Source organism: Agromyces albus (assembly GCF_004134825.1).
Lineage (GTDB): Bacteria > Actinomycetota > Actinomycetes > Actinomycetales > Microbacteriaceae > Agromyces > Agromyces albus.
Genome location: NZ_SDPN01000007.1, coordinates 1 through 114861, shown reverse-complemented (window position 1 = coordinate 114861; position 114861 = coordinate 1). Strand labels below are relative to the sequence as shown.

The window sequence follows — 114861 nt, the reverse complement described above, 5'->3', positions numbered from 1 at the left end:
CCTGATCTCGCGCAACGACCTCGACCCCGCCCTCGTCGACGACGTGATCGGCGGATGCGTCAGCCAGATCGGCGAGCAGAGCTACAACGTCACCCGCAATGCGCTGCTCGCCGCGGGCTTTCCCGACTCGGTGCCGGGCACGACGATCGACCGGCAGTGCGGCTCGAGCCAGCAGGCCGCCGCGTTCGCCGCGCAGGCCGTGCTCGCCGGCCAGGCCGACATCGTCATCGCGTGCGGCGTCGAGTCGATGAGCCGCGTGCGACTCGGCTCGAGCACCGCCGGCGCCGATCCCTATAGCGACCGCGTCCGCTCCCGCTATCCCGACGGCCTCGTGAACCAGGGCGTCTCCGCCGAGCTCATCGCGGCGAAGTGGGAGCTCTCGCGCGCCGAGCTCGATGAGTTCGCGGCACATTCGCACACGCTCGCCGCCGTCGCGCAGTCCTCAGGTGCGTTCGCGAGCGAAGTCGTGCCGGTCGCCGGAGTCGACACCCTCACCGATGAGACCGTCCGGCTCGACACCTCTGTCGACTCGCTCGCGGGGCTCAAGCCCGCATTCCGCACCGACGAGCTCGCCGAGCGGTTCCCCGACGTCGAGTGGCGCATCACCGCGGGCAACTCCTCGCCGCTCACCGACGGTGCCTCGGGCGCCCTCATCATGAGCGCCGAGCGCGCCGAGAAGCTCGGGTTCACGCCGCGAGCCAGGTTCCGCTCGTTCTCGGTGGTCGGCAGCGATCCCATGCTCATGCTCACGGGCGTGATCCCCGCGACGGCTCGCGTGCTCGAGCGGGCCGGCCTCACGCACGACGACATCGACATCTACGAGGTGAACGAGGCCTTCGCCTCGGTGCCGCTCGCCTGGCTGCGCGAGACCGGTGCGGATGCCACGAAGCTCAACCCGCGAGGCGGCGCGATCGCCCTGGGCCACGCGCTCGGATCCTCGGGAACGCGACTGCTCACGACCCTCGTCAACCAACTCGAGGCGAGCGGCGGACGCTACGGCCTCCAGACGATGTGCGAGGGCGGCGGCATGGCGAACGCCACGATCATCGAACGCGTCTGACGGGTTCCTGAACTTCATCCGGCCTTCCGCTGTACGCGACGAAAGGACAACACATGGAACTCGAGGGCGCATCGGCGATCGTCACGGGCGGCGCATCCGGGCTCGGGCGAGCGACGGCGCAAGCGCTCGTCGACGGCGGTGCATCCGTCGTGCTGGTCGATCTTCCGGGCCCGCGCGGCGACGAGGTCGCGGCAGAGCTCGGCGATCGTGCCCGCTTCGTCGCGGCGGATGTCACGAGTGAAGCCGAGGTGCAGGCCGCGATCGAGGTGGCCGCAGGCCTCGCCCCGCTGCGCGTCGTCGTGAACTGCGCCGGCATCGTCAGCGCGAACCGAACCGTCGGACGCGAAGGGCCGGCGCCGCTCGACGTCTTCGAGCGGACCATCCGGGTGAACCTCATCGGCACATTCAACGTGACGCGTCTTTCCGCCGCGGCGATGTCCGCGAACGAGCCGGCGATGGGGCACGCGCCGGGCGGCCCCGACACCGCCGAGCGCGGCGTCATCGTGAACACGGCCTCGGTCGCGGCATTCGACGGGCAGATCGGCCAGGCCGCCTATTCCGCTTCGAAGGGCGGCGTCGCCGCGATGACGCTGCCGCTCGCCCGCGACCTGTCGAAGCTCCTCATCAGGGTGATGACGATCGCTCCCGGCATCTTCGAGACGCCCATGATGGCCGGCATGCCCGCTGAGGTGCGCGAGTCGCTCGAAGCCCAGGTGCCGCATCCGTCGCGGCTCGGGCACCCGAGCGAGTACGCGGCCCTCGTGCTGTCGATCATCGCGAACCCGATGCTGAACGGCGAGACCATTCGGCTCGACGGCGGCATCCGGATGCAACCGAAGTAGTCGTTGTGTACGGGTGGCGATTCGGCGGACTACACCGCCGCGGTGACCCGAGTCGCGCCCCGGCCGCGCACTGTCTTGATGATCCCTTCGGCCACGTCCCAGGTCGGGATGACGACGAACATGACGGCGATGATCGTGGCGATGATCCCGCCGGCCTCAGCCCACGGCCACCCTGCGGCGTCGAGGTAGTCCTCGTTGAAGAGGCGCCCGGTGAGGAACAGCCACAGCGCGGGAACGGCGAAGGCGACGTTGAGCACGACGTTCGCTCCGACGAGCCACCAGTTCCATCCCCACGTGTACACGGCGATGGCGAAGAGAAGCTCGAGCGCGATGAGCACGAGGAAGTACGGCAGCCAGAACGACCAGAGCTCGGGGTCGAGGAGCGGGATCGGCTGCCCCGCGTCGTCCGCGTAGACCGAGAAGAACTGCTGCCAGATGATCGCCCCCGCGAAGAACACGAGGAAGACCGCCGACGCGATGAGGTCGCTGAGCCAGTGCGAGCGGCCAGCGTCGGGGACCTGGGGGAGCTGCTCGGGCGTCCAAATCTCGACCTTCACCGTGCTCGGTGAGCGCTCGATGATGGCGAAGACGAGCGTCGTCCAGAAGCCGAGGTGCACCGCGATCGAGATGCCGGTCGCGATGGACTCGCCGATGGCCTGGCCCACCGCATCGCCCGACAGCAGCTGCGCGAGCAGTACAGCCGCGGTGGCGATGGGGAGGACCACGACGAGCAGCAGCTTCAGCAGTCGCCACCACGTGAGGAAGTAGCGCGGGCCGATCAGGTGAAGCGGCCGGTCGACGTAGTGCGCCGCGAGTGCTGCCGGGTCGCCAAGGTCGGTGAGCGCGGCGACCTCCGCGTCGGCGGGCGAGTGACCCGACGCGATGAGCGCGTCGCTCTCGTCGCCGATGCGCTCGCGCAGTTCGTTCGCGAACTCGGCTCGCTGGACCTCGGGCACGTTGCGGGCGGCGGCCCAGACGTAGCGGTCGGTGAGGGTGTTCATCGTTCGTCTCCCGTGGTGAGTCGCGTGAGGGCGTCGTCGAGGCGGCGCCAGTCGGTGGTGAGCGCGCCCGCGAGCTGTTCGCCGGTCGCGCTCGTGCGGTAGAACTTTCGGGGTCTCGCATCGTCGGTGTTCCACTCGCTCGTCAGCAGGCCCTGCTTCTCGAGTCGCCGCAGCAGCGGATAGAGCGTGTTCGCGTCGACCGTGATGCCGAGCTCGTTCAACGACTCGAGCAGGGCGTAGCCGTAATCGGGCGTGCGCAGGCGGACCAGGCACGCGAGCACGACGGTGCCGCGTCGGAGCTCCTGCAGGTGCCCAGCGGTCGTCTCATCGGTGTTCATGTATCACACGATACTGTGCGTCACACACTAATGCAACGGCTACGTTGAAGTGGAAGGCATCGACCTGCGGCCACAGGACGCGCGGATGTCCCACGCGACCACGAACAGGGGTCCAAGTACTCTCGTTCCATGGTTCCTGGCGCTCCCGCGACACTGTCCGATCGGATGACGCACGAGCGTGATGTCTGGCTTTGCACGCTGCGACGTGACGGGTCGCCGCACGTCACCCCCGTCTGGTTCGTCTTCCTCAGCGATGCGTTCTGGATCAGCAGCGGCGAGCGGAATGTCAAGGTGCGCAACGTCCTGAACGACCCGAGGGTGAGCCTCGCGCTCCCCGACACCGTCGCACCGTACGTCGCCGAGGGGCGCGTGCGGGTTCATCGCGACCCGCTTCGAGCGGATGTGCTGGCCGCGATCGCTGCCAAGTACGACGGCTGGGATGCCGGCGCGGAGATCGAGCCGTTCGGGTCTCGCGTGCTGCTGGAGGTGCCGGTCGACAGATGGCTGCTGAAGGGCGCGGCGCAATGAGGTCGTGCTGGCTTTGTGACGCGGGCTGACGAGGTCTGACGCGGGCTGACGTCGCCCGCTACTGCTCGGCGTGCGTCTCGAGGAACTCGTAGACCTCCGCGTCGTCGACGCCGGGGAACGTGCCCGACGGGAGCGGCGAGAGCACGTGCGCGTGCAACCGGGCGCTCGGCCAGGCGCGTCCCGCCCAGCGTTCGGCGAGCCCGTCGGGCGCGCGCCGGCAGCACGCGTCGTCGGGGCACGTCGACACCGCGCGCACCGTGGTCTCACGCCCGCGGAACCACTTGGCCTGATTGAACGGCACGCCGACCGTGATCGAGAACTCCGCGGCATCCGTGCGCCCGGTCTGCGTGGCGCACCAGAACGTGCCGGCCGGCGTGTCGGTGTACTGGTAGTTCTCGGTCGTGCGGTTGGTGTGCTCGAACGACGTGCGCGCACTCCACTTCTTGCACACCCACTGGCCTTCGATCGACCCGGTGACGTCGGTCGGCAGCGGCAGGCCGTCGTTCTCGTAGCCCTTCAGCAGTGCTCCGTCGCCGGCGACGCGCAAGAAGTGCAGCGTCATGTCGAGATGCGTGGTGGCGAGATTCGTGAAGCGCAGCGCCGCGGCCTCATGGGTCACGCCGAACGCGTCGCGGAAGTCCTCGATCGCGAGTCGCTTCTCCTTCTTCGCGGCGGAGAGGAAGGTGACGGATGCCTCGCGCGGCATCAGGCACGCAGCCGCGAAGTAGTTGATCTCGAGCCGCTGCCACAGGAACTCGGCATAGCTGTTCGGCCGCTCGTGCCCGAGCAACCGGTGCGCCATCGCCTGGAGCGCCATCGAGCGCAGGCCGTGGCCGCCGGGGATCGACGCCGGCGGCAGGTAGATGCGCCCGTTCGCGATGTCGGTGATCGACCGGGTGGAACCGGGCAGGTCGTTCACGTAGATGAGCTGGAAGCCGAGCTGCTCGGCCATGACACTGACCTCGCGGTGCGTGAGCGCTCCGGTGCGATGGCCGGAGGCGCGCACGCGCTCTTCGGCGAGCTGCTCGATCTCGGGCAGCGAGTTGTCGCGTTCGCGCATCAGCTCGCGCAGTTCGGTGTTGGCGCGCCGGGCCTCCTCGGGCGTGGCGATCGCCTCGCTTGCCCGGCGTTGCAGTTCGCGGTGGAGGCCGACGATCGCCTCGAGCGCCTCGTCGGTGATGCCGCGGCCCGGCTTGATGGTGGGAATTCCGAGGCTCGCGTAGAGCGGGCTCGACTGCGCACGGCCGAGTTCGAGCTCGAGAGCGGCCCGCCGGCTCGGTGCCTCGCGAGCGAGCAGGGCGGCCAGGTCGACCTCGAGCGCCGCGGCGAGGGCGTCGAGCGTGGAGAGCTTCGGTTCGCGTTTGCCGTTCTCGATGAGCGAGAGCTGGCTGCCGGCGAGCCCCACCGCCGCACCGAGCTGGTCGAGGGTCATGCCACGCTCGCCCCGGAAGTGGCGGATGCGATGGCCGAGCGTCGCGAGGTCTGGGGATCCTGCCTTCATCGCTTAAGAATAGCGAAAGATCTGCAGTTCTTAAGCACACATTCGCCGGTTGAGATGCGGGAATGGGGCGCATTCTTGAAGTACGAACTGCTTTCCGGCGCCACGGCCGGGCCCCATTGAAAGGGACGACGATGACGATCTCCGAGTTCTCGGTCGGCACCGAGACCACCGGCCGCGCCCAGGGCGGCACGAGCGACACGGCCCTCCGCGCATGGGTCGATGAGATCGCCGCGCTCACGAAACCCGACGAGATCGTCTGGTGCGACGGCTCGCTCCACGAGGCCGACCAGCTCACGAAGCAACTCGTCGCCGAGGGCAAGCTCATCAAGCTGAACCCCGAATGGCGCCCCAACAGCTACCTCGCGCGCACCGCCCCGGGCGACGTCGCCCGAGTCGAGGACCGCACCTTCATCTGCTCCACCTACGAGGAGGATGCCGGCCCCACCAACAACTGGCGCGACCCGCGTGAGATGCGCGAGGAGCTCACGCACGTCTTCGACGGCTCGATGAAGGGGCGCACGATGTACGTCGTGCCGTTCTCGATGGGCCCGCTCGGCGGCCCCATCTCGCAGCTCGGCGTCGAGATCACGGACTCGCCCTACGTCGTGCTCTCGATGGGGATCATGACGCGGATGGGCGACGCGGTCTACCGGCTCATCGAGGCGGGCGAGCCGTGGGTGCGCACGGTGCACTCCGTGGGCTACCCGCTCGTCGACGGCGTCGGGCACCGTCGTGACGAGGTCGACTGGCCCTGCAACGACACCAAGTACATCGTGCAGTTCCCCGACTCCCGCGAGATCTGGTCGTACGGGTCGGGCTACGGCGGCAACGCCCTGCTCGCGAAGAAGTGCTTCGCGCTGCGCATCGCCTCGGTGATGGCGCGCGACGAGGGCTGGCTCGCCGAGCACATGCTGCTCATCAAGATCACCTCGCCCCAGGGCAAGGCCTACCACGTCGCCGCGGCGTTCCCGTCGGCGTGCGGCAAGACCAACCTCGCGATGCTGCGGCCGACGATCCCCGGGTGGAAGGTCGAGACGATCGGCGACGACATCGCCTGGATGCGTCCGGGTGACGACGGCCGCCTCTACGCGATCAACCCCGAGTTCGGCTTCTTCGGCGTCGCGCCGGGCACCGGCGAGTCCACGAATCCCACGGCCGTGCAGACGCTGTGGGGCAACACGATCTTCACGAACGTGGCGCTCCGCGACGACGGCGACGTGTGGTGGGAGGGCCTCACCGACACGCCGCCCGCCCACCTCATCGACTGGGAGGGCAACGACTGGACCCCGGCATCCGACACTCCGGCGGCCCACCCCAACTCGCGCTTCACGGTCGGGGCCGCGCAGTGCCCGCAGATCTCCGACGACTGGGACGCCCACGACGGCGTGCCGATCGACGCGATCCTGTTCGGCGGGCGGCGGGCGACGAACGTGCCGCTCGTGGCCGAGGCGCGGTCGTGGAAGCACGGCGTGTTCATGGGTGCGACCATCTCGTCCGAGCAGACCGCGGCCGCCGAGGGCACCGTCGGCGAGCTTCGTCGCGACCCGTTCGCGATGCTCCCCTTCTGCGGCTACAACATGGCCGACTACTGGGGCCACTGGGTGAAGATGGGTCGCGTCCTCGGCACGAAGGCGCCGAAGATCTTCCAGGTCAACTGGTTCCGCAAGGGAGCCGACGGGTCGTTCCTGTGGCCGGGCTTCGGCGAGAACTCGCGCGTGCTCGAGTGGATCGTCGGCCGCATCGAGGGCACGGCCGACGTCACCGAGACGCCGATCGGCCTGCTCCCGGCATCCGGGTCCCTCGACCTCGACGGCCTCGGCATCGCGGATGACGTCGTGGAGCAGCTCTTCGACGTCGATCGTGACTCGTGGCTCGCCGAGTGCGACCTCACTGAGGAGTACTTCGCGCAGTTCGGCGATCGCGTGCCCGCCGCGCTCCGGGCCGAGCTCGCGAGCCTGCGCTACCACCTCGGCGACCAGGCGGCGTAGGACGACGATTGCATGAGTGAGGGCGGATGCTGCGGCATCCGCCCTCACTCTTCGCCTGTCGCCCCCTCGGCACGTCGCGCCCGCCGATCGCCGCACCGGCGCTAGCGTGTGCCGCAGAGTGAGGGAGGCGGCATGGAGCTCGGCTCGATCATCGAAATGGTCGGCGAAGTCGTCGACGTGCTGGGCGTCGTCGCGATCGTCGTCGGCGTGCTGTACGCGATCATCGATGCCGCTGTGCGCGGCCTTCGGCGGGTGAGCCCCGTCTACACACGGTTCCGCCGCGTGCTCGGGCGCGCGATCCTCCTCGGTCTCGAGCTGCTCGTCGCGGCCGACATCATCAAGACCGTCGCCGTCACGCCGACCCTCGACTCCGTGGCCGTGCTCGCGGTCATCGTGCTGATCCGAACCTTCCTCAGCTGGTCGCTCGAGCTCGAGATCTCAGGGCGCTGGCCGTGGCACAAGCGGGAGGAGCCGATCGAGGAGCCGGCGACCGCAGACGTGGCCTGAAGCGAAGCGCGCGTCGTCTCGTCGTCATTCGGGGGCGACGGATGCCGCAGCGCCGAGTTGCCAGGCCGCGATGACACTGCGGTGGTGAGAACCGGCGTTCGGGTGCATGTCGATGAGGGCGAGCGTTCCGAGCTCGACGCGCTCGCCCCACCGGAGGCGCCGGTTCTGCTTGTGGCTCACGTGCGGCCGGTACTCCTCGCGCACGTGGTCGACGCCGACGCCCGCCTCGCGGAGCGCATCGATCGCACGTGATCGCAGCGCCTCGAGCTCACCACCGTCGCGCACGAGCGTGACCGGCACGTCGTGTCGCCGGCCGAACGCCGCATCTTCCCCGCCGCTCGCACGGACGGCCGTCGCCTGCTCGGCGAGGCGGCCGATGATCGCCGCGACAGCCGGTGGGGGAAGTTCGGTCGAGAACGGCTCGACGAGGGTGACGTGCAGCGGCCACTCGGCCACGGTGAACTCGGCACCCGCGGCGAGCGGCACGAGCGGCAACACGACGACGAAGCGCGCCATCCCGTGATTCTATCGGGGGCGCGCTCGGTCGATCAGGTCGACGCCTGACGGTGCTGCTGTGGCAGGCGGTGCTGCTGCGGCAGGCTCAGCTGCGGACGCCGTCGAAGAGCCGGAGCATCGCGGCCGGAGCGAAGCGATACTCGACGATGCCGCTCGCGCCCGGGTCGGCGGGACCGATCCACGTGCTGCTTCCCTCGTGCACGCGGATCCAGCCGTCGCTGAAGAGCACGTCGGTGCCGATCACGAACGCCATCGCCGGGGTCTCACCCTTGCGCACGGCGATCGAGCCCTCGATGACCTGCGAGGCATCCGTCTCCGTGTCGGGCCGGCACTGCACGCCGACGAGCGGGCGCACGAGCGGAGTCGCGAAGCCCGGCACCGAGAACGGGCTCGAAGTGGATGCATCGGCGACGATCCCGAAGTTGAGGCTCGTCGAGACGAGGCTGAGCGCGGCGGCGCCGTCGAGCACGAGCCGGCTCGAGACCCTGAAGCGGTAGTAGAGGCGACCGGTCTCGGGAGCCGGCGGCAGCTCGACGAGACTCGCCCAGTTGCGCGACCAGCTGAGCGGTCCGCCGTCGCGGTTCGGCGGGTCGTAGACGCTCGCGGTGATCCGCACGGCGCCGTCGGGCTGGGTCGGCGCAGACTGCAGGGCGCTGCGACCGCGCGAGCCCGCGGGCACGACGTCGCGCACCGAGGTGAACGCGGGGATGCGCTGCGGTGCCCAATGGCGAAGCCACGCCTGGAGGTTCGCCTGGATCTCGGCGAAGCCGGGGCCGAGGAGGTCGGCGTCCGAGGCGTCGGGTCCGGCGGCGTCGCCGCTCGGAAGGTTCTCGATGAGGTCGAGCGGCAGCTCGCCGGGGCGGACGGGGGGGAGCTGCTGCTCGCGGGGAACGGTCGCGATGGTCATGATGGTTCCTTCGGGTCGGGCGTGGCGGTTGCGGCATCCGTCGTCGGGGATGCTCCGCCCACGATATGGAGACCGCCATGCCGCCCCATCCGAGTCAGCACTGAGTCTGTCTCAGGTTTACCCCTAATGAGTCAGACGAGCAACTGGTGTTCTGCGAGCTCGCGGTAGAGGGGAACCGACTCCACGAGCTCGGAGTGGGTGCCCTCGCCGATCACGCGACCGCCGTCGAGCACGACGATGCGATCGGAGTCGATCACGGTCGAGAGCCGGTGTGCGATGACCACAAGCGTTCGTCCGGTGGCGACGGCGTCGATCGCCTCGCGCATGAGCCGCTCGTTCACGCCGTCGAGCGAGGACGTCGACTCGTCGAGCAGCAGGATCGGCGGCGCGGCGAGCAGTGCACGGGCGATTGCGAGGCGTTGTCGTTCGCCGCCCGAGAGCATGATGCCGTCGTCGCCCACCGCCGCGTCGAGCCCGGCCGGATCGCGATCGAGCACGCCGCCGAGGTTCACCGCGCGGAGCACCGCCTCGCATTCGGCGTCGGTCGCGTCGGGGCTGCCGAGCTTCAGGTTGTCACGGATGCTGCCGGCCAGCACCGGGGCATCCTGCTCGACATAGCCGATCTGCGCGCGCAGCTCGGTGCGGTCGATCGAACGCACGTCGAGCCCGCCCATCCGCACGGTGCCGACGCTCGGGTCGTAGAAGCGCTCGATCAGCGAGAGGACCGTCGACTTGCCGGCGCCCGACGGCCCGACGAGGGCGATGCGCTGCCCGCGCGGCACCTCGAACGAGACGCCGCGCAGCACGGGCTGCCGCTGCGTCACGTCGGGTTCGGGAAGGTGCTCGTCGGGCGACTCGTTGCCGGGGTCGGCGGGGTCGGAGCGCGTGGCCGCATAGGCGAAGTGCACGGCCTCGAACTCGATGGCCGGGGCGTGCGGCTGCAGGCCCGCGTTCGCGTGCCCGACCATGATCGCGAGGGGAGCGAGCTCGCGGTCGTGCGCGTCTTCGTCGGGTAGGTCGAGGATCTCCTGGATGCGGCCGAGCGCGCCGAGCGCCTGGTTGACCGACGTGATCGCGCCGAACGCCTGGCCGAGCGGCACGATCATCATGAAGAGGAAGAGGATGAACGCGACGAGGTTCGCCACGGTGATCGCCCCGCTCGCGACGCGGAAGCCGCCGACGCCGAGCACGACGAGGAACGAGACCTGCATGGCGATGCCCGCGACGGGCACGATGAGCGCCGAGATCTTCGCGACCTTGACGCCCATCCTCCACGCGCCCTCGGCCTCGCCCTCGACGTCGCGGATCTCGCGTTCGGTCGCCCCGGAGGCGCGGATGGTGCGCACGGCTCCGATGGCTCGTTCGACGGATGCCGCGACGTCGCCGATCTTCTCCTGCGCCTGGTGCGACGCCTCGCGCACGCGCGACGAGAGCAGGGTCACGGTCGTGATGGCCGCGGCGATGACGAGCACGGTGAGGCCGAGCAGCACGGGGTCGATGATGAGCATCGCGATGAGCGCGCCCACGAACGTGACGGCGCCGCCGACGGCTTCGACCAGCCCTTGCGTGAGCACCGCCCGCAGCATCGTCGTGTCGCTGCCGACCCGCGAGACGAGGTCGCCCGTGCGGCGGGTGTCGAACTCCGCGACGGGCAGCCGCAGCAGCTTTCCGACGAGCCGCTTGCGGCTCGAGAGCACGACGCCCTCGCCGGTGCGCTGGAGCAGGTAGTGCTGGTAGCCGGTGATGATGCCGCTCACGACGACGAGCGCGATGAGCGCCCAGACGAGCCAGCCGAGCGGATCGCCGGCCTCGACGATCGTGATGACCTGGCTCACGAGCAGCGGTTGCGCGAGGCTCGCGAGCGCACCGATGACGCTCAGCACGGCGACGACGATGAGCACCGGACGGTGCTCGAAGATGAACGGCAGCAATTGCCTGAAGGTCGCGCGCGGGCCGCTGGGGGCGGCGCGTCGGCCGAATGCGGGGCGTCGGGTCTGGGTGTCGCTCATGTTCTCTTCCTGGTCCGCGCGGCGAGCGGATGCCGCCACCGCGCCAATGGAGCCTACGTGGCCTAGCTGCGTCCGTACTTCTTGTGCACCGCTTGCTTGCTCACCTCGAGGGCGAGCGCGATGACCTGCCAGCTCGTGCCCGCAGAGCGTGCGCGACGCACCGCGAGCGCCTCGGCGCGGTCGAGCGCACGGTTGAGCTCGACGCGGGCATGGTGCAGCTTGCGCAGGGCGCGGTAGGGGTCGTCGCCGTCGGCTGCGGCGATGGCGGTGCGGAGGGTGCGGTCGTCCATGGCGTCAACCGTAATTGACACGACTCGATGTGTCAATTCAGGTTGACGAGCCGGTGGCGGCGTGCGCGCCCGGGTTCGCGAGCACGGATGCCGCGGCGGCATGTCCCGCGAGGCAGGCCGCCGCGGCATCCGCGCCCTGCAGTGTTGCGGCGAGGAATCCGGCGGCGAAGGCATCGCCCGCACCCGTGAGGTCGCGGATGCCCGCGACCGGGGCCACGTCGACGCGCGCCGCGAGCCGGCCCGCCTCGATCACGTCGGTCGGCAACGGGCCGTGCTTCACGACGACGGTGTGCGCGACGGATGCCGCGACCGCTCCGCCGCCCGCGAGCCCGAGCAACTCGGCTTCGGACTCGTTCGCGAAGAGCACGTCGGGCGCGGCCGCGCGGACGAGGTCGAGCGCGACGTCGACGCCGATCCCGGCGAGCAGCCCGGTCGACGAGGCATCGATCGAGACGGCCGCGCCGCGAGCACGCGCTGCCGCCGCGAGCCGCACGACCTCGCCGCGCATCGGCTCGTGCTCGAGCCCGTAGGCCGGCACGTGCAGCCAGGCGACGCCGTCGAGCCAACGGTCGTCGACGTGGTCGAGGAGCGCCGACGCGCCGCGATCGGGGAACATGGTGCGCTCGCCGTCTGCGTCGACGAGGAGCACGACCGTGCCGGTGCGACCCTCCCGCTGCACCCGCACGTCGACTCCGCGCGACGTGAGGTCGGCCACGAGCGCCTCGGCCGCGGCATCCGCGCCGACCCTGCCGATGAATCGCGTGGGAACGTGCGCGGCGGCGAGGGCCGCGACGTTCGCCGCGCTGCCGCCGCGGGCGCGGAAGATCTGTGCCGCGGTGTCGGTCGCCGTGCGCACCGGTTCGCCGGCCCACACGACGACGTCTTCGACGAGGTCGCCGACTACGGCGAGCACGCCGGCCGGCCGCTCAGCCGGCGACGGCACGCGCGATCTCCGCTCCGAGCGCGACGTTGCCGCGATACACCTCGAGGTTCACCTCGAGGCTCTGCCCGCCGGTCGCTCGCTGCACGAATTCGAGGAGGAAGGGGGTCGTGTCGTGGCCCGTGATGCCGGCGGCATCCGCTGCGTCGAGGGCTTCGGCGAGCACCCGGTCGTGGAACTCGGGGTCGAGCTGCTTCGCCGCGTCGACCGGGTTGGCGATGAGCACGGCCGACTCGAGCCCGAGGGCGTCGCGGGCGGCGGCGAGCGCCGCGGCATCCGCCGGGCTCTCGATGCGGTAGTCGATCGGGAAGCCCGAGTCGGCGATGTAGAAGCCCGGGTAGCGGTTGGTGCGGTACCCGACGACCGGGATGTTCAGGGTCTCGAGGCGCTCGAGGGTGGCGCCGATGTCGAGGATCGACTTCACACCGGCGCTCACGAGCGTGATCGGCGTGCGGGCGAGCGTGCCGAGGTCGGCCGACTCGTCGAAGGTCTCGCTCGCCCCGCGGTGCACGCCGCCGAGGCCGCCCGTCGACATGACGCGGATGCCCGTCGCGTGCGCGAGGAAGGCCGTCGCGGCCACCGTCGTTCCGCCATCGCGCCGCTGGACCTGCGCGATCGGGAGGTCGCGCACGCTCACCTTGATGACGTCGCCGGCGGTGCAGAGTCGCTCGATCTCGGCTTCGGCGAGGCCGACGACGGCGACGCCGTCGACCACGCCGATCGTCGCGGGCACCACGCCCGCGGCGCGCACCTGCGCCTCAGACTCCAGCGCGACCGCGAGATTGCGGGGACTCGGCAGGCCGTGGCTCAGGATCGTGGACTCGAGCGCGAGCACGGGGGCGCCGGCGTCGAGAGCGCGCTGCACGTCGTCGCCGATGCGGAGGCCGGGGAATTGGGTCTGCATCACGTCATCGTACGAGGCGCCGACGACGTCGGCGGCGTGGTCGGGCGTCAATCGTGCGACCCTGACGGATGTCGGCGGCCGGGGCTATCGTGAAGGACTGTGCCAGCACCAGTCATCGTCGCCCGCGACCTCGTCAAGCGCTACGGCGAGTTCGCCGCCGTCGACGGCATCTCCTTCGAGGTGGCGCCGGGGGAGTCGTTCGGGCTCCTCGGCCCCAACGGCGCGGGCAAGTCCACGACGATGCGCATGGTCGGCGCGGTGTCCACTCGCACGGCGGGCGAGCTCTCGATCCTCGGCCTCGATCCCGATGCCTTCGGCCCGGAGATCCGCTCGCAGCTCGGCGTCGTGCCGCAATCCGACAACCTCGACACCGAGCTCCGCGTGCGCGAGAACCTCCTCGTCTACGGGCGCTACTTCGGCCTGCCCGCCAAGGTCGTCGCGAAGCGGGCCGACGAGCTGCTCGCGTTCGCCCAGCTCGAGGAGAAGGGCAAGGCGAAGGTCGACGCGCTCTCGGGCGGCATGAAGCGGCGGCTCACCATCGCTCGCGCGCTCATCAACGACCCGAGCGTGCTCCTCCTCGACGAGCCGACGACGGGCCTCGATCCCCAGGCTCGGCACATCCTCTGGGACCGCTTGTTCCGTCTCAAGGAGCAAGGCACCACGCTCCTGCTCACGACCCACTACATGGACGAGGCCGAGCAGCTCTGCGACCGGCTCGTGGTCGTCGACAAGGGCGCCATCATGGCCGAGGGCACGCCGGCCGAGCTCATCCGCCGGTACTCGTCTCGCGAGGTGCTCGAGGTGCGCTTCGGCTCCGATCGCAACGTCGGGGTAGCCGAGCGCCTCTCGGGCATCGGCGAGCGCACCGAGGTGCTTCCCGACCGCATCCTCATCTACAGCGACAACGGCGAGGCCGAGCTCGAGCGCATCACCGATGCAGGGCTGCACCCCATCACGAGCCTCGTGCGGCGCTCGAGCCTCGAAGACGTGTTCCTCCGCCTCACCGGCAGGAGCCTCATCGAATGAGCGCGACCGCACCCGCAGGTCGAGGCCCGAAGGGTCGACTCGAGACCGGGCCGACGGATGTCGCATCGGCCGGCACCGCTCGAGCCCTCGCGGCAGCGCGCATGCCGCGTCGATGGGGCGCCTGGTACGTGGCCCTCCATCGCTTCCGCGTGATGAAGAGCTATACCGGCACGGTCGTCGTCGCAGGCATCGGCAATCCGCTCATCTACCTGTACGCCCTCGGCGTCGGGCTCGCGACCATCGTCGACGCGAATGTCGGCGACCGGGCTGTCGGCGGCGTGAGCTACCTCGTGTTCGTGGCGCCCGCGCTGCTCGCGAGTGCGGCGATCACGGTCTCGAGCGAGGAGTTCACGTACCCGATCATGCTCGGCTACAAGTGGAACCCCACGTTCACCGGCATGAGCGCCTCGCCGCTGCGCCCCACCCAGATCGTCGACGGCGTGGTCATCTCCGTGTCGATCCGGATGCTCGTGAACCTCGTGCTGTTCTTCCTGCTCATCGTCGTCTTCGGGGCGGCACCCTCGCCCGCGGCGTTCCTCATGATCTTCGCCGGACTCCTCGGCGGCCTGGCGTTCGGCGCCGTGCTGATGGCGTACACCTCCACGCTCGAAGAGGACACCGGGCAGCTTGCCATGGTCATGCGCTTCATCGTGCTGCCCATGACCCTGTTCTCCGGCACCTTCTTCCCGCTCTCGATCTTCCCGGTCTGGCTGCAGTGGATCGGCTGGATCTCGCCGCTGTGGCACAGCACCGAGCTCGCCCGGGTGTTCTCCTACGGCTACGGCGAGCCGATCTGGCTCACGATTGTGCACGTGGCCTACCTCCTCGCCCTCACCGTCGTCGGCTGGGTCTGGGCCCGCCGCATCGCCATCCGGAGGCTCGGACGATGAGTGGAGTGACCGAACGCGATCCCGTACAGTCGTCGGCGGCACTGCCGCGGCCCATCCGTTCCCTCTACGCCGGCAATGCCCGTGCCGTGATGCTGCGCGGCTGGCGCGCCACTCGCAGCACCAACTGGCTCGTCGTCGTCAGCGGCTTCTTCGAGCCGATCTTCTACCTGCTCGCCATGGGCATCGGGCTCGGCACGCTCGTCGGCACCGTCACGACCGCGAGCGGACAGGAGGTGGCCTACCCCGCGTTCATCGCACCGGCGCTGCTCGCGGTCGCCGCGATGAACGGGGCGATCTACGACTCGACGTGGAACGTCTTCTTCAAGATGCAGTTCACGAAGCTCTACGAGGGCATGCTCTCGACCTCGCTCGGCCCGCTCGACGTGGCGCTCGGCGAGATCCTCCTCGCGCTCCTCCGCGGCGCGCTCTACGCGGTCGGATTCCAGCTCGTGATGCAGGCGCTCGGCCTCAACCTCTCGTGGTGGGCGATCCTCGCGCTGCCCGCAGTGCTCCTCATCGCCCTCGGCTTCGCGAGCCTCGGCATGGCGGTCACGAGCTACATGAAGACGTTCCAGCAGATGGACTGGGTCAACTTCATCCTGCTGCCGATGTTCCTCTTCTCGGCCACGTTCTATCCGCTCACGGTGTATCCCGAGTGGTTGCAGGGCGTGATCCAGGCGCTCCCGCTCTGGCACGGCGTCGAACTCGTGCGCGGGCTGACGACGGGTGACGTCGGCTGGGGCATGCTCTGGCACGTGCTCTACTACGTCGTCATGGCGGTCGTCGGCATCGTCTTCACGACGAGGCGGCTCCGCACGCTCTTCCTCGACTAGCCGCGTCGGCGGCATCCCGTCAGCGTGACGGGGCCTCGACCGTTCCGCGAGTGTTTCCGCGCATTACGCCGCCACGAGACATCCGTCGACGGTCGGCGTACCGTGGCGGAATCGAACACCGAGGAGCACTCATGTCGTACCGCGAACCGCACGCCGCCGCCGAGCCCCACCAGGGCGCGGTCATGGGCATGCGCGGTTGCGAGGCGGCGGCGGAGTGCTCGAGCGAGCGGCCCGGTCACGGGCTGCACCGCATGCAGCACCGGCTCGCGGCGGTCGCGGCGAGCAAGTGGATCGACGCGATCGTGCTCACGAACGACGCCGACGGGTTCGTCACGCTCGCCGAATTCACGAGCGGCGACCTCACTCGCGTCTGGCACCACGAGTCGCTCGGCGACGTGCTCTCGGCGGGCGATCCCGTCGCCCTGCACGCCGTCTACGGGGTGCTCGTCGTGGGCGAGCAGCAGTTCAGCGTCGCGCCCGCCTGAGCTGGGGCTCACGACCCCATCGGCATCGCCTCGCTCATCGAGCCCATCATCTTCTCCATGGCCATGACGGCCTGATCGCACGCCATCGCGCACATGCGGCAGTGCTCGGCCATCTCGGCGTGCATCATGCACTCGGCCGAGCACGCGCGGGCCATCATGATCGTCGACTGCATCATCGACGACATCACCTGCATGTCCCAGCCGTTCACGCGGAGCAGCATCTTCATCATCGTGTCGCACATGTCGGCGCAGTTGGCGCACATCGATCCGCAGCGCCCCATGCCCTCGCTCGCGTCGGCGTCGGCGCACATCACGCACGCTTGACTGCACGCGGAGAGGGCCTCCATACACTCCTGCATCATCGCCGGATCCATGCCTTTCATCGGCATCTCCGACGACGACATGGCGCCCTTCATCATGTCCATCGTCATGTTCATCACAGCGGCCAGCCGTCCCGGGCGGCCGAGCGTCGACGATGCCGGCGGATGACTCGGCAGCCCTGTTCGCAGGCCATGCTACGCCGGGCTTCCCGAGGGCAGAAGAGGGTCATGTGACGTTCTCGTGAACGACGAAGGGCGGATGCCGCAGCATCCGCCCTTCCTTCGATGGCGCTACAACACCGCCGACGACTCGAGGCCCGCGGACTCGTAGTCGACGTCCTTCGTCTCCTTCGAGACGATGAGCGCGATGAGCGTGAGCACGGCCATGACCGACAGGTAGATGCCGACCCAGAACGGGCTGCCGCCGCCAGCGGCCCAGAGCGCGGTGCCGATGAAGGGCGCGACGGCCGCGCCGAGGATCGACGACACGTTGTAGGAGATGCCCGAACCGGTGTAGCGCACGTTGGTGGGGAAGAGCTCGGGCAGGAGCGCACCCATCGGCCCGAACGTCATGCCCATGAGCGCGAACCCGACGATGAGCCAGGCCATGACCCCCGGGAATCCTGCGCTGAGGAACGGCACCCAGAGCAGGCCGAACACGATGATGCCGAGCGTGACCCAGATGAGCGTCTTGCGCCGGCCCCAGCGGTCGGCCCACGGTCCGGAGAGCAGGGTGAAGATGCCGAAGAAGACGACTCCGCCGATGAGCATGAGCACGAACGTCGTGTACGAGTACCCGAGTCCGGGAACCGGAACATCGGTGGGCTTCGTGCCGTACCCGAGCGAGAAGGTCGTCATGAGGTAGAAGAGCACGTACGTGGCCAACATGAAGAACGTGCCGAGGATGAGCTGCTTCCAGTGGTTCTTGAAGACGCTCGCGAGGGGCAGCTTCGTGAGCTTGCCCTCCTTCGAGGCCTTGGAGAACGCCGTCGACTCGACGAGGCGCAGTCGTACCCAGAGACCGACGATGACCATGACGACCGAGAACAGGAACGGGATGCGCCATCCCCAGTCGAGGAACGCGGCCGAGGGCAGCGAAGAGTTCGGGTCATCCGACGGGAGCAGGGCCGCGATGATGAGGAACAGGCCGTTCGCGATGATGAACCCGATCGGCGCGCCGAGCTGCGGGAAGGTGCCGTACCAGGCGCGCTTGCCCTCTGGCGCGTTCTCGGTCGCGACGAGCGCAGCCCCCGACCACTCGCCGCCGAGCGCGAAGCCCTGGGCGATGCGCAGGATCACGAGCAGCAGCGGGGCGAACCATCCGACCATGAGGTACGTCGGGAGGAGTCCGATGAGGAAGGTCGCGACGCCCATCGTGAGGAGCGCCCCGACGAGGGTCGCCTTGCGACCGTGCTTGTCGCCGAGGTGGCCGAAGATGACGGCGCCGACCGGGCGGGCGACCATCGCCGCGCCGAAGATGGCGAAGGACTGCAACAGCGCAGTCGTGGGGTCGCCTGCGGGGAAGAAGAGGTGCGGGAAGACGAGCACCGCGGCCGTGGCGTAGACGTAGAAGTCGTAGAACTCGATCGTCGTGCCGATGAGGCTCGCGAGCACCACTCGGTTGCGCGGATTGGCGGGGGCGGATGGCGCGGCCGACGTGGACGCGGAAGTGGTTGAGGACATCGCTGCGAGGACTCCGAAGGTGGGAAGGAGGCCCCCGCGGGACGCGTCGATCAGACGGGAATCACCGCGAAGGGAAGGAATCGTCGCTTGTGGCAACCGAAACACCCTACGGCGTACCCCATTCGAGGGTCGACTCCCGCGAGACGAGCGGTGGTGAAAATGCGACGAACGGCGCCGATCGGCTCAGCGTCGACCGGCTCAGCGCCAGGCGACCGCGACGGCGATGTTCGCGACGGTGAGCGCCCCGATCGACCACAGCGCCCACGAGGGCGCCGGCGCCTTCTTGCGGTACACGAACACGAGCACCGTGATGACGGCCGCGATGACGAGCTTCACCGCGATCTTCGCGTTGTTCAGCTCGTCGAGGTCGCCCATCTGGATCGTCGCGACGAGCAGCAGGCCCGTCACGAGTTGGGTGAGGGCACCGTGCACCATCGCCGGCACGACCGTTCCCCTGCCCGCGCCGATCGCCTTCACCTGCACGAGGAAGCCGCCGAGCAGCGAGGCGAGCCCTACGAAGTGGAGGATGAGCAGGATGGTGCGGAGGATTTCCATGCCCAGAGCCTAGGCGTTTCGGCCCCAGACGCGTCGCAGCACGCGCGCCGTGGCGAGTGCCGCCTCGGCGGCCTCCCGCCCCTTGTCCTCCTTCGAACCGGGAAGTCCGGCGCGGTCGAGGCCCTGCTGCTCGTCGTCGAGGGTCAGCACGCCGAAGCCCACGGGCTTGCCCGTGTCGAGGGCGACGCGCGTGAGTCCGTCGGTCGCCGCCGCGGAGACGTACTCGAAGTGCGGCGTGCCGCCGCGGATGATCACCCCGAGGGCGACGACCGCGTCGGCGCCGGCGTCGAGAGACGCCTTGGCCACGACGGGCAGCTCGAAGCTGCCGGGCACCCGCACGAGCAAGAACTCGGCTCCGGATGCCTCGAGCGTGCGCGTCGCCCCGGCGATCAGGCCGTTCGTGATCTCGTCGTGCCAGAGTCCGGCGACGATGACGACCCGGAGGCCTGTGCCGTCGACGTCGAGCTCGGGCGATCCTGCTCCGCTCATGATGCGTGTCCTTCCAGGAGGGTCTCCGCCGCGGCATCCGCCAGCTGCGTGTCGTCGATGTGGTGGCCCATGCGATCGCGCTTCGTCTCGAGGTACCCCGTGTTGCCGGCGCCCACGCCGACGACGAGGGGGAGTTGCTCGCTGACGGCGATGCCGTGCGCCTCGAGCTGGCGCACCTTCTCAGGGTTGTTCGTGAGCAGGCGCACCGAGCGGATGCCGAGGTCTTCGAGAATGGCCGTGGCTGCGCCGTAGTCGCGGGAGTCGATCGGCAGCCCGAGCGCAAGGTTCGCGTCGAGCGTGTCGAGGCCGTCCTCCTGGAGGCGGTAGGCGCGCAGCTTGTTGATGAGGCCGATGCCGCGACCCTCATGGCCCCGAAGGTAGACGACGACGCCGCCGTCCTCCTGGATCCGCTCGAGCGCGGCGTCGAGCTGCGGTCCGCACTCGCACTTCAATGAGCCGAACGCCTCGCCGGTCAGGCACTCGGAGTGCACGCGCGCGATCGTGCCGTGCGCGTGCGGTTCACCGGCGATGATGGCGACGTGGTCGGCGCCCGTGCTGCGATCGCGGTACGCGCGCACCCGGAAGACGCCGTGGTCGGTCGGGAGCGTCGTCTCGACCTCGAAGGCGACTCGCGAGGATTCGGCGACCGCCGACGGCACCGAGCCGTCGAGGTCGAGGTCGTGGCCCGCGTGCCACTCGCGCAGCCAGTCGATGAGCGCGGCGACCGTCGTGACGGGCAGGCCCTCACGCTCGCCGAGCTCGATGAGCCCCGGAAGCCTCATCATCTCGCCGTCGTCTTCCACGACCTCCGCGATCACGGCGACGGGGGAGAGCCCGGCGAGCCGCAGGAGGTCGACGGCGGCCTCGGTGTGACCGGCCCGCTCGCGAACGCCGCCGTCGACGGCGCGCAGCGGGAGCACGTGGCCGGGCCGGATGAGCCGTTCGGGCGTCGACGCGGGGTCGGCGAGCACGCGCAGCGTGTGCGCCCGCTCGGCGGCGCTGATGCCCGTGGAGTTGCGATCCGCCGCGTCGACCGAGATCGTGTATGCCGTGCCGCGCACGTCTTCATTGCGGTCGGTCATCGGCGGCAGCTCGAGGCGGTCGGCGATCGTGTTCGGCATGGGCGCGCAGAGGAATCCGCTCGTGTTGCGCACCATCCACGCGATCCACTCCTGCGTCGCGAACTCGGCGGCCATGATCGCGTCGCCCTCGTTCTCACGGGCCTCGTCATCGGCGACGATGACGGGCTTGCCGGCGCGAAGCGCGTCGAGCACTTCAGGGATCGAGGCGAGACTCATGCGTGACCTCCGGTCGTCGCGTGCTCGGTTGCGGAAATGGGAACGGATGCCGCGGCGGGCGCGCTGAGCGACGACGGCAGCGCACGGGCCGCATCGAAGCGCAGCATCCGCTCGACCTGCCTCGCCAGGATGTCGGTCTCGATGTTCACGGCATCGCCGACCTCGCGCTCGCCGAGGGTGGTCGCCTGGAGTGTCTCGGGGATGAGCGACACCTCGAACCAGGAACCGTCGGGCTCGTCTCCGACGGCGCTCACCGTGAGCGAGACGCCGTCGACGGCGATCGAGCCCTTGTCGACGACGAGCGGAGCGTGCGCCGGGTCGAGGCTGAACCGGATGACGCGCCATGCCTCGCCAGGACGGATCTCGAGCACCCGGGCTGTGCCGTCGATGTGCCCCTGCACGATGTGGCCGCCGATGCGGTCGCCGACGCGAGCCGCGCGCTCGAGGTTCACCGTGAGGCCTTCGCGCGCGCCGTGGAGCGTCGACATGACGAGGGTCTGCGCCATCACGTCGGCGGTGAACTGCTCGGCGTCGAAGTCGACGACCGTGAGGCAGACGCCCGAGACGGCGATCGAGTCGCCGTGCTTCGCGCCCTCGACGGCGATCGGGCCGCGCACGGTGAGGCGAGCGGCATCCGAGGTGCGCTCGATGCGCGTGATCATGCCGCGCTCCTCGATGATTCCGGTGAACATGTCAGTTCCCTTCGGTCGGTCTGGGGTGGGCGACGAGCAACACGTCGCCGCCGAGCCGCTCCACGTCGGCGAGCTGGTAGCGATGGGCCGCGTCGATCGACGCGACGCCGAGCTCGCCGAGGGCGAGCATCGGGCCGCCGAGCAGCACGGGAGCGAGGTAGACGAGGAGCTCGTCGGCGAGGCCGGCGGCCACGAACGCGCTGGCGAGCGTGGGGCCGCCTTCGATGAAGAGCGAGCGGATGCCGCGGCGTTGCAGTTCCGCGAGATCGGCGACGAGGTCGGCGCCGGTGAGCAGCACGGGCTCGTGCGGGTGGCGGAGCAGTGCGGCGTGCGGGGGAATCGCGCGCGAGCCGAACACGACCGGAACCGGTTGCTCGGGCAGGAGCGCGCCCGTGTCGTCGCGCGCCGTGAGCGACGGGTCGTCGGCGAGCACGGTGCCGGTGCCGACGGCGATCGCGTCGGCGGCGGTGCGGCGGCGGTGCACGTCGGAGCGGGCGGCGTGGCCGGTGATCCATTGGCTCGATCCGTCGGCCGCCGCGATGCGGCCGTCGAGGCTCGAGGCCCATTTCACGGTCACGTGGGGACGCCGGTGTCGCGCCGCGAACAGCCAGTCGCCGAGGAACGCCTCGACCTCGTCGGCGAGCATGCCGCCCTCGACGACGATGCCCGCCTCGCGGAGACGCTCGGCGCCGCCCGCGGAGTGGTCGCCGGGGTCGGCGACCGCGTAGACGACTCGCGCGATGCCCGCGTCGATCAGCGCGATGGCGCACGGCCCGGTACGGCCGATGTGGTTGCACGGCTCGAGGGTGACGATCGCCGTCGCGCCGCGTGCCGCGCCCGGCTCGAGCCGTGACAGGGCGTCGACCTCGGCGTGTGCGGTTCCGGCACCGCGGTGCCAGCCCTCCGCGATCACGGCGCCGTCGGGGGCGACGATGACGCATCCGACGCGCGGGTTGATGCCGCGGGCAGGACCGCGCTCGGCGAGTTCGAGTGCGCGACGCATCTGCGCGGCATCCGCTGCAGATTGCTTGCTCGTCATTCCTCGTCCTGTCGTCAGGGCTCCGGGGAATGCTCGGCGTCGCCACGGTGTCGATCACCATGGGTCGACTGCGCACTGCGCAGCCGACACGTGCCGCCTCCCATCCGGACTTTCACCGTCGGTACCGGAGTTCCACCGGTTCAACCACTCGCGTTCGGCCTCTCGGCCTCACGCTCGCAGCTCGCGGACTATCACCGCCGGTTCGGAATTACACCGACCCCGGAGCACGTTTGTCGTGTCGATTCTAGGTCAACGCGCACGATCGCGAGCTATTCCCGTTGTTCAGGGGCACTGCAGCGGGAACTGGCCCGGTCAGCGGCACTGGCCCGCGGTCGCGATCTGCGCGTCGCTCGGGCGGCCGTACGCGGCGATGCCGGATCCCGGCACATCGTGGCCCATGGAGATCGCCCACGCGGTGGCCCACATCTCGTGGTCGCCCGCGAACTCGGGCCCGGTGAACAACGGCTCGCATTCGGGCCGGATCGCCTGGGTGTGCCCGACCTCGTGCACGACGATCGCCTTCGCATCCGGGTCTTCGCTCCAGCGATCAGAGACGCTGTGGGTGAGCGTGATGCGGCCCCAGCCTCCGTCTTCCGCCCAGAACTCGGCGGTGCCCGAGTACCATTCGTCGCTCGTGAGGCCCGAGACCTCGTACGCCCACACGAAGTCGAGGTTCACCCCATGCGAGATCGAACGGGCGAACGCCTCGATCTCGGCGCGCACCGGATACGAGGGCTCGAGCTTCCGCGCCTCCTCGGCGGCGTGCGAGGCGCGCAGCTCGTCGACGGCGAGCACGAGGCCCGTGAATGCCGCGGCGGAATCGCGCGGGTGCGTCCAACCGGGCCCCTTCTGGTCGATCGCGTGCTGCACGCCGATGCGCTTCTCGTACGTCGCCGAGGGGTGGGCGGCGAGCGCCTGCCCGGCGAGTTCGCCCGCGCCCTCGAACACCGCCTCGACAGCACCGACGACCGGCTCGCGCGCATCGGCGATCTCGTCGAGCGCAGCCTCGATCGTCACGGTCTCGGCGGTGCGCAGCTGGGCCTGCTCGAGCATTCGCACTGCGTCGGCGTAGCGGATCCACGCAGGAGACTCCAGCGCGTCGGGGGCCGGGAATGCCAGCAGGTGTGAGAGCGGAGCGTCGTCGGCGTCGGCAAGAACAGCTGCCAGCCCATCGGATGCCTCGACGAGCGTCGTGACGTCCACGGGATGCACGTAGCCATCGACGAGTGCGGCCTCGAGCGCGTCGGATTGCGCGACCGCGTGCTCGGCCCGATCGAGGAGGCGCTCGAGGTCTTCGGCCGAGGTCGTCGCGAGCTCGTCGGCGACGGCGAACCGGTCGTACGCGCTCTCGTAGAGCGCGGTCGCGGCCGTGTCGTGCGCGATGTAGGCACCGAACAGCGCGGCCGCAGTGGCGGCGGCGATGATCGTGCCCCGAACCCAGGGCCCCTCGGTGCGCTGCGCGGGAGCGTCGTCGCGCGGTGGTGCGTCGTCGAGCGGTGCATCGTACGGTGCGGTCATCGACGTCCTGTTCACTGGGGCGCGACTGGCGCGCGCTGACAGAGTCACGCTAGCTGGCCGATCGAGGGAATGACGACTCCCATTTCGAGGGCGCACATTCGACGCAGGTCAGGCGAAGCGGTCGGTGAGCGCACCGGCGAGCTCGCGCAGGGAGCGGATCTCGACGACGCCGGATGCCGCGGCATCCGCGGCGTCGTCGGCGCCGAGCGACTCGCCCCGCCGGTTGAGCCAGACGCCGAGCAGTCCCGCCGCGGCAGCGCCGATGGCGTCGGTGCGCAAGCGATCGCCGACGTAGGCGCACGCCGAGACCGGCGCGTCGGACGCGAAGCGATCTCGCGCCGCCCTGAAGATCTCGGCGCCCGGTTTGACGACGCCGACCTCGCCCGAGGCGATCACATGGGCCATGCGGGGGAGGAGTCCGAGTCGCTCGAGCTTCATCGACTGCTGGTCGAGCTCGCCGTTCGTGATGACGCCGAAGCGCACGCCGGGGAGCGCCGTCGCGACCGCGTCGAGCGCCTCGAGCGCGTCGTCGTGGAGGGCCCACGATTCGCGGTACCGCTCGAAGTAGTGCTCGAACCACGCGCCGGCGGCGGGTTCGTCGAGCTCCTCGCCGTGTGCGAGCGCGAAAGCCGTCACCCGTGCGATGCGCTGCCCCACGAAACTCACCTCGCCGGCGAGATAGGCATGGTAGTGGTGCTCTTCGAGCTCGTGCCACAGTCTTTGCGCAGCGACACGATCGCCGTCGTATGCGTGCTCCTGCATCTGGAGCACGATGCCCGCCGCCACCGCTTCGCGGTGTGCCATGAGCGTGTCGTCGAGATCGAACAGCACGACGGGCGACGCGGCGCGCGACGTCACGGGAGAGCCCCCAGGATGCTCGCCCAGCTCGTGGCGGCGTCGGGGGAGACGGATGCCCCGCGCACGGCGTGCCACGCCGGCAGCGTCGACCCGTCGCGGGTGGGAACCGTCGCGCGCGCCGGCTCGATGCGCCTGAACCCCGCAGCTCGCGCGACCTTGGCCGAACCGACGTTGCCCTGCACTGCGCGCCACAGCATGGTGTCGGCACCGGGCAGGCCGCCGGCGAGCGTCCACTCGACGACGGCGATGGCCGCCTCGCTCATGAGACCCGCACCCCGGTGATCGGAGCCCAGCCAGAACCCGATCTCGGTGGTCTCGGCGCGCACCGAGATCATGCCGGCCAAGGCGCCGCCATCGGTGAGCCGGACCGCCCAAGTGGCCTCGTCGCTGCTCGCCCAGGCCTGCGGCACGAATGCCCCGAGGAACGACTCGGCGTCGGCCCGGGTGTACGGCCAGGGCGTCGTGAGGTACCGCTCGAACAGCGGGTCTTGGCAATAGCGGGTCACGGCGTCGGCGTCGGCGATCGTCGGCAGGTCGAGCACGAGTCGCGGCGTCGTGAGCGTGACGGGATGCAACGTCAGCCCCGACGAACGAAGCCGACGCGGTCGTACACGTCGCGCAGCATCCGCTCGGCCCGATCACTCGCCTTCTCGGCGCCGATCGCGAGCAGCCGGTCGAGCTCGGCGGGGTCTTGCATGAGCTCGAGCGTGCGCGCACGGATCGGCGCGATCGTGTCGACCACGAGCTCGGCGAGCTCCTTCTTGAGGTCGCCGTAGCCGCGGCCGGCGTACTCGCGCTCGAGGGCGTCGATCGACTTGCCCGTGACCGCCGCGTAGATGCCGAGCAGGTTCGAGATGCCGGGCTTCGACGCCGGATCGAACCGGATCTCGCGCTCGGTGTCGGTCACGGCGCTGCGGAACTTCTTCGCCGTGATGGAAGGCTCGTCGAGCAGCTTGACGAGGCCCGCCTCTGAGCCGGCCGACTTCGACATCTTCGCGGTCGGCTCCTGGAGGTCGTAGATGCGCGCCGACTCCTTGCCGATGAGCGCCTCGGGCACGACCATGGTCTCGCCGTACCGCGCATTGAAGCGGTTCGCGAGGTCGCGGGTGAGCTCGAGATGCTGGCGCTGGTCGTCGCCGACGGGCACGAGATGAGTGCCGTAGAGCAGGATGTCGGCGGCCATGAGCACCGGGTAGGTGAAGAGGCCGACCGTCGTGGCATCCGAGCCCTGCTTGGCGGACTTGTCTTTGAACTGCGTCATGCGGCTCGCCTCGCCGAAGCCCGTCATGCTGCCGAGCACCCACGCGAGCTCGGCGTGCGCGGGCACGTGCGATTGCACGAAAAGCGTCGACCGGTCGAGGTCGATGCCGGCGGCGAGGTATTGAGCGGCGGTGCGCCGCACGTTCTGCCGCAGGGCCTCGGGGTCTTGCTGCACCGTGATGGCGTGCAGGTCGACGACGCAGTAGATGGGGTCGTACGCATCTTGCAGGGCGACCCAGTTGACGAGCGCCCCCAGGTAGTTGCCGAGATGGAGCGAGTCGCTCGACGGCTGCATGCCGGAGAAGATGACCGGACGGGAGGGGTTCATGTGCTGCGGTCCTTGCTGTTCAGTCGGGAGACGTCAGATGGCGTAGTCGACGACCACGGGTGCGTGGTCGGACCATCGCGCGTCCCACGCTGCGGCGCGATCGATCTGGTAGCTGACGACCGTGTCGGCGAGCGCCTTGGTGGCGAGGTGGTAGTCGATGCGCCATCCGGTGTCGGTGTCGAAGGCCTTGCCCCGCTGCGACCACCACGTGTACGGGCCGGGGACCTCGCCGGCCACGCGGCGGCCGACGTCGATCCAGCTTAATCCGGCGCCCGCGTTGTAGAGCTCGTCGCCTTCGGCGCCCACGAAGCGATCGAAGTAGGCGCGTTCCTCGGGCAGGAAGCCGGCACGCTTCACGTTGCCCTTCCAGTTCTTGATGTCGAGCGTGCGGTGGCCTACGTTCAGGTCGCCGACGACGAGCGCGAGCTCGGAGTGCGCGGCGAGCTCGGGCAGCCGCGACTCCATCGCGTCGAGGAAGCGGTACTTCTCGACCATCTTGGGGCTATCGTCTGCCACGCCCGAGTGCACGTAGGCGCTCACGACGGTGACCACGCGGTCGCCGACCTCGTAGTCGGCCTCGAGCCAGCGGCCGGCACTGTCGAAGTCGGCGGCACCGAGCTCGACCCGGTGGATGCTCGCCCGGTTGCGGCTCGCGATGGCGACGCCCGCGCGCCCCTTGGCGGTGGCGGGGTCGTGCAGCAGGTCCCACTCGTCGCCGAGCAGGCCCTGGAGGTCTTCGCTCGACGCGCGCACCTCTTGCATCGCGAGGATGTCGACGTCGCGGCCGGCGAGCCACTCGCCCATGCCCTTGCGAAACGCAGCACGCACCCCGTTGACGTTGACACTGGCGATCCGGAGCGGCTTGGCGGAGGGCATGCCTCAAATCCTACGGGAGCCCTCCGACGTCGAATCGCCGCTCACCGGCGTGCGGACGGCAGCGTTGTCGGCTCGGGTAACCGAGTTACGGCTTGCCCCGCATGATCGCCTGCTTGACCTCGGCGATCGCCTTCGTCACCTCGATGCCACGAGGGCATGCCTCGGTGCAGTTGAAGGTCGTGCGGCAGCGCCACACGCCTTCCTTATCGTTGAGGATGTCGAGCCGCACGGATGCCGCGTCGTCGCGCGAGTCGAAGATGAACCGGTGCGCGTTCACGATCGCGGCGGGCCCGAAGTACTGTCCGTCGGTCCAGAACACGGGGCACGACGAGGTGCATGCCGCGCAGAGGATGCACTTGGTCGTGTCGTCGAAGCGCTCGCGCTCGGCGACCGACTGCACGCGCTCCTTGCCAGGCTCGGCCTTCGAGTTCGCGATGAGGAACGGCTGCACGTCGCGGAAGCTCGCGAAGAACGGCTCCATGTCGACGATGAGGTCTTTTTCGAGCGGAAGACCCTTGATGGCCTCGACGTAGATCGGCTTCGAGATGTCGAGGTCTTTGATGAGGGTCTTGCACGCGAGGCGGTTGCGGCCGTTGATGCGCATCGCGTCGGAGCCGCAGATGCCGTGAGCGCACGAACGGCGGAACGTGAGCGAGCCGTCTTGTTCCCACTTGATCTTGTGCAGCGCGTCGAGCACGCGATCGGTCGCGTACATCTCGACGTCGAAGTCCTGCCAGCGCGGCTCGGTGTCGATGTCGGGGTCGAAGCGCCGGATCAGGAAGGTGACGGTGAACGACTGGGTCGTGGCATCCGTCTGCTTGGCCTCGAGTGTGGCAGTGCTCACGTCAGTACTTCCTCTCCATCGGCTGGTAACGGGTGATCGTGACCGGTTTCCAATCGAGCCGGATGTGGTCGTCGGCCTTCGAGGAATGCGGATCGCCCGACAGGTAGGCCATCGTGTGCTGCATGTACTTCGCGTCGTCGCGCTTCGGGTAGTCGTCGCGCATGTGGCCGCCGCGGCTCTCCTTGCGATTGCGCGCGGAGTAGACGACGACCTCGGCGAGGTCGAGGAGGAAGCCGAGCTCGACGGCCTCGAGCAGGTCGGTGTTGAATCGCTTGCCCTTGTCTTGCACGGCGACGTTGCGGTAGCGGTCGCGCAGTCCCGCGATGACGTCGGTGACGTGCTCGAGCGACTCGTCGGTGCGGAACACCTGGGCGTTCCTGTCCATCTCGTCTTGCAGCTCCTTGCGGATGGCCGCGATGCGCTCGGTGCCGTTGGAGTCGCGCAATTGCTCGAGCATGCTGCGCACCGCGGCGGCCGGGTCGTCGGGCAGCGGCGTGAAGTCGACCGTCTTGACGTACTCGACCGCGTTGCGGCCGGCGCGCTTGCCGAAGACGTTGATGTCGAGGAGCGAGTTGGTGCCGAGGCGGTTGGAGCCGTGCACCGACACGCACGCGCACTCGCCTGCGGCGTAGAGGCCGGGGACGACGGTGGCGTTGTCGCTCAGCACCTCGGCGGCGACGTTCGTGGGGATGCCGCCCATGGCGTAGTGAGCCGTCGGCATCACCGGCACGGGCTCGTACACGGGATCGACGCCCAGGTAGGTGCGCGCGAACTCGGTGATGTCGGGGAGCTTCGTCTCGAGCACCTCTGCGCCGAGGTGGGTGCAGTCGAGGAGCACGTAGTCCTTGTGCGGACCGGCACCGCGGCCCTCGGCGACCTCCTGCACCATGCACCGCGAGACGATGTCACGCGGTGCGAGGTCTTTGATCGTGGGCGCGTAGCGCTCCATGAAGCGCTCGCCGCTCGCGTTGCGGAGGATCGCGCCCTCGCCGCGGGCGCCCTCGGTGAGGAGGATGCCGAGCCCGGCGAGGCCGGTGGGGTGGAACTGGAAGAACTCCATGTCTTCGAGGGGCAGGCCCTTGCGCCAGATGATGCCGACACCGTCGCCGGTGAGGGTGTGCGCGTTCGACGTGGTCTTGTAGATCTTGCCGAACCCGCCCGTGGCGAAGATGACCGCCTTCGCCTGGAAGACGTGCAGCTCACCCGAGGCGAGGTCGTAGGCCACGACGCCCGACGGCTGCTCGACGCCGTCGACCTCGGTCATCACGAGGTCGAGCACGTAGTACTCGTTGAAGAAGTTGATGCCGAGCCGCACGCAGTTCTGGAACAGCGTCTGGAGGATCATGTGCCCGGTGCGGTCGGCGGCGTAGCACGCCCGCCGAACGGGAGCCTTGCCGTGGTCGCGCGTGTGGCCGCCGAAGCGGCGCTGGTCGATCTTGCCCTCGGGCGTGCGGTTGAACGGCAGGCCCATGTTCTCGAGGTCGATGACCGCGTCGATGGCCTCCCGAGCGAGGATCTCGGCCGCGTCCTGGTCGACGAGGTAGTCGCCGCCCTTGACGGTGTCGAAGGTGTGCCACTCCCAGCTGTCTTCCTCGACGTTCGCGAGCGCCGCGGCCATCCCGCCCTGCGCGGCTCCGGTGTGAGAACGGGTGGGGTAGAGCTTCGAGATGACCGCGGTCTTGGCACCCGGACCGGCCTCGATGGCCGCTCGCATGCCGGCGCCGCCCGCGCCCACGATGACGATGTCGAACTGGTGGTAGTGCACGCCGTCGATGATGGTCGGGGCGTCGGCGATCTCGGAATTCACGGGTCTCCTAGGCGGCGCAGAACGAGGGAAGCAGGTCGGCCGGGGCACCGGCGGGGCACGGCTCGAAGGTGAAGACGACGAGGGTGCCGAGGATGATGAGCACCGCCGCCGAGGCGAACAGGGCACCCTTCAGCACCTTCTGGATGGTGCCCGGGTTCGTGTAGTCGTTCACGAGGGTGCGCATGCCGTTGGCGCCGTGGATGAGCGCGAGCCAGAGCATCAGCACGTCCCACCACTGCCAGAACGGGTCGGCCCACTTGCCGCCGACGAAGCCGAAATCGATCGCCTTCACGCCCTCGCCGACCATGAGGTTCATGAAGAGGTGGCCGAAGATCAGCACGATGAGCACGACACCCGACGCGCGCATGTAGATCCAGCCCCACTTCTCCAGGTTGACACCCCGCCTCGGGGCGAGTCGCGCAGGAGCACGGGGGGATTCGATGGTGGTCATTTCGCTCCCCGTTCTAGTGGCTGAAGACGTTGATGAGGTGGCGCGGCACGAAGGCGATCATCGTGACGACCCAGAGGCCCACCACGATGTAGAACAGCACCTTCTGGTGTCTCGTCGCCCACGCCCAGAAGTCGACGAGGATGATGCGCAGGCCGTTGAAGGCGTGGAACACGATCGCGCCCACGAGCGCGACCTCGCCGAGGCCCATGATGGGCGTCTGGTAGGTGCCGATGACCGCGTTGTACGCCTCGGGGCTCACGCGCACGAGCGCCGTGTCGAGGATGTGCACGAGCAGGAAGAAGAAGATCGCGACACCCGTGATGCGGTGCAGCACCCACGACCACATTCCCTCGCGGCCGCGGTACAGCGTGCCTCCGGGCCGCTGCTTCTCGGGCTTCGTGGGTGCGGTCAGGGTTCCTGCCGAGGTCTCTGGCATGAACAACCCTCCCTGGCGGTGGTGTCGCCCCGAACGAGGCGGCATTCGAGGGCGCAGGCGCCCGAAATCGAGTCTAGCCCCGGGTCTGGGGACGGTGCCGCTTAGGACTGCCTAACTCTCTCGACGTCGAGAGATCGGATGCCGCAGCGGCATCCGTCGGCCTCATGTGCTCGCTCCGCGATCACGCGCCTTGCCCAGCCCGGTCCACACGTCGACCGCTATTCTCGAAATCATGCCAGGACCTTCGCTTCCCATCGACCGCTTCTACGCGGTCATCCCGGCCGGCGGCGTCGGCTCCCGCCTGTGGCCGCTCTCGCGTGCCGACGCGCCGAAGTTCCTGCACGACCTCACGGGCTCGGGCCAGACCCTCCTGAAGGACACGTGGGATCGGCTCGCGCCGATCGCGGGCGAGCAGCGGATCATGGTCGTCACCGGGCGAGCGCATCGCGCGGCCGTCGAGGCGCAGCTGCCGGCGCTCGCCGATGCGAACATCGTGCTCGAGAGCGAGCCGCGCGACTCGACGGCGGCGGTCGGTCTCGCCGCCGCGATCCTCGAGCGCCGCGAGCCCGGCGTCATCATCGGGTCGTTCGCCGCCGACCATGTCATCTCGGGCGAGGCGCTCTTCCGTGCAGCGGTCACCGATGCGATGGCCGCCGCCGACGCCGGCTACATCGCCACGATCGGCATCACCCCAACCGAGCCCGCCGTCGGATTCGGCTACATCGAGTGCGGCGACGCACTCGACGTGCCGGGTGCCGAACGGGTGACCGCCGTGTCGAGCTTCGTCGAGAAGCCCGACCTCGAGACCGCCAAGCGCTACCTCGCCGGCGGCGTGCACCTCTGGAACGCGGGCATGTACATCGCCCGGGCCGATCGCCTGCTCGAGGAGCTCGCCCGCACGAAGCCCGAGCTGCACGCGGGTCTCATCGAGCTCGCCGCCGCGTGGGACGACCCCGCCACCCGCGGACCGGCGGTCGACCGCATCTGGCCGAAGCTCGAGAAGATCGCGATCGACTATTCGATCGCCGAGCCCGCCGCCGCGGCCGGGCGCCTCGCCGTCATCCGCGGGCACTTCTCGTGGGACGACGTCGGCGACTTCGCCTCGCTCGCGAAGCTCAACACTGCAGGCCGATCGGGTGAGCTCGCCATCCTCGGCGAGAACGCCCGCGTGCTCTCCGACGCGTCGAGCGGCATCGTCGTGAGCCGCTCGAAGCGGGTCATCAGCCTCATCGGCGTGCACGATATCGTCGTGGTCGACACTCCCGACGCGTTGCTCGTCACCACGAGCGAACACGCGCAGCGGGTGAAAGCGGTCGTCGACGCCCTCCGGCTCGGCGGATCGAACGACGTGCTCTAGGGCACGAGAGAGCGGGTTTCAGGATGTCGGTTCGTCGATGGATCGGGCTCGGAGCGGCGTTCGCCGTGGCATCCGTCGCCCTGGCAGCCTGCGCGCCGGCGCCCGAGACCGACGACGGCGCCGAGCAGAGCGAGACGTGCGTCCGGATGGTCACGAACTCCGGCGGCCTCGAGGACCGCTCGTTCAACCAGTCGAGCTGGCAGGGTCTCCAGCTGGCCGAGGCGGAGCACGGCGTCCAGGCCGAGGCGATCGTCTCGACCGGTGAGACCGACCTCGCCCCCAACGTGCAGCAGGCCGTGGACTCCGGGTGCGGGCTCATCGTCACGGTCGGCTTCGAGCTCGCCGAGGCGACGCTCGCCCAGGCCGAAGACAACCCCGACCTCGCCTTCGCCATCGTCGACGAGACGGTCGAGGCCGAGAACGTGAAGCCGGTCGTCTTCGACACCGCGCAAGCCTCGTTCCTCGCCGGCTACCTCGCCGCCGGCGTCTCGAAGACCGGCGTCGTCGCGACCTTCGGCGGCGGCAACCAGCCTCCCGTCACGCTCTTCATGGACGGATTCGTCGACGGCGTCGCCAAGTACAACGAGGTGCACGGCGCGGCGGTGCGCACGCTCGGCTGGGACAAGGAGAAGCAGGACGGCGCCTTCACCGGCGATTTCGAGGACATCAACAAGGGCAAGGCGCTCACCGAGGGCTTCATCGACCAGGGCGCCGACGTCATCCTGCCCGTCGCCGGGCAAGTGGGCGAGGGGGCCGCCTCCGCCGCGCTCGAACGCGGCGGCGTCTCGGTCATCTGGGTCGACAGCGACGGCTACGACACGCTCACGCCCGAGTTCCGGCCGGTGCTCCTCACGAGCGTGCTGAAGAACACCCAGGACGCCATGGTGCAGATCGTGGGCGAGGTGCAGGACGACACGTTCTCGAACGAGCCCTATGTCGGCACCCTCGAGAACGGCGGCGTGGAGATCGCGCCGTACCACGACCTCGCTTCGCTCGTCCCGACCGCGCTCGACGGCGAGATCGAGGGGTTGCGGCAGGCGATCATCGCCGGCGAGATCGTCGTCGATTCGCCGAGCGCACCCTGACTTCCGGCGCTCGGATCGCCCCGAAACGGCACGGAATCGTCGCGTCACCCCCGCTCGGGGGTCGCTTCGACTGCTCATATGAGCAGAACATCGCGTCTTCATAACCATTGGATGTCGTGGTGCCAAACGCCCTCTGAGTCCGTTGCAACATTCGGTAACGTGACTGCACGAGCCTCGCAACGGTCGGGGCGCAGTCTTTGGAGGACACAGTGAAGGTCACGATCAAGAAGGCCGCACTCGGCGGTCTCGCGATGTTCGGTGCAGCCGTGCTGCTCGCCGGATGCGCAGCCGCTCCTGAGGAGAATGGCGGCGACGAGGGTGAGGCGCGCGACTTCCTGCCCTGCATGGTCTCCGATGCCGGCGGCTTCGACGACAAGTCCTTCAACCAGCTCGGATTCGAGGGTGCGACGAGGGCCGCCGACGAACTCGGCGTCGAGCTCACCGAGGTGCAGTCCGACTCCGAGACCGACTACGCGCCGAACATCACGAGCCTCGTCGACCAGGGCTGCAACGTCATCGTCACGGTCGGCTTCGCGCTCTCCGCGGCGACGGTCGAGGCGGCGACGGCCAACCCCGACATCAACTTCGTCATCATCGACGACGCCGCCGACAACGACTTCGACGGCGAGATCGACGCTCCGAACATCAAGCCGATCATCTTCGACACCGCCCAGGCGGCATTCCTCGCCGGCTACGCAGCGGCGGCCTACTCGAAGACCGGCGTCGTCGGCACCTTCGGCGGCATGAACTTCCCGACGGTCTCGATCTTCATGGACGGTTTCGCCCAGGGCGTCGAGTACCACAACACCGAGAAGGGCACGGCCGTCAAGGTCCTCGGATGGGACCCCGCTGCGCAGGATGGCGTCTTCACGGGCGGCTTCGAGGCGAACGACACCGCACGCAACACGGCGCAGGGCCTCATCGACCAGAACGTCGACGTGCTGCTTCCCGTCGGTGGCCCGATCTACCAGTCGGCCGCCGCGGCGATTCGTGAGGCCGGTCGCGAGATCGCGATGATCGGTGTCGACGCCGACTTCACCGAGACCGATCCCTCGGTTGCCGACCTGATGCTCACGTCGATCCTCAAGGGCATCGACGTCGGCACCTACGACGCCGTGCTCGCCGCGGGCAACGACGAGTTCGACACGACGCCGTTCGTGGGAACGCTCGAGAACGAGGGCGTCGGCATCGCGCCGTTCCACGACTTCGAGTCGAAGGTTCCCGCCGAGCTCCAGGGCGAGCTCGACGACCTCAAGGCCGCGATCATCGCGGGCGAGATCGAGGTCACGTCCTACCTCGCCGAGTAACGGCGAGGCGCACTGAGTCGGGGAGGTCGGCGCACGCCGGCCTCCCCGACTGCATCTCCCGCGGGTGCGCATCCCTGCAGGCTCGACAACATCTGAGCATGCGGCATCCGTGGCCCACCAACATTCGCGCAGCATCTCCAGCGGATGCAGCCACCTCAGTAGGATCGGTGACATGAAGCTCGAACTTCGCGGCATCACGAAGCGATTCGGCAGCTTGGTCGCGAACGACCACATCGATCTCACCGTCGAGGCCGGAGAGATCCACGCCCTCCTCGGTGAGAACGGCGCAGGCAAGTCGACGCTCATGAACGTGCTCTACGGCCTCTACCAGGCCGACTCCGGAGAGGTGCTCCTCGATGGCGAGGTGCAGCACTTCGCCGGGCCCGGTGATGCCATGGCCGCCGGCATCGGAATGGTGCACCAGCACTTCATGCTCATCCCGGTCTTCACGGTCGCCGAGAACGTCATGCTCGGCCACGAGTCGACCAAGGCGGGGGGTGTGCTCGACCTCCCCACCGCTCGCGCGAAGGTGCGCGAGATCTCCCAACGCTTCGGGTTCCACGTCGACCCCGACGCGCTCGTCGACGACCTTCCCGTCGGCGTGCAGCAGCGGGTCGAGATCATCAAGGCGCTCTCCCGAGACGCCCGCGTGCTCGTCTTCGACGAGCCGACCGCGGTGCTCACTCCGCAGGAGACCGATGAGCTCATGGGCATCATGCGCCAGCTCAAGCAGTCGGGCACGTCGATCGTCTTCATCACCCACAAGCTCCGCGAGGTGCGCGAGGTCGCAGATCGCATCACCGTGATCCGGCTCGGCAAGGTCGTCGGCGAAGCCGCACCCACCGCGACGAACGCCGAGCTCGCCTCGCTCATGGTCGGCCGCGCGGTCGAGCTCAGGGTGCACAAAGAGGAGCCGAAGCTCGGCGACCCGGCGCTCGTGGTGGAGGGCCTCACCGTCATCGACCCTGTCGGGCACCTCGTCGTGAACGACGTGAGCTTCACCGTGCGCCGCGGCGAGATCCTCGCCGTCGCCGGCGTGCAGGGCAACGGCCAGACCGAGCTCACCGAGGCACTCGTCGGCCTCCAGCCGCGGGTGCGCGGCTCGATCAGCCTCGACGGCATCGAGCTCAGTACCGCGAGCGTCCGCAAGATCCTCGACGCGGGTGTCGGGTTCGTGCCCGAAGACCGCACCGAAGACGGCCTCATCGGCGAGTTCACGATCGCCGAGAACCTCATGCTCGATCGCAGCGAGGGTGCACCGTTCATCAGGGCCGGCAGCATCCAGCGCGGCGTGCTCGACGACTTCGCCCGCGAGAAGGTCGCGGAGTTCGACGTGCGCACCCAGGGCATCGACGAGAAGGTGCGCCAGCTCTCCGGCGGCAACCAGCAGAAGGTGGTGCTCGCGCGGGAGCTCAGCCGTGAGCTCCGCCTGCTCGTCGCCGCCCAGCCGACTCGCGGCGTCGACGTCGGATCGATCGAGTTCATCCACAAGCGCATCGTCGAGGCGCGCGACTCCGGGGTGCCGGTGGTCGTCGTCTCCACCGAGCTCGACGAGGTCACCGCGCTCGCCGACCGCATCATGGTCATGTATCGAGGGCGCATCGTCGGCATCGTCCCGGGCAACACCCCTCGCGATGTGCTCGGTCTCATGATGGCCGGAGAAGTCCCCGCAGAAGGAGCCGCCGCATGAGCGACCCCCAGGAGCCCCAAGAGCCCCGCGGCGACGCGGTCGGCGCTCACGACACCGACGCCGACGTCGCGATCGAGGAGCCGGCTGCGTCGTCGCCCACGGCGGCGACCGCGCGCGAGAGCGCGCGTGCCGCCGCGATGGGACCGGCCGGCACGGCCCCTCCGGCCGCAGGCCATACCGACGTCGAGCCGCCGTCGCGCTGGCACACGATGGGCCAGCAGATCGTCACGGGCAACGCGATCATCTCGGTGCTCGCCGTCGTGCTCGCCCTCATCGTCGGCGCGATCATGATCGCCTTCACAGACGAGCGCGTGCAGGAGACGAGCGCCTACTTCTTCTCGCGTCCGTCCGACATGCTGCTCGCGGTCTGGGACTCGGTGTCGGGCGCGTACGCGGCACTCTTCCAGGGCTCGATCTACAACTTCCGACGAGACGACTTCCTCGACGGCATCCGTCCACTCACCGAGACGCTCCGCTTCGCGACGCCGCTCATCGCGGGTGGTCTCGGCGTGGGGCTCGCGTTCCGCGTCGGCATGTTCAACATCGGCGGGCGCGGCCAGATTCTCATCGCGGCATCCGTCGCCGGCTGGATCGCGTTCGGCTTCGACCTGCCGTGGGGCATCCACATGATCGTCGCCCTCATCGGCGGGCTCGTGGGCGGCGCGCTCTGGGCCGGCATCGCCGGACTCCTCAAGGCCCGCACGGGTGCACACGAGGTGATCGTCACGATCATGCTGAACTACGTCGCGTTCTACCTCATCTCGTGGATGCTGCGCACGCCCGGCCTGCTCCAGGCGCCGGGGTCGAGCAACCCGAAGACCCCGGCCATGATGGAGACGGCGATCTTCCCCAAGATCCTCGGATTCCTCGGACCGCAGTTCAACCTGCACCTCGGCTTCATCCTCGTGATCATCGCCACGATCGTCGTCTGGTGGATCCTCACGCGCTCGAGCCTCGGCTTCCGGTTCCGCGCCGTCGGAGAGAACCCGAATGCAGCGCGAGCCGCCGGCATCAACGTGCCGTCGGTGTACGTCTATGCGATGCTCATCTCGGGTGCGCTCCTCGGGCTCGCGGGAGTTAGCCAGGTTCTCGGCACCGTCACCACCGGATTCACGGCGGGCATCGACGCCGGCATCGGCTTCGATGCGATCACCGTGGCGCTGCTCGGCCGTTCGCGGCCGTGGGGCATCTTCATCGCCGGCATCCTCTTCGGAGCGTTCAAGGCCGGCGGGTTCTCGATGCAGGCCGCCGAGGGCGTGCCGATCGAGATCGTGCTCGTCGTGCAGTCGCTCATCGTGCTCTTCATCGCGGCGCCGCCGCTCGTGCGAACGATCTTCCGCCTCCCGGCTGAGGGTGGTCCGCGCAGACCGCGTCCGCTCGTCTCGAAGGAGGTGGAGGCGAAATGAGCCAGACCGTGCAGCAGCCCGCCCCGGCGTCAGAGGTCGTCATCCTGCCGACGACGGTCGTCACGAGCTGGAAGGCGCCGATCGCCTTCGCCGCCTTCACCCTCGGCGCCCTCGCCCTCGCCGTCTTCGTGCCTCGCGAGGGAGTGACGACGTTCCGGCTCTCGACCCCGTCCGACGTCATCCAACTGCCCGAGCTCTCCGCGCCCTCGCTCGCGACCCTGTGGGTCATCGTCGCGTTGCTCGTGCTCGCGACGGCCTACTCGATCAGCCTCGTGGCGACGAAGCGCCGGGTGCCGCTCTGGCTCATCGTGGTGTTCGCCATCCTGTTCATGGTCGGGTTCCTGACCTGGGCGGCGGCCGGGTCGACCATTCCCGTCATCGGTCTCCTCTTCGGCACGCTCAGTCTCGCGGTTCCGCTCATCTTCGGCTCGCTCTCAGGCGTGATCGGAGAACGGGTCGGCGTCGTCAACATCGCGATCGAGGGGCAGTTGCTCGCCGGCGCCTTCACCGCTGCGATCGTCGCGTCGGTGACCGGTCAGGTGCTGCTGGGGCTCGTCGCCGCGATGATCGCCGGCATGCTCGTCGGAATGGTGCTCGCGGTGTTCTCGATCAAGTACTTCGTCGACCAGGTCATCGTCGGTGTCGTGCTCAACGTGCTCATCATCGGACTCACGAGCTTCTTCTATTCGCAAGTGCTCACGCCGAACGCCGCGCTGCTCAACAACACCGCCCAGCGGTTCGATCGCCTGCCGATCCCGGTGCTCAGCGAGATCCCGATCATCGGGCCGGTGCTCTTCCGCCAGACACTCGTCGTGTACCTCATGTACCTCGCGGTCGCCCTCGTCTTCTTCGGGCTCTTCTACACGAGGTGGGGCCTCCGGCTTCGCGCCGTGGGCGAGCACCCGCAGGCGGCCGACACCGTCGGCATCAATGTGAACCGCACGCGCTTCTGGAATGTCGCCCTCGCCGGTTCGATCGCGGGCCTCGGCGGCACCTTCTTCACGATCGGGTCGGGCATCGCGTTCAACAAGGAGATGACCGCCGGCGCGGGCTTCATCGCGCTCGCGGCCGTGATCTTCGGGCAATGGGACCCGATCAAGGCCACCCTCGCCGCGTTGCTGTTCGGGTTCGCCCAGAACCTGCAGAACCAGCTCTCGGTCATCGGTTCGCCGGTGCCGAGCGAGTTCATGCTCATGCTGCCGTACGTCGTCACGATCTTCGCGGTCGCCGGAGTCGTCGGCAAGGTGCGCGGCCCCGCTGCGGCCGGCAAACCGTACATCAAGTCCTGAACGGGGGAGCACCATGACCGCTACGGATTCGATCGATTGGCAGGCGCTGCGCGCGCGTGCCCGAGAAGCGATGGCGAAGGCCTACGTGCCGTACTCCGAGTTCCCCGTCGGCGCGGCGGCGATCGCCGACGACGGCCGGGTCGTGAGCGGATGCAACGTCGAGAACGCCTCCTACGGCGTGACCCTCTGCGCCGAGTGCTCGCTCGTCTCCGCGCTCGTCATGTCGGGCGGCGGCAAGCTCGTGGCGTTCACGTGCGTCGACGGCCACGGCTCGGTGCTCATGCCGTGCGGTCGCTGCCGCCAGCTGCTCTACGAGCACTCGGCCGAGGGGATGCTCCTCGAGACCGTCTCCGGCATCAAGACGATCGACGAGGTGCTGCCCGACGCCTTCGGACCGCGCCAGCTCGCCGAGTTCCGCGGAGCGGGCGCGTGAGCTCGATCGAGGCGTTCGACGCCGTCGACCTCATCCGCTCGAAGCGCGACGGTCGCGAGCTCGACTCCGTCGAGATCGACTGGCTGATCGACGCATACACACGCGGGTACGTCGCCGACGAGCAGATGTCGGCGATGACCATGGCGATCTTCCTGAACGGCATGTCGCGACGCGAGATCAAAGACCTGACCATGGCGATGATCGCCTCGGGCGAGCGCATGGACTTCTCCGGCCTCGGCAAGCCCACGAGCGACAAGCACTCGACGGGCGGGGTCGGCGACAAGATCACGCTCCCGCTCATGCCCCTCGTGGCATCGTTCGGCGTCGCCGTGCCGCAGCTCTCCGGGCGTGGGCTCGGGCACACGGGTGGCACGCTCGACAAGCTCGAGTCGATCCCCGGTTGGCGGGCCGATCTCACGAACGACGAGATGTTCACGCAGCTGCGCGACGTGGGCGGGGTCATCTGCGCTGCGGGCCCCGGGCTCGCGCCCGCCGACAAGAAGCTCTACGCACTGCGCGACATCACGGGCACCGTCGAGGCCATCCCGCTCATCGCGTCGTCGATCATGTCGAAGAAGATCGCCGAGGGCACGGGCGCGCTCGTGCTCGACGTGAAGTTCGGCTCGGGCGCCTTCCTGCAAGACATCGAGCGTTCGCGAGAACTGGCTCGCACGATGGTCGAGCTCGGAGAAGACGCCGGCGTCGCGACCTCTGCGCTCATCACGAACATGAACGTGCCGCTCGGGCTCACGATCGGCAACGCCAACGAGGTGCGCGAATCGGTCGAGGTGCTCGCCGGCGGCGGACCGTCGGATGTCCGCGAGCTCACGGTCGCGCTCGCGCGCGAGATGCTCGCGCTCGCCGGCCAGCCCGACGCCGACGTCGAAGCAGCGCTCGACGACGGCCGCGCGATGGACACGTGGCGCCGGGCGATCGAGGCGCAGGGCGGCGATCCCGACGCACCGCTTCCCGTCGCTCGTGAAGAGCACGTCGTGACGGCCGACCGCGACGGCGTGCTCGTCGCCCAAGAGGCCCTGCCGTTCGGCATCGCCGCGTGGCGCCTCGGCGCGGGCCGTGCCCGCAAGGAGGATCCGGTTCATCACGCCGCCGGCATCGACCTGCACGCCAAGCCCGGCGACGAGGTGCGCGCGGGCGCGCCGCTGTTCACGCTGTACGCCGACGAGCCCGCTCGCTTCGCGCGGGCGCTCGAAGCGGTCGAGGGTGCATGGCGAATCGGCGACGCCGGCGACACGATCGACGACGGCGGACCCCTCATCGCCGACCGCATCAGCCGGTGAGCGTGGTCGCCGAGCGACCCCGATCGCATAGCCGAAACGGCGCCGGAATGTGCGTCGATCAATGCCGCCGAGCTTCGAGATTGCCGAGACTTCGCGGCGAGCGCGCCGCTATCGTGGACTCGTGAACACGATTCCGACCGAGTACCGCCTCGAAGGCGATGGCACGAGCATCCAGGCACTGCCGAAGATCTCGCTGCATGACCACCTCGATGGCGGACTGCGTCCGCAGACCCTCCTCGAGCTCGCCGACGAGCTCGGCCTCGAGGTGCCGGCCACCGACGCCGAGTCGCTCGGAGCGTGGTTCGCCGAACAGTCGAACTCCGGCTCGCTCGTCGAGTACCTGAAGACCTTCGACCTCACGACCGCCGTGATGCAGACGCGCGCCGGTCTCAGCCGCGTGGCGCGCGAGTTCGTGCAAGACCTTGCCGCCGACGGCGTGATCTACGGCGAGATCCGCTGGGCGCCCGAGCAGCACCTCGCGCGTGGCCTGAGCCTCGACGAGGTCGTCGAGGCCGTGCAGGCGGGCATCGAGCAGGGCATCGACGACGCGCAGCACCAGGGCCACGCCATCCGGGCCGGCCAGCTCGTCACCGCGATGCGGCACGCCGACCGCAGCCTCGAGATCGCCGAGCTCGCGGTGCGCCACCGTGAGCGTGGCGTGGTCGGGTTCGACATCGCGGGTGCCGAAGCGGGCTTCCTGCCGAGCCGGCACCGCACTGCCTTCGACTACCTCGCGACGCAGTTCTTCCCGGTCACCGTGCATGCGGGCGAGGCAGACGGCCTCGAGTCGATCCGCAGCGCGCTCTTCGACGGTCGAGCGCTCCGCCTCGGTCACGGAGTTCGCATCGCCGAAGACCTCACGATCGAGCGGCAAGACGACGACAACACCTACGTCTCGCTCGGCGCGACGGCGCGATGGGTGCGTGACCGCGAGATCGCGCTCGAGACGAGCCCGTCCTCGAACCTGCAGACCGGCGCGATCGCCGCGTGGGGCGACGAACTCGTCGACCACCCGTTCGACCTGCTCTACCAGCTCGGGTTCCGCGTCACGGTGAACACCGACAATCGGCTGCAGAGCGGCACGTCGCTCAGCCGCGAGCTCGCACTCCTGAGCGACGCGTTCGGGTACGACCTCGACGACCTCGAGACGTTCCAGCTGAATGCCGCGGCATCCGCGTTCCTGCCGCTCGACGACCGCGAAGAGCTCGTCGAGCTCATCGAAGACGGGTTCGACGAAGCCTGACCCGCCGAGGCACCGCAGGTGCCTCCTCCTCCGCCTCCGAACGGACCCACCATGACCATTCCGTCACTTCCCGACACGGCCGTCGTGCTCGGCGCGCGTGTCGACGATTGGCGCGCGGCCGTTCGCGAGGCCGGCCGAGCCCTCACCCGCTCGGGTGCCACGCGGGCGGAGTACGCCGACCGCATGATCGCGGTCATCGAGGAGTTCGGCGCCTACGTCGTGATCGCGCCAGGGCTCGCCCTCGCACACGCACGTCCCGGCCCCGACGTGCGCCGGGAAGGACTCGCCGTCGTGACGCTCTCCGAGGCGGTGCCGTTCGGGCATCCGCACAACGACCCCGTCGCCGTCGTCGTGGGGCTTGCGGTGTCGAACGCAGACGAGCACGTGGCATCCGTCGCCAAGCTCGCGAACGCCTTCAACGACAGCGGAATCGTCGCGCGCGTGGCAGCGGCGTCGTCGGCGGCCGAGGTGCGCTCGATCCTCGGCATCGACGACGAGGCCGGAGCCGGCTCGTGAGGATCGTCGCGGTCTGCGGGGTCGGCATCGGCACGTCGGCCATCCTCAAGGTGAACGCCGAGCGCGCCCTCGCCCGGCTCGGCCTCACGGCCGACGTCAGTGCGAGCGACCTCGCGGGCGTCGCGGATGCCGCCGCCGACGCGCAGGTCATCCTGACGTCGACCGAGCTCGCCGCAGCGGTGCGCGAGGCGATCGGCCGGAGCTTCGCCGAGATCATCGAGGTGCAGAACTACTTCGACGTCGACGAGATCGGCACGAAGCTCGAGGAATCGCTCGGCTGAGCCCGTTTTCGCCCGTCGAGCTCGGCGGAGCCGCGGAGCCGCGGAGCCGCGGAACCGCCGAGCGGTCTCGCTGGTTCGAGCTCGGTCGAGCCCGGCGACCGTCAGGCCGTGAGCTCCCGCATGCCGCGCTCGAGGCGGTCGACGGCGGCGGATGCCGCGGCGCGGCGATCCGCGACCGACCCCGCGTCGGAGACGGCGTCGATGTAGACCTTGAGCTTCGGTTCGGTGCCGCTCGGTCGCACCATCACCCGGGCTCCGCAATCGAGCACGAGGCGCAGCACGTCGGAGGGCGGGAGGTCGCCGAAGCCGTCGCTCAGGTCTTCGATGCGCTCGACGCGAATGCCGCCCACCGAAGTAGGCGGGGCCGCGCGGAGACGAGCCATGATCTCCCCGATGCGGGCGAGGTCGGTGACCCGGATCGAGAGCTGCGACGAGGCGAAGCATCCGAACCGCTCGATGAACTCATCGAGGTGGTCGGCGACCGTGCGGCCGGCCGATTGCAGCTCGGCGGTGAGCGAGAGGAACGCGAGGGCGGCGGAGATGCCGTCTTTGTCGCGCACGGTCTCTGGGTTCACGAGGTAGCCGAGTGCCTCCTCGAACCCGAAGACGAGGCCGGGTGCGCGGGAGATCCACTTGAATCCGGTGAGCGTCGACTCGAAGTCGAGGTCGTACGCACGAGCGATCGCCTCGAGGCCGGGGGAGGAGACGATCGAGCACGCGAGCGCGCCGTTCGGTCCGGAGTCGCCCACCATCGCCGCCGCGCGCTCCGCAGCCTGCCAGCCGAGGATGAGGCCGACCTCGTTTCCGGTGAGCCGTCGATAGCCATGGGATTCTGCGGCATCGGGGATCGCGATCGCGAGGCGATCGGCGTCGGGGTCGTTCGCGATGACGAGATCGGCGCCGACCTCGCGGGCGCGCTCGAAGCTGAGGTCCATCGCCCCGGGCTCTTCGGGGTTCGGGAACGAGACGGTCGGGAACGTCTCGTCGGGGTCGATCTGCTCCTCGACGAGGGCGGGGCCGTCGAACCCGGCGACCTCGAGCACTCGCGACATCGTCTCCCAGCCGACGCCGTGCAGCGCGGTGTACACGACGCGCGGTTGCGTCGTGGGGCGCACGGCCACGGCGGCCGTCTGGCGCACGTACTCGTCGACGATCGACTCGGGGGCGGTCTCGAACGCAGCGCGCGGCAGCCGGTCGACGGGCGACGTCGCCGCGACGTGCAGGATGTGTGCGGCGATCTCGGCGTCGGCCGGTGCGACGATCTGCGAACCGTGGTGCTCGCCGCCGAGGTACACCTTGTAGCCGTTGTCGTTCGGAGGGTTGTGCGACGCCGTCACCATGACGCCCGCCGAGACACCTAGGTGGCGCACCGCGAACGCGAGCACGGGAGTCGGCAGGAGCCTCGGCAGGAGGATCGCGCGCACGCCCGCGCCCGCCATGATCTCCGCAGAGTCGCGCGCGAAGACGTCGGAGTTCTTGCGGCCGTCGTAGCCGATGACGACCGAGGGCGATGCCCCCGGCTCGGCGTGCTCGACGAGGTACGCGGCGAGCCCGGCGGCGGCCTGCGACACGAGCACCCGGTTCATGCGGTTGGGTCCGGCCGCGATCGCGCCGCGGAGCCCGGCGGTGCCGAATGCGAGCCTCGAGTCGAAGCGGTCGGCGAGCTCTGCGGATGCCTCGGCGTCGCCCGCACGGGCACCCTCGACGAGTGCGGCGAGCTCGACCCGGGTCTCGGGATCGGGGTCTTGCGCGATCCACGCTTCGGCGAGGGCGAGGCGTGTCGTGTCGGTGGTGTTCATCTGCGGCATCCGCTCGCCCTACAGTGCCGCAACGATCTGCGCGAGCAGCCGGCTGATCACGGGCTCGGCGTCGCGACCCGCCTCGAGCACCTCTTCGTGGCTCAGGGGGGTCAGCTGGATGCCGGCCGCGAGGTTCGTGATGAGCGACATGCCGAGCACCTCCATGCCGGCCTGCCTCGCCGCGATCGCCTCGAGTGCGGTCGACATGCCGACGATGTGGCCGCCGATCACCTTCGCCATCTGCACCTCGGCGGGCGTCTCGTAGTGGGGGCCGCGGAACTGGCAGTACACGCCCTCGTCGAGGCTCGGGTCGATCGTGCGCGCGAGGTCGCGCAGCCGCGCCGAGTACAGGTCGGTGAGGTCGATGAAGGTCGCGCCCTCGAGCGGGGAATCGCCCGTGAGGTTGATGTGGTCGCTGATGAGCACAGGGGTGCCTGGCTTCCAGTGCGGCTTGATGCCGCCGGCGCCGTTCGTGAGGATCATCGTCGTCGCGCCGGTCGCCGCCGCGGTGCGCACCGAATGCACGACCCGTCGCACGCCATGGCCCTCGTAGTAGTGCGTGCGTGCCCCGATGACGAGCGCGCGCTTCCCGTTCGGCAGCAGCACCGAACGCAGGGTGCCGACGTGGCCCTCGAGCGCGGGCTTCGAGAACCCCGGCACGTCGGATGCCGCGATCGTGTGCGTCGTCTCGCCGATGAGCTCGGCCGCACGGCCCCAGCCGCTGCCGAGCGTGAGGGCGACGTCGTGGCGTTCGACGCCGGTCAGTTCGGCGATCCTCGCGGCGGCCTCGGCGGCGATGGCGAAGGGGTCTGCGGTCGGGTCGTCGAGCGGGTTGGCATCGTGCATCACACCACTCTAATCAGGCACGGATGTCGCAACGGCTCGCTGCTCGTTTTGCCGGGCCTTCGCGGCCACGACAGAATGTGACCATGGCCTACGAGTTCGAGCGCACCCAACGAATCGCCGTCCTCGGTGGAGGACCCGGCGGATACGAGGCCGCCCTCGCGGCTGCCCAGCTCGGGGCGGAGGTCACCCTCGTCGAACGGGCGGGCGTCGGCGGCTCTGCGGTGCTCACCGATGTCGTGCCCTCGAAGTCGCTCATCGCGACCGCGGAGGCGTCGAATGCGGTGAAGGAGGCGGGCGACCTGGGCGTGCAGTTCTACGCCAAGGGCACGGCCGACAAGCCCGTGCGACCCGAGGTCGCGATCAACCTCGCGGCCGTCAACAAGCGCCTGCTCGGGCTCGCCGCCCAGCAGTCGGAAGACATGCGCTCGAACCTCATCGAGGCCGGCGTGCGCCTCGTGCAGGGCGAGGGCCGGCTCGACGGCACGAACGCGATCATCGTCTCGACGGCGAAGGGCGGCACCGACTTCGACCGCATCGAGGCCGACACGCTCGTGCTCTCGGTGGGCGCGACGCCGCGCATCCTGCCGACGGCGGTGCCCGATGGAGAGCGCATCCTCACCTGGACCCAGCTCTACGACCTCGAGCGGATTCCCGAGCACCTCATCGTCGTGGGGTCGGGCGTCACGGGCGCCGAGTTCGCTTCGGCCTACCGCGCGCTCGGCGCGAAGGTCACGCTCATCTCGAGCCGCGACCAGGTGCTGCCCGGTTCGGATGCCGACGCAGCGACCGTCATCGAGAAGGTCTTCAAGCGCAACGGCATGAAGGTGCTCAACAAGACCCGCGCGGCATCCGTCGTGCGCGATGGCGACGGGGTCGTCGCGACGCTCTCCGACGGTCGCGAGGTGCGCGGCAGCCACTGCCTCATGGCCGTCGGGTCGGTGCCGAACACGCCCGACATCGGGCTCGAGGCTGCGGGCGTGCAGCTCTCCGACAGCGGACACATCCGGGTGAACCGCGTCGCTCGCACGTCGATCCCGAACATCTACGCGGCGGGCGACTGCACGACGTTCCTGCCGCTCGCCTCGGTCGCGTCGATGCAGGGCCGAACCGCGGTCTTCCACGCGATGGGCGACATCGTCGACCCGCCCGAGGAGCGCAACATCACCTCGAACATCTTCACGCAGCCCGAGATCGCCACCGTCGGCTGGACCCAGAACGACATCGAGGAGGGCGTGGTCCCCGGCGTCGTCTACAAGCTGCCCCTGTCCTCCAACCCGCGCGCGAAGATGATGGGCATCCGTGACGGCTTCGTGAAGCTCTTCGCGTCGAACGGCTCGGGTGCGATCATCGGCGGCGTCATCGTCGCCCCGAAGGCGTCCGAGCTCATCTTCCCGCTCGCCCTCGCCGTCGAGCACCGGCTCACGGTCGACCAGTTCGCCGAGGCGTTCCCGGTGTACCCGTCGCTGAGCGGCTCGCTCACCGACGCTGCGCGCGCGATGCACGTGGTGCGCTGAGGTTCGCTCCTCCGTCTCGAAGGAGGCCGTTCTCGACCGTGTCCGGGCTATGCCTGCCGACACGGTGGTACCGAGCGCGAAGGCGCCCGTCCCAGGGCAATCCATGCTGTACCGTCGTCTCACCGCCAGCCAGCCACGCGGACGAAGACGAGAAGGCAGACTCCATGCGAGGTCGCACCACCTTGACCGCGGTCGTCACCGCGGTCGCAGCACTGTTCCTCGCAGGATGCGTGGCCGTACCTGAACCGACGCCGCGGCCGACTCCGTCGCCAGTGCCGACCGCCTCGGCCGGCCCCGCAACCCCGCCGCCGGCAACGGCTGCTCCGATCGCAGCGCCCGACCCCGCGCCGGTCGACCCGGTGGTGGTCCACCTCACGGTGCGGCCCGAGCAACTCGATCTCGAGAACGCAAGCGGCGACGTCGTGGCGACCTTGTCCTACGATGCGGACGCCGAGGTCTTCGTCGACACCCTGAGTCAGGTGCTCGGTGGCGATCCCACTGTCGAGGAACGGCCAGGCGGTCACGAATGGTATCCCTCGACGAGATACACCTGGCCTGGTCTCGCCGTCGCTGACGACCATGAGCCCGAGGAATACGTGTCGGACATGAACGTGAGCGTCAACTTCACGCACCCGGTCATCGCGAACGGGATCAGCGTTTCCACGGTCCAGGGGTTCCGTCCGGGCGATGACCTTCGGGCATTCGCCGAAGAGCTCGGCGAGCAGTGGCACGAGACCGGGTCCAACAGTTTTCCCGCCGAGACGGGGCCGGAGATCGGAGAACGCATGTACTCCGAGTGGGACGACACCTACTGGAAGTACGCCAACGCGAACGCCGTGTCAGTGAACGAGTGGAACAGCACCGCGGACCCATCCGTCACGAGCGTCATCTTCGCGCCTTGGAACTTCGGCATCGGCCACGTCTAGACACTGCGACGCCACGGCTGCCCGACGTCGTCGGGCGAGCATGGGTCAGGCGTCGTTGATCGCGAGCAGCAGGTGGCCGCTCGAGACGGTGGCTCCGGGTTCGGCGTTCACGACGCCGATGACGCCGTCTTTGTGGGCGAGGATCGGCTGCTCCATCTTCATGGCCTCGAGCACGAGCACGAGGTCGCCCTTGACGACCTTGTCGCCCTCGGCGACGGCGACCTTCACGATGGTCGCCTGCATCGGCGCCTTCACGGCGTTGCCCGTCGCCGTGGCGACCCCGTGCGAGGCGGTGTGCCGACGGGGAGCGGGCCCTGCGGCCTGGGTGACGGATGCCCCGCCCGTGAGCCGCTTCGGCAGGCTGACCTCGATGCGGCGACCGCCGACCTCGACGACGACGCTCGTGCGCGCCGCCGGGCCGTTCGACTCGTGGAGTTCACCCGACCACGGCTCGATGCGGTTGTCGTACTCGGTCTCGATCCAGCGCGTGTACACCGTGAAGGGCTCGTCGCCCTCGGGCGCGAATGCCGGGTTCCGCACGATGTCGCGGTGGAAGGGCAGCACGGTCGGCAGTCCGGCGACCTCGAACTCGTCGAGGGCGCGGCGGGCGCGCTCGAGCGCGTCCTTGCGGCTCGAGCCCGTGACGATGAGCTTGGCGAGCAGCGAGTCGAACGCGCCGGAGATCTCGTCGCCGGTCGTCACGCCGGAGTCGACGCGCACGCCGGGGCCGCCGGGGAAGCGCAGCACGTGCACGGGGCCGGGGGAGGGGAGGAAGTTGCGCCCGGGGTCTTCACCATTGATGCGGAACTCGATCGAGTGCCCCGACGGAACCGGGTCGCTGTAGTCGATCGTGCCGCCCTCGGCGAGACGGAACTGCTCGCGAACGAGGTCGATGCCCGTGACCTCCTCGGAGACCGGGTGCTCGACCTGCAGCCGCGTGTTGACCTCGAGGAAGGAGACCGTGCCGTCTTGCCCGATGAGGAACTCGCACGTGCCGGCGCCGACGTAACCCACCTCGCGGAGGATCGCCTTCGACGATTCGTAGAGGGCGCGGTTCTGCTCCTCGGTGAGGAACGGCGCCGGTGCCTCCTCGACGAGCTTCTGGTGGCGGCGCTGCAGCGAGCAGTCGCGAGTGGAGACGACGACGACGTTGCCCTTCACGTCGGCAAGGCACTGGGTCTCGACGTGGCGGGGCTTGTCGAGGTACTTCTCGACGAAGCACTCGCCGCGACCGAAGGCCGCGACGGCCTCGCGGGTGGCCGAATCGAAGAGCTCGGGCACCTCCTCGCGAGTGCGGGCGACCTTGAGGCCGCGGCCGCCGCCGCCGAACGCCGCCTTGATGGCCACGGGCAGGCCGTGCACGTCGACGAAGTCGAGCACCTCGGAGGCATCCGCCACCGGGTTCAGCGTGCCCGGCGCGAGGGGCGCGCCCACCTTCTCGGCGACGTGCCGTGCCGACACCTTGTCGCCGAGGCGCTCGATCGCCTCGGGCGAGGGGCCGATCCAGATGAGGCCGGCGTCGATGACGGCACGGGCGAACTCGGAGTTCTCGGCGAGGAAGCCGTAGCCGGGGTGCACGGCGTCGGCGCCCGACCGACGGGCGACCGAGAGCAGCTTGTCGATGACGAGGTAGGTGTCGGCGCTCGTCGTGCCGTCGAGGGCGTAGGCCTCGTCGGCGAGCTTCGAGTGCCGCGAGTCGCGATCCTGGTCGGCATAGACGGCGACCGATCCGATGCCGGCGTCACGGGCGGCTCGGATGACGCGGACGGCGATCTCGCCACGATTGGCGATGAGGACCTTGGTGATGCGCGGCATAATGCCCAAGCCTATTGCTCGGGGAGACGGCGCATCTTGGATGTCTTCCACAACAAACAGCTTCGACCCTTGCGGGCGTCGACAAGCCCGCGACGCAGTTGCGCCAGTGCGGTCCGGTTCAGCCGCGGTTCCACAGGTCGGGCCACGCGAAGCCGAGCTCTCGCACGAGGTCGCGGAGGGTCGAGAGCGAGAGCCCGACGACAGTCGACGGGTCGCCCTCGACCGAGCGGATGAACGGCCCGCCGAGACTGTCGATCGTGAACGCGCCGGCGACGAGGAGTGGCTCGCCCGTGTCGACGTACGCGTCGATCTCGCTGTCGTCGAGCGCCGCGAAGCGCACCGTCGCGACATCCGCTCGCCCGACCGCGCCGTGGACCTCGCCGCCCCGGTGGTCGATGAGCCAATGCCCCGACCAGAGCTGGCCGTGCCCGCCGTTCTGGGCGTGCCAGCGCTCCCGTGCGACGTCGGGACGATGCGGCTTCCCGTGGATTCGACCGCCCGTCAGGAACGCCGAGTCCCCGCCGAGGATGAGCCCGTCGACGGGCTCGCCACCCGGCTCGGCTCCGATGAGCGCCTCGGCCTTCGCCCTCGCGAGGAGCTGCACCATCTCGGGCGCATCGAGCGGGCCGGATGCCGCCTCGTGGGCTTCGACGAGCGCCTCCTCGTCGACGCCGGGCGGCACGGCGACCGGCTCGATGCCGGCCGATCGGAGCGTCTGGAGCCGGGCAGGGGACGTCGAGGCGAGGTACAGGCGCATGCTCCCATCCTGCCGGTCCCCGCCGCCCTGTGAAATGCTCGACGCATGGCTCAGTCTCGTCGCCCCCGACGCTCCGGCGCCCGCCGGCCCGCGTCCGCCCGTCCTGCCCCGAAGGCGCCGGTGACCGACGGACCCGTCATCGAGCTCGAGATCGAGCGGGTCGCACATGGCGGGGTGTTCGTGGCGCACCACGAGGGCCGCGTGGTGTTCGTCGCCGATGCGATCCCCGGCGAGCGGGTCGTGGCCCGCATCGTCGACCAGGGGCGCGACCGGTTCTGGCGCGCCGAGACGGTCGAGGTGCTGACGGCATCGGACGATCGGCGCGAGCACGTGTGGCCCGAGGCATCCGTCGACCGCGCTCCCGAGAAGCGCGCCGGCGGCGCCGAGTTCGGGCACATTCGGATGCCGCGGCAGCGCGCGCTCAAGGCCGATGTGCTGCGCGACGCCCTCGCCCGCATGGGCGGCGTCGAGCACGCGGTCGAGGTCGAGCCGGTCGACCCGGCGCTCGCGCCCGACGTCTCGATCGACGAGGGCACGGGATGGCGCACTCGCGTGCGACTGCACGTGACCCCAGACGGCACTGTCGGCCCCTACGCGGCACGCAGCCACACCGTGGTGCCCGTGGCGTCATTGCCGCTCGCCGTGCCCGCACTCGCCGCCCTCGCGCCGCTCGGCGAGAGGTTCCCGGGCGTGCGGGCGATCGACCTCATCGCGCCGAGCGTGGGCGATCCGTCCCTCGTGGCTGTCGGCGACGAGCGGATGCCGCGCGGCGACCGCCCGACCATCGAGGAACGTGTCGGCGACCGAGCCTTCCGCCTCGACCGCGACGGCTTCTGGCAGGTGCACACGGGCGCCGCGGCGACCCTCTCCCGCGCGGTGCAGGAGCTCATCGACGGCGACCTGTTCGACCCCCGCGCGGCCAACCACGACCTGTACGGCGGCGTGGGACTGCTGGCCGCAGCGGTCGGCGATCGGTTCGGCGAGACCGTGCGCATCACGACGGTCGAGTCCGATGCGCGTGCCACCGAGCATGCCGGCGCGAACCTCGCCGACTGGGTCGGCGCCCGTGCAATCACGGCTCGGGTCGACCGCTACCTCGACGAGCTCGACGAGAAGGCGTCCGCCGCGGAACGCGCGCGGCTGCGCGACGCGACGATCGTGCTCGACCCGCCGCGATCGGGAGCGGGGCGAGCGGTCGTCGACCGGCTCGCCGCGCTGCGGCCGCGTCAGCTCGTCTACGTCGCGTGCGACCCCGTCGCGCTCGCGCGTGATGTCGGGCTGCTCCGTGAACGGGGCTACGAGCTCCAGGCCCTCCGCGCCTTCGACCTGTTCCCGAATACGCACCACGTCGAGGCAGTCGCGCGACTGGGCGCTATCGTGTGACACATGGACAAGGGGGCCGCGTGACGGGCGGAGTGGGGCGAGCGCCGGGGGAAACGGCTACGGTCGCGATCGTCGACGATCATGAGGCGGTGCGGCTCGGCCTGCGTGCAGCCTGCCAGGCCGCGGGCTACGACGTCGTGGCCGACACGGCGAACGTGCCCGAACTGCTCGAGGCCCTCGACGGCAGTGCTTGCGATGTCGTCGTGCTCGACCTGTCGCTCGGCGACGGTTCGTCGGTCACCGAGAACGTTCGCGCGGTGCTCGCCACCGGCAGCGGCGTGCTCGTGCACAGCATCGCCGACCGGGTCGCCGCCGTGCGGGAGTCGCTCGCGGCCGGTGCAGCCGGGGTCATCCCCAAGGCGTCGCCGATGTCGTCGGTCATCGCCTCGATCGCCGTCGTCGCCCGCGGCGAGGTGCTGAACAACGTCGAGTGGGCGAGTGCCATCGAGGCCGACCGTGACTTCGCGAAGGCGCAGCTCGGCCGCCGCGAACGCGACGTACTGCATCTCTACGCCTCCGGGCTCCCACTGAAGCTCGTCGCCATGCAACTCGGCATCGCGCACTCCACGGCGCGCGAGTACCTCGATCGGATCCGAGCGAAGTACGTCGAGGTCGGGCGGCCGGCGCCGACGAAGGTCGACCTCCTTCGCCGCGCCGTCGAAGACGGCATCCTCCCCGGTCTCGACATCGACGGCGGGGATGCCCGCCGCTGAATGGCGCGTGACGCGCATCGCGCCGCGCCGCAGAGCCGCCGTCACGAGGGCGCAGGTCGAGACGATCTCGTCGCGTGCCCTCGGCCTGTTCGGCCTCGTATTCGGAGCGCAGACGCTGCCGAGCGCGATCGCGCAGTCGTCGGTGCTCGTCGAGGGCGCAGGACCCGCCCTCATGGCCGTGCTGTACGGCGCCATCGTGGCCCTCGCCGTGGCGACAGTCACGAAGGTCGCGGTGCGCACCGCGTGCCTGGCATTCGCCGGCCTCTACGTGGTGGCGCTCCTCGCGTGGCCGTTCCTCGTCGCGAAGCCTGCGCTCATCGCGGAAAGTGCGCCCTGGCTCTACTACGTGTGCACCGTGGCCACGACCGCGGCCGTCGTTGCCCTCCCCGCGGTGTGGGCCGCCGCGTACACGATTGTCGTGCCGGCGATCTACGGCGGCATCCGGCTCCTGCCGGCGGGCGGCGAGGTTGACGTGCTGCTCGCAGTGCTCGACGCGATGTACGCCGTGATCCTCGGCGTCGTGGTGCTCATCATCGTCACGATGCTCCGCCAGGCTGCCGAGGCCGTCGACTCGGCGCAGGAGGCGGCGCTGCAGCGCTACGACTTCGCGGCCCGCCAGCACGCCACGGAGAGCGAGCGGGTGAAGATCGACGCGCTCGTGCATGACAGCGTGCTCACGACGCTCCTCTCCGCGGCGGCGGCCGAGTCGAGCCAGGAGCAGGCCCTCGCCGCGCGAATGGCCCGCGACGCCGTCCAGCGCCTCGACGAGGCGGCCGCGACCGGACCACGGGTGCTCGACCGGATCGGACTGCCGGTCCTGGTCCGGCGCCTTCGCGCAGCGCTCACGACGTTCTCGACGCCGTTCACCGTGCGGGTCGTGAACGCGGGCGGTGTCGAGCTGCCGGTCGAAGTCGTCGAGGCGCTCTACACCGCCTCGGTGCAGGCCATGGTCAACAGCCTCCAGCACGCCGACGAGGCGGGCCGCTCGACTCGTCGGGAGGTCCGCATCCGCGGCGTGCGGGCGGGGGGATGCGTCATCGAGATCTCCGACAACGGAAGGGGCTTCGATCCCGCCCACGTGCCCGGCGAGCGGCTCGGACTTCGCGTCTCCATCGAGGAGCGCATGTCGAACGCAGGCGGCTCGGCCGAGATCGTCTCCCGCGTCGGGCACGGCACGACGGTGACCCTCGCCTGGCCCGCGGGTGTCGAGGGGGACCGGGCATGATCTCCGTTCCGCGCTGGCTCCTCCTCGTGCTGGGGGCGATGTTCTCGATCTACCACGTGGTCCTCGGCGTGTACTCGCTCGACATCCCGACGTCGCCGTGGCCGACGGTGGCGGCCCTCCTGCTCTACTCGGTCGCGACCGTGCTGAGCCTCTGGCCCGCCCAGCGCTTGCGGATGCCCGACTGGCTCGCCGCCTTCGACCTCGCCATCTGCATCGTGCTTCCGCTCCTCGTGACGAGCCAACTCGATCCTGGCGGCGAGAACGGCTACGCGACGTGGTACGTCGCCGCCGTGGGCACGCTCATGACCATCGCCGCTGCCAGGCGACAGCTCATCACCGCGTGGATCGGGGTGGTCATCCTCGCCGTGCAGAGCGTCGTGTGGGCGGGGCCGCTCTCGCTCGGCGGTCTGGGCGTCATCGGCAGCATCGTCTGGGTGGCGACCGCGCACATGCTGACGACGGCGCTCACGAACGCCGCGCGGGAGACCCGGCGGTACGCGCAGGCCGAGCGCGAGGCTGCGGCGTGGCAGGCCGCCCAAGACGCCCACCTCTTCGAGGGCCGGATGCGCCTCGCGCAGACGAACCGGATCGCCGCGCCGATGCTGCGCCGCATCGCCGATCGCAACGGTGCGCTCACCGAGGCGCAGCGTCGCGAGTGCCGCATGCTCGAGGCGGCGATCCGCGATGAGATCCGCGGACGGATGCTGCTCACCGACGGCGTCCGCGTCGAGGTGCAACGCGCCCGCGAGCGCGGCATCACCGTGAACCTCCTCGACGAGGGCGGAATCGACGATCTCGACGAAGCGGCGCGCGACCGGGTGCTCTCGCGACTCGCCGAGGCCGTCGCCGGCTCGAACGCCGATCGCATCATCGCCCGTACCGCTGCAGAGGGCTCGCCCGTCGCGGTCACTGTCGTGGGCCTGCGCGATTCGGGATCCGAGTCATCCGGAGTCGACACCGACGACCTCGAGGTCGAGCTCTGGCTGGAGATTCCGCGCGCACTGTGACCGCGCGAGGAGGAACCTCTGGCACGCCGGTCGACGCCGGAAAAGAGAGTGGGGGGCCGATCTGAGATCGGCCCCCCATCAAGCCCGAGACACGGCGACAACCCGAATATCGCCCTGACTCGCCCCCAACGGTCATCGGTTACCCGACCGATGTCCGTGGCGACTCCTGAGGAGCCTGCGATACCTATCGTGGTGCACGGCCGAGCGTCTGCAAAGTCGTCATTTCGGGGGACAGGTGGTGTCCCCCTCGTGCGACGGGGGGCACCATCGCCCGCCGATCCGCGGGAGCGCACCCGCGGGCCACGGCAGATCGGGGGACACGACGTGCGTCATCGCCCCGCGCGCTGCCAGCGACCGTGGCCGGTCTGGAACGGAGCCCGCAGCGCGCCGCCGCTGCGAACCCAGTGGTCGCGAACGGGCTCGGGCACGGATGCCTCGGCCTCGCCTTCGTCGATCGCCGCGAGCAGCACCGCAGTGACCGCAGCGGCCTCCTCGGCGCTCACGTCGGGCGTCACGAAGCGGATGTCGGCCGCCGATTCGGCGTCGGAGTGTGCAGTGTTGTCGGCCATGGTGCCCCCTAGAGCGGGATGTTCCCGTGCTTCTTCGGCGGCAGGCTCGCCCGCTTGGTGCGGAGCGCGCGGAGCGCCTTGACCACCGAGACACGCGTGGCGGCCGGCTCGATGATGCCGTCGAGCTCGCCACGCTCGGCGGCGAGGAACGGGCTGGCCACGTTGTAGGTGTACTCGTTGGCGAGCTTCGTGCGCACGGCCGCGACATCCTCACCGGCGATCTCGGCAGCCTTGATCTCGGCGCGGTAGAGGATGTTGACCGCTCCCTGCCCGCCCATCACGGCGATCTCGGCGGTCGGCCACGCGAGGTTGATGTCGGCGCCGAGCTGCTTGGAGCCCATGACGATGTAGGCGCCGCCGTAGGCCTTGCGCGTGATGATCGTGACGAGCGGCACGGTGGCCTCGGCGTAGGCGTAGAGCAGCTTCGCACCGCGGCGGATGACGCCGGTCCACTCCTGCTCGGTGCCGGGCAGGTAGCCGGGCACGTCGACGAGCGTGAGGATGGGGATCGAGAACGCGTCGCAGAACCGCACGAAGCGTGATGCCTTCTCGCCGGCCGCGATGTTCAGGGTGCCCGCCATCTGGCTCGGCTGGTTCGCGATGATGCCGACCGAGCGCCCTTCGACGCGCGCGAAGCCGACGACGATGTTCGGCGCGAACAGCGGCTGCACCTCGAGGAAGTCGCCGTGGTCGACGATGCCCTCGATGACCGAGTGCATGTCGTAGGGCTGGTTGGGGGAGTCGGGGATGACGGTGTTCAGCCGGCGGTCCTCGTCGGTGATCTCGAGCTCGGGCTCGGCGTCGTACACCGGGGCGTCCGACATGTTGTTGTCGGGCAGGAACGAGATGAGCGTACGGGCGTAGTCGAGCGCATCGGACTCGTCGCTCGCGAGGTAGTGCGCGACGCCCGAGACGGTGTTGTGGGTGAGCGCGCCGCCGAGCTCCTCCATGCCGACGTCCTCGCCGGTCACGGTCTTGATGACGTCGGGACCGGTGACGAACATCTGGCTCGTCTTGTCGACCATGATCACGAAGTCGGTGAGCGCGGGCGAGTAGACGGCGCCGCCGGCGGCCGGGCCGCACACGATCGAGATCTGCGGGATGACCCCGGATGCCGCCGTGTTGCGACGGAAGATCTCGCCGTACTTGCCGAGCGCGACGACGCCCTCCTGGATGCGGGCGCCGCCCGAGTCGAGGATGCCGATGATCGGCACGCCGGTCTTCAGGGCGAGCTCCATGACCTTGATGATCTTCTCGCCGGCGACCTCGCCGAGCGAGCCGCCGAAGATCGTGAAGTCCTGCGAGTAGACGGCGACCTGTCGGCCGTGGATCGTACCCGTTCCCGTGACGACCGCGTCGCCGTAGGGGCGCTTCACGTCCATGCCGAACGCGTGCGTGCGGTGACGCACGAACTCGTCGAGCTCGACGAACGAGCCCGGGTCGAGCAGTTCGGCGATGCGCTCGCGCGCCGTCATCTTGCCCTTGGCGTGCTGCTTCTCGATGGCCGCCTCGCCGCTCGCCGTCACGGCTTCGTGGTAGCGGAGTTTGAGGTCGGCGAGCTTGCCCGCAGTCGTGGAGAGGTCGGGGCCGTCAGTCGCTTCGGTCACGCCGTTCACTCTACCGGCGCCCATCCGGCCGCATTACTTGAGGGAATCCTACAAATCTCCTCACGGCGCTCGTGGCTATCGCCATGCCCGGCATCCGTTCGGACACTAGCCTGAACTCGACACGAGCAACCGGAGGTGCCGATGGATTGGGAGCGGAGCCGAAAGGCGGTGCCGCGCTTCGAGTTCCTCGCCGAGGCCGGCTCGACGAACGACGAGATGCGCACCGCGGCGATCGGACCGGATGCCGCGGCCTGGCCGACGGGCGCCGTCATCGTCACCGACAACCAGACCCGCGGCCGCGGTCGCCTCGGCCGCACCTGGCTCGCCCCCACGGGAAAGACGCTCGCGATCTCGGTGCTGCTGCGGCCCGAGCTCCCGGGCGGCGCACCGTTCCCGGCCGACGGCTACGGCTGGATCCCGCTCATCGCGGGAGCGGCGATGACCGAGGCCGTGCAACGGGCCGTCGAGGCCGGGCGATCGATGGCCGCCGCCGGCGACGAGGCCGGAGCCGGGGCATCCGCTCCGCCGGCGGGCGCCGATGAATCGCTCGAGGCCGACGGCACCGGCGGCGTCGTGGTCGAGCTCAAGTGGCCGAACGACGTGCTCATCTCGGGCTTCAAGGTGTGCGGCATCCTCTCCGAGCTGCTTCCCGAGTCCGGCGCGGTCGTGGTGGGCGCCGGCCTCAACCTCACGCTCGACGAGCACGACCTGCCCACTCTCACGTCCACGTCGCTCCTGCTCGTCACGGGCACGCAGCCCGACGCCGACGCCGTGCTCGCCGACTACCTCAGCGGATTCCTCTCGCTGTTCCGGGCCTTCGCCGAGCACGGGGCGGATGCCGCGGCGAGCGGAATCGCCGATCGGGTCAGCTCGCTCTGCGGCACGATCGGCTCCGAGGTGCGAGTGGAGCTGCCGGGCGGCCGCGAGCTCCTCGGCGTCGCCGAGCGGATCGACCGCGACGGCCGCCTCGTGGTGCGAGACCGTGAGAATGGCGAGCCGCAGTCTGTCGCCGCCGGCGACGTGACGCACCTGCGGTATTAATGGGCATATGAGCCCCGCCGCGAGCCACGAGCCGGCCGCGCCGCCTGCACTGCCGGTCGAGCGCGTCGTCGCACGGCTCCGACGGCACGGGCGCATCCTCGTGCTGCCGACGGTGCTCTTCATCGCCGTGACGGGGGTTGCGACCTACGCCGCGGCAACCCTGCGCGAACCCTGGCAGCAGCTCGCCATCGCGGGAATCGCGACGCTCGCGGTGCTCGTCTTCTCGTTCCTGCCGTTCCTCGCCTGGCTCACCCGGCGCACCACCGTCACGACGCGGCGCATCATCCTTCGCAGCGGTGTCTTCGTGCGCGTACGGCAGGAGCTGCTGCACAGCCGCGGCTACGACGTGAGCGTGCGCCGCACCTGGGCGCAGAGCGCCTTCGGCTCGGGCGATGTGCGGATCAACACCGGGCACGATCGCCCGGTCGTGCTGAAAGACGTGCCGCGGCCACAGGTCGTGCAGGCCGCGCTCCAGGAGCTCATGGAGGACGCGCACACGATCATCGGCGATCGGCGTCGCGCCGACCAGTCGACCATCGACGGCGACACCGTCGTGTGGGGCGGGCGCTGAGCTCGAATCGCCGATGTGCCCCACGAGGCCTCCGGAGGACGTAACGTAGATAAGTGGTCTCGTGCGCCCCCCGAGCGCGAGCCGCGCGATGAAGGGTTCCACTTGGCCGACGAATGCATCCATGGTTTCGACGACGGCCTGTGCGCCATCTGCTTCCCACCGCCGGAGTTCGAGCCGGCTCCGAAGGCCGCGCCGCTGCCGCGGAGCGGGCGCGCCACGGGAACCAGGCCGCGCCGTCCACCGGCCCGCGTGCCCGGTGCCTCGCGGCCCACGCTCCTCGCCGATGCCCCGCAGATCGACGCGAAGGCGCTGCGCATCTATCACGTCACGCACTTCGACAACCTCGCCCCGATCCTCCACGCGGGGGCCCTGCTCGCGGATGCCGCCGGCGCGAAGCCGGTCGTCGACGTCTCGGCCCCAGATGCCCGTGAGTTCCGCCGTACGGCGACGATCGACGGCACCGACGCGGTCGTGGCCGACTACGTGCCGTTCCTCCTGACGACCGACGCCCACGTCTGGAACGCCGTGCGCACCGCGACGCCCGACCCGCGACTCGCCGAGGAGACGACGAAGCGCGCTCCTGCCGACTTCGTGATCCTCGTGAGCTCCGTCGCCGGAGCGCTCGGCGACGACGCCGAACTGCCTGGCGCGATCGTCGTGACCGACGCGGATGCCGCGGCCGGCGGCGCGCTCGAGGCATCCGCCTGGCCCGAGATTCAGCGGGCCCTGCAGCGCCTGCACCGCGACGACGAGGGCGCGCGCCTGCACACGGCCGAGTTGCTCGTTCGCGAGTGCCTGCCGCTCGACAACGTCGCACTCATCGCCGTGGCGAACGACCCCGTGCGCGACCGCGTGCGATCCGCGCTCGCGGCGGCGGGCCTGCGCACTCGCGTCGCGGTGTACCCGCCGTGGTTCCAGCCGACCCCCGACGACGCCGAGTAGCAGCTCGCCGCGCTAGGGGCGTTCCCGGGGGGTGGTGGGCGCATCGGGGGTGCTCGTCGCCGGCTCCTCGAAGAGGGTGCGCTGAGCCTCTTCGACGCGGTCGAGGTTCGAGAGCCCGTCGGCGCGGTGGTGACCGTAGACCCAGAAGCGGTACAGCAGGAACCGGAACGCCGTGCCGAGCGCGAGCCCGACGACGTTCGTCGCGATGTTGTCGGCGACGAGGCTCGTGAAGCCGAGCATGTGGTGGCTCACCCAGAGGCAGATGAGGGCGATCGCCATGCCGCCCAGCGAGACGACGAGGTACTCGGCGAACTCGCGCACGTAGTTGCGGCGGCGGTGCCTGCGAAAGGTCCAGTAGCGGTTGCCGAGCCAGTTGAAGATGATCGCGACGCTCGTCGAGATCGTCTTCGCGCCGATCGCCGACTGCGCCCAGTGGTCGTCGCCGAAGACGCCGAGCCGCAGGAGGTTGAAGAGCGTCACGTCGATGACGAGGCCGATGAGGCCGACGACACCGAACTTCACGGCGTAGGCGAGGAGCCCGTGCCAGAGCCGCTCGGCGACGCTCACGACCTGGTTGGACACCGCCACATCCTATGCCGCGAGGCTCCGCCTAGACTGGACGAGGCGCCCGTAGGGGCCCCACGAGGGCGGCGAATGGAGTGCACGGAGTGCGAGTCGGAGTGATCGGCGGCGGCCAGCTGGCGAGGATGATGATCCCCGCGGCGATCGAACTGGGCGTCGAGCTGCGTGTGCTCGCCGAGGCCGAGGGCATGTCGGCGGCGATCGCAGCCGAGCGGGTCGGCGACTACACCGATGCCGAGACCGTGCTCGCCTTCGCGCGCGAGGTCGACGTCGTCACCTTCGACCACGAGCACGTGCCGCAGGATGTGCTGCACGCCCTCGTCGACGCGGGCGTGCCGGTGCATCCGGGTCCTGATGCCCTGCGTTACGCACAGGACAAGCTGCTCATGCGCGAAGGGCTGTCGAGGCTCGGCCTGCCCGTGCCCGAGTGGGCCCGCGTCGAGACGCCGGCCGAACTCGACGCGTTCATCGCCGACCACGGCGGTGCCGCCGTCGTGAAGACCCCGAGAGGCGGCTACGACGGCAAGGGCGTGCGCGTCGTGCACACTGCCGCAGAGGTGGCCGAGTGGTTCGCGACGATCGCCGAAGACGGCCGTGCCGGTGCGCTCCTCGTCGAGGAGCTCGTCGAGTTCCGCCGTGAGCTCGCCCAGCTCGTCGCGCGCCGCCCGAGCGGCGAGATCGCCGCGTGGCCGCTCGTCGAGACGGTGCAGGTCGGCGGCGTCTGCAGCGAGGTCATCGCTCCGGCTCCGCGCTCGGCCGGAAAGCTCGCGGATGTCGCGGCCGACGTCGCGATCGCGATCGCCGAGGGGCTCGGCGTCACGGGCGTGCTCGCCGTCGAGCTCTTCGAGACGACCGACGATCGCGTGCTCGTCAACGAGCTGGCGATGCGGCCGCACAACAGCGGGCACTGGTCGATGGACGGCTCCACCACGAGCCAGTTCGAGCAACACCTGCGAGCGGTGCTCGACCTGCCGCTCGGCGGCACCGGCTGCCACGAGGAATGGGCCGTGATGGTCAACGTGCTCGGCGGACCGGTCGAGGGCACGCTCGCCGATCGCTACGCCGAGGCGTTCGCGGGCCACCCCACCGTCAAGATCCACAACTACGGCAAGGCGCCGCGACCCGGCCGCAAGGTCGGCCACGTGACGGCGATCGGATCCGACCTCGACGACGCTGTCTACGAGGCCCGCGCGGCGGCCGCCGTGTTCCAGGACTGATCGCACTGCGCGCCCTGCGGCCTTCTCACAGTCCGCGGCTTTAGGATCGTCGAGTGACTGCAGGCAACACCACCCCGCTCGTCGGCGTCGTGATGGGATCCGACTCCGACTGGAACGTGATGCGCGAGGCATCCGAGCTCCTCGACGAATTCGGCGTCGCCCACGAGGTCGAGGTCGTCTCCGCGCACCGCACTCCCGAGAAGATGATCGCCTACGGCAAGCAGGCCGCCGAGCGCGGCCTCAAGGTGATCATCGCGGGCGCCGGGGGAGCCGCCCACCTGCCCGGCATGCTCGCGTCGGTCACGACGCTCCCCGTCGTGGGCGTGCCGGTGCCGCTCGGCCGGCTCGACGGGCTCGACTCCCTGCTCTCCATCGTGCAGATGCCCGCCGGGGTTCCCGTCGCGACCGTCTCGATCGGCGGCGCGAAGAACGCGGGCCTGCTCGCCGTGAAGATCCTCGCGACGTCGGATGCCGCGCTCAGCACTGCGCTCGCCGACTACGCCACCGCCCTCGCCACCCTCGTCGAGGAGAAGAACGAACGGCTCAAGTCCACCCGATGAGTCTCGCAGCAAGCCCGATTCGCTTCCCCGACCTCGCGTCGCGCACGGTCATGACCCGGCGCGCGTGGTGGCTCGTCGTGCTCAACTTCCTCATCCCGGGCTCGTCGCAGGTGCTCGCAGGCGACCGCAAGCTCGGCCGGTTCGGGCTCGGCGCCACCATCACGCTCTGGCTGATCGCAATCGCGGCACTCGTGGTGTGGTTCCTCTGGCCGGCGGTGCTCTACACCGTGTTCTCGACGACCATCACGTTGTGGGTGGTCGCGCTCGTGCTGGCGTTCTACGCGGTGCTGTGGGTCATCCTGACCCTCGACACGCTGCGCCTCGTGCGCCTCGTGAAGACCGCGCCCTCCGCTCGTGCCTGGCTCGCCGGATTCACGACGCTCGTCATGATCGGCCTCTCCGGCACGGCAGCGTACGGCGCCTACGTCGCCACCACCGCGAGCGGGTTCCTGTCCTCGGTCTTCGTGGCCGGCCCGACCGAGCCGCCGATCGACGGCAAGTACAACTTCCTCCTCCTCGGCGGTGATGCAGGTCCCGATCGCGACGGCTTGCGGCCCGACAGCATCACGGTCGTGAGCGTCGATGCCGAGACGGGGCAGGCGGTCACGATCGGCCTGCCGCGCAACATGGAGGACGTGCCCTTCAACGAGGACTCGCCGCTCGCCGCCGTGTACCCCGAGGGCTACGGCTCGATCGACGGCTGCGAGGTCGACGTCTGCATGCTGAACTCGATCTACACCGAGGTCGAGCTCATGAGCCCCGAGATGTACCCGAACGCCGTCAACGAAGGCAGCGAGCCCGGCATCGAGGCGATGCGCGACGCCGCCGAGGCGATCACCGGCCTCCAGATCCAGTACTACGTGCTCATCGACATGCAGGGCTTCCTCGAGCTCATCGACGCACTCGGCGGGGTCACCGTGACGGTGCCCGAGGATGTGCCGATCCACGCCGACGAGACGTTCACGACCGTCGCCGAGTGGATCCCGGCCGGCGAGCAGCACCTCGACGGCTACCACGCGCTCTGGTACGCGCGCTCGCGCCACGGCACGAGCGACTACGACCGGATGGCGCGGCAGCGCCAGATCCAGGAGGCGGTGCTCGAGCAGTTCAACCCCGCGAACGTACTCTCGAAGTTCCAGGAGATCGCCGCTGCCGGGTCGCAGGTCGTCAAGACCGACATCCCGCAATCGATGCTCGGCTACTTCGTCGACCTCGCGTCGAAGACGAAGGCGCTGCCGATCACCGACGTCGAGCTCGTGCCCGACAACGGGATCGACCCGGAGGATCCCGACTACGACTACGCCCGCCAGCTCGTGCAGCAGGCGGTCTTCCCGCCGACGGAGGAACCGGCCGAGGGGTAGTCGACGCTCTCGCACCGGTCGGAAGTCGCCCGCGCGGCGCCTGCCGGTCGGCGTGCGCTGCCGGTTCAGAGGTCGGCGTGCAACTGCCAGACGCGTTCGGCGGAGTCCCGCCAGCTGAAGGCGCGGCTGCGATCGCTGCCCGTGAGCGCCATCCGGTCGGCGAACGATCGGTCGCCGATGACCGAGGTGATCGCGGCGGCGAGCCGGTCGATGTAGCCGTCGCCGACCCCCACCGGCACGGCGAGGCCGGCGCCGGCGGAGACCTCGAGGAACGCCGGGGCATCCGAGTGGATGACCGGAACGCCGAGGCTGAACGCCTCGATGAGCGAGGTGCCGGAGCCCGCGTCGTGGCTCGGGTCGACGAACGCGAGCGACCGGCCGATCACGACGGCGAGGTCGGCCGGATCGAGTTCGTCGAGGTGGTGGATGCGGGCGGGATCGACGCCGTACTCCTCGGCGACGGTCGCCAGGTGCTGGTCGCCCCAGCTCTCGGGGCCGATGACCACCACCGGCACTTCCGGCACGCCGGAGCGCCCGAGCGCGGCGAGCACGTCGACGACGCCCTTGCGGGGCTCGAGGGTACCCGGCACGGCGAGGTACTCGCGCGGCAGCCCGAGGCGTGCCGCTCGCTCGTCGGCGTCGGGTCCGATCGTGAGGCCCGAGCGCGGCGCCGTGCCGATGACCCGCACACGATCTCCGAAGTCGGCGATCATGCCGAGTCGCTCGGCGAGGGCGTGTGTCGGCACGACGATCGCGTCGGCATGCTTGTGCGCGCGCTTCAGCGTGCCCTTCTGCCAGGCGACCGATGCCGCGCTCAGCGCTTCGGGGTTCGTCCAGGCGAGCACGTCGTGCACGGTGACGACCACTTGGTTGCCGTCGGTGCGATCGTGCTTGCGCAGGGGGGCGAAGAGGCTCATGCCATGGATCATGCCGCCGCCGGGCGACGTCGTGATCCCGAGCTGCCACGCCGCGGCGAGCTCACGTCGCGCGAGGGTCGTCTTGTAGAGGCCGGCGAGGCCGGGTACCTCGCGCAGCACGCGGTCGTAGTCGTCGGGCAGCGATGACGAGACGATCCCCTCGACGGCGCAGTTCCGGGGTGATGCCTCGACGAGCGCGCGGCCCAGGTCGAGCGTGTACCGCCCGAGGGCGCCGGGGACCGGGGCGACGATCTGGTCGAGGATGACGCGGAGGGTGGTGGTCACATTGCTTCCTTTCCCGCGCACCTGCGGCGCATCCCCGGTGAACACGATAACCCCCGTCGCTCGATCACCCGCTCAGGTGACCAAGCGCCTCAGCCACGGAGGGATCATGCCGCGGCGACGGATGAGCCCGTGCAACGTGCCCGTCGTGATCGCGAGGACCTGTGCGATCCGCTGCGGCCCGCTCACCATCGAGACGATCATGCCGCCCATCTCACGTTTCAGCACCGTCAGCACCCACCTCGGCCGCTTTCGGACATTGCGCAGCATGAGGTCGATGTTGTTCCGCGCGATGTAGTAGCGACGGAAGGGCGAGTGGTACTGGTAGGTCGCGATGCGGCCGTTCGCATGCCGCACTGCCACGCCGAACGGGCGGAGCTCGGCTCGCCGTCCGATCGAATGGCCGATGTTCGTGCCCTTCGCGACGGCGATACGGAATCCGCGGTCGCGCACGCGCAGGCAGTACTCGGTGTCGACGGTGTCGATCACGAGCCCCTCATCGAACAGCCCGGCCGTCTCGAGGCACTCGCGGCTGATGACGAACCCCGTCTGGATCGCCTCCGGCACGAGCCCCAGACCCTCTGGCGAACTCCAGGTCGGCAGGGCCGGCGCACCGTTCACCGCATCGACGCAGACGATGCCGAGGCGGGTGACGGGATTCGCGGCGTCGAACACCGCGAGTGCCGCTTCGACGTATCCCTCGGGGAGGTTCGTGTCCTGGTCGACCGTGAGGACGTAGTCCGCATCGTTGTCGAGTGCCCAACGGACGCCAGCGTTCAGAGCCGCGGCGATGCCGGAATTGGCGGTGAGGCGGATGACGCGAGTGACCTCCGCTTCCACCGCGTCGAGGATCGACGTCGCCGCGGCGCCGCTGCCGTCATCGACGACGACGACCGCCGCGACCTGCCGGGCGATCTGCCGGAGGTGCCCGACGGCTTCATCATCGGGTCGATAGGTGGGCACGACGGCGATCACACGTGGCACTGGGGGTCCTTCCGCGAGGCCGCTGTGCGGCCTCCTGCGCACATTAGAGTAGTTCACTGTTGCCGAACGAGAGGACGTACGCCGTGGAAACTGCAGACGGCCCAGCATGGTCATCGCGGCGCGAGTACGTCCTGTCGCCCGAGGAGCGCGCGAGTGAGGAAGCGTTCCGCCGTGACGATGCACGCATGGGCGCTGAGGCGGCCGAGCGGTTCGGTCGTTCGACGGCCCGAGCCGTGCCATCTCGGGCGCGATCGCTCGCGCGCGCCGCGTCGCATCGCCTCATCGCCTCCAGGCCCGGACGATTCCTGCGGCGCCTGGAGCGTCGCGGCGGCCGCGAAGCCATTCGTCTGCGGTCTCGCCTCGAGCATGTCGTTCTCGGTCGACCGGGCTCGAACCGGCGCCTCTACGAGGTCGTCCCCGAGCCGGCAGATGCCAGCTCCGGCAACGCACTGCTCGCCCGCGCGACGACCCCGTATCTCGTCTTCCTCCGCTTCGGTGGAGTGCTCTCCACGGCGGGGGCCGCCGCACTCGACGACGCCCTCGATGGTGAGACGTCGGTCCAGCTGATATACGGAGACAGTCGGGCCCCCTCCGGCCTGCGCGTCAAGGCCCCGGCGTTCTCTCCCTTCCGGCTGCGTTCCGAGGACTACCTCGGTCCGGTCGTCGCAGTGTCGGTGCGCGCGCTCAGGGAACGGGGAGGCTTCTCGGCGAGTGCAGACGGAGCTCAGATCCTGGACTTCGCGCTCCGCACTCCCGAGCGAGAGGCCCGCCGCCTGCGGACCGTGCTCGGCTGGGGACCTGCCGTCGACACGCGGGAGGGCGAGCCCGCCGAACGGGCGGTCGCGGTCGTGCGCCGGGCGCTCGCCGACGACGGGGTGGCGGCTCGCGTGGAGGCGACGCGGTTCGGCCGCCGTCGGGTCTCGTACGAGCGGCTGCATCCGTCGACGATCTCGGTCGTCATCCCGACGCGTGGCGGCTCAGGATCCATCGCCGGATCCGACCGGACCTTCGTGGTCGACGCGGTCCGCGGACTGCTGGAACGGGGCACGACCCACGATCTCGAGATCGTCGTCGTCGCCGACGATGCGACGCCCCAACGCGTGGTCGACGAACTGGACGCGGTCGCCGGAGACCGGCTGAAGCTCGTCCGCTGGAGCAGCGCATTCGACTTCAGCGCCAAGATGAACCGGGGAGCTGCGGCAGCGAGCGGCGAGTACCTGCTGTTGCTGAACGACGACATCGAGCTCATCGAGCCCGCTTCGATCGAGCGGATGCTGTCGATCGTGCAACAGCCGGGTGTGGGACTCGTCGGCGCGCTCCTCTATTTCGAAGACGGCTCCATCCAGCATCTCGGTCACCTGTACCACGGCGGTGGCGCCGGCCACGTCGGATTCGGAATCACGCCGGGTGCGCGCGCCCCCATCGAGACCCTCGCTATCACACGCGAAGTCTCAGGTGTGACTGCGGCGTGCGCGATCATCTCCCGTGAGCTCTTCCGGGAGGTCGGCGGCTTCTCGCTCGCGTTCCCCGGCAACTACAACGACGTCGACCTGAGCATGAAGGTGCGGATGCGCGGATACACGATCCTGTGCGCGGGCGACACGGCCTTCTACCACTTCGAATCCAAGACCCGCGATGCTCGAGTGCTCGAAAGCGAACTCGACGACCTGCAAGCGCGATGGGGCACGCGCATCGAGCGCGATCGGTACTCGCGAGAGCAGGAGCACAGCCGCTGATCGAGCGGAGGCCGCGACGGATGCCACGTCGCGGCGTGGGTCACGCGGCGGTGAGCGCTCGGTGCCGGACCGCGTCGGCGAGAGCCTCGCGCCACGGTCGCATCTCGGACAGGCCTGCCGCCGCCCAGGCATCGTGGCCGAGCACCGAGTACGACGGGCGCGGCGCCGGACGGACGAACGCGGAGCTGTCGGTCGGAGTGATCCGCTCGGGGTCGAGACCCGACTCGTCGAGCACGGCCCGTGCGAACTCGAACCAGGTCGCGGCCCCGGAGTTCGTGCCGTGGTAGATGCCGGCAGGGGCGCCGGCATCGAGCAGCGCGACGATCTGCGCGGCGAGATCGGCCGTCCACGTCGGCTGCCCGAGCTGGTCGTCGACCACTGACCACGTGTCGCGGGACGCTGCGATGGCGAGCATGGTCTTCGCGAAGTTCGGTCCGTGTGCGCCGTACAGCCACGCGGTGCGGACGACATATGCGCCATCGGGGTTGCGTGCGAGCACCAGCTCCTCGCCGGCGGCCTTTGTGCGGCCATAAGCCGAGATCGGCGCGCGAGGCGTGACCTCGGCGTAGGGAGCGGTGGCATGCCCGTCGAACACGTAGTCCGTCGAGACCTGCACGATCTTGGCGCCGACGGCGGCCGCCGCCTCGGCGAGGTTGCCGGCGCCGGTGGCGTTCACGGCGTAGGCGTCGGCCTCGTGGGCCTCGGCGTCGTCGACCTTGGTATAGGCGGCGCAGTTGATGACGACATCGTGGCCACGAACCGCGGCCAGAACCGCCGCGGCATCCGTCACGTCGAGATCGGCACGGCCGAGAGCCGTGACCTCCCGACCCTCGAGCGTCGACTGGAGATCGCGCCCGAGCATGCCGCTCGCGCCGGTGATGAGATATCGCACCTCGCCGCTACCCCTGACCCTGCGCGGTGTACCGGGCCTCGGTGACATCCTTCTGCGGCGCCCACCATGCCTCGTTGTCGCGGTACCAGGCGATCGTGTCGGCGAGGCCGGCCTCGAAGTCGGAGAATCTCGGCTCCCAGCCGAGTTCAGTGCGCAGACGCGTCGAGTCGATCGCGTAGCGGAGGTCGTGCCCGGGGCGGTCGACGACGTGGTCGTACGCATCGGCAGGCTGCCCGAGCTGCGTGAGGATCAGCTCGACGACCTCCTTGTTGTTCTTCTCGCCGTCGGCACCGATGAGATAGGTCTCGCCGATCTCACCCTTGTCGAGGATCGTGAGCACGGCCGAGGAGTGGTCGTTCGCATGGATCCAGTCGCGCACGTTCTCGCCCTTGCCGTAGAGCTTGGGGCGTTCGCCGCGGAGCACGTTCGTGATCTGCCGGGGGATGAACTTCTCGACGTGCTGGTAGGGGCCGTAGTTGTTCGAGCAGTTCGAGATCGTCGCCTTGACACCGAAGGACCGTACCCACGCACGCACGAGCAGGTCGCTGCCGGCCTTCGTCGACGAGTAGGGACTCGAGGGGTTGTAGGGCGTCTGCTCGGTGAACTTCTCCGGGTCGTCGAGCTCGAGGTCGCCATAGACCTCGTCGGTCGAGATGTGATGGAAGCGGATGTCGTGCTTGCGTGCCGCCTCGAGCAGCGTGTAGGTGCCGATGATGTTGGTGTCGAGGAACGGGCGGGGGTTCTCGAGCGAGTTGTCGTTGTGGCTCTCGGCCGCGTAGTGCACGACCGCATCGTGCTCGCCGAAGAGCTCGTCGACGAGCGCCGCATCGCAGATGTCACCCTGCACGAAGCGGAAGCGGTCGGCGGGCAGGCCCTCGAGCGAGGCCAGATTGCCGGCGTAGGTGAGCTTGTCGAGCACGGTCACCGAGTGATCGGTGTTCGCGATCACGTAGTGGACGAAGTTCGAGCCGATGAAGCCGGCACCGCCGGTCACGAGGAGTCTTGACACCCGGATATCCTACCCACCGGTTCTGTCGGAAACTGTGCACTCGGCGCATGCCGCCGTCGCGTTGGTACACTGCTCTCCGTGCAAATCCGCGAACTGAAGATCCCCGACAGCTACGAGATCACCCCGAGGCAGTTCGGCGACGACCGCGGTGTCTTCCTCGAGTGGTATCGATTCGATCACCTGGAGGAGCGGCTCGGCCACCGGCTCTCAATCGCTCAGGCGAACACGTCGGTCTCCAAGCGCGGCGTTGTCCGGGGCATCCATTTCGCCGACGTCCCGCCCAGTCAGGCGAAGTACGTCACCGCGACGCGCGGTGCAGTCCTCGACTTCGTGATCGATATCCGGGTCGGTTCGCCGACGTTCGGGCAATGGGATTCCGTGCTGCTCGATGACGTCGACCGCCGGGCCATCTACATCGCCGAAGGCTTGGGCCACTGTTTCGTGGCGCTCACCGACGACGCCACGGTGTCCTACCTGGTGAGCGCACCGTTCCAAGCCGAGCGGGAGCACGGCATCAACCCGCTCGATCCCGACGTGGCGCTCGAATTCCCCGACAGCGCCGGCGAGTTGCTCCTCTCGCCCAAGGACACTGACGCGCCGAGCCTCGCCGATGCAGCGGCGTCCGGTCTTCTCCCAACCTGGGACGCCGCTCGTGCGTTCTACGACTCACTCGCGACAGAGGGGCGATAGACGATGCGCGGAATCATTCTCGCCGGCGGATCCGGCACGCGGTTGTGGCCCATCACGAAGGGCATCTCGAAGCAGCTCATGCCCATCTACGACAAGCCGATGGTGTACTACCCGCTGTCGACGCTGATGATGGCCGGCATCAACGAGATCCTCATCATCACCACTCCTGAATACAACGCCCAGTTCCGCGCGCTCTTCGGCGACGGCTCCGAGCTCGGTATCGCGATCGAATACGCCGTGCAGCCAGCTCCGGAAGGGCTCGCCCAAGCGTTCATCATCGGCGAGCAGTTCATCGGCGATGAGAGCGTTGCGCTCGTGCTCGGCGACAACATCTTCCATGGGGCCGGACTCGGTTCGTCGCTTCGGGAGAATTCCGAAGTCGATGGCGCGCGGATCTTCGCCTACCACGTCAGCAACCCCACGGCATACGGCGTCGTCGAGTTCGACGATGAACGCCGGGCGATCTCGATCGAGGAGAAGCCCACGAAGCCGAAGAGCAATTACGCAGTGCCCGGGCTCTACTTCTACGACAACGGCGTGGTCGAGATCGCGAAGTCGATCAAGCCCAGCGCACGCGGCGAACTCGAGATCAGCACCGTCAACGAGCGCTACCTCGAGCAGGGGCGACTGCACGTCCAGGTACTCGACCGGGGCACCGCCTGGCTCGACACAGGTACGTTCGAATCGATGATGCAGGCGTCCGAGTACGTTCGGGTCATCGAGGACCGGCAGGGCTTCAAGGTCGGATGCATCGAGGAGATCGCCTGGCGTGCCGGTTGGATCGACGACGCACAACTCGCGGCACTCGCCGCTCCACTCCGCAAGAGCGGGTACGGCAGCTATCTCGACAGCCTCCTGAACGTCGAAGACGGGAAGTAGTCGGCGTTGGTTGAGTTCACGGGTCCGGGTCGGCGGGCGATCATCGTCGGCCACGGAACCGCCGGCAGGGCACTCGCTGACGACATCCGCCGCCACGGCGGAGAGGTCGTCGGATTCCTCGACGACGTGTCAACGGGTCGGGAAGTGCTCGGCACATTGGCCGAGGTCAATCGCGTCTTGGCCGACCACGACGTGAGGGTGATCCTGTTCGCAATCCCCTCGATCGACGCCGCGGACTTGCGCTCGTTCGTCAACTCCATCACTGCCGACGACGTCGAGATCGATATCGTGCCACGGACGTACGGCACGCTCGCTCGAGAGACCGTCCGCATCGAAGATCTCACCGACGTCGACGTGCTCGACCTAGTCGGGCGCCGACCGGTCAAGCACGACCTGATGACCTCGCGGGCATTCGTCGAGGGCAAGGTCGTGCTCGTCACAGGCGCTGCCGGGTCGATCGGCTCACAACTTGTGCGGCAGCTCGCCGCTCTCGGCGCCGGTCTCGTGGTCGCCGTCGATCGATGGGAGAACGGCCTGTTCTTCCTCGGTCGTGAGCTCGAATCCCGAACGAATGTCAGGTTCGCAATTGCGGATGTGAAGAGCCGCGAACGCCTGGAAGCGATTTTCACCCAGTATCGCCCGAACGTCGTCTTCCATGCCGCGGCGTACAAGCACGTTCCTCTGATGCAGTCCAATCCGCTCGAAGCCATCAACAACAACGTCTGGGGAACGCTGAACACGATGCAGACCTCGATCGAATTCGGAGTCGAGAACGTCGTCTACGTCTCCACGGACAAGGCCGTCAACCCCGTCAACGTGATGGGCGCAACCAAGAGACTCGGCGAGATGCTCATGAGCGCCCTCGCCTCGCAGGGCGGAGGCACGCAGTTCAATGCTGTCCGCTTCGGCAATGTGATCGAGAGCAACGGCTCCGTCATGCAGATCTTCCGCCGGCAGTTCGCCGAGCGCCAGCCCTTGACGGTCACGCATCCGGATGTCACGCGATTCTTCATGACCATCGACGAAGCCGCCCAGCTCATCATCCAGTCCGCCGTGGTCGGGGCGAACGGCGACACCGTCGTGCTGGACATGGGTGAGCCGGTGCTCGTCATGGACCTGGCGAGGAGCCTGGTGAAGATCGTCGATCCGACACTCACGATCGATGTGATCGGACTTCGTCCGGGCGAGAAGATGTACGAGGAGCTCAGCTACGAGCCGACTCGTGTATCGCCGACCGCGAACCCGAAGATCTTCGCCACCAACGACCACACCGAAGATGCCGACGGCTCGCGATTCGACGAGATCCGCCTCCTCGTCGACGACAGCCTCGCCTACAGGATGAGCGATGCCGACGCGATCGAACGTTTGCGATCGTTCGGCTTCGGCATCCAGTAGGGCAGCCGAGCGTGACGCGATGAAGATACTCCTGACCGGGGCATCCGGTCCCCTGGGGCGGGCGGTCTCCGCTGCCCTCAGTGGTGAACACGAAATCGTGCGAATCATCGGCCCGTCGCGCACCTCGCGCGATTCGTCGGAGTATCCCGTCGACATATCCGATACGGCTGCGCTCGCTCGCATCGTCGAGAGCGAGAGACCCGAGGCGGTGGTGCACCTCGCCGCGATCACCGGAGCGGCGGCCGCGTCCGACCCCGGCATGACTCATCGCGTCAATGTGGAGGCCACCCACGCCCTGGCCCTGCGCGCGGCACGGGCGGGCGTTCGCCGGCTGGTGTTCGCCTCGTCGGCGGCGGTCTACGGTGACGGATACGATCGGCCGGTGTCAGAGGAGGACCAACCAGCGCCGCAGTCCTTGTATGCGCGCACGAAGCTCGAGGCCGAGGCAGCTCTCGACGCGGTCGCGGCATCCGATGGCCTCTCGTCGATCGCCCTGCGGATCTTCAACGTTTACGGCCCCGGCTTCGGTTCGTCGCTCATCCAGCGGGTCCGGTACCGGTCGTCCGATGAGCGACTTGTGCTCGCGGGCCTTGACGATTTCGTCCGAGACTACGTTCACGTCGCCGACGTAGCGACAGCTATCGAGTCCGCCCTGGTGCTGGATTCCCCCGCATCAGGAGTGGTCAATATCGGCACCGGCGTGCCCACCACCAACCGCAGGATCGTCGAGCTCTTCGGGCTTCGGCCCGGCGAGGACTTCGAGGTGCTTCGTAGAGCAGCCAGCTATAGCGTGGCTGAGATCAGCCGAGCGCGCCGCACGCTGGGATTCTCCCCCCGACCGCTGACCGTCCGTGATCAGTACTGACGGCATCCGGCCGAATCGGCGTGGTCGGCATCCACGTCGTAGTCTGTTCGTCGTGCATCTGAAACACCTCCTCATCGACCGAGCTGCCCGGTTCATCCGCAGCCGGTTGGCATCCGGTCGATTCAGGAGTCGCACGCCAATACTTCGCGTCGGCGTGACCGGCACCGCCCTTCCCGTGCTCATGTGCCTTTGGAATCGGCCCACGCGGTTGATCCCCATGCTGGAGATGCTGGACGCCCAAACGACCGACGCGGCTGTCGAGGTCTACCTCTGGAACAACAACAAGGCCGATCACGCCGAGTACCTCTCTCAGCTCGAGTCCTACGAGCCGGGCGGGCGCATCCGCTCCGTGTCGATCGTGAAGACACCGTTCAACTTGGGATCGATCGCGCGGTTCTACTGGGCTCGGCAACTCGTCGCCCGAGGTGTCACAGGGCCGGTTGTCGTCGTCGACGACGACGAGGACATCCCCGCCGACTTCCTCGAGGTCTGCCTGCGCGAATATCGCCCGCGCACGGCTGCCGCGTTCTGGGCGTGGATGGTCGGCGAATCGTACTGGCATCGCACGTTCGCAGAGCCAGGCGAGGCCGTCAATCACGTGGGCCCGGGCGGGATGGTGTGCGATATCGAGATATTCGGCGACGAGTCGTTCTTTCGTGACCTGCCCCTCGAGTACTGGTTCCTCGACGACCTCTGGTTCACGCATTTCGCACGCGAGCACGGCTACGAACTTCGCCGGCTTCCCGTGCACCTCGAGTTCGTGCTCGACGAGACCAATTCGTACCGGTCATTCATCGACAAGAAGGTCGAGTTCCTCCAATACCTACGCGCTCTCGAGGCGGCGGACGAGCCTCGCTGAGGACTTCTCCGACTCCCGAGTGAGCATGCGAACAGACCACCCGACGACATGATCCGGGAGCTTTGACCCCCTTTCGGGGCAAAGTCTCTCCGCTCGTCATGTCCGGCCTTCCGGACCAGTAGTCTCGCCGGAGGAACTGCAGAGGGAGAGGTCTTTGAAGCGATCGATCATGGCGATGACCGGGGTTGTCAGCACGAGCTTGGCGCTGATCATTACGAGTTGGACAGGCGCACCGGCATTCGCCGTGAACGCGACGCCGCATGAACCAGATACGCCCGCGGTCGAGCAGAAGATGGGCTCCTACAGTGCATCGGAGTTCACGGCCGACGCGCAGGAACTGCCGGATGGGCTCGTCGATGCGGTCGAGAACGACCTCGGACTGACGTCCGCCGAGTATCTCGCGCAGGCGGCGGCGGCGGCGGACGGCGCAGCGGTCGTGGCTGACCTGAAGGCGAACGGAGTCGACGTCGTCGACTCGCGCATCGATGGCACGGTCCTAGCCGTGCAGGTTCGCACAGCGGCTGATGCCGCGATCGCCGAACAGCGCGGCGCACGCGCGACCATCGGTGACGAGCCTGAGGGTCGCGGCGACTTCCCGAGCATGCGCGCCCTTGCGGATCTGCTGGGCGGAACCGGTTGGGGGTATTCGTACGCCGGATTCGACTACGGCTGCTCCATCGGATTGAACGGGTACAACGCCACCACCGGCGCCCCCGAGTTCGTGACCGCCGGCCACTGCATCCGCGGGGTCGAGCCCGGACCCGTGAGCCCGATGACCATCTCCCAGACCGCACCGGGCGGCGGCACGTTCGGCACGGCGATCGGCTCTGTGCTCGACTCGACGTTCCGGTTCGGCGACGAGTACGACTCCGGGCTGGTGGCCGTCACATCGGCGGCCCTGGTGCCGAAGCCCGCCGCCTCGTGGTGGGGTGGGGGACAGGGTTCCCCCGGCACCGGCCGCATGTCGGTCTCGGGTGTAACGTCGGGGATCGTGGGGGCGGTGCTCTGCAAATCAGGTATCACCAGCGGCTGGACGTGCGGCCACATCCTGGATGTAGACGCGCTGATCAACGTCGACGGCCACGCTGTCAATGCCATCATCTCCGATGCATGCGCGCTTCCCGGAGACAGCGGGGGCCCGGGTCTGACCGGCAACTTCGCCTTGGGTATCCTCTCCGCTGGTACCTTCGACACCTGCGCACAGGACGGCCTGGCGGCGTTCTTCCCCATGACGGCGCCGGGCCCGTACGGCAGCATCTCCAGTCAGCACACGAACTGGGAGCCGGCACTCGCACTGAACGCGCCGGTCCTGGCCGGACCCCTCAACCGCACAGGTTTCGTGGGCGACTCGTTGACGGGAACGGTGCCGAGCGCAGTGCTCGGCACCTACGTGCGGGTGCACGTCGACGGTGAGGCGACGCCGAGGACGGCGAATGTCAATCCGACGACGAAGTCGTGGACCGTGCCACTCACCGGCGTGGCAGCAGGGCCCCACACCTGGACGGCAGTGACGGCGCATGGCTCGTGGAGCCGGTCGACCGTCGTGTCCGGGAATGTCACGCTCGTACCGCGCCCGACGGTGGAACGGATCTCCGGCGCAGACCGCTACGAGGCCGCGGTCGGCATTTCCAAGGCCGGCTTCCCCGACACCGCTCCCGTCGTCTACCTGGTGAGCGGTGAGAAGTTCCCCGACGCACTGAGCGCTGCACCCGCTGCCGCAATGGAGGGTGGACCGCTGCTGCTCACTACGAGCGGAGGGCTTCCGACCGCCGTCCGCGACGAGATCGATCGCCTCGACCCCTCCCGAATCGTGGTCGTGGGCGGCGTGAACTCCGTCTCCGAGGACGTGCTATCGACGCTTCGCACCCTCACGCCGACCCCGACCGTTGAACGGTACGCCGGTGCCGACCGGTACGCGGCCTCGCGCAATCTCGTCGACGCCATCTTCGACGAGGGGGTTGAGGTGCTCTACATCTCAACCGGTGCGAACTTCCCAGACGCGCTCTCGGCGAGTGCGGCCGCCGGGTCGAAGTCTTCGCCCGTTCTTCTGGTGCCGGGATTCGCGTCGACGCTCGATTCTGCGACCTTGGCGCTCGTGGACGATCTGGCCCCCGATGCAATCCGCATCGCGGGGGGAGTGAATTCAGTGTCACCCGGCATCCAGTCGGCACTCGCCGGCCGCGCGCCTTCGGTGACACGGCTCGGCGGTGCGGATCGATTCGTGGCGTCACAGACGATCAATCAGGATGCGTTCTCAACCAGCGCGTCGGTCTACGTGGCGAACGGATTCAACTTCCCCGACGCACTTGCCGGAGCGGCACTGGCGGCACGCAATTCCAGCCCGTTGTACGTCACCCCGACGACGTGCCTTGCCCAAGGGCTTCCGGCAGAGACCGGGCGACTCGGTTCGACGAAGCTCATCCTCCTCGGAGGGCCGAACTCGCTCACACCCGCCGTCGAGCAGCTCACGGGCTGCTGAACCGACGTGGAGGCCGGCGGTCGCCGGCCTCCACATCGCGTCATAGCGTCAGTTCGATTCGGTCACATCATCGGAGTCGGTCGGGCGGGGGCGGCTTCGCTTCTGCCTGATCTCCACGACCGTGTTCGTGAGTCGATCGAAGAACTGGACGAGCCTTCGTGACCGGACCTCGTGGAGATCGTGTAGGGCATCCGCGAGGGCGTGTTCGAGTGGTGGGATACGGTCTTCGGCGGCCTCTGCCCGGACCGTGAGCTCTTCGATCTGTCGTGACCGTTCGAACAGCAGCCCCTCGGCCCTGGCGAGCGGTGCGACACGTGCGATCTCGCGGTTGCGACGCTCCTCGTCGTAGGGCACGTCGGGCTTGCCGGAGTGGGCGAGTGAGGTCAACCTGTCGTCGAGGATGAACGTGCCGTCGGCGAGCCCGCTCTCGAGCCGTGCGGCATCCGGGTGCCGGATCAGGTAGAAGCCCTCGAGCATCCCGGCTTGCATCCGGGCATAGTCGAGCATCCCGTGGTGGTTCGGGCTGGGTCGTTTTGCGCCCGCTGACGTGTAGGCGCGACCGGCCGCTTCGACCTTCCGCGAATACTGTCCCCATGAGCGCCACGGCAGGTGCAGTACCTCGAGTGAGTCATCGCGCGCCGGTGTGCCGCGGCTCGGGAACGACACGGCGTGGTTGCCTTGCGCCACCTCGATGTCGGGCGAGCCGATATGAACCGCATCGGGCGTCGAGTGAGCCAACAGGCCGAGACTGCGGAGTTCGTCAACCGTCCGAGCGTCGCGGTACACCAGTCGACCGAGTCCGGCGCCTTCGAGGGCGGGGGTCCCGGTCATGTCGATCACGGGCACGAGGAACGTCTGGAACGCGCGTGGTGTGTTCTCGAAGACGCCTCGAATCGTACGTGCGGGGTTGCGTGCCACCCAGAACTCGTCGGCGTCGGCGTTGATCACCCAATCGGCCCCGTACTCGGTGTACGCAGCGCGAGCCATGGCCGTGACGACCTCACTCTGCTGCTTCTGGTGCACGGGATCGAAGCGAAGATCGACGAGCCCGTCACTCGCAAACTCCTCGAGGATCTCTGTCGTACCGTCGACCGAGCCGTTGTCGGTGACGATGATGCGGTCGACACCTTGGGCGCGATGGTGTTCAAGCGTCGCCCTGATGATGTCCGCCTCGTCGCGGACCATCATGGTCATGACCAACTTCATTGCATCACCTTCAGGTAGGGCGGGCGAGCGTCATGCGGACGTCCGGCCGCTGTCGGGTTTCCGTGCCCGCGCCTGCAGCTGCAGGGTGAGCGATCGGACGCCGAGGGCGCCATAGATCGCCCATCGTATTGGCAGGAGCAGCGGTCCAGCATATCGGCGGCCCACGAATCGGCGCGCGCTCGCGTGATGGGCCGCGACCATGCGGGGCGCTTCGGCCGACGTCGAGTGGGCGCCGGTGTGAACGACTCGTGCCGACGGCTCGTAGAGGTTGAGGTGACCCGCTTCAGCCATTCGAACTCCGAGATCGACGTCCTCGAAATACATGAAGTACCCCTCGTCGAACCCGCCGATCGCATCGAACGCCGCTCGGCGTACAAGGAGGCATGAACCTGACAGCCAGCCGGCGATCCGAGCATCACCCGAGAGATCAGACGGGGTGCGATAGGTGCGGGTCCACGGATTTCCCTTCCAGATGTTCGCGAAGAGAGCATGCCCGATGCCGGTCCGCAACGACGGGACCGCGCGTGCGGACGGGTAGGTCGATCCGTCCTCGTTGAGCACTCGCGGCCCGACGGCGCCGATGGCTGGGTCGGCTTCGAGGCGATCGACGAGGACGTCGAGCGAGCCGGGGAGAAGGCGCACGTCGGGATTGCAGATCAGGACCCACTGGATCTCAGGGTCGAGTACCCGAGTCGCGGCGTTGACGGCGCCGCCGTAGCCGGCGTTGCGCTCCATCGGGAGGTAACGGGCACCGGATTCCTCGGCGACCGTCTTCTCGCCGTCGTCGGGGGCGTTGTCGGCGATGACCACTTCGTACGGCCGGCTCGTCGCCTCCCGCAAGGAGGAGATCAGGCCGGGAAGCACCGATCTGGAGCGGTAGCTGACGGTGACGACGGCAAGGGCGGGAGGAGGGCTCACTGGTGGGCGGGGTCCGCTTCGAAGGACACGTCGGTGAAGACGGGCCCCCAGGATCGAGTGTTCTTCCGAACGCGGAACTGCACCGCGTGGTTCGCGCGTGCGATCTCCTGGCGCTCGGAGCCCATCACGGCGATCGTCACGTTGTACTCGCCGGATCCGATCGGCACCTGGGGGAGCGTGAATCGTACGCGTCGCCGGCCCTCGAGAGGGCCGAGCGGGTCCTGGCGGAGGCTGCCGGAGGTCGCGCCGGTGACGAGCTGCCCGAAGGGGTTGTCCACGTGCAGGCCCACACCCCATGAGGCGACCGGTCGTATCGCCTCGACCTCGACCTCGATCGTGATGTCGTCGCCTGTCTCGAACGCCTCGCAGGGATTGCCGTCGGCGTCGAGAGTGCGCACGGAGCGGACTTCGGCGCGCTCACCGGCCTCGACGATCTTCGCCGCTTCCTTCGGCGTGGTCGCGGCGAATCCCGAACGGAGGATGCTCACGGCATCCTCGGGATCGCCGTCGAACACGACGTTGCCCTTGGCCAGCACGATGGCTCGGTTGCACAGCGCCGTGATCTGGCTGAGCGTGTGGGTGACGAGAACGATCGTGCGACCCTCCTCCTGGAAGGAACGGATCTTGTCGAGGCACTTCTTCTGGAATGCCTCATCGCCGACAGCCAGGACTTCGTCGACGAGCAGGATGTCGGGGTCGACGTGGATCGCCACGGCGAAGGCGAGTCGCACGTACATGCCGCTCGAGTAGAACTTCACCTGCGTGTCGATGAAATCGCCGATTCCCGAGAAGTCGACGATCGCGTCGAAGTGGTAGTCGGTCTGTTCTCTCGTCAGGCCGAGAATCGACGCATTCAGGTAGACGTTCTCCCGACCCGTCAGGTCGGGATGGAATCCAGCACCGAGTTCGAGGAGCGCAGCCAGCTGTCCGCGGCGCTGCACACGGCCCTCCGTTGGCTGAAGGATGCCGCCGATGGTCTTCAGCAGCGTGCTCTTGCCGGAGCCGTTCGGGCCGATGAGACCGATCGTGGTGCCGGCCTCGATCTCGAGATCGATATCGCGTAGCGCCCAGAAATCCTCGCGGTGACGTGCTCCGCGGCGGAAGTTCGTGATCCGCTCCTTGATGCTCTTGTCCTTGCGGATGACGAAGCGCTTCGAGACGTTCTGGACGCGGATGATGGGAACGGATGCAGTCGTGGTCATGGTCATAGCTCCTGAGCGAAGTCACCCTGAAGCTTCGCGAAGACACGCTGCGCCAGGAACAGCAGAATGAGTCCGATGACACCGGCGACGACCATGCGTGCCGCGAGGTCCGCAGCGGCGATGCCCAGATCCGCGGCCGACCAGAATGTCATATGGAACCCGAGGACGGCGAGCGTGATGGGGTTGTCGACGAAGATCTGCAATGCCCAGCTCGGCATCACCCCCGCCACCTGTGCGATCGAGTAGACGATGGGCGAGGCCCACATGAGGAGGAGCAGCACGACCTCGACGAGGTACTGGACGTCCCGCAGATACACGTTCACGGCGGAGAGGACGAGTGCGAGGGCCGCGGCGTAGATGAGGATCAACGCGACCGACCCGAAGGCGAAGAACAGCGAGGCATCCCAACGCATCGTGCCCACGAGCAGCGCGGCAGCGAGCAGGATCCCGAGCTGGATGAGGAAGTTGAACAGCGACGATCCGATGGTCGCGAGCGGGAACACCTCGCGCGGGAGGTACACCTTCTTCACGAGGCCGGCGTTGATGATGATCGATCCGGTTCCACCCGCGACGATCTCGCTGAAGAGCGTGTAGATCGTCAGGCCGCCGAAGACGTAGATGGCGAAATTGTCGATGGCACGGGCAGCGCCGAGGAACTGGCCGACGACGACGTAGTAGATGAGGAGCTGCGTCAGCGGCCTGGCAAGGCTCCACAGGAAACCGAGTGCGCTGTCTTTGTAACGGGACTTCAGCTCCCTGCGGGTGAGCATGCCGAGCAGTTCTCGGCGATCCCAGATGTCTTTCAGCGAGGAGGCGATTCCCGACAACGTGCTCGGTGGTGAGCCGGCATCCTGCCAGGCGAGCCCGGCCAACCGTGTGCGGCGCTCATGCATTGGCGCCCCGGGGTCAGACATGCAGGGGCTCCTCCGGAAGATACGAACAGGCGGACCGAGTGATCCGCCCACGAGAATACCGCACCCGTCCTGAGTGACAGCCGCGGGCCGCGGGGCGTGGCCGCTCGGCTACACTCGGGCGAGTGACATCCGTGAAGTCGACCCTAGGACGCCTCGCCCGACGGATCTTCCCGATCGGCTCCCCTCCACGACGCGTCCTCTCGGCGGCGCGGCAAGGCGTCCGTGCCGGACGGCGGCAGTACTCTGCGGTGATAGAGCTTTCCGCGCCGGTCGCGCCCGGTCCTGGCCTCGACACGTATGAGGAATGGCGCGCGCAGCTCGATCAGGAGCACACGCCAACGACCGTCCGCTCCGACGCCACGACGACGTTCGCGGTCGTGGTCGAGACCCGGCCGGGTGCGGAGCCCGACGAGTTCGAGGCCACGCGTCGCTCCATCAGTGAGCTCGACGGAGCGACGCCCATCGTGCTCCGTGCGAACTCGGGCACCGACCTGGCGGAGCTCCTCGAGCCGATCGATGCGGACTTCGTGCTCTTTCTCACCGCCGGTTCGCAACTCGAACCCGGGGCCCTCGAAGAGATCTCACGCGCACATCGCATCGATCCCTCGCTCGAGGCCATCGGCTTCGATACCGACACGCTCGACCACGAGCGTCGAACCGACCCGCATTTCCGACCGGAATGGTCGCCCGAGATGCTCCTCGGTGCCAATTACTTCGGCCGCGCGTTCGCGATCAGGGTCGATCTGGCCCGCCGCATCGACGGCATCCGGCTCGATGACCATGGAATCTGGCGGCTCCTGCTTTCCGCAGGGCTCAGCGAGCGCATCGTCGGCCGCGTGCCGAAGGTGCTCATGTCAGAGCCGCGTCGCACCCGGGCCATCGCGACGGCGCGGGATGCCGAGATGGTTCGCGAGGTGCTCTCCGAGCGAGGCGAGCGGGCGGAGACGAGCCTCGAGGACGGCGTCGTCCGGGTCCGGTTCATCCCCGAGACGTGGCCGACGGTGTCCATCGTGATCCCCACTCGCCATGGCCGCGCGAACCTCTCCCGGCTCCTCCCATCGCTCGAGCGCACGGAGTATCCCGGGTTCGACGTCGTCGTCATCGACAACGGAGGACAGAGTGACGAGCGCGACGAGTGGTATGTCAACGCGAAGGGCGACCTCGACCTCCGCATCCTCTGGTGGACGGAGGAGCCGTTCAACTACAGCCGGGTGAACAACGTGGCCGCGCGTGCCTGCACGGGCGAGATCCTCGTGATGCTGAACGACGACACCGAGATCGTCGATCCGAACTGGCTTCGGGAGATGGTCGGACTCCTCCTCCGCGATGGCATCGGGACGGTCGGGCTGCAGCTCCGCCAGGGCGAAGGCCTCATTCAGCACGGTGGTGTGATGCTGGGCCCCGGCGGGTTCGCCGACAACCTCTTCACCGGGATGACACCCGGATCCGACTCGCTCGTGGGGCCGACCGGGTGGTATCGAAACACCCTCGCGGTCACGGGAGCCTGCGTCGCGATCCGCCGGTCGGACTTCGAGTCGGTCGGCGGGCTCGATGAGCGTTTCATCCTCTGCGGCAGCGATGTCGTCTTGGGACTCGACCAGATCCTGCGCGGCCGCCGGAACGCAGTGATCCCGTTCGACACGGTGAGACACTACGAGTCGCTCACCCGCGGCACGTCCGTTCCCCTCGAGGACTTCTACGCGAGCTACTGGCGCTACCACCCCTGGCTGGCGGCCGGTGACCCGTATCTCTCGCCGAACGTCTCCCAGCTGTCGGCCGTGCCGCGGTTCCGGAGTTCCCGTGACGAGCGCCCGGTGAAGCTCGCCCTGCAGGTCATGGGCCGCGCATACATCCAGGTGAAGCAGGGCTCGTCGATCTCAGAGGAGGCGACGGGGCTCATCCACCAGGCGTCCGTCTCGCGCTCCGACGTTGATCGGGTGCACGCCGACCACGCCGCCGCCGACGGATTCCACCAGGTGGAGACGATCAACTGGTTCATCCCCGACATCGACATGCCGTTCTTCGGCGGGCTCAACACCGCGTTCCGCATCGCGGAGAAGCTCGCGCTCCAGAACGGCGTGCAGAATCGCTTCGTGTTCCTGGCGGAGCCGAACGAACAGTTCTTCCGTTCCGCGCTCGTCGCGGCATTCCCCGGCCTCGCCGATGCCGAGATCCACTTCTACAACGGCACCGACGACAGCATCGCGGCTCTCCCGCAGGCGGACGCGGCCGTGGCGACCCTGTGGCTCACCGCCGACCATGTCGCAAAGGCACCCGGCGTCCGTCGCAAGTTCTACCTCATGCAGGACTACGAGCCGGGCTTCTACCCCGCGAGCACGCTGTACGCGATGGCAGAGGAGACCTACCGCCTCGGCCTGTATGCGATCTGCAACACCAGGAGCATGTACGAGATCTACGCGGGTCTCTACGGTGGGAAGGCCATGTACTTCGACCCGGCGGTGGATCGCACGATCTACCACGCCGAGGGGCGGCGGGAGAAGGGCGACGACGAGCCGGTCACGATCTTCGTGTACGCGCGCGATCACTTCCGAAACTGCTGGGAGCTGGCGTACGCCGCGTTGCGCGAGATCAAGCGCATCCACGGCGACAGAGTCCGCATCGTCGCAGCCGGCGCGCGCTACCTGCCTCAGACCGCGGACTTCATCGACCTCGGACTGCTCGATTACCGTGCGACGGGCGCGATCTACCGTGAGACCGACATCGGCCTCACACTCCAGATCTCGCGACACCCGTCGTACTTGCCGCTCGAACTCATGGCCTGCGGAGTTCCGATGGTCGCACCCGACAGCTCCTGGTTCAGCTGGCTGTTCCAGGACGGCGACAATTCGCTGCTGGCGATGCGCACGTACGACGACATCGTCGAGCGGCTCGATCGACTGGTCAGGGACTCGGAGCTGCGGGCGCGACTGTCGAAGGGCGCGCTCGAGCGCATCGACGCGAACCACAGTGACTGGGATGCCGCGCTGAGCGGCATCTACGGCTATCTGTGCGATCCCGAAGGCGCGGCGCCCGCCATCGCGTGAACCAGCCCTGATCGTCGTTTCGTTCGGCGCGGCTCTGCCTTCCTCCGATCACCTCCGGTACGGTGCTACGGAGGTAGACATGGGGGTCGATTCGCGTGAGCGGTACAGCTGGGGATCAAACACGGCGCGCGCCGACACGCGCATTTCGAGCTGTCGTCGTGGTCGTCGTGACGGTCTTGGTCGCGACCGTGCTGGCGGTGTTCGGCGCCGATCGAAGCGCGAAAGCGCTGAGTGCCGCCGACTGGGATCCCGGCCACATCATCTCGGATTCGGTGTTCTTCAACTCCTCGACGATGAATGAATCGCACGTCCAGGCGTTTCTGAATGCGCAGGTTCCGAATTGCGTCGCAGCGAACGGATATCCGTGCCTGAAGAACTATTCGGTGAGCACGTGGTCCAGACCGTCTGCAGGGCCTGGGCACTGCGCGGCGTACACCGGTGCCGAGAACGAGCCGGCGGCTCGGATCATCGTCAAGGTTGCGCAAGCGTGCGGGATCAATCCCCAAGTCCTCCTCGTCACCCTTCAGAAGGAACGCAGCCTCATCACGGATACGTCGCCGACGGCCGGCGATTATCAGGTCTCGATGGGCTACGGATGCCCCGACACGGCACCGTGCAACGCCGAGTTCTACGGGTTCTACAACCAGGTGTACAAAGCAGCGTGGCAGTTCCGCCAGTACACGAACTTCCCCGACCGTCGGTACAAGATCGGTGCCGTCAGCATCGCGTTCCACCCCAACACGGCGTGCGGGGCGACCACGGTCGGCATCCGCAACCAGGCGACCGCGAACCTCTACAACTACACGCCCTATCAGCCCAACGCAGCGGCGCTGGCGAATCTCAACGGCTCGGGTGACTCCTGCAGCTCATATGGCAACCGGAACTTCTGGGTGTTCTTCAACAATTGGTTCGGATCCCCGACGGGTGCCGGAAACCCCTTCGGGAACGTCGAGCTGTACGAGGCGAAACCCGGCACCGTCCGGGTCGCCGGATGGGCTCTCGATCCCAATACGACCGAGTCGATTGCGGTGCACGTGTACGTGGGACCGGCCGGGTTCGCATTCACGGCCTCCGGCAGCCGTCCCGATGTCGGCGCCGCGTACCCGGGCAACGGATCGGCGCACGGGTTCGATGCCACCATCAAGGTGCCGACCTCCGGTACCCAGGATGTCTGCGTCTACGGCATCAACGTCGGGCAGGGCGTCAACGCGCTCATCGGATGCAAACGGATGCTGGTGATGGGCGGCTCGCCGCTCGGAACCGTCGACACGATGGTCGCCGGCGTCGGCTCGGTGACCGTGAGCGGGTGGACGCTCGATCCTGATATCACGGGTCCCATCCCGGTGCACATCTACGTCGACGGCGTCGGAGTCGCGTATCAGGCCAACAAGCCGAGAGCCGGGCTGGCGGCGACGTATCCTGGCTATGGCGACAATCACGGATTCTCGGAGACGATCCCCGTGGCCCCAGGAGATCACCGAATCTGCGTGTACGGGATCAATACGGGCCCGGGCGCCCACGTGGAGCTCGCTTGTCGCACGGTCAGCATCGTCGGCGAGAAGGGCCGTTCCCCGTTCGGCAACTTCGAAACCGCCGTCGGCGATGCCCAGGGGGTCAGGGTCGGTGGCTGGGCGCTCGACCCCGACACGGTCGCGCCCATCGCGGTGCACGTCTACGTCGACGGTGTGGGCTACGCGATCCGCGCCGACCAGACGCGCACCGACGTCGGCCGGGTCTACCCCGTTCACGGCAACCAGCATGGTTTCGCCGCATCGATCCCCGCGGCATCGGGGGCCCGCAACGTCTGTGCATTCGCGATCAACAGCGGACCGGGGCCGCACACGCTCCTCGGATGCCGCAGCGTCGTCGTGCCCGACGCGATCCGCGAACAGGGGAGATCGCCCATCGGTCGCGTCGAAGCGGTATCCGCCTCCGGTTCCGCAATCACCGTCAGCGGATGGGCTCTCGATCAGGACACCGTGAACTCCATTCCGATCCACGTCTACGTCGACGGAGTCGGAGTGGCACTCACGGCGGATGAGCCGCGTCCCGACGTCGGCAGGGCGTATCCGGGTTATGGCGACGCGCACGGCTTCGCCGAGACGCTCGGGGCGACAGCCGGGACGCACAGCGTCTGCGTCTACGCGATCAATACCGGCGCCGGGCCGCATACGCTGCTCAGTTGCCGGGATGTCACCGTCGGGCAGACCGCCCCGGTGGAGGCGGGCAGGAGCCCGATCGGCAATTTCGAGGCGGTGACGGCAGCCGGGGGATCCATCTCGATATCCGGGTGGGCGCTCGACCCCGATACGGCGTCATCGATTCACGTGCACGTCTACGTCGATGGAGTGGGCGCCGCGTATCTCGCCGACGAGCCGCGCGCCGACGTCGGCCGCGCCTATCCGGGTCTCGGTGACGCACATGGTTTCGTGGAGTCGTTCGCCGCATCGCCTGGGCAGCACACCGTCTGCGTCTATGGAATCAACACGGGTGCGGGCCCGCACACCCTGCTGGGATGCCGAGCGGTGACGTCGTAGCGCCGTCCGCCACGGGCGTCACCCTCGGCCACGCGACATTCCGGCACCATGCCGTCGACTAAGCTCGATCGGAGTATGCGTCGGCGGGTGCGGAGTCGCCTCCCCGGCGCGCTTCCCGGTCGTCTTCCGAACAGGTCTCACGTGCAATCGAACCATGGCTCCATGCCCGAGTGGCGGGTCTTCCTCTTCACCTGGCTGTCGTTCGCCGCTTTGGCGGTGGCTTGGGCGGTGGCGACGCCGCTCGGTGCGAGTCCCGATGAGCCGTCGCACCTGATCAAGGCAGCCGCGGTCGTGCGTGGAGAGCTCATAGGGGACGCCACGAGCAAGCCCGCGGTGACCCGCGTCGACGTTCCGGAGGGCATCGCGGAGTCGAAGGGGTGGACGTGTTACGCCTTCGACCCGACCGTTCCGGCCTCGTGCATGGACTTCACCGACGAGAGTTCAGGGCTTGAGCCGTCGACGACGTCGGCCGGCCTCTACCAGCCGTTGTACTACGCCCTCGTCGGCTGGCCATCGCTGTTCATCGAGAACACCGAGGTCGCCGTGCTCGCGATGCGAACCGTGAGCGCACTCATCTGTTCGGCATTCCTCGCAGTGGCGTTCACGGCGCTCATGCGCTGGTCCGGACGCTTCATCGTCGCCATCGGCTTCATCGCCGCGATCACGCCGATGTGGTACTTCCTCGCCGGCGCCGTGAACCCCAACGCGCTCGAGGTGGCTTCGGGGCTCGCCTTGCTCGTCGTCTTCCTCGCGGTGCTGAAGGAGCGGGCCGCGCTCGTGCCGAGGATCCCCGATCTCGTCGTCCTCGCCGTGAGCGGGATCGTGCTCGCGAGCAGCCGCTCCATGTCACCGTTGTGGGTTGCGATGATCGGGGTGATGGCCCTCATCTATGCGAAGCCCGCTCGTCTTCAGGAACTGATCCGGATGCCGCGCGTGCTCGCGACCGTCGGCGTCATCTTCGCCGGGGTCGCGGCCGCGGCCGCTTGGATCCTCTGGACCGGAACCCTCGGATCCATGGGCAATTTCCCCGGAGCCGACACCTCTCCCGGCACGGCTTTCGCCACCATGCTGACGGACCGCGCATTCGATCCCGGCCTCATCGGCGTGTTCGGGTGGCTCGACACCTTCGCGCCGCCGTACGTCTATGCGTTGTGGTGGACCCTCCTGTTCGGCACGATCATCCTCGGACTGGGAGTCGCCAGGGGACGGAAGATCGCCGGCATCGTCGTGGGAATCCTCGGCGTCTACCTCGTGCCGGCGGTGGTGCAGGCGATGTCGATCACCTCCACGGGGTACATCTGGCAGGGCAGGTACGCCCTGGTCCCGCTCGTGACCGTCGTGGTGTTCTCGGCGGTGGCGATCGCCGACCGGCTCGGCGCTCGCGTTCCAGTCGTGCGTCTCTACGTCGTCGTCGCCGCCTTCGTGGCGATCGGCCAGTACCTGACGTTCTCCGGAACCCTCTCGCGGTATGCGGTGGGCGTCGGGCAGGAGGACCTGCTCGCGATGTATCGCAATCCCGTGTGGGCTCCACCGCTCGGCATCGTACCGTGGGTGGTGATCGCGGTGGTCGCCATCCTCGCGATCCTCGGTATCGTCGGCTGGGTGGCATCGCGGGGCATACGGACGGAGTCCTCCGATCCGATCGCCGAGTCGAGAACGTCACCCTCGCTCGCGATGACCTCCCGCTGACGGCGGAATCAGCCCTTCGCCGAGGTCAATGCCCCGTGGTCGTGTCGAACGGTCTGAGGTTCGGAGTCGACGGGCTCGCCTGAATGTCGAGCTGCAGGGCGCTGATGAGCATCTGCGTTCCGATCATGAGTGGGAGTGCTGCGAGCATGACGGTCGCTGCGGTTGCCACGACCGATCCGAAGGCCAGGAATGCGACCCAGATCGAGATGCCGAGGCCGACCGTGAACAGCAGCAGGCCCATGAAGAGCAACAGTGCGATCGGGGAGAACGACCAGAGCACGTAGCGGTACCAGATGCGCCTCCAGAAGCCGCGGAAGAGCAGGTCGAGCAGCTCGGGCACGACCTTGCCGAGCCGGATGCTCGACACCTCATCGCCGTACACGGCGGGCACCGGCACGTCGACGGCCGACACCTGCTGGATGTTGAGGTGGATCAGCAGGTCGTTCTCGAACGAGTATCTCTTCGCCACGCTGTCGAGCGGGACGTTGCGGAGGACTTCCGCGCGCACTGCCGTGTATCCGTTCTGCGGGTCGAACAGGTGCCAATACCCTGACGCGAGCTTCGTCATGAACGAGAGGACGATGTTGCCGAACACGCGGTGGCGCGGCATGCCCTCGAACGACTCGGGCGCGAAGAAGCGGTTCGCCTTCGCGAAGCCGAACCCGCCGTCGGTCACCTCGTCGAGCAGGGCCGGCAGGTGCTTGGGATCCATCTGCGCGTCGCCGGCCATCACGACGTTCACGTCGGCGCCGAGCTCGATCGCGGCGCGGTGTCCGGTGATGATCGAGCCACCGACGCCCTGGTTCACCTCGTGCCGAAGCAGTGTCACCCGCGAGGAATCGATCGAACGGACGACCTCGCTCGTCGCATCGGGACTGCAATCATCGACGATCACGATGTGATCGACGAAGTCGGGCATCGTCTCGATGACCGTGGCGATCATCGCCTCTTCCTTGTAGGCGGGGACGACCGCCGCGACTACTGCACCCTTGTACATCTAAGCTCGGCTCTCTCTCGGATTCTCCGCGAACACCCAGTACCGGTACGCGAAATAGTTCCACACCGTCATGGCGACGGTTGCGATGACCTTTCCGGCCACCCATCCGGCGCCGGTCCAGTCGACGGATGCCACGATCAGCACGCTCGCGGCGGTGTTGAACGCCACGAGCACTGCATACTTCAAGACGGCGATCCCGTGCGGCGCCGTTGAGGTGAATGCGAACATCTTCTGCACCGTGTAGGTGAAGAAGAAGCTCAGCAGGAACGCGACGCCCGTCGCCAGCCAGAGTGGCCAGCCCAGCACGTTCTTGAACAGCGCGAGAAGCCCGAGATCGACGAGGAACGCCGCGCCGCCCGCGATCAGGTACCGCACGGCGCTGTGGCCGAACACACGTCTGATCACGTCAGCTGCGACCCCTGCTCGAGGTCGCAGCGTCGATGACCTCGTGGGAGGGGAGGATCGTGGCACGCTCGGCCGCGGCGTCGCCGGTGCCCTCGACCAGATCGACGAAGTGCGAGAACTGCGTGGTGAGCGGCTCTTGCGAGCTCACGAGCTCGGGAATCTCGATGACGGTCTGCTGGCGATAACCGCGCCCCTCGTCGACCGCATTCTCCGAGACGTGGTGGTAGACGGTGACGTCCCGCCGCAGCAGGTCGACCTCGATCAGGCGATCCGCCTCGTGGATCGAGAGCTGGCGGATCTTGCGCTGGCCCATGCGGCTCGCCGACACGTGCGCGATGGCACCGTCGCCGAAGCCGAGCAGTGTTTCGGCGACATCCTCTGCACCATCGGCGGAGTCGGGATGGAAGAAGCCCAGTCGAGCGTCGACGGTGGTCGGCTCCGTGCCGATGAGATTGATGGCGAGATCGACGTCGTGAACGAGGAGATCCCACGCGACACCGGTTCGGATTCGCGGGGCGTACGGCGAGTGCCTCGTCGCGGTGATGTGCAATGGACGTTCGACGAGCGCTCGCGCCGTCATGACGGCCGGGTTGTAGCGTTCGAGCAGGCCGCAGACCAGGGGGAGATCGCGCTGCTCGGCCAGTGCGATGATCTCACGCGTCTTGAGGAGGCTGTCTGCGACGGGCTTCTCGATGAGCACTGCGGTGTCCTGGCTCAGCACCTGCATTGCGAGCTCGTGATGGGCTTCCGTCGCCGCAGCGATCACGACGCCGTCGAAATCGCTGAGATCGGGGAGCTCGGGTGCCCATTCAGTGCCGAATCGCTCGGCGACCTTGGCGCCGACCGACTTCCGGGGATCGACGAGGACGGCGAGATCCGCGCGTTGCGACTGTGAGATGACGCGGGCGTGGTGCGATCCCATGGTTCCGGCGCCGATGAGCGCGATCCGCAGCGGCCGGCTCATCGGGAAGCTCCCGAGATCTCACGCACGGCTGAGATGATGGCATCGAGCTCGTCGTCGGCGAGATGGTGATGAACCGGGAGCGACACCACCTCGCGTGCGACGCGGGCCGCCACGGGAGTATCGGCGACGGAGACGCGAGGATGGCGGCGGTAGGCGTCGTAGTCGGTGACGAGTCGCGGGTAGTACGCCCCGCTGCCGATACCGTGCTCGGTCAGCTGTTCCACGAACTCCGCCCGGTCGACGCGAGCCTCCTCGGTGACCCGGATCGTGTACTGGTGCCACACGTGCTCGCGGCCGGAGAGCTCTCGGGGCACCACGATGCCGGGTGCATCCGCGAGTCCCTCGGTGAGCCGCGCTGCATTGCGCCGCCGGGTCTGAACGATCGATGCGTATCTGGCCAGTTGGGGGATGCCGACGGCGGCCTGGAGATCGGTGAGGCGGTAGTTGTGTCCGGCCACCTCGTACTCGTAGCGAGCTCGCATCCCCTGGTTCCGGAGGACCCGGAGTCGATCTGCGAGCTCAGCGTCATCGGTCACGATGAGGCCGCCCTCACCGGTGGTGAGGTTCTTCGTGGCGTACAGCGAGAACGTGCCCAGGCCGTAGCTGCCGGCCGGTCGCCCGTGGTACGTCGCTCCGTGGGACTGGGCCGCGTCTTCGAGGATGCGCAATCCGTGGTCGTGCGCGAGCGCCTCGATGGGCTGCATGTCGGCCATCTGGCCATAGAGATGCACTGGGGCGAGCACTTTCGTGCGGGTCGTGATGCGCTCTCGTACCGAGGCGGGATCGAGGTTGAAGTCCTCATCACGGATGTCTGCGAACGTCGCCGTGGCGCCGGCCTCGAGGATCGCGTTCAGGGTCGCGACGAAGGTGAACGGCGTCGTCAGCACCTCGTCGCCTGGGTGGAGGTCGAGCACCTCGAGTGCGCCGACGAGCGCGGTGGTGCCGTTGTTCACGGCGATCACGTGGTCGAGGCCGAAGGTTGCCGCGAACTCGTCTTCGAGCTGCTTCACCTTGGGGCCCTGCGCGATCGAACCCGACCGCAGCACTTCGAGAACCAGTTCCTCTTCTTCGATTCCGAACTGGACGCGTGTGATGGGGATCATTGTTCCTCGTGGGTTAGATTGCAATGTGCAGGATGCGATTGTCCGCGAATCCCGCCCCCGATACCCTACCTTCTCGCGCGAGAGGCGCGCCGATCGACTCAGGAAGGTCGACGTGAACGCGATACACCCCACTGCCCAGCTCACGGGAGACGTCCGGCTCGGATCCGGCAACACGATCGGCGCCTTCGCCGTGATCACCGGGCCCGTCGAGATCGGCGACGACAACTGGTTCGGCTCAGGAGTGGTGATCGGTGCGCCTCCCGAGGTGCGCGGATTCGCTCATCCGACCGACCTCGCTGGATCGGTTGACGCTGCCGGTGTGCGCATCGGCGACCGCAACGTGGTGCGGGAGCACGCGCAGATCCATCAGGGTTCGCAGCGCCAGACGCACATCTCCGATGACGCGTTCATCATGAACCAGGCCTATGTCGCCCACGATTGCCGACTGGACGACGGCGTGACCCTCGCTTCGAGCGTCCTGCTCGCCGGTCACGTGTACATCGGGTCGAAGGCGAATCTCGGTCTCGGCACCACGGTGCACCAGTTCCGCTCGATCGGACGCGGCGCGATGGTCGGCATGTCGTCGGTCGTGACCCGCGACGTGCCGCCGTTCGCGAAGGTCTTCGGGAACCCCGCGACCGTACAGGGCGCGAACCTCATCGGCATGGAGCGCTCGGGCGTCGCCGCCGAGTTGGTCGACGTGCTCCGAGCGATCTACGAGGGCGGGGACGTGAGCCCCGAGGTGGTCGCCGACCCCGAGCTGCGAGCGGCCGTGGTCCAATGGGCGTCGGAACGCCCGGAACGCCCGGAACGTCCGGAACGAGGCGGTCGCGCGTGACCGACTCGATTCCCGCGCGGCGGCCGGCATTCTGGAACCGTGCGGTCTGGCGCGGCCGCGTCGATCGCTGGGTCACGCCGCGCCCCGACGGCCTCCCGGCCATCCGGGTGCTCATCGCGCTTCCCCTGCTGCTCGCGGTGATCGGCGCGATCCTCGTGGGACTCTCGGTGAACGGCTCGTCGTCAGGGGCGTTCCACTCGGAACTGCACGACGGCGCCGACCCCGACCTCATTGCGGGGACGCCGCAGCTCATACGCACCGACGAGTGGGCTGTGCAGACCGTGTGGGCCATCACGCAGGCCGAACAGGGACTGCCTGTCGAGAACGAGACATTCCCGGGTGGGATGGATGCGACCATCCCGCAGGACCTTCCGCGAGCCGACTGGTCCGTCGCGTTCCGCCCACACCTCCTCGGGTTCCTCTCGTGGGACGTCGATCATGCGATCGCCCTGAAATGGTGGCTCCCGGGCCTCGCGCTCATCGCGGCGGTGTACTGCTTCGCCGTCACGATCCTTCCGAGACGGCCGTTCCTCGCCGCCGGAATCGCGGGCGGCTTCTTCCTGAGTCCGTTCTTCCAGTGGTGGTTCCTGCAGACGACGCTCTGGCCGGCCGTCTGGGGATTCGTGTTGCTCACGACGGTCGTCTGGTGCCTCCGCGCAACGACGCGGGTCGCGCCGCTCGTCTGGAGCGGCATCCTCGCTTACCTCACCGTGGTGATGGCGATGGGCATCTACGTCCCCTTCATCGTCCCGATTGTCCTCGTCGGCGCCCTCACCGTCGTCGGTGCGGTCTTCGACGCGAGGAGGAGCGGTATCGGATTCGGCCGGCTCGCGCTCCGCGTCGCTCCCGTGCTCGGCGCGGGCGCCGTGGGCTCGGCGATCACGCTGGCGTGGCTCGTCGAGAAGTCCGCGACGGTCGACGCGTTCCTCGGCACCGCGTACCCGGGTGAGCGACTCGTGGCCGCCGGTCAGAGTGGCGGAGTCGAGCTCGCCCACATCCTCTCCTCGTCGTTCGCCCTCTCCTTGAAGGCGGGCGGATGGCTCGGCCTCAACTCGTCCGAGGCATCCACGTTCTTCTTCGCCGGCGCATTCCTGATTCCGGTCGTCGTGTGGCTGGTCGTCCGCTGGCGGCGCACCTTGGCGTTCCCATGGATGCTGGTCGGCGCTTCGGCCTCGGTGCTCGTGATCGCGGCCTTCATCTTCCTCCCGGGTTGGGATGCGCTGGCGCACCTGCTCTTCCTCGACCGCTCACTTCCGGGCCGCTTGCGTCTCGGCGTCGGGTTCGCCTCGCTCGTGATCATGGTGATCCTGATCAGGGAGCTGACGCCCGATCGCCGGCCTCGGCGCCTCTTCGCCGGCATCCTCGCTCTGCTGTTCCTGGGATCGCAGGCGGCGATCGCGTTCGCGGTCTGGGCGGAGTCGCCGGGGGCGCTGGCCGCCGCGCGGTTCTGGTGGATCCTGGCACCGTTGTCGGCTGCCGTGATCTACCTCATCGCCCGTGCCCGGCCGGCGGCCGCCGTCGCGATCTTCGTGGTCATCGGCGTGATCAGCGGAGCGACGGTCAACCCGGTCTATCGCGGCGTGCTCGATCTCCGCGAGACGGATGCCTCGGCTGCCGTCCGCGAGCTCGATGAGCGCGCGGGCGGGGCGACCTGGGTCGGCGTCGGCGGTCGGCTCACCGGAGCGATGCTGCTCGAGTCGGGCGTCGAGGCGTTCAACGGGTTCCAGGGCGCGCCGTCAGACGAGATGTGGCATCCGGTCGACCCGACCGGAGCCTATGAGTTCGAGTGGAATCGACTGGCCGGCATCGGATGGACACCCGGGGTGGGCGAGCCGCAGATCTCGAATCCTGCGCCCGACCAGATCCTCGTCACGTTCGATGCGTGCTCCGCCTTCGCTCAGGAGAACGTCGACTTCGTGCTCGCCGACAAGACCGTCGACGTCGAGAGCGCGTGCCTCGAGCCGGTTGAGGAGTTCGACCTCGCAGCCGACGGCGAGTTGACGATCCTCGAGGTGGTTCCGCAACACCCGTGACGCCGGTGGCGGGCTCCTCGAGGAGCGGTCAGCGGCTCCTGCCGAACGCGTGGCCGATGAGGATGCGCAATCCCGATGCGTCCTGCGCCCTGAGCGCCGATGGGATGCGGGTCAGCGCGTTGACCCGGCTCGAGAGGTGGAATCGGGCGGCCCGGGCGGCGAGGTGCCAGCCGCGCCCCTCGAATCGCTCGGCGAGCTCCGCGAAGAACTCATCCTCCTCGCGGAAGCGGCTCCCGTCGACCGCCTTCCATGACGAGACGCTTCCCGCGTGCCGTCGGTAGTCGAACTCGACGGTGTCATCGACGACGAGCGATCCGCCGGCTTCGCACAGGTCGAGCACGAGCGCGAGATCCTGCACCACCTCGTAGCCTGCACGGAACCCGGTGGCCCGGGTTCGCGGTCCGTGCCAGGCGACCGAGGGGAAGTTCATCCAGTTGCCACGCGTGACGCTCGTTGCGAGCTGCTCACCCGACAGCACGATCGGCGGTGATGCCTTCGGCCGATAGAACGACTTCGCCGAGTCGACGAGGGTGCGCACGGCCGCGCCGTCCTCATCGATGATCCGCACCCCGGGGTGGAGCATGGCCGCATCGGGAAAGGACGCGGCGAGCGACCGCATGTGCTCGACATATCCGGGATGCAGGGCGTCGTCGCATCCGAAGATCGTGAACCACTCAGCGGTGGACCGGTCGACCGCTTCCTGGAAGTTCGCGTTGATCCCGAGGTTCTCGGTGTTGCGCACGTACTCGATCCGGCGATCGCCGAGCCCGACCAACCATTCGCCCGCGCTCGCGTCGGGATAGTGGTCGTCGATCACGACGAGGCGCCAGTCGGGGTCCGTCTGAGCCAGGACACTCTCCACGGCGATGCGGAAATGGTCGATCCGACCATAGAACGGCATCATGATGTCGAAGGTCATGTCGTCTGGGCGCTCCTCGGGCCCCCGCGAGCGGGGATAGCATTCTCGGGTGGCTCAATCCTCCCTCATCCGACAGGGAGTGCTGTCGACCGTCGGCGTCGCGGTCCAGGGCTTGGCCCGATTCGGATACTCCATTCTCATCGCGAGATTCGTCGGAGCCGAACCGCTGGCGCTCGTCAACACGCTGATCTCGCTCTCGATCATTCTGTCCCTGCTCTGGCCGACGGCGGCCGGGAATGCCGCAGGCACCTTCCTCGCTCGCGCGGTGCGCAACGACCGCGCTCCGCAGCGTGTGCTCGGCCTCGTGTGGAAGTCGACCGGGCTGGCATGCCTGGCCATCTCGATCATCGGCGTGCTCGTCGCCGTGATCGTCATCGGCACCGAACCGGCCGAGGCCGTCGGCATGGTGGCCCTGACGCTCGCATGGTCGGCCTACATCCTCACCCGCGGAATCAGGATGGGACTCGGTCAGGTCACCGCGGCGGCGGTGTGGGACTCCATCAGCGCAGCGGTCAGCATCGGACTTCTCGTCGCCGTCATCGCGCTCGACGCCACGGCACTGCTGCTCTGGCCGCTGACGATCGGCTACGCCCTGTTCGCGCTCGCCGCGGTGCCTGCCATGCGACGCACCGGGCGCGCGCTCGCGCCCGATCGGACCACCGCCCCCGGCGACATCTGGCACCTCGTCGCGTGGAACTCCCTCGGACTCATCGCGACGAATGGACTCATCCAGTTCTCGATGGTGTGGGCGTTCGCCACCGCGAGCGCTGAGGAGTCGGGGATGTTCGCGGCTGCGATCGCGCTCGCCACGCCGGCCTCGATGCTCGCCCAGGCCGTGAGCCAGGTGCTGATTCCCCGATACGCCCACTGGCTCGAAGAGGATCCGGTCCAGGCTCGTCGACATCACCTTCGAGTGCTGTCCGTCATGACCGGAGTGCTCGTGGTCGCGTTCGGCACGGTGGCCTGGATCGCACCATGGTTCATCCCCCTGCTCTACGGCCCCGGCTTCGACGCAGCCGTTCCCCTGATGCGCCTGTTGCTCATCGGTGTCTTCCTCTTCTCGGTCGGCCTGATCGCCTCCTCGTTCCTCATCACGTCGTGGCGTGCGATGCCGGCGACCATCGCGGCGGGCGTGGGCTCGGTCCTCGGCATCCTCGCGATGGCCGTCGCGACTCCGGGTCTCGGCGGCGCGATCGGAGCGGCGGTCGGTGTCATCGTCGGAACAGCGGTGAGCGCGGCGCTCGCCGTCGGATGGTCGCTTCGCACGCCGACAGCACCGTCGAGGGCGGCGGAATCGCCGCCCGGATCGGGCGATGGACGTGTCGGCGAGCTCCGTTAGAATGGCTCGTCACCCATCACGAAGGACCCCATGACCACCACTGCCACGATCGAGCTCTCGATCGTCATGCCCTGCCTGAACGAAGCCGAGACGCTCGCCGTGTGCATCCGGAAGGCACAGGGATACCTCGAGCGGTCGGGTGTCGTGGGCGAGGTCGTCATCGCCGACAACGGCAGCACCGACGGATCCCAGGAGATCGCCCGTGACCTCGGCGCGCGAGTCGTCGACGTGGAGGCGAGGGGATACGGCAGTGCGCTCATGGGCGGCATCGAGGCGTCCCTCGGCCGGTACGTCATCATGGGCGACGCCGACGACAGTTACGACTTCTCGAACCTCGATCCGTTCGTCGAGCGACTTCGCGCCGGCGACGACCTGGTGATGGGCAACCGCTTCCGCGGCGGCATCGAGCCGGGAGCCATGCCCCCGCTGCACAAATACCTCGGAAACCCTGTGCTCACGTTCATCGGCCGGTTGTTCTTCCCCTCGCAGATTCGCGACTTCCATTGCGGGTTGCGCGGGTTCAACCGCGAGTCGATCCTCGCGATCGGCCTCATCACGACGGGAATGGAGTTCGCGAGCGAGGTCGTCGTGAAGTCGACGCTCGCGGGCCTCACGATCAGCGAGGTTCCGACGACGCTCAAGAAAGACGGCCGGTCCAGACCCCCGCACCTTCGAAGCTGGCGTGACGGATGGCGCCACCTCCGTTTCCTCCTCCTGTTCAGCCCTCGCTGGCTGTTCCTGTACCCTGGCGCCGCGGCCTTCCTCCTCGGACTCATCTCGAGCGTCGTGCTCGCCTTCGGTCCGGTCCAGGTCGGCTCGATCGGATTCAACGTCTCGACGCAGGTGTACCTGCTCGCTCTGACGTCAGTGGGCTACCAGGCGGTGCTGTTCGCGCTCCTCGCAAAGCTCTATGCGCGACATGAGGGCTTCTTCATTCCACGGAGTAGAGCGTTCGAGCGAATCGCCGAACGTGCGACGCTCGAGTCGGGCGCCCTGATCGGGCTCGCCCTCTTCGTGCTCGGCTTCGTGATCGGCATTGCACAGTTCGTCGCCTGGGCCGCGTCGGGTTTCGGTGAACAGAGCGTCGTCGACACGGTTCGTCTCGCTGTGCCGGGGGCGCTTCTCATGATCCTCGGTGTGCAGACCATCATGGCCGGCATGTTCCTCGGCATCCTCGCCGTTCCCGTCCGCCGCCGCTGATCGACACCCTCTCCATCCGACCTGAGGGACAAGTTGACTCGACCTTCCGACCGCACGCTGGCTCGCGGCGCGCCCGATCGAGGGTCGGCGGGTCGTCTTCAGCCCGAGCGGCACGGCGCGTTGTGGTTTCTCGCACCGTTCGCCGTGTTCGCGTTGCTCGGAGTGCTGTGGTCACTCGCCTCGCCGGTCTTCAGCGTTCCCGATGAGAACGCCCATGCCCTCAAGGCGATCGCGCAGGTGCGCGGCCAGGTGATCGGCTACACCGTTCCCGAGGTCAGGCACATCGTGGTCGACCTGCCCGATGGGTACGAGTACGACGCGCAGATGGGGTGTTTCGCGAACCAGCCCGACACGCCCGCGTCGTGCGGCGTCGAGCTGGGCGATGCCTCAGGGCTCGATTGGTTCAACACGTGGGTCGGGGCCTACAACCCGCTGTACTACTACCTCGTGGGGTGGCCGAGCCTGCTCTTCGACGGCAATGAGGCCGTCTACGCGATGAGGATCGCGAGCTCCCTGCTCGGCGCCGCCCTGCTCGCGTGGGCGTTCCTGGTCGCGTCTTCGGGTGCCCGTTCACGGTGGATGCCGCTCGGCATCGCCTTCGCCGCGGCGCCGATGTGCATGTTCCTCATCGGCGCGGTCAACCCGAACGGCACCGAGATTGCGGCGGCGGTTGCGGTGTGGGTCGGCACGCTGCGGCTGCTGGAGACGTTCCGCGACGCCGCCGAGCGGCCGTCCATCTCGAGGAATCAGCTCTGGGCGGGGGTGACGATCGCGTCGATCCTGCTCGTCACCGCGCGGGCGCTCGGACCACTGTGGCTGGTGGTCGTCGTCGCGCTCTGTCTTCTGGCGAGCGGGTGGCAGCCTGTCAGGCGAATGCTCTCCACCGCCGCGAGCTACTGGTGGCTCGGCGCCATCGCCGCCGGCGGAGTCTTCTCGATCGGCTGGACCCTGTCGGGCGGCAGCCTCTCAAGCCAAGCGGAGGCATCCGATGCCCTGCTCGTCGGCGCGACATTCCTTCGGGGCTTCTCGCATGTGGTGCGGATCACCCCCGACTATGTGCAGCAGGCGATCGGGTACTTCGGCTGGCTCGATACGCCGCTGCCGTTGTGGACCTACTGGCTGTTCATCGCGGCGTTCGCCGTGCTCGTCGTGTTGGCGTTCACGATGGCCCGGCGCAGGAGCGTGGTCACGCTCGCGGTCGTCACGCTCGCTGCGCTGCTCGTTCCCGCCCTCGTGCAGGGATACAGCGTGCACCAGACCGGCATCATCTGGCAGGGGCGTTACGGACTGTTCCTCTACCTCGGCATCACCATCGTCGCGGCCTGGGTCCTCAGCAAGGATGCCCCGGCCATTGGCTTCCTCGCGCCCCGCGCGGCCTGGATCGGCTCGGCGCTGCTCGCGTGCTACGGGCTGCTCGCCTTCGGCCTCGTGATGGTCCGCTACGTGATCGGGGCGCAGTCGCCCCTCGGCCAGATGCTGTCCGATCCGCGGTGGCAACCCCCGCTCGGCTGGCCGATGCTCGTCGGCGCCTATGCGGTGGCCTCGCTCGCCCTCGTCGTCCTCGTCGGCGGAGCCTCGCACCTGCTCGCGCGTCGAGAGCACGACCTCGACGCATCGGTTGCAACGCCGGTTGCCGTGGCAGAGGAATCGGCACGTGGCTGAGCCCCGGATCGCGATCGCCTACGACTGCGTGTTCCCCGTCGATGCGGGCGGGGCCGAGCGCGTCTATCGCCGTCTGGCGGAGATCTTCGCCCGACGGGGGAGCTCGGTCGACTACGTGTCTCGCCGTGGGCGCGAGGCGGGTCCTGATGCCGGGTTCTCCGTGATCGGCGTCTGGAGCGGTGAGATCGCCGATGCAGGCGGAACGCGCACGATCTCGAGTGCCGTGGCGTTCGCGGTTTCGCTGTTCCGTCATTTCGTTCGTCGCCGCGGCGCCTACGACCTCGTGATCGTCGCCGCGCTTCCGGTCCTCAACGTCTTCGCGGTCCGACTCGCGCTGCTCGGGGCCCGCACTGCAGTCGCGACCGATTGGCCCGAGATCTGGCCGTGGCGGAAGTGGCGCGATTACTCGGGCGCCGTCGTCGGCACGGCCGCCTTCGCGCTCCAATGGCTCGGCGTGAACATCGGAGCGATCCACATCGTGAACAGCATGTTCACCCGGTCGCGCCTCCTGCGCCTCCGACGGCGCGCCGACCCCATCGTGCTCGGCCTGGTGGACCTCGCCCGCGACGCGGCGCATGCCTCGGCCGCTCTGGCGAAGCCGCCGGTGGTGCTCTTCGTCGGACGGCACATCCCCGACAAGCGACTCGCGGCCCTTCCGGCGGCCCTTGCGGCGGCGCGCGAGTCGATCCCCGATCTCGCGGCCGTCGTCGCCGGATTCGGCCCACAGACCGGAGCGGCTCGTCACGCCGCCGACGCCGCGGGTGTCGCCCATGTCGTGCGGTTCGTCGGCAGGGTCGATGACGCCGAGCTCGAATCCCTGCTGGCCACCTCCGCCGTGCTCGTGAACCCGTCGGCGAGGGAGGGCTTCGGCCTCGTCGTCGCGGAGGCCGCGGCGCACGGCACGCCGTCGGTGGTCGTCGCCGGTGAGGACAATGCCGCCGCCGAGCTGATCGTCGACGGCGAGAACGGGTTCGTCGCGGCATCCGTCGCGCCCGGAGTGCTCGGCGACGCGATCGTGCGGGCGGTGCTGGGCGGCGACGACCTGCGTCGATCGACGTCGTCGTGGCTCGAGCGCGAACGCCGGGAGCACTCGCTGGAGCGGTCGGTCGACCAGATCCTCGACCGGTGGCGCGCCGTCAGCGGTCGGTGACGGGCGAGGAGACCGTCTCGAGCAGGGCGTCGCGCGTGGCGGCGGCGGTCTTCTCCCACGAGTACCCGGCGGCACGGGCGAGACCGGCGCGGGACATCCGCTCGCGTTCCGCCGGTGAGTCGAGCACGGATCGGATCGCGCGCGCGATCGCGTCGGGGTCGGCCGGGTCGGCGTAGACCGCGGCATCGCCCGCGACCTCGTGCATGACGGGGATGTCGGAGACGATCACGGGGCAGCCGCGGGCCATGGCCTCGAGCGGCGGGAGGCCGAAGCCCTCGAACCGGGTCGGGAACACGAGCGCGGTCGACTCCGCGTACAACTGCTCGAGCTCGTCGCCACTCAGCCAGCCGCGGAGGTCGACGTGGTCGCCGAGCCCGAGCCGCTCGACCACGGGTGCGAGCGGATCGTCGCCGTGGCTTCCGGTGACGACGAGGGAGGGCCGGCGCTCGGGGTCGATGCGGGCGAGCGCTTCGAGCAGGGTCTCGAACCCCTTGTGCGGCATCCGGTTCCCGACGGCGAGCAGCTGGGTGTCGAGCCGGCGAACGGAGGCGACGCCGGCGGGCGCCGACCCGTCGGGTATCGACCCGGCGAGCGGCGTCAGGATCACGCGCTCAGGGGAGATGCCGAGGAGGGAGACGATGTCGGCGCGCGATGACTCGCTCGCGGTGATGATGCGTCGTGCCGCGCGTGCAGCGAGGCGGATCATCGTGCGGATGATGCGCGCGTACGCACCCGGAACGTACTCGGGATGCCGGAACGCGAGCAGGTCGTGGAGCGTCAGCACCACGGGGACGCGCGACCGCATCGGGCCGAAGTTCGCCGGGCAGTGCACGAGGTCGGCGCCGTGCCGCCGTGCCGCCCGGGCCACCGCGAAGAGCTCGCCGCGCGCCCACGCCACTCGGTTCTCCCCGCTCACGCCCGAGTCGATCACCCTCCCGGGGAACCAGGAGACGTCGGCGGCAGCCAGCTCGCTCGAGGCCAGGGCGACGTATTCGAGCTCGGGGTCGTCGAGGGAGAGTCGCGAGTAGACCTCCCGGACGTAGGACTCCATGCCGCCCTTCGTGCCGGTGAAGAAGAGCAGGTCGACGAGCACGCGCTTCACGCGCCACCTCCGGCCTCGACGGCGGCGGCCTCACGGATGCCGCGCTCGAGGCGGCGACGTCGCGCGAGCTCGTACACGACCGCCGAGGCGAGTTCGGCGACGAGGAGCCCGAGGAACACGGCCGACAGGCTCTCGAGGGCGAGGCCCGCCGCGGCGAGGGCGAACGTGACGACCGACACGACGGCCCGTAGGCCGGTGAGCAGGCGCACCGCCCCCGCACGCCGCAGGGCGGCGAACGGGATCGTCGTCGCGAGGGACGCGGCGCGCCACGCGCACGCGAGGAGCAGGGGGACGAGCGTCGCCGACCCCGCCCACGCCGCCCCGAAGATGAACCCGAAGGCGCCGGCGAGCTCGAGCACGAGGAGCGCCACCACCGCTGCGAGCACGGATGCCGCCGAGACGACGATATCGAGCCGCGAGTGCTGCTTGAGGAGCCGGAGCCGCATGAAGTTGAGCGGGATCGCGAGCAGTCCCGACACGGTGGCGATCGAGGCGAACAGCACCGCATCGGTCGAGCCGAGGAACGCGAGGATCATCGCGTTCAGGAGCGGGTAGACGACGCCCGTGATCGCGGTGTCGGCGATGACCCAGCCCATGACCGCCGGCTCGGGCCGGCTCGGCCGGTGCGCGACCGGCAGGCAGCGGATGCACGTCGCGATCGCGATGCCGACGACGAGGGGGACGAGGGCCCATTGCTGCCCGGCGAATCCTGCGAGCACGCCGACGAGGGCGCCGGAGCCCACGGCGATGGAGGCCACGATCTCGCGCCGGTCGAGTCGCTCGGCGACCGACACGCCACGACCGACCTCGAGCGCCGCGATGAGGATCGGGAGACCGATGGCGAGCACGACGGCGGTGGGCGGGAGGACCGCGACGACGACGGCGGTCACGACCGAGATCGCCGCGAGCCAGAGGGGGAAGACGACGCGGCGCTCGGTCGCCGCCGAGCTCAGCCTGGACTCGACGACGACCGCGAAGGTCAGCTGCCCGGCGAAGGTGGCGACGAGCACCGCGACCGCGAGGAAGCCCTGCTCGTCGACCGTGAACAGGCGCGAGGAGATCGAGACGGTCGCCGCCGGGATGACCGCGAGCGACACGCCGCCGAGCAGCGTGATGAGGCTCAGCGCCGCTCCTCGCAGTCGCATCGGACCCGGCATCGGCTCGGTCATCGGGTCACCGCCGTGCTCGAGCCGCCGATCGTGTGCCCCAGCATGCCCTCGGCGCGACCGAGGAACACCCACCACCCGTCGGGGACGGTGTTCGTCGTGCGGTGACGGAGACCGAACGCGATCCCGCCGAAGACGAACGCCAGCCGCCACCACCACGGGTAGCTGTGGCGCATCACGAGCCGGCCGAGTCCACGGCCGTAGGCGCGCAGCTTCCGGCGTCGCTCCGCCGCCGAGAGGCCCCTCGCGTCGGCGATGCCGCCGACCGCGACCTCGGGCGGGAGCCAGCCGAATGACCGGGCGAGGTCGGGCCTGCGCTCGATCAGCCGGAGCAGCAGGTCGGTCGCCTCGCCGGCCTGCCACGGCGACGGCGCTCCGGTGCCGAGGTCGGGGTCGAATCCGCCGAGCTCCTCGAACACCGAGCGGCGGATCAGGAGTCCCATCTCGATGACCGTCCAGACATTCCAGCGGTCGAGGGGTGCGCCGTCGTCTGGCAGCGAGAACTTCGGACCGTGCTCGTCGACGACGGTGAGGGCGCCGGCTTCGAGCGAGGACGCCTCGGCGCGGATGGCATCGAGGCTCCCGTCGGGGTACCAGGTCGTGTCGTTCGGGAAGTGCAGGAGGCGATCGCCGGGAGGAAGGGCCGCGACGCCGGCGTTCCTGCCGCGTGAGGCGCCCCGCGGCGACGTCGTGACCTCGATGACGAACGCGTTGCCGCGGAACATCTCAGCGAGTCGCTCCACCTCGGCGAGATGGTCCTGCGCCACGAGCACCAGCCGGTCATCGGGGCGGACCTGCGCGGACAACGACCGGAGCAATCGCTCGAGCGGCTCGGCGCGCCCGAGCGTCGAGACCACGAGACCGAGATTCACAATGCACTCATTCTGTACGATGAGGTGGCCGCTCCGCGTATCGACAGGATCCCTCTCCATGCCCACCGCTGACGACACGCCGACGCCGGGGTCCGCGACACCGCGCGTCTCCGTCGCGCTCGGCACGCACAACGGCGCGAGGTACCTGCGCGAGCAGCTCGAGAGCATCCTCGGCCAGGGGCATCCGGTCGATGAGATCGTGCTCTCCGACGACGCGTCCGGCGATGGCACGGTCGAGCTGGCCGAACGGGTGATCGAGGAGCACCGGGCGGCGGATGCCGCGACGCCGGCGCTCATCGTGCTGCGCAACCCCACGCCGCTCGGCGTGACCGCGAACTTCGAGCAGGCCCTGCTCGCGGCATCCGGCGACGTCATCGCGCTCTCCGACCAAGACGACGTCTGGCACCCCGACCGGGTGGAGCGGGCACTCGCCGCCCACGCCCGACCTGCCGGTGCCGAGCTCGTCGCCGCCGAGGCACGGCTCGTCGACGACGACGGGGAACCGCTCGGCTTCACGCTCTTCGAGACCCTCGGCGTCGACGCGCAACTGCGGCGACGCCTCGAATCGGATGCCGCGTTCGACGAGCTCCTGAAGCGCAACGTGCTGACGGGCGCGACGATGATGGTCCGTCGCGAGCTCGTGCTGCGCGCGGCACCGTTTCCGCGTTCGTGGGTGCACGACGAATGGCTCGCGGTCGTCGCCGCCGTGGGAGGCGGGCTCGCGGTGGTCGACGAACCGCTCATCGACTATCGCCAGCACGACGCCAACCAGATCGGCGTCACGCGGCTCGGGCTCGGTGGCCGGTTCGGCCGCTTGCGCGCGCCGCGCACCGAGCGCAACGAGCGCCTGCTGGCCCGCGCGAGCGCGCTCAGCGAGCGACTGCCCCAGCTCGCGACCCGGAATCCGATGGTCGCGGAGCGCGTGCTCGACAAGCTCGCGCATGAGCGCGTGCGCAGCAGCCTGCCGTCGCGTCGCGTCGCGCGACTCGGCCCGGTCGTGCGTGAATGGCGCACCGGGCGGTACGACCGGTTCGGACTGGGGGCGCAGGACGTGCTGCGCGACCTCGTCCAGCCGGTCTGACCCGGTCGCACTCGAGCGCGGGTGCGGTCGTCAGCCGAGCCGCTCGATCGCCGGCACCGGAGGTCGCCCTGCTGCGAGCGCGTCGCGCCAGCTCATGTCGCGTGCGGCCTTCACGGCGCACACCACGAGCAGCATCCAGCCGCCTTCGGCGAGCGCGAAGCTCTCTGCGAACGACGTCGTGGCAATGACGACGAGCATGAGCGCCGGCCAGAGGTAGACGACGCTGCGTCGCGCCGACGCGAGCAGCCACGCGCGCACGAACGCGACGCCGACGAGCGCTACGAAGAGGAGCGCGCCGATGACGCCCACCTGGAAGTAGACGTCGATGTAGGCGCTGAGCGCTGACGAGTGCGGTCGCCCGGTGGCCAGCTCGATCCACCGGTAGGGCGCGGCATCGGGCCAGCTCCCGACCCAGCCCCATCCCTGCAGTGGGTTGCGGTTCAGGTACCGGGAGAGCTCACGCCAGACCTCGAGTCGCACGTCGAACTCGGCGCGAGCGTCGAGCAGTTCGATGATGCGCACCCGGAAGATCCACGCGGTCACGATCACGGCGATGGCGGCGACGAGCAGGCCGATCTGCCAGCGCCAACGGGTGGCCGCGGCGGTGCGCCGAAGCCCGTAGAGCGCCGCGAGCGCCACGAGCGCCGCGCCGAGCGACGCCCACGTCGTCGGCGAGCCCGAGAACACGAGGCACACGGCGGCGAGCGACATCGAGGCGATCGCCCGCACGCGCAGCACGCTGCGCGTGCGCCATTCGACGATGAACGTGAGCAGGGCGATGAGTGCGACGAAGCCGAGCATGTTCCGCGAGCCGAAGATCCCCTGGATCGGGCCGAATCTCGTGAGGTCGCCCTGGATGCCGAGGAAGGCGATCGGCAGGTCGAGCAGGATGCCGGAGAGCACCTCGAGGGCGATGGAGACGCTGAGGAGAAGCCGCATCACGTCGCCGAAGGCGCGCACGATCTGGATCGTGTCGCGCATGAGAGCGACGTAGACGCCGGCGAACGCGAAGGCGATGAGGTATCCGGCCCGCACCGCGCTCCAAGCCGGGGCGTTCGAGCCCGGTGCACTGCTCCAGAGCACGGATGCCGCGCACCAGCCGACGAATACGAGGATCGTCAATGGCAGGATTCCGTACCATTCGACGGCCCGCCACCTCGCGACCAGTGATGCTCCGCACAAGACGAGCAGGCCCGCGAGCGCGGCGAGAAGACCCGGCCAGCCGATGAGACTGCGGATGGCATGGCTGCTGAAGGCAAGCCCGACGGCCGTGAGGGTGACGGCCTGCGCGAAGCGCGCGGACCCGGCGAAGTCGCGCGTGGCGTGCCAGAAGCGAGTGGCGGCACCGCCGGCGGCTGAGCTCATCGGCGTGGGCCCGCCTCTCGCCGGGGCACGGTCATTGGGCCGCCTCTGCCGGCGGCATCCGCGATGCCCGGACCGGTGGCGGCTCGGCCGGCAACGGCTCTGGCGCCCATTGGCGCTGCTTCGTCGACCAGGCGATCGCGATGAGCAGCACCCAGCCGCCCTCGATGAGGATGCGGCTCTCGGCGAGGCTCTGGCCGATGAGGGCGACGAGCACGAGCAGCGGGACGAGTGCGGCGGCGGAGTGCGGCAGCGGCCGCCCGGTGACCTCCATCGGCTGGTCGACCGCGAGGAACCACGAGCGCCAGAGCGCGCCGATGACGATCGAGGCGAACGCGATGACGCCGATCACCCCGAGCTGCATCCAGACGTCGAGCCAGGCGTTGTGCGCCTGGAGGTAGGTGACGCCCTTGCGCACGGCGAGCCCGTCGAACGGCTCGACCCAGGGCACCCAGTAGCTCACCCATCCCCACCCGAACCACGGCCGCTCGGCGGCGAGCCCGGCCACGGCGTTCCAGATGTCGAAGCGGCCGGTGAGGTCTTCGCTCTTGCCGAAGAGGTCGGTCAACCGGCTCCAGAACACGACGAGCAGCACGACGGATGCCACGAGCGCGCCCGCGGCGGTCGCATACACGCGGCGCCGCCGATCGGGCCCGACCCGCCTCGCCCACATCGCGAAGCCGAATGCCGCGAGCACGACGACCGCGACGAGCGCGACGGTGGCGGAGCGGGTGAGCAGCACGGTGAGCCCCGCGACGATGAGCCAGCCGATGCCCTGCGCCCGGCGCATGCTGCCGGCGGCGAGGAGCGCACTGAAGACGATGAGCCCGAGGAGGGCGGTCATGCCGAGCAGGTTGCGATTGGCGACGATGCCCTCGATCGGTCCGCCGTCGAACAGCAGTCCGCGAGACCAGTAGAAGGCCATGGGCACCTGCTCTGCGCCGGGGTCGAAGTCGGGGAAGATCGGCAGCACCGGTTCGCGCACGATCACGGCGATCCAGAGTTCGAAGGCGAGTGAGAGGCCCAGGATCCACTTGATCGCGCCGCCGAGGGCGCGCACGAGCTGGGTCCAGGAGAGGCAGAGGGCGAGCGCGACGGCGACGAACGTCGTGACGAGCGTGATGAGCACGCCGAGAGCCGACGCGCCGGGGTAGTACGACCACGCGATCGAGAGCACGGCGATGAGCACGAAGACGAGCGTCGATTTCGGGATGCGGCGCCAGTTCCATCGGGGTCGCGCGGCGACGACGAGGGCGACGGCGCCGCCGACGACGAGGAGGTCGACGATGCCGGAGCCCCACCAGCCCAGCAGGTTGCGCCAGAACTGGCCCGCGAGCACCGTGAAGAGCGCGAAGGTCGCGAACGCGCCGGTGAGCGTGCGGTACCGGCGCGTGGTCATGCGACCTAGGCTATCGCGCGTGCTCAGACGAACGCGGCCCTGCCGGTGATCTTCCGGCCCACGATGAGCGTGTTCATCTCGCGCGTGCCCTCGTATGAGTAGAGCGCCTCGGCGTCGGCGAAGAAGCGGGCCACGTCGTACTCGAGCACGATGCCGTTGCCGCCGACCGACTCGCGTGCCCACGCGACGGTCTCGCGCATGCGCGACGTCGTATACGCCTTCGCGAGGGCCGAGTGCTCGTCGCGCTGCTCGCCGCGGTCGAGCATCTCGGAGACGCGCACGACCATGCCGAGCGAGGCGGTGATGTTGCCGAGGCACTTGACGAGCAGGTCCTGGATCAGCTGGTGCGAGCCGATCGTCTTGCCGAACTGCACGCGCTCGCCCGCGTACTTCACGGCGGCCTCGTACGCGCCGATCGACGTGCCCACGGCAGCCCACGCCACCTCGGCCCGAGTGAGGCGCAGCACGCTCGCGGTGTCCTTGAACGAGTTCGCGTTCTGGAGCCGGAGCGACTCGGGCACGACCACGTTCTCGAGCGTGATGTCGGCGTTCTGCACGGAGCGGAGACTGATCTTGCCCTCGATCTTCGTGGCCGTGTAGCCCGGGGTCGAGGTCGGCACGATGAAGCCCTTGACCTGGCTGTCTGCGACGTCCTTCGCCCAGATGACGGTGATGTCGGAGAAGGTGGCGTTGCCGATCCAGCGCTTCGAGCCGTTCAGGACCCAGTTGTCGCCGTCGCGCTCGGCGGTCGTGCGCAGGCCCTGCGCGGAGTCCGAGCCCGACTCAGGCTCGGTGAGGCCGAAGGCGCCGATGACCTCGCCGCTCGCGAGCCTCGGGATCCACTCCGCTCGCTGCTCGGCGGAGCCGCAGACGCTGATGCTGCCGGTCGCGAGCCCGTTCTGCACGCCGACGAAGGTCGCGACACCCGCGTCGACGCGAGCGCATTCGAGGGCGACGAAGCCGCGGAACACGGCGGAGTTCTCGAACGGCCGGGTCTCGTCCCAGCCGAACGAGAAGGCGCCGAGGTCGGCGAGCGGCTTCACGATCTGCACGGGGAACTCCGCGCGGTCCCAGTAGTCGCCGACGATCGGCCTGACGTCGCGTTCGAGCCATGCCCGGAGATTGCCGAGCGCCTCCTTCTCCTGCTCGGTGAGGAGGGACTCGTAGGCGTAGAAGTCGCTCGCGAGCGGCTCGAAGGTCATGCGTGCTCCAATGCGTGGTCGGACCCGTGAAGCCTATGGCTGGCGCAATCGCCCTCGAAGGCGTTGGTAGTTTTGACCCAACGGCGGAGAGGAACCATCGAGGATGTTTGTGGCGATCGGCAACACACCCCGGGACTACGCATGGGGATCTCATCGGGCGATCGCCGAGTTCCTGGGCAGGCCACCCTCGGGCGGACCGCAAGCGGAGCTGTGGCTCGGCGCGCACGCGGGCTCCCCGGCACGCATCGTCGACGCGGCATCCGTCGGCCATGACGACCTCGCCGCCTGGATCGAGGCGGATCCCGAGCGAGCGCTCGGGCCGAAGCTCGCCGCCGAGGGCGCACGTCTGCCGTTCCTCCTGAAGCTGCTCGCGGCGGCCGAGCCGCTGTCGCTGCAGGCGCATCCGACTCCCGAGCAGGCCCGAGCCGGATTCGCCCGTGAAGAGGCCGAGGGGATCCCGGTCGGCGCCTACGACCGCAACTATCGCGATCCCTTCCACAAGCCAGAGCTCATCGTCGCCCTGAGCGAGACGTTCGACGCACTCTCGGGCTTCCGTCCGCTCGACGAGGTGCACGGCGTGCTCGAGGTGCTGCGGGAGGCGGATGCCGCATCCGACACTCCCGAGCCCGGCGCGCTCGACCTCCTCGGCGACCGGCTCGCCGGCAACGACCCGCTCCGTGACTCGGTCGAGTGGCTGCTCCGCGACGGCCGCGGCGGCGACACGGGGGAGGCGACCTGGCTGATCGAACGGGTGACGGCCCTCGCCGGCTCCGAGATCGCCCGCCGATCGCCGTTCGCGCTCTCGTTCGAGACCGTCGGCGCGCTCGCCGGCGTCTACCCGGGCGACCCCGGCGTCGTCATCTCGCTGCTGCTCAACCGGGTGCGCCTGCAGCGCGGCGAAGCCCTCTACCTCGCGGCCGGGAACATCCACGCCTACCTCGACGGGCTCGGCATCGAGCTCATGGCCGCGAGCGACAACGTGCTGCGTGGCGGCCTCACGCCGAAGCACATCGACGTGACGGAGCTGCTCGACGTGCTCGACTTCACGCCGATCGCGCCCCCGCGTCTCGCACCGGTCGACGTGGCGCCCGGTGTCACGGCGTTTCGGCCCGATGTACCCGACTTCGTGCTCTACCGTGCCCATGCCGGCGCGGATGCCGGGCGCGTCGCGATCGACGGACCCGCGATCGTGCTCGCCGAGGGCGGCTCGCTGCACCTCGCGGGGGCGCTCGGCGACGCGGAGCTCGCGCGGGGCGAGACGCTCTACGTCACACCCGAGGAGCGCGAGCTCGAGATCACCGGCGACGGGATCGCGTGGATCGCGACGACGGGTGCCGACGCGGCATCCTGAGCCTCAGCTGGCCACCCGGACCCCGAACAGGCGGCGATACGCGGTCGGGGTCGTCTGCAGCACCTTGATGAAGTGGTGCCGCATGACCGCGGCGGCGCCGAAGCCCGTCTCTCGCGCGATCTCCTCGAGCGTGTCGGAGGTCTCTTCGAGCAGCTGCTGGGCGCGCAGCAGTCGCTGACGGTTGAGCCAGGCGTTCGGCGTCGTGCCGGTCTCGGCGCGGAAGCGGCGGGCGAACGTGCGCGGCGACATGAGCGCCTTGCGGGCGAGCAGGTCGACCGTGAGGTCTTCGTCGAGGTGCTCGATCATCCACTCGGTGATCTTGGCGAACGAGTCGCTGCGGCACTCCGCGACGGGCGACTGGATGAACTGCGACTGGCCGCCGTCGCGCTGCGGCGGCACGACCATGCGCCGGGCGATGTTGTTGGCCGCGCCCGCGCCGAGCTCCATGCGCACGATGTGCAGCGCGGCATCGATGCCCGCCGCGGTGCCGGCTCCGGTCACGACCTTGCCGTCTTGCACGAAGAGCACGTCGGGGTCGACGTCGGTGCCGGGGAACATCTTGGCCATGCGATCGGTGTACATCCAGTGGGTGGTGGCGCGGCGGCCCTCGAGCACGCCCGCGTGGCCGAGCGTGAAGGCGCCCGAGCAGACCGAGAGCACCCAGGCTCCGCGCTCGACCGCCTCGCGGATCACGGCGGAGACGCGCTCGTCGACCGGCTCGTCGATGAGCGCGGCCGGAACCGCGACGAGGTCGGCGTGCCGCGCGAACTCGAGGCCCTCGTGCACGACGATGTCGAAGCCGAGCTTCGTGGAGACGGGCCCTGGCTCGGCGGCGACGACCTTGAAGTCGAAGGTGGGGCCGCCCGTATCGGCGCGATCGATGCCGAACACCTCGCAGATCACGCCGAATTCGAACGGGGCCATCTGCGGGATGGCGATGCAGGCGATGGACTGGAGCAACGGGAGCCTCCGAATGGCAGAAAAGAATCGTTCTATGGCTACTCTGCCACTGTCGGCAGGATGTGGCAAGCAGTACATTTTCTGCCATGACCACGATCATCTTCCTCGTCCTCCTCGGGCTCGCCATCTGGGGCATGCTCGCCACGCTGCTGCGGCTCGACAACGACGGCTATGGTCGCCCCGAGATCCGCGACCGCAACCGCCACGTCGAGAACCTGACCGCGACCCGCATCTGACGAACCGTCGGCTCCCGGCACGCTCGGCCGGGTCCGACGGCAGTTCCTGCGCGCTTCGCGCCGCGGACCGTTCCCACCCGGGGCCGATACGATCGGTCGGGGCGCGGACGGTCCGCGGCCGGAAGGCAGGATCATGAGCTGGCTGGTCACCGGGGGAGCCGGATACATCGGGTCGCACGTCGTACGGGCGTTCGCCTCCCGAGGCATCGACGTCGTCGTCGTCGACGATCTCTCGTCGGGACGGCGGAGCTTCCTGCCCGAGGGCACGGCGTTCGTGCAGGGCACGATCCTCGATGGATCCCAGCTCGAGATGACCTTCGAGCGCTTCGACGTGCAGGGTGTCGTGCACCTGGCCGGCTTCAAGTACGCAGGCGTCTCGGTGCAGCGTCCGCTGCACACCTACCGGCAGAACGTGACGGGAACGATCACGCTCCTCGCCGCGATGGAGGCCCGCGGCGTCGACCGCATGGTGTTCTCCTCCAGCGCGGCCGTGTACGGCACGCCCGACGTCGACCTCGTCACTGAAGACACGCCGAAGCGTCCGCAGTCGCCCTACGGGGAGTCGAAGCTCGTCGGCGAATGGCTCATCGCCGACCAGGCCGTCGCGACCGGCCTCCGGCACACGTCGCTGCGCTACTTCAACGTCGTGGGCTCCGGCACGCCGCAGGTCTTCGACGTGAGCCCGCACAATCTCTTCCCACTCGTCTTCGACGCACTCCTCGACGGGCGCACCCCCCGCATCAACGGCAACGACTACCCGACGCCCGACGGCACGAACGTGCGCGACTACCTGCATGTCGCCGACCTCGCCGAGGCGCATGTCGTCGCGGCGGAGCGACTCGACTCGGGCAAGCCGATCGAGCCCGTCTACAACCTCGGTTCGGGCACCGGCGTCTCGGTCGCCGAGATCATGCGCGCGGTCGCCGACGTCACGGGCATCGAGTTCACCCCCGGGATCGCGCCACGCCGCGCGGGCGATCCCGCGCGAATCGTGGCGTCGGGCGACCTCGCCGCCCGCGATCTCGAATGGCGTATGCGGCATTCGCTCGCCGAGATGGTCGAGAGCGCCTGGGAGGCCCGGCGCGCGGCATCCGCCGAGTGACCCCCCGTTCGCGTGCCAATGTAACGTCTGCGGAACACCCCCGGCGTGTCGCGGCGTGGCTGAAGCCTCGACGGCCGATTGAGGGTTTACGATCTGCGACTTGACTCTCACGAATTACACCAGTGTAATTAGTCATGACACACCCTCTGGGTGGTCGGTACAACTGGGTGGGAGACGATATGGGCAATCCTGAATATCGTTCTGGAGTACCTGACGATTGGTTCATCGATCCGGTAAGGCTCGGCGTTCCAGGGGTTCGTCCGGGAGCCGATGACGAGAATCCGCTGGCTTGGCAGAGTGATGCGCTGTGTGCGCAGACCGACCCCGAGGCGTTCTTCCCTGAGAAGGGTGGATCGACCCGCGACGCGAAGAAGATCTGCACGGGCTGCGAGGTGCGATCCGAGTGTCTCGAATACGCGCTCTCGAACGACGAGCGCTTCGGCATCTGGGGCGGGTTGTCGGAACGCGAGCGTCGCAAACTCCGCAAACGAGCGGTCTGATCCGGCCCTCCCGTGCACCGGCTTCGGCCGGCGCGCGGGTCGCCTGATCCGATCTGTTTCGTGGCACGCCCTGCCTGATCCCGGATGCCGCGCGGAGAGCCGCCTAGGCTGACCACGATGTTCCCCAGAGTCACCGCCATCCTCGTCGTGCAGCACGGCGGCGACCACTTGCGGCGCACGCTCGAAGCGCTGCAGGCCCAGCGTCGCACCCCCGACGCGCTCGTCATCGTGCTGACGGAGGCCGACGCCGGGGCCCGCGAGATCATCGAGGGGGCCGGGGCGACCCATATCGTCGAGCACTCGCAGCATCTCTCGTTCGGTGAGGCGGTGCGAGCGGGCGAGCGAGTGATCGGGGAGCCGTCGACGGATGCCGACGCACTGTGGCTCCTTTCCGAGGACAGCGCGCCAGAGCCTGAGGCGCTCGCGAAGCTGCTCGCGACGCTCGAGACCGCGAAGTCCGTCGGCATCGCCGGGCCGAAGCTCATGCACTGGGACGCCCCCGACCGCATCGCCGTCTTCGGCCGCTCGATCACGCGCCTCGGGCGAAGCGTGCCGCTCGTCGCCGACGAGCTCGACCAGGGCCAGCACGACGGGCTGAGCGACGTGCTCGGACTCGATCCCGCCGCGATCCTCGTGCGGCACACCGTCTGGCGTGCCCTCGACGGGTTCGATCCCGGGCTCCCGAGCGCCGACGACGCGCTCGACTTCTCGATCCGTGCACGGCTCGCCGGCCATCGCGTCGCGGTCGTGCCCGATGCTCGCGTCGCGTTCGCGGGGGTGGGAGTGGCCGGACTCCCGGTCGCCCGCCGGCCGCGTACCGTGCGGCGGCGAGAGCGCGCCGCCCGCGCGGCGGAGCTGCACCGCCGGCTCGTGTACGCGCCGGCCTTCGCGGTGCCGCTGCACTGGCTCACCCTGCTGCCGCTCGCCCTCTTGCGCTCGATCCGGCTGCTGCTCGTGAAGACCCCGGGCGCGATTCCCGGAGAGCTCACCGCCGCGATCCGCACGATGTTCTCCGGCATGCGCGTCGCGCGCGCCCGGCGCACCCTGAAGTCGGGGCGCACGAGCGGCTGGGCGGTCGTCTCCCCGTTGCGCATGCAGCACGACGAGATGCGCCGGCGAGCGCAGCTCGCCGCCGAGGCGCGCCGGGCGAGGGCTCGTGGCCGCAAGCACGAACTGCAGTTCCTCACCACCGGTGGCGGATGGGTCCTGCTCACCTCGGCCGTGGCATCCGTCGCCCTCTTCTCGTGGCTCATAGGCGCGAACGGCATCGGCGGCGGCGCCTTGCTCCCGCTCTCGAGCGGAGTCGGCGAGCTCTGGCGCAATGCGTCCTACGGTTGGCGCGACCTCGCTACCGGATTGGTCGGCGCACCCGACCCGTTCGCCGGACTGCTCGCGGTCATCGGATCCCTCACCTTCTGGGCACCCTCGTTCGGACTCGTGCTGCTCTGGATCGTTGCCCTGCCGGCGGCCGCGATCGGCGCCTGGTTTGCGGCATCACGGCTCACGGAGCGCGGAGCCGTCCGCGCGGCGGCGGCGCTGATCTGGGCGATCTCGCCCACCTTCCTCACCGCACTCGGCGACGGGCGACCGGGTGCCGTGATCGCCCACGTGCTGCTCGGCTGGCTCGCATTCGCGGTGTTCGGCGCGGCGACGTCGTGGGCCGCCGCGGCCGCGGCGTCGCTGCTCTTCGCCGCGGTCGTCGCCGCGGCACCGAGCCTCGCACCCGCGCTCCTCATCGCGTGGCTCGTGGGCCTCGCCGTCAGCGGGCGCGCCGCCGCACGACTTGCCGGCCTCCCGATCCCAGCAGTTGTGCTCGCCGCGCCCCTGGTCTTCGAGCAATTCGCGCGGGGCACCCCGCTCGCGGTCCTCGCCGATCCCGGCACGCCCGTCGTGAGCGCCGTGCCGTCGGCGTGGCAGCTCGCCCTCGGGTTCCCGAGTGCGCCGCCGGCCGCGTGGAACGAGCTCGTCGGCGCCGTCGCATCCGTCGATCCGCGACTCGTCGTGGCGGCGCTGCTCGCACCGCTCGCGCTCGCGGCGCTCGCTGCAGTGCTCGCCCCCGGGG

At 68.9% G+C, this 114861-nt stretch carries 106 protein-coding genes and 1 riboswitch (1 of these 107 only partly in view); of the genes, 54 read left to right on the top strand and 52 right to left on the bottom strand.

Going from position 1 to position 114861, the window contains the following annotated elements:
• Positions 1-1060, top strand: the 3' portion of a protein-coding gene (locus tag ESP51_RS05860) for a thiolase family protein (RefSeq protein ID WP_129519959.1). The gene continues 116 nt to the left of window position 1, outside the view; only the last 1060 of its 1176 coding nucleotides appear in the window; its start codon lies off the left edge, out of view; the stop codon is at positions 1058-1060.
• Positions 1061-1113: 53 nt separating this feature from the next.
• Entirely contained in the window at positions 1114-1902 is a 789-nt protein-coding gene (locus tag ESP51_RS05855) for a 3-hydroxyacyl-CoA dehydrogenase (protein WP_129519958.1), read from the top strand.
• A 29-nt stretch (positions 1903-1931) separates the two neighbouring features.
• Here the strand turns inward: ESP51_RS05855 and ESP51_RS05850 are convergent, their stop codons facing one another.
• A complete protein-coding gene (locus ESP51_RS05850; protein WP_129519957.1) occupies positions 1932-2903 on the bottom strand; it encodes a permease prefix domain 1-containing protein in 972 nt (323 codons plus the stop codon).
• A complete protein-coding gene (locus ESP51_RS05845) occupies positions 2900-3241 on the bottom strand; it encodes a PadR family transcriptional regulator (RefSeq protein WP_129519956.1) in 342 nt (113 codons plus the stop codon). The genes ESP51_RS05850 and ESP51_RS05845 overlap by 4 nt, the downstream gene beginning before the upstream one ends.
• A gap of 165 nt (positions 3242-3406) precedes the next feature.
• Here ESP51_RS05845 and ESP51_RS05840 point away from each other — a divergent pair, with 165 nt between their 5' ends.
• Positions 3407-3769: a pyridoxamine 5'-phosphate oxidase family protein gene (locus ESP51_RS05840; RefSeq protein WP_206737222.1), complete on the top strand. Its 363-nt coding sequence runs from the start codon at positions 3407-3409 to the stop codon at positions 3767-3769.
• 58 nt (positions 3770-3827) lie between these two features.
• Here the strand turns inward: ESP51_RS05840 and ESP51_RS05835 are convergent, their stop codons facing one another.
• Positions 3828-5270, bottom strand: coding sequence for a helix-turn-helix domain-containing protein (locus ESP51_RS05835; RefSeq protein ID WP_129519954.1), 1443 nt, complete (start codon positions 5268-5270; stop codon positions 3828-3830).
• Positions 5271-5401: 131 nt separating this feature from the next.
• Between ESP51_RS05835 and ESP51_RS05830 the strand changes: the two genes are divergently transcribed.
• Positions 5402-7258: a phosphoenolpyruvate carboxykinase (GTP) gene (locus ESP51_RS05830; protein WP_129519953.1), complete on the top strand. Its 1857-nt coding sequence runs from the start codon at positions 5402-5404 to the stop codon at positions 7256-7258.
• 132 nt (positions 7259-7390) lie between these two features.
• Entirely contained in the window at positions 7391-7765 is a 375-nt protein-coding gene (locus ESP51_RS05825) for a DUF1622 domain-containing protein (protein ID WP_129519952.1), read from the top strand.
• 24 nt (positions 7766-7789) lie between these two features.
• On the opposite strand, the gene ESP51_RS05820 is transcribed toward ESP51_RS05825, so the two are convergent.
• The 6 genes from ESP51_RS05820 to ESP51_RS05795 form a co-directional block, all read right to left on the bottom strand.
• Positions 7790-8281, bottom strand: a complete 492-nt coding sequence (locus ESP51_RS05820; RefSeq protein WP_129519951.1) for a 2'-5' RNA ligase family protein — start codon at positions 8279-8281, stop codon at positions 7790-7792.
• 85 nt (positions 8282-8366) lie between these two features.
• On the bottom strand, positions 8367-9188 hold the full coding sequence (locus ESP51_RS05815; RefSeq protein ID WP_129519950.1) for a hypothetical protein: 822 nt from the start codon (positions 9186-9188) through the stop codon (positions 8367-8369).
• 131 nt (positions 9189-9319) lie between these two features.
• Positions 9320-11197, bottom strand: a complete 1878-nt coding sequence (locus ESP51_RS05810) for an ABC transporter ATP-binding protein (RefSeq protein WP_129519949.1) — start codon at positions 11195-11197, stop codon at positions 9320-9322.
• A gap of 62 nt (positions 11198-11259) precedes the next feature.
• Positions 11260-11487, bottom strand: a complete 228-nt coding sequence (locus tag ESP51_RS05805) for a hypothetical protein (RefSeq protein ID WP_129519948.1) — start codon at positions 11485-11487, stop codon at positions 11260-11262.
• A 37-nt stretch (positions 11488-11524) separates the two neighbouring features.
• Entirely contained in the window at positions 11525-12430 is a 906-nt protein-coding gene (locus ESP51_RS05800; RefSeq protein WP_241843000.1) for a PfkB family carbohydrate kinase, read from the bottom strand.
• Positions 12414-13331, bottom strand: a complete 918-nt coding sequence (locus tag ESP51_RS05795; RefSeq protein WP_129519947.1) for a pseudouridine-5'-phosphate glycosidase — start codon at positions 13329-13331, stop codon at positions 12414-12416. Before ESP51_RS05795 ends, ESP51_RS05800 begins: the two co-directional genes overlap by 17 nt.
• 99 nt (positions 13332-13430) lie before the next feature.
• On the opposite strand from ESP51_RS05795, the gene ESP51_RS05790 reads away from it, so the two are divergent.
• The 4 genes from ESP51_RS05790 to ESP51_RS05775 all read left to right on the top strand — a co-directional run bounded on the left by ESP51_RS05790 (position 13431) and on the right by ESP51_RS05775 (position 16565).
• Entirely contained in the window at positions 13431-14357 is a 927-nt protein-coding gene (locus ESP51_RS05790) for an ABC transporter ATP-binding protein (protein WP_129519946.1), read from the top strand.
• Complete coding sequence (locus ESP51_RS05785) at positions 14354-15247, top strand: ABC transporter permease (protein ID WP_129519945.1); 894 nt, start codon at positions 14354-14356, stop codon at positions 15245-15247. Before ESP51_RS05790 ends, ESP51_RS05785 begins: the two co-directional genes overlap by 4 nt.
• Complete coding sequence (locus tag ESP51_RS05780) at positions 15244-16080, top strand: ABC transporter permease (RefSeq protein ID WP_129519944.1); 837 nt, start codon at positions 15244-15246, stop codon at positions 16078-16080. Before ESP51_RS05785 ends, ESP51_RS05780 begins: the two co-directional genes overlap by 4 nt.
• A gap of 131 nt (positions 16081-16211) precedes the next feature.
• A complete protein-coding gene (locus ESP51_RS05775) occupies positions 16212-16565 on the top strand; it encodes a hypothetical protein (protein WP_129519943.1) in 354 nt (117 codons plus the stop codon).
• A gap of 8 nt (positions 16566-16573) precedes the next feature.
• On the opposite strand, the gene ESP51_RS05770 is transcribed toward ESP51_RS05775, so the two are convergent.
• The 16 genes from ESP51_RS05770 to sdhC all read right to left on the bottom strand — a co-directional run bounded on the left by ESP51_RS05770 (position 16574) and on the right by sdhC (position 31019).
• Complete coding sequence (locus ESP51_RS05770) at positions 16574-16927, bottom strand: four-helix bundle copper-binding protein (protein WP_206737221.1); 354 nt, start codon at positions 16925-16927, stop codon at positions 16574-16576.
• A 249-nt stretch (positions 16928-17176) separates the two neighbouring features.
• The gene (locus ESP51_RS05765; protein WP_129519942.1) at positions 17177-18568 is read right to left on the bottom strand and encodes an MFS transporter; all 1392 of its coding nucleotides are present in this window, start codon (positions 18566-18568) and stop codon (positions 17177-17179) included.
• A gap of 198 nt (positions 18569-18766) precedes the next feature.
• Positions 18767-19123, bottom strand: coding sequence for a hypothetical protein (locus ESP51_RS05760; protein ID WP_129519941.1), 357 nt, complete (start codon positions 19121-19123; stop codon positions 18767-18769).
• A 9-nt stretch (positions 19124-19132) separates the two neighbouring features.
• Positions 19133-19612: a 6,7-dimethyl-8-ribityllumazine synthase gene (gene ribH, locus ESP51_RS05755; RefSeq protein ID WP_129519940.1), complete on the bottom strand. Its 480-nt coding sequence runs from the start codon at positions 19610-19612 to the stop codon at positions 19133-19135.
• A complete protein-coding gene (ribA, locus tag ESP51_RS05750) occupies positions 19609-20910 on the bottom strand; it encodes a GTP cyclohydrolase II (protein WP_129519939.1) in 1302 nt (433 codons plus the stop codon). The genes ribH and ribA overlap by 4 nt, the downstream gene beginning before the upstream one ends.
• A complete protein-coding gene (locus tag ESP51_RS05745) occupies positions 20907-21602 on the bottom strand; it encodes a riboflavin synthase (protein WP_129519938.1) in 696 nt (231 codons plus the stop codon). Before ESP51_RS05745 ends, ribA begins: the two co-directional genes overlap by 4 nt.
• Before the next feature lies 1 nt (position 21603).
• The gene (gene ribD / locus ESP51_RS05740) at positions 21604-22641 is read right to left on the bottom strand and encodes a bifunctional diaminohydroxyphosphoribosylaminopyrimidine deaminase/5-amino-6-(5-phosphoribosylamino)uracil reductase RibD (protein WP_241842999.1); all 1038 of its coding nucleotides are present in this window, start codon (positions 22639-22641) and stop codon (positions 21604-21606) included.
• An 86-nt stretch (positions 22642-22727) separates the two neighbouring features.
• Positions 22728-22873: riboswitch (FMN riboswitch) on the bottom strand.
• Positions 22874-22953: 80 nt separating this feature from the next.
• On the bottom strand, positions 22954-24159 hold the full coding sequence (locus ESP51_RS05735; RefSeq protein ID WP_129519937.1) for a hypothetical protein: 1206 nt from the start codon (positions 24157-24159) through the stop codon (positions 22954-22956).
• A 108-nt stretch (positions 24160-24267) separates the two neighbouring features.
• Positions 24268-25017, bottom strand: coding sequence for an HAD family hydrolase (locus ESP51_RS05730; RefSeq protein WP_241842998.1), 750 nt, complete (start codon positions 25015-25017; stop codon positions 24268-24270).
• Positions 25014-25592, bottom strand: a complete 579-nt coding sequence (locus ESP51_RS05725) for a GNAT family N-acetyltransferase (protein WP_164990428.1) — start codon at positions 25590-25592, stop codon at positions 25014-25016. Before ESP51_RS05725 ends, ESP51_RS05730 begins: the two co-directional genes overlap by 4 nt.
• A 2-nt stretch (positions 25593-25594) precedes the next feature.
• Positions 25595-26605: a tryptophan--tRNA ligase gene (trpS, locus tag ESP51_RS05720; protein ID WP_129519935.1), complete on the bottom strand. Its 1011-nt coding sequence runs from the start codon at positions 26603-26605 to the stop codon at positions 25595-25597.
• 33 nt (positions 26606-26638) lie between these two features.
• On the bottom strand, positions 26639-27481 hold the full coding sequence (locus ESP51_RS05715; RefSeq protein WP_129519934.1) for an exodeoxyribonuclease III: 843 nt from the start codon (positions 27479-27481) through the stop codon (positions 26639-26641).
• 85 nt (positions 27482-27566) lie between these two features.
• Positions 27567-28325, bottom strand: a complete 759-nt coding sequence (locus ESP51_RS05710; protein WP_129519933.1) for a succinate dehydrogenase iron-sulfur subunit — start codon at positions 28323-28325, stop codon at positions 27567-27569.
• A 1-nt stretch (position 28326) separates the two neighbouring features.
• Positions 28327-30132, bottom strand: coding sequence for a succinate dehydrogenase flavoprotein subunit (sdhA, locus tag ESP51_RS05705; RefSeq protein ID WP_129519932.1), 1806 nt, complete (start codon positions 30130-30132; stop codon positions 28327-28329).
• 7 nt (positions 30133-30139) lie between these two features.
• Positions 30140-30583 carry a succinate dehydrogenase hydrophobic membrane anchor subunit gene (locus ESP51_RS05700; protein ID WP_129519931.1) on the bottom strand — a complete coding sequence of 148 codons (444 nt, stop codon included), beginning with the start codon at positions 30581-30583 and terminating at the stop codon, positions 30140-30142.
• A gap of 13 nt (positions 30584-30596) precedes the next feature.
• A complete protein-coding gene (sdhC, locus tag ESP51_RS05695; protein WP_129519930.1) occupies positions 30597-31019 on the bottom strand; it encodes a succinate dehydrogenase, cytochrome b556 subunit in 423 nt (140 codons plus the stop codon).
• A 232-nt stretch (positions 31020-31251) separates the two neighbouring features.
• On the opposite strand from sdhC, the gene ESP51_RS05690 reads away from it, so the two are divergent.
• The 11 genes from ESP51_RS05690 to ESP51_RS05640 all read left to right on the top strand — a co-directional run bounded on the left by ESP51_RS05690 (position 31252) and on the right by ESP51_RS05640 (position 42924).
• Positions 31252-32376 carry a mannose-1-phosphate guanylyltransferase gene (locus ESP51_RS05690; RefSeq protein WP_129519929.1) on the top strand — a complete coding sequence of 375 codons (1125 nt, stop codon included), beginning with the start codon at positions 31252-31254 and terminating at the stop codon, positions 32374-32376.
• A gap of 23 nt (positions 32377-32399) precedes the next feature.
• Positions 32400-33461 (top strand): BMP family lipoprotein, encoded by a 1062-nt coding sequence (locus ESP51_RS05685; protein ID WP_129519928.1) that lies wholly within the window; start codon positions 32400-32402, stop codon positions 33459-33461.
• A 209-nt stretch (positions 33462-33670) separates the two neighbouring features.
• The gene (locus ESP51_RS05680; RefSeq protein ID WP_129519927.1) at positions 33671-34768 is read left to right on the top strand and encodes a BMP family lipoprotein; all 1098 of its coding nucleotides are present in this window, start codon (positions 33671-33673) and stop codon (positions 34766-34768) included.
• A gap of 172 nt (positions 34769-34940) precedes the next feature.
• On the top strand, positions 34941-36458 hold the full coding sequence (locus tag ESP51_RS05675) for an ABC transporter ATP-binding protein (RefSeq protein WP_129519926.1): 1518 nt from the start codon (positions 34941-34943) through the stop codon (positions 36456-36458).
• On the top strand, positions 36455-37864 hold the full coding sequence (locus tag ESP51_RS05670) for an ABC transporter permease (protein WP_129519925.1): 1410 nt from the start codon (positions 36455-36457) through the stop codon (positions 37862-37864). Before ESP51_RS05675 ends, ESP51_RS05670 begins: the two co-directional genes overlap by 4 nt.
• Positions 37861-39153: an ABC transporter permease gene (locus ESP51_RS05665; protein ID WP_129519924.1), complete on the top strand. Its 1293-nt coding sequence runs from the start codon at positions 37861-37863 to the stop codon at positions 39151-39153. Before ESP51_RS05670 ends, ESP51_RS05665 begins: the two co-directional genes overlap by 4 nt.
• 13 nt (positions 39154-39166) lie before the next feature.
• Positions 39167-39586, top strand: coding sequence for a cytidine deaminase (locus ESP51_RS05660; protein WP_129519923.1), 420 nt, complete (start codon positions 39167-39169; stop codon positions 39584-39586).
• Complete coding sequence (locus ESP51_RS05655) at positions 39583-40884, top strand: thymidine phosphorylase (RefSeq protein ID WP_129519922.1); 1302 nt, start codon at positions 39583-39585, stop codon at positions 40882-40884. Before ESP51_RS05660 ends, ESP51_RS05655 begins: the two co-directional genes overlap by 4 nt.
• A 121-nt stretch (positions 40885-41005) precedes the next feature.
• Positions 41006-42127, top strand: a complete 1122-nt coding sequence (locus ESP51_RS05650; RefSeq protein WP_241842997.1) for an adenosine deaminase — start codon at positions 41006-41008, stop codon at positions 42125-42127.
• Between the two features lie 51 nt (positions 42128-42178).
• A complete protein-coding gene (locus ESP51_RS05645; RefSeq protein ID WP_129519920.1) occupies positions 42179-42643 on the top strand; it encodes a PTS sugar transporter subunit IIA in 465 nt (154 codons plus the stop codon).
• Positions 42640-42924, top strand: coding sequence for a PTS sugar transporter subunit IIB (locus ESP51_RS05640; protein WP_129519919.1), 285 nt, complete (start codon positions 42640-42642; stop codon positions 42922-42924). The genes ESP51_RS05645 and ESP51_RS05640 overlap by 4 nt, the downstream gene beginning before the upstream one ends.
• 101 nt (positions 42925-43025) lie before the next feature.
• Here ESP51_RS05640 and ESP51_RS05635 read toward each other — a convergent pair whose 3' ends face one another.
• Together ESP51_RS05635 and ESP51_RS05630 are read right to left on the bottom strand one after the other, a co-directional pair.
• Positions 43026-44723: a phospho-sugar mutase gene (locus tag ESP51_RS05635; RefSeq protein WP_129519918.1), complete on the bottom strand. Its 1698-nt coding sequence runs from the start codon at positions 44721-44723 to the stop codon at positions 43026-43028.
• Between the two features lie 18 nt (positions 44724-44741).
• Entirely contained in the window at positions 44742-45569 is an 828-nt protein-coding gene (locus tag ESP51_RS05630) for a purine-nucleoside phosphorylase (protein WP_129519917.1), read from the bottom strand.
• A gap of 83 nt (positions 45570-45652) precedes the next feature.
• Between ESP51_RS05630 and ESP51_RS05625 the strand changes: the two genes are divergently transcribed.
• Positions 45653-47083, top strand: coding sequence for an NAD(P)H-quinone dehydrogenase (locus ESP51_RS05625; protein ID WP_129519916.1), 1431 nt, complete (start codon positions 45653-45655; stop codon positions 47081-47083).
• A gap of 164 nt (positions 47084-47247) precedes the next feature.
• Positions 47248-48009 carry a hypothetical protein gene (locus ESP51_RS05620; protein WP_129519915.1) on the top strand — a complete coding sequence of 254 codons (762 nt, stop codon included), beginning with the start codon at positions 47248-47250 and terminating at the stop codon, positions 48007-48009.
• A gap of 45 nt (positions 48010-48054) precedes the next feature.
• Here the strand turns inward: ESP51_RS05620 and ESP51_RS05615 are convergent, their stop codons facing one another.
• Together ESP51_RS05615 and ESP51_RS05610 are read right to left on the bottom strand one after the other, a co-directional pair.
• Positions 48055-49824 (bottom strand): acetyl/propionyl/methylcrotonyl-CoA carboxylase subunit alpha, encoded by a 1770-nt coding sequence (locus ESP51_RS05615; RefSeq protein WP_129519914.1) that lies wholly within the window; start codon positions 49822-49824, stop codon positions 48055-48057.
• A 118-nt stretch (positions 49825-49942) separates the two neighbouring features.
• Positions 49943-50581, bottom strand: a complete 639-nt coding sequence (locus ESP51_RS05610) for a Maf family protein (RefSeq protein ID WP_129519913.1) — start codon at positions 50579-50581, stop codon at positions 49943-49945.
• A gap of 120 nt (positions 50582-50701) precedes the next feature.
• Between ESP51_RS05610 and ESP51_RS05605 the strand changes: the two genes are divergently transcribed.
• From ESP51_RS05605 to ESP51_RS05590, 4 genes are read left to right on the top strand one after another with little or no spacing between them, the layout of a single operon-like run.
• Positions 50702-51964 (top strand): class I SAM-dependent RNA methyltransferase, encoded by a 1263-nt coding sequence (locus tag ESP51_RS05605; RefSeq protein ID WP_241842996.1) that lies wholly within the window; start codon positions 50702-50704, stop codon positions 51962-51964.
• Between the two features lie 20 nt (positions 51965-51984).
• Positions 51985-52677 (top strand): response regulator transcription factor, encoded by a 693-nt coding sequence (locus tag ESP51_RS05600; RefSeq protein WP_129519911.1) that lies wholly within the window; start codon positions 51985-51987, stop codon positions 52675-52677.
• Entirely contained in the window at positions 52664-53902 is a 1239-nt protein-coding gene (locus tag ESP51_RS05595) for a sensor histidine kinase (protein WP_129519910.1), read from the top strand. The genes ESP51_RS05600 and ESP51_RS05595 overlap by 14 nt, the downstream gene beginning before the upstream one ends.
• Positions 53899-54909 carry a hypothetical protein gene (locus ESP51_RS05590; protein WP_129519909.1) on the top strand — a complete coding sequence of 337 codons (1011 nt, stop codon included), beginning with the start codon at positions 53899-53901 and terminating at the stop codon, positions 54907-54909. Before ESP51_RS05595 ends, ESP51_RS05590 begins: the two co-directional genes overlap by 4 nt.
• Positions 54910-55238: 329 nt before the next feature.
• Here the strand turns inward: ESP51_RS05590 and ESP51_RS05585 are convergent, their stop codons facing one another.
• Both ESP51_RS05585 and ESP51_RS05580 read right to left on the bottom strand, forming a co-directional pair.
• On the bottom strand, positions 55239-55478 hold the full coding sequence (locus ESP51_RS05585; protein WP_129519908.1) for an acyl-CoA carboxylase epsilon subunit: 240 nt from the start codon (positions 55476-55478) through the stop codon (positions 55239-55241).
• Positions 55479-55486: 8 nt separating this feature from the next.
• Positions 55487-57085, bottom strand: coding sequence for an acyl-CoA carboxylase subunit beta (locus tag ESP51_RS05580; RefSeq protein WP_422386830.1), 1599 nt, complete (start codon positions 57083-57085; stop codon positions 55487-55489).
• Positions 57086-57226: 141 nt separating this feature from the next.
• Between ESP51_RS05580 and ESP51_RS05575 the strand changes: the two genes are divergently transcribed.
• The 3 genes from ESP51_RS05575 (at position 57227) to ESP51_RS05565 (ending at position 59639) form a co-directional block, all read left to right on the top strand.
• Positions 57227-58126 (top strand): biotin--[acetyl-CoA-carboxylase] ligase, encoded by a 900-nt coding sequence (locus tag ESP51_RS05575; protein ID WP_129519906.1) that lies wholly within the window; start codon positions 57227-57229, stop codon positions 58124-58126.
• Between the two features lie 7 nt (positions 58127-58133).
• On the top strand, positions 58134-58697 hold the full coding sequence (locus ESP51_RS05570; RefSeq protein ID WP_129519905.1) for a PH domain-containing protein: 564 nt from the start codon (positions 58134-58136) through the stop codon (positions 58695-58697).
• A gap of 102 nt (positions 58698-58799) precedes the next feature.
• Positions 58800-59639: a DarT ssDNA thymidine ADP-ribosyltransferase family protein gene (locus ESP51_RS05565; protein ID WP_164990427.1), complete on the top strand. Its 840-nt coding sequence runs from the start codon at positions 58800-58802 to the stop codon at positions 59637-59639.
• A gap of 12 nt (positions 59640-59651) precedes the next feature.
• On the opposite strand, the gene ESP51_RS05560 is transcribed toward ESP51_RS05565, so the two are convergent.
• Complete coding sequence (locus ESP51_RS05560) at positions 59652-60221, bottom strand: GtrA family protein (protein WP_241842995.1); 570 nt, start codon at positions 60219-60221, stop codon at positions 59652-59654.
• Between the two features lie 86 nt (positions 60222-60307).
• Here ESP51_RS05560 and ESP51_RS05555 point away from each other — a divergent pair, with 86 nt between their 5' ends.
• The 3 genes from ESP51_RS05555 to ESP51_RS05545 all read left to right on the top strand — a co-directional run bounded on the left by ESP51_RS05555 (position 60308) and on the right by ESP51_RS05545 (position 63359).
• Positions 60308-61438 carry a 5-(carboxyamino)imidazole ribonucleotide synthase gene (locus ESP51_RS05555; RefSeq protein ID WP_277871064.1) on the top strand — a complete coding sequence of 377 codons (1131 nt, stop codon included), beginning with the start codon at positions 60308-60310 and terminating at the stop codon, positions 61436-61438.
• Positions 61439-61530: 92 nt separating this feature from the next.
• Positions 61531-61998 (top strand): 5-(carboxyamino)imidazole ribonucleotide mutase, encoded by a 468-nt coding sequence (gene purE, locus ESP51_RS05550; RefSeq protein WP_129519980.1) that lies wholly within the window; start codon positions 61531-61533, stop codon positions 61996-61998.
• Entirely contained in the window at positions 61995-63359 is a 1365-nt protein-coding gene (locus ESP51_RS05545; protein ID WP_129519903.1) for an LCP family protein, read from the top strand. The genes purE and ESP51_RS05545 overlap by 4 nt, the downstream gene beginning before the upstream one ends.
• 65 nt (positions 63360-63424) lie before the next feature.
• On the opposite strand, the gene ESP51_RS05540 is transcribed toward ESP51_RS05545, so the two are convergent.
• Together ESP51_RS05540 and ESP51_RS05535 are read right to left on the bottom strand one after the other, a co-directional pair.
• The gene (locus ESP51_RS05540; protein WP_129519902.1) at positions 63425-64561 is read right to left on the bottom strand and encodes a glycosyltransferase; all 1137 of its coding nucleotides are present in this window, start codon (positions 64559-64561) and stop codon (positions 63425-63427) included.
• Between the two features lie 72 nt (positions 64562-64633).
• Positions 64634-65542: a glycosyltransferase gene (locus ESP51_RS05535; protein WP_164990426.1), complete on the bottom strand. Its 909-nt coding sequence runs from the start codon at positions 65540-65542 to the stop codon at positions 64634-64636.
• A gap of 83 nt (positions 65543-65625) precedes the next feature.
• Between ESP51_RS05535 and ESP51_RS05530 the strand changes: the two genes are divergently transcribed.
• On the top strand, positions 65626-67278 hold the full coding sequence (locus tag ESP51_RS05530; protein ID WP_164990425.1) for a glycosyltransferase family 2 protein: 1653 nt from the start codon (positions 65626-65628) through the stop codon (positions 67276-67278).
• A gap of 40 nt (positions 67279-67318) precedes the next feature.
• Here ESP51_RS05530 and rfbD read toward each other — a convergent pair whose 3' ends face one another.
• Together rfbD and rfbB are read right to left on the bottom strand one after the other, a co-directional pair.
• Positions 67319-68218 (bottom strand): dTDP-4-dehydrorhamnose reductase, encoded by a 900-nt coding sequence (gene rfbD / locus ESP51_RS05525; protein WP_129519899.1) that lies wholly within the window; start codon positions 68216-68218, stop codon positions 67319-67321.
• On the bottom strand, positions 68178-69179 hold the full coding sequence (gene rfbB / locus ESP51_RS05520) for a dTDP-glucose 4,6-dehydratase (protein WP_129519898.1): 1002 nt from the start codon (positions 69177-69179) through the stop codon (positions 68178-68180). Before rfbB ends, rfbD begins: the two co-directional genes overlap by 41 nt.
• Before the next feature lie 78 nt (positions 69180-69257).
• Between rfbB and ESP51_RS05515 the strand changes: the two genes are divergently transcribed.
• From ESP51_RS05515 to ESP51_RS05490, 6 genes are all read left to right on the top strand, one after another.
• A complete protein-coding gene (locus ESP51_RS05515) occupies positions 69258-69869 on the top strand; it encodes a dTDP-4-dehydrorhamnose 3,5-epimerase family protein (protein WP_129519897.1) in 612 nt (203 codons plus the stop codon).
• A 3-nt stretch (positions 69870-69872) separates the two neighbouring features.
• The gene (rfbA, locus tag ESP51_RS05510) at positions 69873-70748 is read left to right on the top strand and encodes a glucose-1-phosphate thymidylyltransferase RfbA (RefSeq protein ID WP_129519896.1); all 876 of its coding nucleotides are present in this window, start codon (positions 69873-69875) and stop codon (positions 70746-70748) included.
• Between the two features lie 6 nt (positions 70749-70754).
• On the top strand, positions 70755-72143 hold the full coding sequence (locus ESP51_RS05505) for an SDR family NAD(P)-dependent oxidoreductase (protein ID WP_129519895.1): 1389 nt from the start codon (positions 70755-70757) through the stop codon (positions 72141-72143).
• Positions 72094-73008: an NAD-dependent epimerase/dehydratase family protein gene (locus ESP51_RS05500; RefSeq protein WP_129519894.1), complete on the top strand. Its 915-nt coding sequence runs from the start codon at positions 72094-72096 to the stop codon at positions 73006-73008. Before ESP51_RS05505 ends, ESP51_RS05500 begins: the two co-directional genes overlap by 50 nt.
• Positions 73009-73060: 52 nt before the next feature.
• The gene (locus tag ESP51_RS05495) at positions 73061-73867 is read left to right on the top strand and encodes a hypothetical protein (RefSeq protein ID WP_129519893.1); all 807 of its coding nucleotides are present in this window, start codon (positions 73061-73063) and stop codon (positions 73865-73867) included.
• 292 nt (positions 73868-74159) lie between these two features.
• The gene (locus ESP51_RS05490; protein ID WP_164990424.1) at positions 74160-76346 is read left to right on the top strand and encodes a cell wall-binding repeat-containing protein; all 2187 of its coding nucleotides are present in this window, start codon (positions 74160-74162) and stop codon (positions 76344-76346) included.
• Positions 76347-76394: 48 nt separating this feature from the next.
• On the opposite strand, the gene ESP51_RS05485 is transcribed toward ESP51_RS05490, so the two are convergent.
• Genes ESP51_RS05485 through ESP51_RS05470 form a run of 4 tightly spaced genes read right to left on the bottom strand, consistent with a single transcriptional unit; the run spans position 76395 to position 80586 of the window.
• Complete coding sequence (locus ESP51_RS05485; protein ID WP_129519891.1) at positions 76395-77540, bottom strand: glycosyltransferase family 2 protein; 1146 nt, start codon at positions 77538-77540, stop codon at positions 76395-76397.
• Positions 77541-77582: 42 nt separating this feature from the next.
• Complete coding sequence (locus tag ESP51_RS05480) at positions 77583-78470, bottom strand: glycosyltransferase family 2 protein (protein ID WP_129519890.1); 888 nt, start codon at positions 78468-78470, stop codon at positions 77583-77585.
• Positions 78467-79678 carry an ABC transporter ATP-binding protein gene (locus ESP51_RS05475; RefSeq protein ID WP_422386829.1) on the bottom strand — a complete coding sequence of 404 codons (1212 nt, stop codon included), beginning with the start codon at positions 79676-79678 and terminating at the stop codon, positions 78467-78469. Before ESP51_RS05475 ends, ESP51_RS05480 begins: the two co-directional genes overlap by 4 nt.
• A complete protein-coding gene (locus tag ESP51_RS05470; protein WP_241842994.1) occupies positions 79675-80586 on the bottom strand; it encodes an ABC transporter permease in 912 nt (303 codons plus the stop codon). The genes ESP51_RS05475 and ESP51_RS05470 overlap by 4 nt, the downstream gene beginning before the upstream one ends.
• Before the next feature lie 248 nt (positions 80587-80834).
• Here ESP51_RS05470 and ESP51_RS05465 point away from each other — a divergent pair, with 248 nt between their 5' ends.
• The 3 genes from ESP51_RS05465 (at position 80835) to ESP51_RS05455 (ending at position 87856) form a co-directional block, all read left to right on the top strand.
• Positions 80835-83630: a rhamnosyltransferase WsaF family glycosyltransferase gene (locus tag ESP51_RS05465; protein WP_129519888.1), complete on the top strand. Its 2796-nt coding sequence runs from the start codon at positions 80835-80837 to the stop codon at positions 83628-83630.
• Positions 83631-84013: 383 nt separating this feature from the next.
• Entirely contained in the window at positions 84014-86167 is a 2154-nt protein-coding gene (locus ESP51_RS05460) for a hypothetical protein (RefSeq protein ID WP_164990423.1), read from the top strand.
• Positions 86168-86329: 162 nt separating this feature from the next.
• Positions 86330-87856: a DUF2142 domain-containing protein gene (locus tag ESP51_RS05455; RefSeq protein WP_164990422.1), complete on the top strand. Its 1527-nt coding sequence runs from the start codon at positions 86330-86332 to the stop codon at positions 87854-87856.
• Positions 87857-87881: 25 nt separating this feature from the next.
• On the opposite strand, the gene ESP51_RS05450 is transcribed toward ESP51_RS05455, so the two are convergent.
• Genes ESP51_RS05450 through ESP51_RS05435 form a run of 4 tightly spaced genes read right to left on the bottom strand, consistent with a single transcriptional unit; the run spans position 87882 to position 91325 of the window.
• Positions 87882-88853, bottom strand: a complete 972-nt coding sequence (locus tag ESP51_RS05450) for a glycosyltransferase family 2 protein (protein ID WP_129519885.1) — start codon at positions 88851-88853, stop codon at positions 87882-87884.
• Complete coding sequence (locus ESP51_RS05445; protein ID WP_164990420.1) at positions 88854-89258, bottom strand: GtrA family protein; 405 nt, start codon at positions 89256-89258, stop codon at positions 88854-88856. It lies immediately after the preceding gene.
• Position 89259: 1 nt separating this feature from the next.
• Entirely contained in the window at positions 89260-90222 is a 963-nt protein-coding gene (locus tag ESP51_RS05440) for a Gfo/Idh/MocA family oxidoreductase (protein ID WP_129519883.1), read from the bottom strand.
• Positions 90219-91325: a DegT/DnrJ/EryC1/StrS family aminotransferase gene (locus ESP51_RS05435; protein ID WP_129519882.1), complete on the bottom strand. Its 1107-nt coding sequence runs from the start codon at positions 91323-91325 to the stop codon at positions 90219-90221. The genes ESP51_RS05440 and ESP51_RS05435 overlap by 4 nt, the downstream gene beginning before the upstream one ends.
• A 112-nt stretch (positions 91326-91437) precedes the next feature.
• Here ESP51_RS05435 and ESP51_RS21165 point away from each other — a divergent pair, with 112 nt between their 5' ends.
• Both ESP51_RS21165 and ESP51_RS05425 read left to right on the top strand, forming a co-directional pair.
• Positions 91438-92163: an acyl-ACP--UDP-N-acetylglucosamine O-acyltransferase family protein gene (locus tag ESP51_RS21165; protein ID WP_164990419.1), complete on the top strand. Its 726-nt coding sequence runs from the start codon at positions 91438-91440 to the stop codon at positions 92161-92163.
• Entirely contained in the window at positions 92160-94196 is a 2037-nt protein-coding gene (locus ESP51_RS05425; protein WP_129519880.1) for a DUF7657 domain-containing protein, read from the top strand. Before ESP51_RS21165 ends, ESP51_RS05425 begins: the two co-directional genes overlap by 4 nt.
• A gap of 28 nt (positions 94197-94224) precedes the next feature.
• Here the strand turns inward: ESP51_RS05425 and ESP51_RS05420 are convergent, their stop codons facing one another.
• On the bottom strand, positions 94225-95115 hold the full coding sequence (locus ESP51_RS05420; RefSeq protein ID WP_129519879.1) for a glycosyltransferase family 2 protein: 891 nt from the start codon (positions 95113-95115) through the stop codon (positions 94225-94227).
• A 49-nt stretch (positions 95116-95164) separates the two neighbouring features.
• Between ESP51_RS05420 and ESP51_RS05415 the strand changes: the two genes are divergently transcribed.
• Genes ESP51_RS05415 through ESP51_RS05400 form a run of 4 tightly spaced genes read left to right on the top strand, consistent with a single transcriptional unit; the run spans position 95165 to position 100466 of the window.
• Entirely contained in the window at positions 95165-96454 is a 1290-nt protein-coding gene (locus ESP51_RS05415; RefSeq protein WP_129519878.1) for a lipopolysaccharide biosynthesis protein, read from the top strand.
• Positions 96455-96484: 30 nt separating this feature from the next.
• Positions 96485-97654, top strand: a complete 1170-nt coding sequence (locus tag ESP51_RS05410; RefSeq protein ID WP_129519877.1) for a glycosyltransferase family 2 protein — start codon at positions 96485-96487, stop codon at positions 97652-97654.
• Positions 97655-97687: 33 nt separating this feature from the next.
• Positions 97688-99316 (top strand): DUF2142 domain-containing protein, encoded by a 1629-nt coding sequence (locus tag ESP51_RS05405; RefSeq protein WP_164990418.1) that lies wholly within the window; start codon positions 97688-97690, stop codon positions 99314-99316.
• Entirely contained in the window at positions 99309-100466 is a 1158-nt protein-coding gene (locus ESP51_RS05400; RefSeq protein WP_164990417.1) for a glycosyltransferase family 4 protein, read from the top strand. The genes ESP51_RS05405 and ESP51_RS05400 overlap by 8 nt, the downstream gene beginning before the upstream one ends.
• Here the strand turns inward: ESP51_RS05400 and ESP51_RS05395 are convergent.
• The 3 genes from ESP51_RS05395 to ESP51_RS20545 are packed head-to-tail and all read right to left on the bottom strand — an operon-like array spanning position 100453 to position 103606.
• A complete protein-coding gene (locus ESP51_RS05395) occupies positions 100453-101568 on the bottom strand; it encodes a glycosyltransferase family 4 protein (protein ID WP_129519874.1) in 1116 nt (371 codons plus the stop codon). The genes ESP51_RS05400 and ESP51_RS05395 overlap by 14 nt on opposite strands.
• Positions 101565-102737: a hypothetical protein gene (locus ESP51_RS05390; RefSeq protein WP_129519873.1), complete on the bottom strand. Its 1173-nt coding sequence runs from the start codon at positions 102735-102737 to the stop codon at positions 101565-101567. The genes ESP51_RS05395 and ESP51_RS05390 overlap by 4 nt, the downstream gene beginning before the upstream one ends.
• Positions 102734-103606, bottom strand: coding sequence for a glycosyltransferase family 2 protein (locus ESP51_RS20545; RefSeq protein WP_164990416.1), 873 nt, complete (start codon positions 103604-103606; stop codon positions 102734-102736). The genes ESP51_RS05390 and ESP51_RS20545 overlap by 4 nt, the downstream gene beginning before the upstream one ends.
• 58 nt (positions 103607-103664) lie before the next feature.
• Here ESP51_RS20545 and ESP51_RS20540 point away from each other — a divergent pair, with 58 nt between their 5' ends.
• The gene (locus ESP51_RS20540; protein ID WP_164990415.1) at positions 103665-104687 is read left to right on the top strand and encodes a glycosyltransferase family 2 protein; all 1023 of its coding nucleotides are present in this window, start codon (positions 103665-103667) and stop codon (positions 104685-104687) included.
• 30 nt (positions 104688-104717) lie between these two features.
• On the opposite strand, the gene ESP51_RS05380 is transcribed toward ESP51_RS20540, so the two are convergent.
• From ESP51_RS05380 to ESP51_RS05370, 3 genes are read right to left on the bottom strand one after another with little or no spacing between them, the layout of a single operon-like run.
• Positions 104718-106052, bottom strand: coding sequence for an O-antigen ligase family protein (locus tag ESP51_RS05380; protein WP_129519871.1), 1335 nt, complete (start codon positions 106050-106052; stop codon positions 104718-104720).
• Between the two features lie 31 nt (positions 106053-106083).
• Positions 106084-107448 carry an O-antigen ligase family protein gene (locus ESP51_RS05375; protein WP_129519870.1) on the bottom strand — a complete coding sequence of 455 codons (1365 nt, stop codon included), beginning with the start codon at positions 107446-107448 and terminating at the stop codon, positions 106084-106086.
• A 23-nt stretch (positions 107449-107471) separates the two neighbouring features.
• Positions 107472-108650 carry an acyl-CoA dehydrogenase family protein gene (locus ESP51_RS05370; RefSeq protein ID WP_129519869.1) on the bottom strand — a complete coding sequence of 393 codons (1179 nt, stop codon included), beginning with the start codon at positions 108648-108650 and terminating at the stop codon, positions 107472-107474.
• Positions 108651-108753: 103 nt separating this feature from the next.
• Here ESP51_RS05370 and manA point away from each other — a divergent pair, with 103 nt between their 5' ends.
• Positions 108754-110001 (top strand): mannose-6-phosphate isomerase, class I, encoded by a 1248-nt coding sequence (gene manA / locus ESP51_RS05365; RefSeq protein WP_129519868.1) that lies wholly within the window; start codon positions 108754-108756, stop codon positions 109999-110001.
• Between the two features lie 3 nt (positions 110002-110004).
• Here the strand turns inward: manA and ESP51_RS05360 are convergent, their stop codons facing one another.
• Complete coding sequence (locus tag ESP51_RS05360) at positions 110005-110961, bottom strand: GlxA family transcriptional regulator (protein ID WP_129519867.1); 957 nt, start codon at positions 110959-110961, stop codon at positions 110005-110007.
• An 86-nt stretch (positions 110962-111047) separates the two neighbouring features.
• Here ESP51_RS05360 and ESP51_RS20535 point away from each other — a divergent pair, with 86 nt between their 5' ends.
• The 4 genes from ESP51_RS20535 to ESP51_RS05345 all read left to right on the top strand — a co-directional run.
• Positions 111048-111197, top strand: a complete 150-nt coding sequence (locus ESP51_RS20535) for a hypothetical protein (RefSeq protein ID WP_164990414.1) — start codon at positions 111048-111050, stop codon at positions 111195-111197.
• A gap of 133 nt (positions 111198-111330) precedes the next feature.
• Positions 111331-112299, top strand: coding sequence for a UDP-glucose 4-epimerase GalE (galE, locus tag ESP51_RS05355; RefSeq protein ID WP_129519866.1), 969 nt, complete (start codon positions 111331-111333; stop codon positions 112297-112299).
• Positions 112300-112478: 179 nt separating this feature from the next.
• Positions 112479-112799 (top strand): WhiB family transcriptional regulator, encoded by a 321-nt coding sequence (locus tag ESP51_RS05350; RefSeq protein ID WP_129519978.1) that lies wholly within the window; start codon positions 112479-112481, stop codon positions 112797-112799.
• Between the two features lie 117 nt (positions 112800-112916).
• Positions 112917-114861, top strand: a 1945-nt coding sequence (locus tag ESP51_RS05345; RefSeq protein ID WP_164990413.1) for a glycosyltransferase family 2 protein, incomplete at its 3' end; no start/stop codon positions are given.

Bases quoted from the DNA above. Each gene is read 5' to 3' on its own strand.
- galE (WP_129519866.1), top strand. From the start codon at position 111,331: ATGAGCTGGCTGGTCACCGGGGGAGCCGGATACATCGGGTCGCACGTC.
- ESP51_RS05490 (WP_164990424.1), top strand. From the start codon at position 74,160: ATGGGCTCCTACAGTGCATCGGAGTTCACGGCCGACGCGCAGGAACTG.
- trpS (WP_129519935.1), bottom strand. From the start codon at position 26,605: ATGAACCCCTCCCGTCCGGTCATCTTCTCCGGCATGCAGCCGTCGAGC.
- ESP51_RS05410 (WP_129519877.1), top strand. From the start codon at position 96,485: ATGACCACCACTGCCACGATCGAGCTCTCGATCGTCATGCCCTGCCTG.
- ESP51_RS05500 (WP_129519894.1), top strand. From the start codon at position 72,094: ATGCCGACGCGATCGAACGTTTGCGATCGTTCGGCTTCGGCATCCAGT.
- ESP51_RS05570 (WP_129519905.1), top strand. From the start codon at position 58,134: ATGAGCCCCGCCGCGAGCCACGAGCCGGCCGCGCCGCCTGCACTGCCG.
- ESP51_RS05815 (WP_129519950.1), bottom strand. From the start codon at position 9,188: ATGACCATCGCGACCGTTCCCCGCGAGCAGCAGCTCCCCCCCGTCCGC.
- ESP51_RS05470 (WP_241842994.1), bottom strand. From the start codon at position 80,586: ATGTCTGACCCCGGGGCGCCAATGCATGAGCGCCGCACACGGTTGGCC.
- ESP51_RS05830 (WP_129519953.1), top strand. From the start codon at position 5,402: ATGACGATCTCCGAGTTCTCGGTCGGCACCGAGACCACCGGCCGCGCC.
- ESP51_RS05795 (WP_129519947.1), bottom strand. From the start codon at position 13,331: ATGCAGACCCAATTCCCCGGCCTCCGCATCGGCGACGACGTGCAGCGC.
- ESP51_RS05615 (WP_129519914.1), bottom strand. From the start codon at position 49,824: ATGCCGCGCATCACCAAGGTCCTCATCGCCAATCGTGGCGAGATCGCC.
- ESP51_RS05435 (WP_129519882.1), bottom strand. From the start codon at position 91,325: ATGATCCCCATCACACGCGTCCAGTTCGGAATCGAAGAAGAGGAACTG.
- rfbA (WP_129519896.1), top strand. From the start codon at position 69,873: ATGCGCGGAATCATTCTCGCCGGCGGATCCGGCACGCGGTTGTGGCCC.
- ESP51_RS05825 (WP_129519952.1), top strand. From the start codon at position 7,391: ATGGAGCTCGGCTCGATCATCGAAATGGTCGGCGAAGTCGTCGACGTG.
- ESP51_RS05810 (WP_129519949.1), bottom strand. From the start codon at position 11,197: ATGAGCGACACCCAGACCCGACGCCCCGCATTCGGCCGACGCGCCGCC.
- ESP51_RS05620 (WP_129519915.1), top strand. From the start codon at position 47,248: ATGCGAGGTCGCACCACCTTGACCGCGGTCGTCACCGCGGTCGCAGCA.
- ESP51_RS05770 (WP_206737221.1), bottom strand. From the start codon at position 16,927: ATGATGCAGGAGTGTATGGAGGCCCTCTCCGCGTGCAGTCAAGCGTGC.
- ESP51_RS05715 (WP_129519934.1), bottom strand. From the start codon at position 27,481: ATGCCCTCCGCCAAGCCGCTCCGGATCGCCAGTGTCAACGTCAACGGG.
- ESP51_RS05350 (WP_129519978.1), top strand. From the start codon at position 112,479: ATGGGCAATCCTGAATATCGTTCTGGAGTACCTGACGATTGGTTCATC.
- ESP51_RS05855 (WP_129519958.1), top strand. From the start codon at position 1,114: ATGGAACTCGAGGGCGCATCGGCGATCGTCACGGGCGGCGCATCCGGG.
- rfbD (WP_129519899.1), bottom strand. From the start codon at position 68,218: ATGTCACCGAGGCCCGGTACACCGCGCAGGGTCAGGGGTAGCGGCGAG.
- ESP51_RS05685 (WP_129519928.1), top strand. From the start codon at position 32,400: ATGTCGGTTCGTCGATGGATCGGGCTCGGAGCGGCGTTCGCCGTGGCA.
- ribH (WP_129519940.1), bottom strand. From the start codon at position 19,612: ATGAGCGGAGCAGGATCGCCCGAGCTCGACGTCGACGGCACAGGCCTC.
- ESP51_RS05380 (WP_129519871.1), bottom strand. From the start codon at position 106,052: ATGAGCTCAGCCGCCGGCGGTGCCGCCACTCGCTTCTGGCACGCCACG.
- ESP51_RS05440 (WP_129519883.1), bottom strand. From the start codon at position 90,222: ATGAGCCGGCCGCTGCGGATCGCGCTCATCGGCGCCGGAACCATGGGA.
- ESP51_RS05850 (WP_129519957.1), bottom strand. From the start codon at position 2,903: ATGAACACCCTCACCGACCGCTACGTCTGGGCCGCCGCCCGCAACGTG.
- ESP51_RS05780 (WP_129519944.1), top strand. From the start codon at position 15,244: ATGAGTGGAGTGACCGAACGCGATCCCGTACAGTCGTCGGCGGCACTG.
- ESP51_RS05390 (WP_129519873.1), bottom strand. From the start codon at position 102,737: ATGACCGAGCCGATGCCGGGTCCGATGCGACTGCGAGGAGCGGCGCTG.
- ESP51_RS05455 (WP_164990422.1), top strand. From the start codon at position 86,330: ATGCCCGAGTGGCGGGTCTTCCTCTTCACCTGGCTGTCGTTCGCCGCT.
- purE (WP_129519980.1), top strand. From the start codon at position 61,531: ATGGGATCCGACTCCGACTGGAACGTGATGCGCGAGGCATCCGAGCTC.
- ESP51_RS05785 (WP_129519945.1), top strand. From the start codon at position 14,354: ATGAGCGCGACCGCACCCGCAGGTCGAGGCCCGAAGGGTCGACTCGAG.
- ESP51_RS05775 (WP_129519943.1), top strand. From the start codon at position 16,212: ATGTCGTACCGCGAACCGCACGCCGCCGCCGAGCCCCACCAGGGCGCG.
- ESP51_RS05630 (WP_129519917.1), bottom strand. From the start codon at position 45,569: ATGCACGATGCCAACCCGCTCGACGACCCGACCGCAGACCCCTTCGCC.
- ESP51_RS05375 (WP_129519870.1), bottom strand. From the start codon at position 107,448: ATGACCACGCGCCGGTACCGCACGCTCACCGGCGCGTTCGCGACCTTC.
- ESP51_RS05590 (WP_129519909.1), top strand. From the start codon at position 53,899: ATGATCTCCGTTCCGCGCTGGCTCCTCCTCGTGCTGGGGGCGATGTTC.
- ESP51_RS05805 (WP_129519948.1), bottom strand. From the start codon at position 11,487: ATGGACGACCGCACCCTCCGCACCGCCATCGCCGCAGCCGACGGCGAC.
- ESP51_RS05700 (WP_129519931.1), bottom strand. From the start codon at position 30,583: ATGACCACCATCGAATCCCCCCGTGCTCCTGCGCGACTCGCCCCGAGG.
- ESP51_RS05835 (WP_129519954.1), bottom strand. From the start codon at position 5,270: ATGAAGGCAGGATCCCCAGACCTCGCGACGCTCGGCCATCGCATCCGC.
- ESP51_RS05585 (WP_129519908.1), bottom strand. From the start codon at position 55,478: ATGGCCGACAACACTGCACACTCCGACGCCGAATCGGCGGCCGACATC.
- ESP51_RS05475 (WP_422386829.1), bottom strand. From the start codon at position 79,678: ATGACCATGACCACGACTGCATCCGTTCCCATCATCCGCGTCCAGAAC.
- ESP51_RS05840 (WP_206737222.1), top strand. From the start codon at position 3,407: ATGACGCACGAGCGTGATGTCTGGCTTTGCACGCTGCGACGTGACGGG.
- ESP51_RS05845 (WP_129519956.1), bottom strand. From the start codon at position 3,241: ATGAACACCGATGAGACGACCGCTGGGCACCTGCAGGAGCTCCGACGC.
- ESP51_RS05635 (WP_129519918.1), bottom strand. From the start codon at position 44,723: ATGAACACCACCGACACGACACGCCTCGCCCTCGCCGAAGCGTGGATC.
- ESP51_RS05735 (WP_129519937.1), bottom strand. From the start codon at position 24,159: ATGACCGCACCGTACGATGCACCGCTCGACGACGCACCACCGCGCGAC.
- ESP51_RS20535 (WP_164990414.1), top strand. From the start codon at position 111,048: ATGACCACGATCATCTTCCTCGTCCTCCTCGGGCTCGCCATCTGGGGC.
- ESP51_RS05575 (WP_129519906.1), top strand. From the start codon at position 57,227: ATGGATTGGGAGCGGAGCCGAAAGGCGGTGCCGCGCTTCGAGTTCCTC.
- ribA (WP_129519939.1), bottom strand. From the start codon at position 20,910: ATGAGTCTCGCCTCGATCCCTGAAGTGCTCGACGCGCTTCGCGCCGGC.
- ESP51_RS05625 (WP_129519916.1), top strand. From the start codon at position 45,653: ATGGCCTACGAGTTCGAGCGCACCCAACGAATCGCCGTCCTCGGTGGA.
- ESP51_RS05745 (WP_129519938.1), bottom strand. From the start codon at position 21,602: ATGTTCACCGGAATCATCGAGGAGCGCGGCATGATCACGCGCATCGAG.
- ESP51_RS05370 (WP_129519869.1), bottom strand. From the start codon at position 108,650: ATGACCTTCGAGCCGCTCGCGAGCGACTTCTACGCCTACGAGTCCCTC.
- ESP51_RS05765 (WP_129519942.1), bottom strand. From the start codon at position 18,568: ATGTCCTCAACCACTTCCGCGTCCACGTCGGCCGCGCCATCCGCCCCC.
- ESP51_RS05610 (WP_129519913.1), bottom strand. From the start codon at position 50,581: ATGCGCCTGTACCTCGCCTCGACGTCCCCTGCCCGGCTCCAGACGCTC.
- sdhC (WP_129519930.1), bottom strand. From the start codon at position 31,019: ATGCCAGAGACCTCGGCAGGAACCCTGACCGCACCCACGAAGCCCGAG.
- ESP51_RS05485 (WP_129519891.1), bottom strand. From the start codon at position 77,540: ATGACCATGATGGTCCGCGACGAGGCGGACATCATCAGGGCGACGCTT.
- ESP51_RS05665 (WP_129519924.1), top strand. From the start codon at position 37,861: ATGAGCCAGACCGTGCAGCAGCCCGCCCCGGCGTCAGAGGTCGTCATC.
- ESP51_RS05645 (WP_129519920.1), top strand. From the start codon at position 42,179: ATGACCATTCCGTCACTTCCCGACACGGCCGTCGTGCTCGGCGCGCGT.
- ESP51_RS05595 (WP_129519910.1), top strand. From the start codon at position 52,664: ATGCCCGCCGCTGAATGGCGCGTGACGCGCATCGCGCCGCGCCGCAGA.
- ESP51_RS05420 (WP_129519879.1), bottom strand. From the start codon at position 95,115: ATGACCTTCGACATCATGATGCCGTTCTATGGTCGGATCGACCATTTC.
- ESP51_RS20540 (WP_164990415.1), top strand. From the start codon at position 103,665: ATGCCCACCGCTGACGACACGCCGACGCCGGGGTCCGCGACACCGCGC.
- manA (WP_129519868.1), top strand. From the start codon at position 108,754: ATGTTTGTGGCGATCGGCAACACACCCCGGGACTACGCATGGGGATCT.
- ESP51_RS05545 (WP_129519903.1), top strand. From the start codon at position 61,995: ATGAGTCTCGCAGCAAGCCCGATTCGCTTCCCCGACCTCGCGTCGCGC.
- ESP51_RS05675 (WP_129519926.1), top strand. From the start codon at position 34,941: ATGAAGCTCGAACTTCGCGGCATCACGAAGCGATTCGGCAGCTTGGTC.
- ESP51_RS05760 (WP_129519941.1), bottom strand. From the start codon at position 19,123: ATGGAAATCCTCCGCACCATCCTGCTCATCCTCCACTTCGTAGGGCTC.
- ESP51_RS05690 (WP_129519929.1), top strand. From the start codon at position 31,252: ATGCCAGGACCTTCGCTTCCCATCGACCGCTTCTACGCGGTCATCCCG.
- ESP51_RS05670 (WP_129519925.1), top strand. From the start codon at position 36,455: ATGAGCGACCCCCAGGAGCCCCAAGAGCCCCGCGGCGACGCGGTCGGC.
- ESP51_RS05450 (WP_129519885.1), bottom strand. From the start codon at position 88,853: ATGTACAAGGGTGCAGTAGTCGCGGCGGTCGTCCCCGCCTACAAGGAA.
- ESP51_RS05660 (WP_129519923.1), top strand. From the start codon at position 39,167: ATGACCGCTACGGATTCGATCGATTGGCAGGCGCTGCGCGCGCGTGCC.
- ribD (WP_241842999.1), bottom strand. From the start codon at position 22,641: ATGACGAGCAAGCAATCTGCAGCGGATGCCGCGCAGATGCGTCGCGCA.
- ESP51_RS05820 (WP_129519951.1), bottom strand. From the start codon at position 8,281: ATGGCGCGCTTCGTCGTCGTGTTGCCGCTCGTGCCGCTCGCCGCGGGT.